We start from the raw sequence: 111911 nt of genomic DNA, 5'->3' as shown, positions 1-111911 counted from the left end.
GACCGCCGAAATCGAAGCCAACGTGCGCCGCGCGCTGCTCGAGGACATCGGCAGCGGCGACATCACCGCCCAGCTGATCCCAGCCGAGCGCCTGGCCAAGGCGACCATCATTACCCGCGAGGACTGCGTGATCGCCGGCACCGCATGGGTCGATGCGGTTTTCCGCCAACTCGATCCGCGGGTAGCGGTGCACTGGCAGGTTGCCGATGGCGAGCGCGCCACCGCCAACCAGGCCCTGTTCCACCTCGAAGGCCCGGCGCGCTCGCTGCTCAGTGGTGAACGCTCGGCATTGAATTTCCTGCAACTGCTCTCGGGCGTGGCAACCCGCGCACGCTTCCTGGCCGACCTGGTCGAGGGCACCCAGGTGCGCCTGCTCGATACCCGAAAGACCCTGCCGGGCCTGCGCCTGGCGCAGAAGTACGCGGTTACCTGCGGCGGCTGCCACAACCACCGCATCGGCCTGTATGACGCCTTCCTGATCAAGGAAAACCACATCGCCGCCAGTGGCGGCGTGGCCGAGGCAGTGGCGGCGGCGCACCGCATCGCCCCGGGCAAGCCGGTGGAGATCGAGGTGGAAAGCCTGGACGAGCTGCGCCAGGCGCTGGTGGCGGGCGCCGATATCGTCATGCTTGACGAACTGAGCCTGGATGAAATGCGCGAAGCGGTACGCATCACCGCGGGCAAGGCCAAGCTTGAGGCCAGCGGCGGGGTCAACGAAACCACCCTGCGAGTGATCGCCGACACCGGTGTGGACTACATCTCGATCGGTGCGATGACCAAGGATGTGAAGGCGGTGGACCTGTCGATGCGGCTCAGTCTGTGAGCTGAATCGCAGGTACAAAAAAACCGGCCAGATGGCCGGTTTTTTTATCGCCGGGCCAGCCCGCTCCCACGTTGTGTGCAGGAGCGGGCTGGCCCGCAAAGGCTGGATCAGTGCGCGGCGTTGGCCAGGCCGTCCAGGTAACGCTCGACGTCCAGGGCCGCCATGCAGCCGGCACCGGCGGAAGTGATGGCCTGGCGGTAGACGTGGTCGGCCACGTCGCCGGCGGCGAACACGCCCTCGACGTTGGTGGCGGTGGCGTTGCCTTCACGGCCGCCGTGGACCACCAGATAGCCGTCCTTGAGGGTCAGCTGGCCTTCGAACAGCGAGGTGTTCGGGGTGTGGCCGATGGCGATGAACACACCGTCGACCTTGATTTCGTCGAAGCTGCCGTCGTTGTTCTTCAGGCGCGCACCGGTCACGCCCATGTTGTCACCCAGCACTTCGTCCAGGGTGGCGTCGAGCTTGAGTTCGATCTTGCCTTCGGCGACACGGGCGTGCAGCTTGTCGATCAGGATCTTCTCGGCGCGGAAGGTGTCGCGACGGTGTACCAGGGTCACCTTGCTGGCGATGTTGGCCAGGTACAGCGCCTCTTCCACGGCGGTGTTGCCGCCGCCGACGACCGCCACCGGCTTGTTGCGGTAGAAGAAACCGTCGCAGGTGGCGCAGGCCGACACGCCCTTGCCCATGAAGGTTTCTTCCGACGGCAGGCCCAGGTAGCGGGCGCTGGCGCCAGTGGCAATGATCAGCGCATCGCAGGTGTAGGTGCCGCTGTCACCGCGCAGGGTGAACGGCTTGTTGGCCAGGTCGACGGCGTTGATGTGGTCGAAGACGATCTCGGTCTCGAAGCGCTCGGCGTGTTCCTGCATGCGCTGCATCAGGGCCGGGCCGGTCAGGCCGTGGGGGTCGCCCGGCCAGTTGTCGACTTCGGTGGTGGTGGTCAGCTGGCCGCCCGCCTGCATGCCGGTGATCAGCAGCGGCTTGAGGTTGGCGCGGGCGGCATACACCGCGGCGCTGTAACCGGCAGGGCCGGAACCGAGAATGATGACGCGCGAATGACGTACTTCGGACATGTCGAACTCCTGTCGAGCGGGCCGCACGGGGCCGGCGTCGGTGCGCCGGTTGCGCCAGCTGGAATTAAAAGGGACCCACGCAGCACTTGGGGAAGGCTACAACGCGTTGGTCCAAAACCAAAAAAGTTGAGCGCACTGTAGCGAGGCCGCAGAGATTAAGGAAATATCCTTCGACAATCCACCTTATAGACAGTCTCTATCCGCCGAGGAAACCGACAGGCATTATGCCAGCGCTTTGTTACACGCCGTTTCCCGAAGGCGCGGTGCCTTTCGTCGGCGCGCCAAACTCGGTAAGGTCAGCGCGTTTTCCTCAAGCGGAGCATTCCGATGCAAGCCCCCGTCCTGTCCGGCCCGCAGTACCTGCGCGAAGGCCTGAAACTGGTCCTGAGCCCCAGCCTGCGCCTGTTCGTGCTGTTGCCCCTGGCGGTCAACCTGCTGCTGTTCGGCGGCCTGATCTACTTTGCCGGCCACCAGTTCAGCCTGTGGGTCGATGCGCTGATGCCCACCCTGCCCGACTGGCTGGGTTTTCTCACCTACATCCTGTGGCCGCTGTTCGTCGCCCTGGTGCTGTTGATGGTGTTCTTCACCTTCACCCTGCTGGCCAACATTATCGCCGCGCCGTTCAACGGCTTCCTGGCGGAAAAGGTCGAAGTGGTGGTGCGCGGCCAGGACAACTTCCCACCCTTTAGCTGGGGCGAGCTGGTGGCCATGGTGCCACGCACCCTCAGCCGCGAGATGCGCAAGCTTGGCTACTTCCTGCCACGGGCCATCGGCCTGTTCATCCTGTCGTTCATCCCGGTGGTGAACGTGATCGCCGCGCCGCTGTGGCTGGTGTTCGGTATCTGGATGATGGCCATCCAGTACATCGACTACCCGGCGGACAACAACAAGATGAGCTGGCAGGACATGCTCGCCTGGCTGCGCGCCAAGCGCTGGCAATCGATGGGCTTTGGCGGGATCACCTACCTGGCGCTGATGATTCCGGGGGTCAACGTGCTGATGATGCCGGCGGCGGTGGCCGGGGCAACGTTGTTCTGGGTACGTGAACGCGGCTGAATGAACGCCATCGCGGGGCAAGCCCGCTCCCACTAGATCTGTAGGAGCGCGCTTGCCCCGCGATGGCTTGAGTTCGGTCAGTGGTTCAACTGGCTGGAAAACTGCCCCACCGCATCCACCACCTTCTTCGCTCCTTCCTGGATCTCGACGATCACCCCGCCGGTATCGGCGGCCAAGGCCAGGCCCTGCTCGGCCTGGCGCTTGCTGGTGTCGATGATGTCCACCGCGGCCTGGGCCAGCTGTTCGTTCTGCTGCACCACCTTGGCGATTTCCTCGGTGGCGCTGCTGGTGCGCGAGGCCAGTTGGCGCACTTCGTCGGCGACCACGGCGAAACCACGGCCCTGTTCGCCGGCGCGGGCGGCTTCGATGGCGGCGTTGAGCGCCAGCAGGTTGGTCTGCCCGGCGATGTCGCTGATGGTCTTGATGATCGCGCCGATCACCTTCGACTGCTTGTCCAGCGCCTGGATACCCTCGGCGGCGTCCTGCATCGAGCCTTCCAGCCCACGCATCACCTCGACGGTCTGGGTCACCACGTCGGTGGCCTTGCGCGCGCTGTCGTCGGTTTCCAGCGAGGTGGTGTAGGCGATGTCGGCGGCCTGGGCCACGGCCAGTTCCTGGTTGACCTGGTCGGTGATCACGGTGGCGAACTTGACCACTTTGTAGAGCACGTCGTGGGCGTCGATGATCGGGTTGTACGAGGCCTCCAGCCACACCACGCGGCCATGGGCATCGATGCGCTTGAAGCGCTCGGCAACGAATTCGCCGCGGCGCAGCCTGTTCCAGAACTCCTGGTAGCCCGCTGAATTGGCTTCTTCCGGCTCGCAGAACATGCGGTGCGACTTGCCGCGGATCTGTTCGAGGGTGTAGCCCATGGTCTGCAGGAAGCGGTCGTTGGCGGTCAGCACCTGGCCTTCGAGGTTGAACTCGATCACCGCGGTGGAGCGCATCAGGGCCTTGATCAGGCTCTCATGCTCGCGAGACGTCTCGATGGTGCGGGTCAGGTCGCTGGAATGCAGGGAGAAGTATTTGATGCGCCCGTCGCTGTCCTTGACCGGTTGCAGGATCGAGCGCAGCCAGGCCTCTTCGCCGTTGCCACGCAGCAGGCGGAAGGCGCCGTTGAGGTGCTCGCCCCGGGTGATGGCGTGCTTCATGCGCTGATAGAAATCGAGCTTCTTCACATGGGCCGGGACGATCTCCTCGATGTTGCGCCCGATGAGCTGCTCGGCGCGGTAGCCCATTTCGGCCTCGAAGTTGCCATTGACCGACTCGATGCGCCCCTGCGGGTCGAGCTGGAGCACCAGCATCTCGCTGTCGAGGCTGTTCTTGACCTGCTCGATGGACATCAGTTCTTCGCGCAGTTGCTGGATTTCTTTCTTCAGTTTGCTGTTGAACATGGCCGCTCTCCCGGAGCGTATTCCCGTAGTCGAATGCATCTGCATCGGCTGCGTCCCGAGAGTTCTTGAGTGCGTTGCAAGGAAATATTCAAACGGATGGAACTGCCGGAAATCAGGCGTCATCCGCACGTCACAAAGACGTCATATGACCGCAATGGGGGCGTCGGACACTTTTTGCCATGAACACACCGTCCTTGCGCATCACCCTGGTCAGCGAAACCTTCCCACCCGAGATCAATGGCGTGGCCAACACCCTCGGCCGCCTCAGCGAGGGGCTGCGCCAGCGCGGGCATCAGGTCGAACTGATCCGCCCGCGACAGGCTGCCGACAGCGCATCGGGCAACGACGACGAACTGCTGCTGTGCCGCGGCTGGCCATTGCCCGGCTACCCCGGCCTGCAGTGGGGCGAAGTGTCGATGCACAAGCTTTGGCGCCGCTGGCGTCGGCAGCGTCCGGACGTGCTGTACATCGCCACCGAAGGTCCCTTGGGCCTGAGCGCCCTGCGCGCCGCCCGGCGCCTGGGCGTGGCGGTGGTCAGTGGCTTTCATACCAACTTTGCGCAGTATTCTGGGCAGTATGGCCTGGGGCTGCTGTCGCGGCTGCTGACCCACTACCTGCGCTGGTTCCATCGGCGTACCGCCATCACCCTGGTGCCCAGCATCAGCCAGCGCCTGGAACTGCAACGCCGCGGCTTCGAACGCCTTGGCCTGATGGCCCGCGGGGTCGATGCCGGCCTGTTCAACCCGGCAAGGCGCAGCCAGGCCCTGCGCGAGCAGTGGGGGCTGGCCGTGGATGACCTGGCTGTGCTGCACGTCGGGCGCCTGGCCGCGGAGAAGAACCTGGCCTTGCTGCGCCCCTGCATGGAAGCCCTGCGCAGGGCCTACCCGCACCGGCGGCTGCGCCTGGTGATCGTCGGCGATGGCCCACTGCGCGGCCAGCTCGAACAACTGCTGCCCGACGCGGTGTTCTGCGGTGCGCAGCGCGGCGAGGTGCTGGCCGAGCACTATGCCAGCGGCGACCTGTTCCTGTTCCCGAGCCTGACCGAGACCTTTGGCAACGTGGTGCTCGAGGCGCTCGCCTCGGGTCTTGCCGTGGTCGCCTACGATGAAGCCGCGGCCGCCCAGCACATCCGTCACGGCCACAGCGGCGCACTGGCCATGCCGGGTGATCAGGCGGCGTTCATCGACGCCGCCTGCTGGTTGCTGGAGGAAAGCGAAACCCTGCGCCGGGTGCGCCTCAATGCTCGCCAGCATGCCAGCCGCCAGGGCTGGCCGGCGATCATCGAGCAGTTCGAGGGTTACCTGTACGATGCCTGCCGCGGGTTGCAGGCTACCCGCGAACAGTCGCCGCCCCTGGTGATCAAGCCAGGGTCGTCAGCGCCTCACGGCTGAACGGCAGCACATCAGCCTCACGTCCCTCGCGAACCTTGCGCGCCCATTCGGCATCCACCAGCAAGGCGCGTCCCACGGCCACCAGGTCGAACTCCTGGTCCTGCAAGCGTTGCAGCAAGCCTTCGAGGCTGGCCGGCTTGGCCACCTTGTCGGTTGCGACCATGAACTGCAGGAACTCGCCATCCAGGCCGACACTGCCCACGGTGATGGTCGGCTTGCCGGTGAGCTGGCGGGTCCAACCGGCCAGGTTCAGCTCGCTGCCCTCGAATTCCGGCTCCCAGAAGCGCCGGGTAGAGCAGTGGAAGATATCCACACCCGCTTCGCACAAGGGGCTGAGGAATGCCGCCAGTGCCTCCGGGGTCTGTACCAGGCGTGCGTTGTAGTCCTGCTGCTTCCACTGCGAAAAGCGCAGGATGATTGGGAAGTCCGGGCCGACGGCTGCGCGCACGGCCTGGATAAGCTCGATGGCGAAACGCGAGCGTCCGGCCAGGTCACCGCCGTATTCGTCGTCGCGACGGTTGCTGGCCTCCCAAAAGAACTGGTCGATCAGGTAACCGTGGGCGCCGTGGATTTCCACACCGTCCATGCCGATGGCCTGGGCATCTCGCGCGGCCTGGGCGAAGGCGGCGATCACCTCGCGAATGTCGTCGTGGCTCATCTCCTGGACCAGTACCTGGCCATCCTTCTCCTTGCCGCTCGGGCCATAACCCGGCACGTCGGCATCCGGCTCGGTGCCCAGTCGGCGCACACTGCCCACGTGCCACAATTGCGGCACGATGCGCCCGCCTTCGGCATGGACCGCGTCGACCACACGCTTCCAACCGGCCAGGGCATCTTCGCCATGGAAGCGCGGCACATTGGGGTAGCCATTGGCGGCCTTGTGCCCGACCGTGGTGCCCTCGGTGATGACCAACCCGACACCGGCGGCGGCGCGGCGACGGTAATAGTCGACCACTGCGTCATGGGGTACGCCACCGGGGCAGAAGGTACGAGTCATCGGTGCCATGACCACACGGGTCGGCAGATCGAGGGTGCCGAGGGTAAAGGGCTGGAACAGAGGGTTGCTGGACATGCGGCGCTCCCGACGGGTGAGGAAATGCGCCTGAGCTTAGGGGTCGCCTGGCGGATGGCCCAGCATTATTGATTGCAGTGATCGGCCGTCATCGTTGTGAGCGGAGCGAATTGCAACAGGAAATTTATTTTCAGAAAGGGCTTGAATTCGTCCGGCGCTTGCCTGACTTTAGAGTCAAGAGGCGCAGGAAAACCAACGCCCTCAGTGGCCTAGGCGCGCCTCTCGCGAGCAAGCTGAATAAGGATTGAATCATGCAAATCCAGGTCAACAGCAGCAACCATATCGAAGGCAACATCCGTCTCGACCAATGGGTCCGCAGTACCCTGCAAAGCAGCCTCGAACGTTACGAGGACGACCTCACCCGCATTGAAGTCCACCTGCGTGACGAAAACGGCGCCAAGCCCGGTCCCCACGACAAACGCTGCCAGATGGAGGCTCGCCCGAAGGGTCACCAGCCGATTTCCGTGACCCACACCGCCACTTCGCTGGAACATGCCGTCGATGGCGCCGCCAGCAAACTGAATCACGCCCTGGAACACTTCTACGGCAAGTTGCGCAGCAAGCGCGGCGCCCTGGAACTGAGTGACCCAGACGCCTGACCGGCAACGGGTCAGACAAGAACGCCCGGCCTTGCGCCGGGCGTTTTCGTTGTTCGCCGATCAGCGGGCCTGAACCAACCTTGGCCGAGCCCGGTCAACTTCTGCAATCATTCACTGCAGACCCCGACCATGAACAATCCCTTTGATCAGATCAGCGCCGCCTTCGCCCCGGAGTACCGGGTCAACCTGAGCATCGAGCGCCTGGACGGCAGCATCATGCTGACCCTCTCCGACGACAGTGGCGTGGTTGCCAAGCGCCTGATCAGCCAGGCCCAGCGCAACGACCCGGTACGCCTGCAGCGGGTCATCGACAGCATCCGCCTGGGCCTGGCCATCGAGCTGGGGCAGAACCCGCTGGAAGTGCTTGCCGCGCTGACCCGCCCCGCGCACGGCGAGCGCCGCTTCCCTGCCGCCGGCCTGGCCAACTGAGGGCTATTTGCCCTCGTCCACTTCCTTGCCACTGGCATCCAGCGCCTTGGTCGACGGGTAGCGGTACGAGGCGTAGCGCACCACCAGGATGGCGAAGGCCAGCAGCAGGATGCCACCGCACACGTACAGCAGCCCGACATCCGGCGCCTTGTGGTGCGAGACGTCGCCGATCAGCAGGCGCGTGAGCGCGGTGATCGCCACGTAGAGCAGGAAGCGGATCGGCATGTGGTTGGTCTTGAAGTAGATCCCCACCATCGCCCCCAGCTCCAGGTAGATGAACAGCAGCAGGATGTCATCGACGCTCACCCCGCCCTTGCCCAGCATGTCCAGGAAGGTCACCACCGCCGCATAGGCGGTGATCGCGCCTATACCGAACAGCGCCAGGTAGTGGAAGGCCTCCACACACAGGTTGCCCAGCGAGTCGGCGGAGCCGTGCAGGCCCTTGCGCAGCTTTTCTGCCCATTTGATGTTCACGATGTTCGATTCCTGATACTGAAGGTCTGGTGCCATGCAGTTAAAGGGCCATGGCTCCTGTCTTGGAAGGCGGTCGATTGCCGCAGGGCACCTGTGGGCTACGCTGATTTTCAGTTTGCCTGGCCATCATTGCAGTTGCAGGGTGATGGCCTGGCGATGTACTGTATAAAAATACAGTTGTCCGCAACCCAATCAGCAAAAAGGCACAGAGGTGATGAATGGCCGTCGAAGTGGTGTACCGCAGCAGCCGCGACCCGGAGCGCTTGTTCATGGATAAGGCCGAAGCAGACCGTCACGACAAGATGCTCGAGCTGGCCGAACGCCTGGCCGAGGTACTGCACAAGGCGGTGCCTTCGATGAGCGAGCAGCAGGTAGAGGAAGCCGGCATCTACATGGCCAAGAACCGCGATGTGTTCGCCCGGGCATTCAAGAGCCAGCCCGATGCGCTGGCGGAGCTGCTTGAAGGCGGCGCGGTAGAATGACGCCATCGCGGGGCAAGCCCGCAAGGCCCGCATCCATGGAAAATCTCGTGGGAGCGGGCTTGCCCCGCGAAATGGCTTTCAGCCGTACAGCAATCTTTCCGCCAGCATCTGCGCCACCCGTGCCGGAGAACGCTTCTCCGCCTGGGCATGGGCGAACACTTCGGTCAGCCGCGACGGTATCCGCGCCAGGTGTGCGGTAATGGTCCCCAGCCCTTCGCCCCGATGGGTAAGCGCCACATAGATCAACCCACCGGCATTGATCACATAATCCGGCGCATACAGGATGCCCCGGCTCTCCAACTGGTCGGCCACCTGCAGCGTGGTCAACTGGTTGTTCGCCGACCCCGCCACTGCCGCGCAACGCAGTTGCATCACGCTCTGCCCGTTCAACACCGGCCCGACGCCACACGGCGCAAAGATGTCGCACGGCGTGCTGAGCAAGGCCTCATGGGCCACCGGGTGGGCATTTAGCTGCTCCACGGCCAGCCGCACCTTGCCTGCATCCAGGTCGCTGACCAGCAATTCGGCACCCGCCGCATGGAGTTGCTCGGCCAGCGCATAGCCGACGTTGCCCAACCCTTGCACCGCCACTCGCAGCCCCTCCAGGTTGTCACTGCCAAGCCTTGCCATCGAGGTGGCGCGGATGCCGGCGAACACGCCCAGCGCCGCATGGGGCGAAGGATCGCCCGAGGCGGTGGTACTGGTGACGTAGGGGGTGGCCTGGGCAATGCAGTCCATGTCGAGGGTCGAGGTGCCGCTGTCCACGGCGGTGATGAAACGCCCCTGAAGCGTGTCGACGAAGCGCCCGAACGCTTCGAACAACGCTGCACGGTTTTCCACATGCGGATTGCGCACGATCACCGCCTTGCCGCCGCCCATCGGCAGGCCAGCCAAGGCCGCCTTGTAGCTCATGCCCTGGGCCAGGCGGATGGCATCGGTCATGGCGCTCTCGTCGTCGGCATAGGGCAAGTAGCGACAGCCGCCCATGGCCGGGCCGAGTTGTTCGCTGTGAATCGCCACCACGGCCTTCAAACCCGTGGGCGGGTCGATGAACAGGTGCAGTGACTGGGTGCGGGTGCTTTGCATGAGCGCGAACATCGACGGGCTCCCCCGAGAGGTGCTCCTACCAGTATAAACAGGTCAAGGCCGCACACCGCGCGGGCGGACCACTGGACGAAAAGCCGCGCCAGGGCTACAAGTTAAGCGTGATGGAGAAGCCCCATGAACCCACGCCAAGCCTGCCTGGCCTGCCTGGAACGCGAGCCGGTCGCCCTGCTGGAAGCCTCGCTGTGGATCGCTGCCGAGCATGACCGCACTGTCGAGCCCGCGGCCAGCCTGGCCAGGCTGCACGAGCTGCAACGCGAAGTCAGCACCAGCCTGCCGATGCTGCCGGTCAACGAACTGGCCCAGCCTTTGCTGCGTCAGCTCAACGCACTGGGCTACCAGCAGGACGAGTACCACCCGTTGCGTCCACACGTGGCCTTGATGGACAAAGTGCTGCAACGCCGGCGTGGCCAACCTCTGCTGCTGGCGATCCTTGCTCTGGAGCTGGCCCGCCGCCTGTCGATTCCCCTGGAGGGCGTGAACTTTCCCGGCCACTTCCTGCTGCGCGTGCCCGGTGCCGACCACCTGCTCGACCCTTGCGGCGGCCGGCGCCTGTACCCCAACGACTGCCGCGAGCTGCTCGCCCGCCAGTTCGGCCCACAGCTGCCGCTGACCGCCGAGCACCTGCGCAGCGCCTCGCCGATGCAGATGCTCCAGCGCCTGTCGCGCAACCTTCGCCAGTTGCATATCAGCAACGACAACGACCTCGCGGCGCTTATCGACGCCGAGCGGGTCATGCAACTGGGCCCGGTGCAGGTCGGCGACTACCTGGCGCGGGCCACGTTGTACCAACACCTGGACTGCCCCCAGGCAGAGCGCTTCGACCTGGAGCACGCACTGCTGCTGACCGACGACCCGGTGCAGCGCCTGAAACTCACGGAACGCCTTGGCCAGTTGCCCAACGGCAGACGCTCAATCCACTAAAGCCTCGCCCTTCACCGTCGCTTCGCGCTGCTGCGGTGCGCGTACCCGGCTGATCAGCAGCGCGCCGAGCAGCGCCGGCACGGCGCAGAAGAAGAAGATCTGCTCCACAGGCATGTGCAAGGTCAGCAGCAGACTGCCAAGCAAAGGTCCGAGGATCGAGCCGAAGCGCCCGACACCCAAGGCCCAGCCGGTACCGGTGGCGCGCACCTGGGCCGGGTAGAAGTTGCTGACGAAGGCATTGAGCGTCAACTGCCCGCCAATGATGCAGAACCCGGCGGCGAACACACTGGGCACCAGCCAGCGCGGATCATCATGGTTAATGCCGACCAGCACGCTGAACAGCGCTGCCCCCAAAAGCACGCCCGCCAACAAATGGGCCTTGTTGGCCATGCGGTCGGCGCACCAGGCCAGGCACACCGCGCCGAAGGTGCCGGCGAACAGGAACAGCGAAGTCACCAGGTTGGCCTGGTTCAGCGCCAGCCCGCTTTCCTGCAGCAGCGACGGCAGCCAGCTGATCATGAAGTACAACAGGATCAGGCTGACAAAGAAGGTGCTCCACAGCAGCAGCGTGGGCCGGGCGAACCCCTCGCGAAACAGCGCCACCACGGTGAGCTTGCTGTCCGCCGGCTCGTCGGTGGCGATGCGCGCCGCCGGTACCTGCCAGCCCGGCAGCAGGCGAGCGGTGACCCGCTGCAACCGTGCATAGGGCGGGGCGTCGCGCAGCAGGCGCGGCAGTGACTCGGGCAGGAACAGCGCCAGGAACGGGAACAGCAGCAAGGGCGCCACGCCGCCGGCGAGGAACACCGCCTGCCAGCCGTAATGATCGATGAAGCCTGCGGCGACGAAGCCCCCCGCAGCGCCACCCAGCGAGAAACCGCAGGCCGCCAGGGTGACCATCAAGGTGCGCAGTCGGGGCGGCGCGTAGTCGGCCATCAGCGCCATGGCGCTGGGCATCGCGCCGCCCATGCCGATACCGCAGAGAAAGCGCGCCAGCATCAGGCTGTCGAGGGAAGTGGCGAACACCATCAGCAGAGTCAGGCTGGCGTACAGCAGCACGCAGCACAGCAGCACCCGGCGCACGCCGAAGCGGTCGGCCAGTGGCGTGACCGCCAGCGAACCGACCGTCAGCCCCAGCAGGTTGGCGCTGAACACCGGCCCGAAAGCGGCCTTTTCCAGGCCCCAGTCCTGGGCCAGCGCGGGGATCACATAGCCCAGCACCTGGGCGTCATAACCATCGGTGACCAACAGCAGGATCAACAGCAGCAGCAGGCGCCACTGGTAGGGTGACACCGGGCGCGCGTCTAGCGCCGCGCGAAAGCTGGCTATCTGGTTGTGCATCGCAAGGTCCCTGTCTTTTGTTGTTATGAGTGCAGGTGCGGGCGGTGGCGATCAGTCGGGCGTGTCGGGCTGCCTCGCCGGGTGGGCCTGCTGGAAGGCCGGGTGCTGCTCGGCCAGGGCGGCCACCCGGCGAATGCGCGGGTAACCACCAAGGTCGATGTTGAAACGTTCGGCCGCGTACAGCTGCGGGATCAGGTAGACGTCGGCCAGGCCCGGCGTCGCCCCGAAGCAGAAGCCGTCATCGCCGATCAGTTGCTCCACCGCCGCCAGCCCCTGGCTGATCCAGTGACCGATCCACTGGTTGACCTGGGCCTCGTCGTGCCCCAAATGACGCAGCTGGTTGAGCACGCTGACGTTGTGCAACGGGTGGATATCGCAACCGATGATCGCCGCCACGCCACGCACCCTGGCCCGGGCTTCGGGCTCACGGGGCAGCAGTGGCGTTTGCGGGAAGGCTTCCTCCAGGTATTCGATGATCGCCGGCGACTGCACCAGCAACTCGCCAGCGTCAGTACGCAGGGCCGGCACCCGCCCTTGCGGATTGAGCGCCAGGTAGTCCGTGCCGCGCTGCTCGCCCTTGAGCAGGTTCACAGGCTCGGCCTGGTATTCCAGGCCCTTGAGCGCCAGGGCGATGCGCACCCGATACGAAGATGTGGAGCGGTAGTAGCTGAACAGTTGCATCGCCCTGCCCTCCTCAGCCGGCCGCGACGATGGTGCCACGGCATTCGCCGAAGCCGATGCTGGCCACGCCATCGCGCACGCAACGGGCGCGCAGGATGATCTCGTCGCCGTCCTCGAGGAACTTGCGCACTTCGCCACTGGCCAGTTCCACCGGGTGCTTGCCGCCTTCGGTGATCTCCAGCAGGCTGCCGAACGAGCCTGGCGCCGCGCCCGACAGGGTGCCCGAGCCGAACAGGTCGCCCGGTTGCAGCTGGCAGCCGTTGACGCTGTGGTGGGCGACCATCTGTGCCACGGTCCAGTACATGCTGCGGGTGCTGCTCAAGGTGAGGCGATGCGCCGGCAGGTTCTGCTCGCGCATGCGTTCGGTCAGCAGCAGCACTTCCAGTTCGATGTCGAAGGCGCCGGCGGCTTGGTCGCGCTTGTCCAGCAGGTACGACAGCGGCTGCGGGTCACCCTCCGGACGGGCTGGTTGGGCGCAGCGGAACGGCTCCAGGGCTTCGGCGGTGACCACCCACGGCGACACCGTGGTGATGAAGCTCTTGGACAGGAACGGGCCCAGCGGCTGGTATTCCCAGGCCTGGATGTCGCGCGCCGACCAGTCGTTGAGCAGGCAGAAGCCGGCCACGTGTTCGGCGGCGTCACCGATCGGGATCGGCTGGCCCATGTCATTGCCCTGGCCAATCCAGATGCCCAGTTCCAGCTCGTAGTCCAGGCGCGCGCAAGGGCCGAAGCTCGGCTCGGTCTGGCCCGCCGGCAGGGTCTGGCCCTTGGGGCGGCGTACGTCGGTGCCGGACGGGCGGATGGTCGAGGCGCGGCCGTGGTAGCCGATCGGCACATGCTTGTAGTTGGGCAGCAGCGGATTGTCCGGGCGGAACAGCTTGCCGACGTTCTTGGCGTGCTCGATGCCGACGTAGAAGTCGGTGTAGTCACCGATCTTCGCCGGCAGGTGCAGCTGGCATTCATCAGCCGGGTACAGCGCGGCCTTCAGGGCCGCCTGGTGCTCGCTGCCCTCGCCCAGCAGTGCCAGCAGGCGCTCGCGCAAGGCGACACGGGCCTCGCGGCCAAGGGCGAAGAAGTCATTCAGCGCACCACCGACGGTGGCTTCGACGGCAGCCTTGGCCGCCCCCTCGAACAACCCGGCGGCCAGCACGGCCTCGAGGTCGAGGATCGCGTCGCCGATGGCCACGCCGCAACGTGGCGCCTGCCCTGGGCGGCTGAAGATGCCCAAGGGCAGGTTCTGCAACGGGAAGTCGCGGTGCCCGTTGGCGTGCTCGACCCAGCTACGGGCAATGGCGGTGTGGTTCATCGGTTATCTCCGGTTCGGGTTGAAGGTGCTCGGCAAGGTGGCCCAGCAACTATCGTAGTCGGCCTGCAACTGCGGGCTTTCGAGGGCCTGGCGGCTCGGGCGCAGCACCTGGCTGGTCTCGAACATGAAGGCCATGGTGTTGTCGATCTTGTGCGGCGCCAGGTCCACCGAGATGGCCTTGTCGCAGGTCTCGGCGTCGGGGCCGTGGGCGCTCATCACCCCGTGCAGCGAAGCGCCGCCGGGCAGGAAGCCTTCGGCCTTGGCATCGTAGGCGCCCTGGATCAGGCCCATGAACTCGTTCATCAGGTTGCGGTGGAACCATGGTGGACGGAAGGTGTTCTCGGCCACCATCCAGCGCGGCGGGAAGATCACGAAGTCCATGTTGGCCATGCCATGCACGCTGGTAGGCGAGGTCAGCACGGTGAAGATCGACGGATCGGGGTGGTCGAAGCTGACCGTGCCGATGGTGTTGAAGCGGCGCAGGTCGTATTTGTACGGCACGTTGCTGCCGTGCCAGGCGACCACGTCCAGGGGCGAGTGCTGCAGCTCGCAGGCCCAATGTTCGCCGAGGAACTTCTGCACCAGCTGCATAGGGCCGGTGCTCTCTTCGTAATGGGCAACCGGGGCAAGGAAGTCACGCGGGTTGGCCAGGCCATTGCTGCCGATCGGGCCAAGGTCAGGGATGCGCAGCGGCGCGCCGTGGTTCTCGGCAATGTAGCCCCGGGCCTGGGCATCGAGCAGTTCGACCCGGAACTTCATGCCACGCGGGATCACCGCAATCTCCAGCGGCTCGACCTCAAGCACGCCCAGTTCGGTGGCGATGCGCAGGCGGCCTTGCTCGGGCACCAGCAGCAACTCGCCGTCGGCGTTGAAGAACACCCGCTCCATGGAACGGTTGGCGCGGTAGATGTAAATACTCACGCCGGCCGGTTTTTCCGATGCCGAGTTGGCCACCATTGGCAGCCAGCCGTCGATGAAGTCGGTCGGTTCGGACGGGATCGGTTGCGGGCTCCAACGCAGGCGGTTGGGATTGACGCCTCCCAACGGCCCGGTCAGCGGCTGGCGCTCCAGGCGCTCGAAGCGCGGGTGCAGGGCCGAGGGGCGAATGCGGTACAGCCAGGTACGGCGCAGTTCGCTGCGGGTCATGGTGAACGCGGTGCCCGACAGCAGCTCGGCGTACAGGCCATAGGGAGCCTTCTGCGGCGAGTTCTGCCCGACCGGCAGGGCGCCGGGCAGGGCTTCGCTGGCGAATTCGTTGCCGAAGCCGCTCAGGTACTGGAGTTCAGGGGATGTGTCGCGGGTCATCGGTGCCTCCGGGCTACAGGGAGCCGTTTCGGGCAGCTGGCTGCGGAGCCCGATCCTGAAACCGGCACCAAGGGCGGCAGCGCGTCTGCATTGTTTTTATCGTAATCAGATTACGAATAACGTAATTTGCCCGCGCGCAGGCGTCAAGCTATAAAGGCGCCACCCCATGAAATCTGCATAGAAGTCCCCCATGGCCAAAGCCAGCAGCACCGACAACGGCAAACAGAAGGTCCGCTCGGCGGAAGTCGGCACCGACATCCTCAAGGCCCTGGCCGAACTTTCCCCCTCTACCTCGCTGTCGCGCCTGGCCGAACATGTCGACATGCCGGCGAGCAAGGTGCACCGCTACCTGCAGGCGCTGATCGCCAGCGGCTTCGCCGAACAGGACCCGGCCACCAACCACTACGGGCTGGGGCGCGAGGCGTTGCGGGTGGGCATGGCGGCCCTGGGTAGCATCGATGTGCTGAAGGTGGCGGCGCTGCCACTGTCGCAATTGCGCGACGAGTTGAACGAAAGCTGCTTCATCGCCGTGTGGGGTAACCAGGGGGCGACCGTGGTGAGCATCGAGCCTGCGGTGCGGGCGGTGACGGTGGTGACCCAGATCGGCTCGGTGCTGCCGTTGCTCAGCTCCTCCACCGGACTGGTGTTCGCCGCGCACCTGCCCGAGCGCGAGACCGTGGAGCTGCGCGACCGGGAACTGGCAGCGCTCGGCCAGACGGCGGACGACTATGCCGCCTTGCTCGAACAGATCCGCCAGCGCGGCCTGCACCATGTGCACGGATTGCTCATGCCAGGGGTGGACGCGCTGTCCGCGCCGGTGTTCAACGCCATGGGCCAGGTCGCCGCAGTGATGACCGTGGTCGGCCCGACCTCGATCTTCCACGCCGACGAGCATGGCCCGGCCGCCCGGCGCCTGCTCGCCGCCACCCAGGCCACCAGCTGGCGAATGGGATACGGCGCGGATCAGTAAAAGGGCTTACAAAGCATTACGGACTTTTCCTGCGAGAGCGGCCTATAGTCCGCCTCGCACTTTTGCTCGAAACGTAAAGGTGAATGTCATAAGCGGGTATTTTTCCCACGGGATCATGCGCTTATTCTGATCTCACTGGCCGGCACGAAGGGCTCTCCCCCCTGCTTTTCGCGCCCGCCCAGGTTCACCGACGTTGATTTTGAAGCTCCTTGATCTAACGTCTCGATTGGCCGCTGCGATTGCAGCGGCCTTTTTTATTTCTGCAAGAATTGCAAGGTCGGCGCCAATCAACCCAACGGATACTTCTGCAGGTTCGCCATCATCTGCTGCAACGCCTGCAAGCTGTCCTGCGGGTGCTGCGCGCCTTCGAAATCACCGATCCGCGCCCAGTTGTCCGCCACCTGCTCGGGGGTGAACCCTTCACGCGGATCGAAGCCCACGCCCTGACTACGCTCCCAGCGCACCTTGCCCACCCAGCCGCCGCCCACCTCGAACAGCTCGCCGCTGTCCTGGCACTGCTCGCTGCCCAGATACACCACCAACGGGCTGATCAGCTCGGGCTGCAGACGCTCGAACACCTGCGGCGGGATCAGCCCCTCGGTCATGCGCGTGCCACCGGTCGGGGCGATGGCGTTGACCAGGATGCCGTGCTTGCGGCCCTCGATGGCCAAGGTACGGGTCAGCCCGTAGAGGCCGAGCTTGGCCATGCCGTAGTTGGCCTGGCCGAAATTGCCGTAGATGCCCGAAGTGGACGAAGTGAAGATCACCCGCCCCCAGTTCTGCGCCCGCAGGTGCGGCCAGGCGGCGTGGGTGACCTTGTAGGCACCTTCGACATGCACGCGGTAGACCAGCTCCCAGTCGCCGTCTTCCATCTTGTGGAAGGTCTTGTCGCGCAGGATGCCGGCGTTGTTTACCAGCACATCGACCCGGCCGAAGGTATCCAGGGCCTGCTCGACGATGCGCGCGCCATCGGTGACCGAGTCATGGTTGGCGATCGCCGAACCGCCCGCGGCGCGGATCTCCTCCACCACGCGGTCGGCCGCCGAGGTGTTGGCGCCTTCACCATGTGTCGACCCACCCAGGTCGTTGACCACCACGTGAGCGCCGCGCGCGGCGAACAACAGCGCATGGGCCCGGCCCAGGCCACCGCCGGCCCCCGTGACGATCACCACTCGATCCTGCAGACGTACCGGCTCGCTCATGCTCAAGGCTCCTGGCAATGAAGGGATGCAACGCAGTCTCCGCCAGCCGCCTGGGCCGGGCAATCAAGCGCACCGTGGCGAATGCCGCTTTATAACGACCGGCGATGATCGCCCAGTCAGGACCAGGCAACCTTCAGTGGGATATAGCTCAGCGGCTGTTCACGAAACGCCAGGTAATGGCGCAGCACCTGCACCGGCGCCTCGGTGTGCGGATAATGGCCGATGCCCTGCAGCACCACGGTGTCCGGCTGCGGTACTAGTTCGCGGTAGCGCTCGACCATGTGCGCGCCAGACAAAGGATCGACCGCGCCATTGATGAAGCGCAGCGGCACGCCGGGGCGCTGCAGCGCGGCGACCCAGCGTTCGCGCTGGGCCCGGCGCTCCGGCAGGAAGCTGACCAGTTTATGCAGGATCCGTGGGCCACGGTTGGAAACGATCAGGCTCCAGTAGTCATCCAGGGCGCTCTCGCTGGGATGCGTGCACGGGCCATAGACCTGGGTGACGTTGCGCACCAGGTCATCGCGTCCGAACGAGCGCCCGACCAGCCAGCCCAGGCGGCTGAGCAGCAGCTTCTGGACCAGCAGCACCCGGCAGCTCTCGGGGAACAGCCCGCTGTTGAGGAACACGCAACTGGCCACCTGGAGCCGCTGTTCGTGGTGCCGGGCCAGCAGCTCCTGGGCAACGCTGCCGCCGTAGTCGTGGGCCAGCAGGTGCACCGGCTGGTCGATATGCAGGTGCGCCAGCAAGGCCTGCTGCAGGTCGGCCTGCTCGAGCAGGCTGTAGTCGTGGTCCGCAGGCTTGGCCGAATCGCCGAAGCCAAGCATGTCGCAGGCCACCACGCGAAAACGCTGGGTAAGGGGTGCCCACAGGTAGTGCCAATCCCAGCTGGCCGTGGGGAAACCGTGAAGCAATAGCAGGGGCTCTCCTTGCCCTGCCGTCCAGTAGCGGATGCTCTGGCCCCGGAAAGTGAAACCCTGGCTCCGGGTGCGCCAGACGCACAATGGAATTTCGGCCAGTGGCATCACGGTCGTCCCGGTGGATAAGTGTCGGAAGAGGGCAAGGCTGCGTTCATTGCATGTCACCTCGGCACATACATGTGCTCTCTATGTCGAGGCTCAGTCTAGAGGCCTATACGAAGGTGATAAGTCGCCTTGGCAGCCAGCCTGATGACCGTGCGAGTCAGTGGCACGAACGGTCAGACCAGCATCACCAGCAACGGCGCGGCCAAGAGGTTGAGCAGCCCGGTCAGGACCATGACCAGGCCAGCCACGGAGCCTTCCTCGCGCCCTACTTCCTGGGCGCGGCTCACCCCCGCGCCATGGGCGCCAACCCCGAACAGAGCGCCCCGTGCCAGCGGTGTGCGCAAGGGCAGCCAACGCAGGAGAATGCCGCCGAACATCGCCCCGAGCACCCCGGTAAACATCACAAACACCGCCGTCAGCTCCGGCACGCCGCCCAGGTCCTGGGCCACGGGCATGGCGAACGGTGTGGTGATCGAGCGTGGCAGCAACGACAGGCTGACCGCATCGTCCAGCGCGAGCAGGTGCGCCAGCGCCCAGGAGCTGCCGATGGAAGCCACGCTGCCGGCGAGCATGCCGACCAGCAGCGCCGGCCAGTGCCGCGCCAGCAGTGCCCGTTGTTGCCAGATCGGCACCGCGAACGCGACGGTGACCGGGCCGAGGACGCCCATCAGCCAATGCGTGTTGCGGGCGTACTCGGTGTAGGCGGTGTGCAGCGGCACGGCCACCGCCAGCAGCAAGGCCGGCACCAGGATCAGCGGCGACAGCAGGTAGCGTCCGCTGCGCCGGTACAGCCAGCGGCTGCCCAGGTAGGCGCCAAGGGTCAGGGCCAGCCAGAACAGCGGCATGGGTTCAAGGCTCATGGCGCAGCCTCCAACGGCACACCATCTCGACGGTGACCGCGGTGACCACCATCACCAGCAGGGTACTCAGCGCAATCACCAGCAGGATGCGCCAGCCCTCGCTGCGCAGCAGGCTGCCGTAGTCCAGCAGGCTCATCAGCGCGGGAATGAAGAACAGCAGCATCTCGGCCATCAGCCAGCCGGCAGCCAATTGCAACGTGGCCGGTTTGAGCAGGCCGGTGGCGAACAGTGCCAGCAGTAGCGCCAGGCCCATTACGCCACCAGGAATCGGCCAGCCAAGCCAGGCGGCCAGCTGGCCACCGATCAGGAACAGCGCCAGCAACACTGTCAGCTCGGCGAGCAGGCGCAAGGTCTTTTTCAATAATGCAGGATTCATGGGCGGGAGTTCCTCGACAACGAGCCCATTGTAAAAGTCGGCCCCCTAGGCCAGAAGCGAATTGTTAGACTAACAGCCATTCCAAAACGGAATTCGGCATACATGGAATTCAAACAGCTGCGCAGTTTCATCGAAGTCGTCCACAAAGGCGGCTTCACCCAGGCGGCGGGTACCCTGCACATCAGCCAGTCGGCGGTGAGCAAGCAGGTCGCCCAGCTGGAACAGGACATCGGCCAGCCGCTGCTGGAACGCCAGGGCTCACAGCTGCTGCTGACTGCCGCCGGGCGCATCGTCCTGGAGCGCGGCGAGGCGCTACTGCGCCAGCGCCAGGAACTGCTGAGCGAACTGGACGACCTCAGCCAGATGGCCCGCGGCGAATTGCGCCTGGGCCTGCCGCTGCTGGGCAGTGATGCGCTGTTCGCCGGATTGTTCGCCGAGTACCGGCGGCGCCATCCGAATATCTCGATCCAACTGCTCGAAGGTGGCAGCCGCATGGTCGAGCAAGCCGTCAAGAGTGGCGAGCTGGAGTTGGGCGGTAGCCTCACCCCGAGCGACCCGGCGTTCGACTACCAGCCGTTCTGCAATGAGCCACTGGAGGCCTTGCTGCCCGCCGGCCATCCGCTGGCCGGGCAGGTCGACGTCGCCCTGGCACAGCTGGCCGACACGCCGTTTCTGCTGTACCAGCGCAGTTTCGTGCTCAACGATCGATTGCTCAGCGCCTGCCAGCAGGAAGGCTTCACGCCCAAGGAGGGTGGGCGTAGCGGCCAGGCAGACTTTCTTGCCGCATTGGTGGCGGCCGGGCAAGGCGTGGTGCTGCTGCCGGCGATCGTCGCACGGGCGCTGGAACGGCCCGGGGTGGTGCGCTTGCCGTTGCGGGCGCCGGAGTACCTGCGTTGGGATATCGCCTTCATCTGGCGGCGCGGGGCGTATCTGTCACGGGCGGCGCAGGCGTGGCTGGCATTGTTGCGTGAAGACTCAGCCATGCATTGAGGCGACCGGCCCTATCGCGGGGCCGGTCCAGGCAACATCAGCCTTTCAGCACAGCCGCAAACTCCGCCAGCCACGGCTCGGCATCGGCCTCGGGTGTCACGGTCTCACTGGCATCGAGTCGCAGCATCGGCAGCACTTCGTTCACCCCCAGCTCGGCAAACAACTCACGCATCTGCTCGCCACCGCCGCAGTAGGTATCGCCGTAGCTGGAGTCGCCCAGGCCGATCACCGCCCCTGGCAAGCCGCGCCAGGCCGCCGGCAGCACATCGCGGATCGTGCTGTACAGCGGCATCAGGCTGTCGGGCAGCTCGCCCATGCCGGTGGTCGAGGTCACCGCCAGCAACGCGTCGGGACCAAAGCCCTCGATGTCCTGCAGGGTGGCGCGGGCCGCGTGCCAGGCTTCAAGGCCGGCGGCCGTGAGCAACGACTCGGCGTGGCGGGCGACTTCGTCGGCGGTGCCGTACACCGAACCGGAAATAATGGCGACTTTCATCGGGTGAGGATTCCGAAACTGAGTGAAAACGTAGGATACTAGCACTCGACAGTGGCAAAAGGCCGCCCCGCCTAAAGTCACTAGCTTGAGAATTATCCGACGAATGCCCGGAACGAAACGGACTAGCCACTGTCCACCGCCGTGAACAAAATCGCCGTTACCGATTGCCCCTTCGAGTCAGACCATGCAAGCAGACGCCCTACTCTCCCAGGACGAACTGGACTTCATCCAGGACATGCAGCATTCGCCCCAATTGAACCTGGCTGACCCCATGTCGAGCCTGCTGGTCAATGGCGACCGTCATCTCAAGGACCTGCTCACCCGCTTGGTGGCCAACGAGCAGGTGACGCTGCAAGCCAGCTTCAATAATCAGCAGCTGAGCTTCCCCCTGCAACTGGTCGAGGATGAGTTCCACGCCTTGCACCTGCAACTGGGCTCGCCGGACATCTACGAGGACGGCCCCATGCTGCGGCCATGGCGCCTTTCGCTGCAGCAGCCGACCGCGCTGCTGGACGATCACGGCCAGGCCAGCGACCTGTGGGTACGCGACATTTCCTTCAAGGGTGTGCTGCTGGAAGTGCGCGGTGGGGCTGAAGCCCCTGCGCAATTCAACCTGCGCTTCGCCGCCGAGGACATCCCGCCGATCGGCCTGCACGGCGCACTGCGCCGGCGCATCACCCCGCGCCTCGCCGCCTACGACCTGACCCACACTCCGGCCGAAGAGGTCGAGCGCCTGCGCGAATATATCCTCCAGGCCCACCGCAAGGCCCACCCCGAGCTGCACGCCCAGGCACCCAACACCTTCTGACGACCGTCCAGCCATTGAAACTGACCGGTCATGATTGATCGGCGATAATCCGTGCCCGATTCTTGCAAGCCCGCCTGCGCCGCCCATCACCCCGGGCCGCAAGCCAGGGGCCGGCTACCCGCCAGCCCCGTCGCCAGGAGATACACGATGTCTACCCCACCCGTCACCTTGATGGTGTCGCGCCGCGCCGCCTGCGGCCGCTACCAGGACCTGCTGGCCTGGCTGCACGAAGGCGAACAACTGGCCAACGACTTTCCCGGCTACCTGGGCTCGGGCATCCTCGCCCCGCCGAGCGAGGGCGACGAATTCCAGATCATCTTCCGCTTCGCCAGCGAACAGACCATGCACGCCTGGGAGCATTCCGCCTCGCGCAGGGCCTGGCTGGAACGCGGCAACGGCCTGTTCGAGCGCCCCAAAGAGAGGCGCGTGAGCGGTATCGACGACTGGTTCGGCACCAATACAGTGCAAAAACCACCGCGCTGGAAGCAGGCAACGGCCATCTGGCTGGCGTTCTTTCCGGTTTCGCTACTGTTCAACCTGCTGTTCGGCCACTGGCTGGCGCCACTCGACCTGCTGCCTCGAGTGCTGCTCAGTACCCTGGCCCTGACGCCATTGATGGTGTACCTGTTCATCCCTCTGTCCACCCGGTTGCTGGCCGGCTGGCTCAACGCCACGCCACGCGCCGCCACCGAGCGTTCCCAGGGGCTGCGCAGCCGCTGAGGCACGGGCTCGCAAGGCCGTGCAGTTCGGGTATGCTGGGGCATCACGCACGGACAGACGAACAGACCGCCCGAACATGAACAGCCCAATCCTCATCACCGGCGCCAGCCAGCGCGTCGGCCTGGCCCTGGCCATGGAGCTAGCCCAGGCCGGCCATACGGTGGTCAGCGCCAGCCGCACCTTGCAGGGGCAGGCTGCCCACCCGAACATCCGGCAGTTCCAGGCCGACCTGACCCGCAGCGAAGACCGCCAGGCCCTGATCGAGTACCTGCAACGCGAGTACGACGGCCTGCGTGCGATCATCCATAACGCCTCGCTGTGGCTCGACGATGGCCTGGACAACCTCGACACCATGTTCCGCCTGCACGTCGAGGCGCCCTACCACCTCAACCTCGCCCTCGGCGAGCTGCTGGACAAGGTGGACAAAGCCGACATCATCCACATCTGCGACGAGACCTCCTCGCGCGGCAGCAAGAGCCACATCGGCTATGCCGCGACGAAGGCCGCGCTGCAGAACATGGTGCTGTCGTTCGCCGAAAAATACGCGCCCAAGGTGCGGGTCAACGGTATCCTGCCTGGCCTGCTGATCCTCAAGGAAGGCGGCGACGAGCAGTACCGCGAGCAGACGCTGAAAAAGGCCCTGCTCGAATTCGAACCCGGCGCCCGCCCGTTGATCGACGCCGTGCTGTTCCTGCTGCAAAGCCAGTACAGCACCGGCAGCCAGGTGGTCATCAACGGTGGCCGCCATCTGAAGAACCGCATGACCTGAAGAGATCGCCCATGACCCCGCAACAACAGCTCGAACTCGAAGCCGCCGCGTTCCGGCGCCTGGTCGACCACCTGCAAAAACGTACCGACGTGCAGAACATCGACCTGATGAACCTTTCCGGCTTCTGCCGCAACTGCCTGTCCAAGTGGCTCAAGGCCGCCGCCGATGATCGCCAGATCGAGCTGAGCCTGGACGATGCCCGCGAGCAGGTGTACGGCATGCCCTATGCCGATTGGAAAGCCCAATACCAGAACGAAGCCAGCGCCGAGCAGAAAGCGGCGTTCGAACAAGGAAAACCGCGTGACTGACCTGAATACCCTGCGCAGCAGCCTCGCCAGCGGCGAACACGTTTTTGCCGACACCCTGGCCTTCATCGCCGCGAACTACAGCTACCAGCCCCAGGCCTTCGACAATGGCGACGTGCACAACGCCGCCGGGCAGAACGAAGGTTCGTGCAAGACCCTGGGCCTGGCGCTGCTCGAAGGGTTGAGCGACCAGGAGGCACTGCTGGCCTTCGGTGAGCACTACCGCAGCGTGGTCGCCACGCCCGAGGGCAGCGACCATGGCAATATCCGTGCGCTGATCAAGCATGGGCTGGCCGGGGTGAAGTTCACCACCCAGCCACTTGCGCGCCTGGGCTGATAGCAGATGGGGCCGCTGTGCGGCCCCAACCGGACATCAACTGATGAGCCGGCCTGGTGTTCCAGCCTCAAGGCGCCCCTTGTGCAACCACTCCAGCGCAATCGGCCACAGACTTTCACGAAACCGATCGTGAAAGAACGCGAAGTGCCCGATCTCCCCGACCGAGATATCCACAGGCGCCACCCGCAGATGCCGCCGCTCGCCCGTTTGCAGGTACCCCAACAATCGTTCAGTGGCCGCCACCGTGCCGAACGGATCGTCAGTCAGGCTGATGGCCAGGGTCGCCGCCTGTACCTGGGCAAATGGCGTCGCCGACAGTAGACGCCCACTGGGCCGCTGCTCGTAACGCGGCGTACGGGCAACCCAATCGCGTACCACGCCGGCCGGGGTATCCTCCAGCCAGCCCAGGCGCTTGCCGGGGAAATAGCCGAACATCCGGGTCAACAGCGGCATCACCACGTGCCATTTGCCGAACAGCTGCCAACGCTGCTCCGGCGCATAATCGCGCCAATAGGCGAACTGCGCGCCCACCAGCAGTGCATGGCGCACCTGCCCCGCCGACGGCGCCAGCCCGAGCGCCCAGCCGCCGAAGCTGTGGCCGACCACATGCATCGGCTGGCCCGGATGCTCGGCGGCGGCCAGTTGCAACATCGCTTCGAAGTCCAGCCGGCCCCAGTCGCTCCAGGACGCCTGGAAACCGCGCAGCGTGGCCGGGCGCGACTCGCCGATACCGCGATAATCGTAGGTGAGCACGTCAAAGCCCTGGGCGAACAGGTAGTCGGCGAAACGCGAGTAATAGCGGCAACGCACCGAAGTGGCGGCATTGATGATCACCAGGGGACGCAGGGGATCGGGCTTAGCGTGGCGCCAGCGAAATCCGCCGAGGCCATAGCCGTCGGCGGCGACATGACGAAAGGCACAGGAGGGTTGGGTAAGGCTGCTCATGGCGCGCTCCCTGCGGCGTCGCGCCATGCTGGCGGACGGGCTGTTGTCGTGCGCCAACGCTAGCAAAAAAAACCTTGCCTGTAATCGCGGGACAGGCTCAGGTGGTCGGCAGCGCCCGCGCCACGCCCGGCTTGCGCAGCACCGCCAGGCGCGAGCCGTGGTAGCGGGTTTCGCGGAACAGCTTCCAGCGACCGAACAGGCCGTACACATGCATCACCCGGCCCTGCTCGTGGTAGCCCATGCGCAGGTGCAGTTTCATTGCTGGCACGTTGTGGGTCTCCACCACGTCCACCACCTTGTGGCAGCCCTTCTCGCGCATGGTGTTCCACAGCTCGACCTGGGCTGTCACCGACAACTCGCTGCCAAAGTACGGCCGGGTCATCTCGCCGCCGAACTCGAAGAACTCGCCGGGTTTCACCGGGAAGGTGCAACCATAGTAATGCTTGTCGTGGTAATCGACCACGCTGGCCCAGATGAATGCCACGGCATCGCCCTGCTCATCCAGGTACATGTGCCCGGTATGGCCCTCGGCGGCCAGCTCGCGCATGGTCTCGACACGGTCGCCGAAATGTCGGGCGAAGGCATCGGCATTGGCCGTGGTGATCTGCGCCAGGGTGACCGGCGCATGCGCCTTGAGGCTGTGCGGCGGCACCGGACTGATCAGGTCGCGCTCCATCCACAGCAGTTCCCAATGGAAAAACACGTAGCGCTCGAAAAAAGTCTTGAAGGTGCGCTTGAGGCCCTTCTGGCGGATGCGTTCTTGTAGTTTTTGCAGTACACCCATTGCTCCCTCCTCGGCGCCAGCGAAATTGCCAGGCCAATAGCTGGTGTATAGATCAGGCGGAGGGTGGCCATGGCAAAGGGCCAGCGAGGGATTTGTTTCAGAATATTAACAAGTCGTCGGCGGGAACCGCGCAGCCGTCATGAACGGCTGCGCGGTCAAGGACTTGCTTACAGCTCGACGCAGTCGAACCGTACGTCGGTGGCCACGTCTTCGTCGTAGTTGACGTCAGCACGCTCGAAGCCGAACAGGTTGAGGAACTGCTTCTTGTAACCGGCGTAGTCGGTCAGCTCGAACAGGTTCTCGGTGGTCACTTTAGGCCACATCTCACGGCAGGCGTTCTGCACGTCATCACGCAGCTCCCAGTCGTCCAGACGCAGACGGCCCTTCTCGTCCAGCGCCGCCGGGGCGCCATCGGCGCGGTACATGCGGTCACGGAACATGCGATCCAGCTGGTGCTGGGTACCTTCGTGGATACCCTTCTCCTGCATGATCTTGAACACCATCGACAGGTACAGCGGCATCACCGGGATGGCCGAGCTGGCCTGGGTAACCACGGACTTGAGCACGGCCACGTTGGCACTGCCACCCACTTTGCCGGCCAGGCGCTGGGCGGTTTCGTCCAGGTCCTGCTTGGCCTTGCCCAGCGCGCCGTCCCAGTAGATCGGCCAGGTGATGTCGGAGCCGATGTAGCTGAAGGCCACGGTACGGGCTTGTGGCGCCAGAACACCGGCGGCATTCAGGGCGTCGATCCACAATTCCCAGTCCTGGCCACCCATCACGGTGACGGTATCGGCGATTTCCTGCTCGGTGGCCGGTTCGATGCTGGCCTCGATGATGGTGTCCTTGTTGGTGTCGATGGCGGTCGACTTGTACGGCTGGCCGATCGGCTTCAGGGCCGAGCGGATCACTTCACCGGTCTGCGGCAGCTTGCGCACCGGTGAGGCCAGGGAGTAGATGACCAGGTCGACCTGGCCGCCCATTTCGTTCTTGATCAGCTCGATGACCTTGGCGCGGGCTTCGTCGGAGAAGGCGTCACCGTTGATCGACTTGCTGTACAGGCCTTCGGCCTTGGCGAACTTGTCGAAGGCGGCGGCGTTGTACCAGCCAGCGGTGCCGGCCTTGGTCTCGGTGCCCGGCTTTTCGAAGAACACGCCCAGGGTATCGGCCTTGAAACCGAACGCCGCAGTGATACGGGCGGCCAGGCCGTAGCCGCTGGAGGCACCGATCACCAGGACTTTCTTCGGACCATCCTCGCGCACGCCCAGCTTGCGGGTGGCTTCGATCTGGTCACGGACGTTGAGCTCGCAGCCCTTGGGGTGAGTCGTGGTGCAGATGAAACCGCGAACCTTGGGATGAATGATGGCCAATGTCTGTACCTCGTCAGGTTTAGGCTGGGGCAGCGCCCGGATTCGGGGTGCTGCCGTTTGATCTAGAGGGTGAGACTACCCTCGCAAGTCATCCGACACATATTACGGGGTGATCGGAGCAATGAAAAATCGCAGCGGCTCTGATAAACGCTATACCTGCGCCAGCGCCGCCTTCAACCATCCCAGGAACTGCCGCGCAAACGGATCCTCCTGGCTTTCCCAATGCACTAGGCAGCTCCACACCGGCCCGCGCACGCGCTGTACCGACAAGGGCCGCAGGCGCCCTTCGTCGACCATCCGCCGCGCCAGCAACTGACTGACCAGGGCGATCCCCAGCCCCTCGCCCGCCGCCTCCAGCAGCAACCCCGGGTCGGAGAAGTTCAGCCCCTTGCCTTGCTGCCCCACGTCCTCCCCGCCCTCCAGTTGCCAATGGCTCCAGTCCATCTCCCGCTCGCCATGCAGGGTGGTCCGCCCCTGCTCGGGCAGGTCCGGACGGCACGCCGGATACAGCTGGTCCTGGTGCAGCACGGTAAAGCTGCATTCGGCCTGGGCGCCGATATCGTCGCGGATCGCCAGGTCGATGGTCTCGCTGGCCATGTCCGGCACCTCGAAGCTGGTGAACAGCCACAGGTCCACGTCTGGGCAGCGCTGGTGGAAGTCCGCCAGGCGCGGCAGCAACCAGTGCCGGGCGAACGCCGGGGTGGTGTTGACCACCAGTTGGTTGGGCTTGCGGTACTGCTCCAGGCGGCGGATGCCCACCGCCAGTTGCTGCAACAAGGCCTGAGTGGTGCTGAGCAGATCGTGCCCGGCGTCGGTCAGGCTGACGCTACGGCCACTGCGGTGGAACAGCGGCTGTTCCAGGTAGCCCTCCAGGCTGCGGATCTGCTGACTGATTGCCGACTGGGTGAGGTTCAGGGCCTCGGCGGCCTTGTGGAAGCTGCCCAGCCGGGCAGCGGCTTCGAAGCCGCGCAGGGCGTTGAGCGGGGGCCAATGCTTGAGCATGCTGATAAGCCTGACTGATCAGAAATACGCTAAATCTATCGTTTGTCGCCCTGGATTCCCAGTCATAACATGGACAACAACACCCGCGACGGCGGGCTTCGTTGATAACAATCCCTAATAGATCGGAGTTCACTATGACCCTGTCCCTCGACAGCGGCTGGCGCATGCCCGCCGAATGGGCCCGCCACGCCGCCACCTGGATGATCTGGCCGCACAACCAACCTCTGTGGGAGTCGGGCTGGGGCGTGACCCTGGCCGACGTGCAGCGCGACTACGCCCGAGTGGCCTCCGCCATCGCCCGCTTCGAGCCGGTGAAGATGGTGGTCGATCCGTCGGCCATGGCCATCGCCCGCGAACTGTGCGGCGCCGGTATCGAGCTGGTCGAGCTGGCCGTGGACGACAGCTGGTGCCGCGACAGCGGCCCGACCTTCCTGACCCACCCGCAACACGGCGTGGCGGGCCTGAGCTGGCGTTTCAACGCCTGGGGCGGCAAGTCCGATCACGGCAAGGACCGCAGCCTGGCCCGGCGCATCCTCGACCACCTTGGCCTGGAAGGCCTGAGCACTCCGCTGTGCAACGAAGGCGGCGCCATCCATGTGGACGGTGAAGGCACCCTGATCACCACCGAATCGGTGCTGCTCAACCCCAACCGCAACCCGGGCCTGAGCAAGGCTGACTTCGAGGATTGCTTCGCCCGCCTGCTGGGCATCCGCAAGACCATCTGGCTGCCGGGCGACCCGCAGTACGTCACCGGCGACATGACCGACGGTCACGTCGATGGCGTTTGCGCCTTCGCCCGCCCCGGCGTGCTACTGGTGGACGCCACCCACGACCATGGCTCGGTGTATGCCGAAGTGGCCCGCGAAAACCGCCGCGCGCTGGAACTGGCCACGGACGCCCAGGGCCGTTCGTTCGAACTGCTCGAGCTGTTCGAGGCCACCGCGGCCGTGGACACCGAAGCCGAGGTGTTCTGCGCCTCGTACACCAACTTCTACCTGGCCAACGGCGCGGTGATCATGCCGGCCTATGGCATCGACGCCGACCAGGCCGCGGCGCAGCAACTGGCCCTGGCCTTCCCCGGTCGCGAAGTGGTACCGGTGCGCATCGACCATATCGCCCACGGCGGTGGCGGCATCCATTGCATCACCCAGCAGCAGCCGGCCTGGCAAGGAGCGCGCCCATGAGCACGCTGCGCATCGCCACCACGCAGATGGCCTGCAGCTGGGACCTGCCCGCCAACCTCGACCACGCCGAACAACTGGTGCGCCAGGCCGCTGCCAAGGGTGCCCAGGTGATCCTGTTGCAGGAGCTGTTCGCCACCCCGTACTTCTGCATCGAGCAGTGCCACAGCCACCAGGCCCTGGCCCAGGACTACCACGACAGCCCGCTGCTCAAGCGCTTCGCCGCGCTGGCCAAGGAACTGGGCGTGGTGCTCCCGCTCAGCTGGTACGAACGGGCCGGCAACGCCTTCTTCAACTCGCTGACCGTGGCCGATGCCGACGGGCGCCTGTTGGGTGTGTATCGCAAGACCCACATCCCCAACGCCATCGGCTACCAGGAAAAGGAATACTTCAGCCCCGGCGACACCGGCTTCAAGGTCTGGGACACAGCCTTCGGTCGCCTGGGCATCGGCATCTGCTGGGACCAGTGGTTCCCCGAGACGGCCCGCTGCCTGGCGCTGATGGGCGCCGAAGTGCTGCTGTTCCCCACTGCCATCGGCTCGGAGCCTGGCGCCGCCGAACTGGATTCACGCGACCATTGGCAGATGGCCATGCGTGGCCATGCCGCCGCCAACCTGCTGCCAGTGGTGGCCGCCAACCGCGTCGGCCATGAAGTGGCGCGCAGCGACGACAGCCTGAGCATGCGCTTCTACGGCTCGTCGTTCATCTGCGACCACAAGGGCGCGATGCTGCAAGAGGCCGACCGCGACAACAGCGGCGTCTGGCTGCACGACCTGGACCTGGCGCGCATGCGCGAAGACCGCCTGAGCTGGGGCATCTACCGCGACCGCCGCCCCGACATGTATGCGCCGCTGCTGACCCTTGACGGCCGTACCCCACCGACTGCGAGGGCCTGAACCATGCCAAGCCGTCCATCGAAACTGCTCGCCATCGCCGCCCTGCTGGCCTGTGCCGGTATTGCCCAGGCCGAACAGGACGCCCTGCGCCTGTACAACTGGGCCGACTATTTTGCCGAAGACACCCTCAAGCGCTTTACCGCCGAAACCCGCATCCCGGTGATCTACGACGTCATGGACGGAAGCGAGGTGCTCGAGGCCAAACTGATGTCCGGGCGCAGCGGCTACGACCTGGTCTTCCCTGGCGACACCGTGGCCGAACGGCTGATGCGCGCCGGCAGCCTGCGGCCCCTGGATCGCAAGCAGCTGAGCGCGCTCGATGATATAGAGCCTGGCCTGCGCCAGTTGCACGACCGCTACCCCAAGGCCAGCCAGGCCACCGTGCCCTACACCTGGGGCACCATCGGCCTGACCATGGACGCGAAGAAGATCCGCGAGCGCATGCCCGGCGCCCCGCTCGACAGCCTCGACCTGCTGTTCAAGCCGGAGCTGGCGGCCAAGTTCGCCGACTGCGGCATCTCGATGATCGACTCGCCCGACGAAGTGCTGGCCGTGGTGCTTCACTACCTGGGCCGCGAACCGCGCAGCGCCAAGCGTGAAGACCTGGCCGCCGCCAGCGAGCTGCTCAAGGGCATCCGCCCGTACGTGCGCAAGCTTCAGTCACAACCGGTCACCGAGCTGGTCAATGGCAACACCTGCCTGTCGCTGGGCTACAGCGGCGACGTGATCCAGGCCCAGCGCACCGCCGAGGCCGCGGGCAAGGCCATCGACTTCCAGTACCGCGTGCCTCGCGAAGGCACCACGGTGTGGATGGAAACCATGGCTATCCCCGCCGATGCCAAGCACCCGGAGTACGCCTATCGTTTCATCAACTTCGTCATGCGCCCGGAGAACATGGCCGCGATCAGCAACTTCACCGGCTACCCCACTGCCAGTGCCAAGGCCCGGTCGCAGGTGGACGCGCGCCTGCGTGACAACCCGGACATCTACCTCAGCGATGCCACCTTCACCCGCTTGATCCCGGGCAAGGACATCCCCCAGGCCGACATGCGCGCGCGCATGCGTGTCTGGACCCGTTTCAAGACCGCACAGGACTGACCCCATGCCCACTCGCCGCACTTTCCTCCAACACATGAGCGTCGTCGCCGGCCTCGGTGCCGCCGCCGGCTTCGGCCTACCCTTCGCCAGCGGCAGCGCCCGCGCCAGCGAAGCAGGCCGCTGGTTCATGCCCGACGAGGGTGAGCCGCACCAGCGCGCCTACATCGCCTTCGGCGCCCAGGACGCCATCTGGGAAGACTTCACCGAAGACGTCCAGGCTGCCCTCGGGCGCATCGCCCGCGCCATCGCTGCCTACCAGCCGGTGACAGTGTTCTGCCGCGCCAGCGAACGCGACATTGCCGAGGAGGAATGCGGCAGCCACAACATCACCTACGTCGAGACCGAGCTGGACGACATCTGGATGCGCGACATCGGCGCCAACTTCGTGGTCGATGACGATGGCGCGCTGGGCGCCGTGGACTTCAACTTCAATGGCTGGGGCGGCAAGCAGCAACACCGCCATGACGCCAAGCTCGCAGCCCGCGTTGCAAAGTTGGCTGGTGCCCAGTACCAGCGCAGCGAGCTGGTGGGCGAAGGCGGCGGTATCGAAGTGGACGGCCATGGCACCGGGATCATGACCGAGAGCAGCTGGATCAACAGCAACCGCAACCCCAGCTGGAGCAAGGCCCAGATCGAGGCGGAACTGAAGGAGCGGCTGGGGCTGCGCAAGATCATCTGGCTGCCGGGCATCAAGGGCAAGGACATCACTGATGCCCACGTGGACTTCTATGCTCGCTTTGCCGCGCCCGGCGTGGTGGTGGCGAACCTGGACAACGATCCGGACTCCTACGACCACGAGGTGACACTCAAGCACCTCGAGATCCTGCGCAACGCCACCGATGCCGACGGGCGCAAGCTACAAGTGCATACGATGTCGCCGCCCTTGAAACCAAGGCGCAGCAAGTTCAACGAGGACAATCCGGATTTCGCGGCGGGGTACATCAATTATTTCGTGATCAACGGAGCGGTGATCGCCCCGCAGTTCGGCGACCGCAGTGCCGATGAGCAGGCGCGGGCGTTGCTGGTGAAGCTGTACCCGGGGCGCAAGGTGGTGCAGTTGGACATCGACGCCATTGCGGCGGGAGGGGGCGGGATTCACTGCGTGACCAACCAGTGCCCGGCGATCTAGCGCAATTGCCGGGGCTGGCGCGCAGCCCCGGCATCGCCAATCCGGCGCTTATGGATACTGCTGCACGGTCCCTTGCTGGTCATACTGCTGGCCCGGGATCGGCTTCAGGTTGACCTCGACCCGACGGTTCTGCGCACGGCCGTTGGCATCGGCGTTGCTGGCGATCGGCTGGTCCGGGCCCATGCCACGCACGCTGACCCGCGACGAATCCACGCCCTGGGAGGTCAGGTAGGTGCTGACTGCCTGGGCGCGGCGCTGCGACAGGTCCATGTTGTGCTGGCGGCTGCCGGTGCTGTCGGTGAAGCCCACCACTTCGATGGTGTTCTGGTTGAACTGCTTGAACGAGTTGGCCAGGTTGTTCAGCGGCGAGTAGAAGCTTGGGGCAATGTTCGCCGAATCGGTGGCGAAGGTGATGTTGCCCGGCATGATCAGTTTGATCTGGTCACCCTGGCGCTGCACTTCGACGCCGGTATTGGCCATCTGCGCCCGCAGCTCGGCTTCCTGCTTGTCGGCGTAGTAACCGTAACCGGCAGCGGCGGCACCGACCGCGGCGGCACCGATCAACGCCCCCTTGCCACGGTTGTTGTGGTCGATGGCGGCACCGGCGATGGCGCCGGCCAGCGCGCCCAGGCCACCATATTTGGCGGTCTTGCTCATCCCTGTGGAGCCCTGCGCCTGGCCCTGGCTGTCGTACGGGTTGGGGCTGGCACAACCAGACATCAGCGCGGCGGCGGTAGCGACGATAATCAGACGACGCATGGTGAACATGGACAAGCTCCTACTGAAATTCGAAAGTGCAGCGGATCGACTACGGATCTATGCCAGCCTTGGATTGCAGCGCAGCGGAAAAATTCCATGAAACCTCAGGCGCGCACGAAGGGGTTCTCGCGCATCTCGTCGCCGAGGCGGGTGTCCGGGCCATGGCCGGTCACCACGATGGCGTCCTCATCCAGGCGGTACAGCCGTTCCTTGATGGAACGAACGATAGCCCGCTGATCGCCTCCCCACAAATCGGTGCGTCCGACACCACGGCGGAACAAGGTATCGCCGGCGATCAGCAACTTGTGCTCAGCGAACCAGAAACTCATCGAGCCCGGCGTGTGCCCGGGGGTGTGCAACGCCACGCCGCAGCCGCAGGCCAGCGCCTCATCGTCGCTCAGCCATTGGTCCGGCGACGGTACCGGCGTATAGGGCACGCCGAACATCTGGCACTGCATTTCCAGGTTTTCCCACAGCGGCTGGTCGGCCTTGTGCAGGTGCAGCGTGGCGCCGGTCAGCTCCTTGAGCCTGCCCGAGGCGAGGAAATGGTCGAAGTGCGCGTGAGTGTGGATGATGCTCACCAGGGTCAGGCTATGATGCTGCAGGCGGGCGAGGATCTTCTGCTCGTCCCCGCCCGGGTCGACGACGATGGCGTGCTTGCTGACCGGGTCACCGATCAAGGTGCAGTTGCACTGCAAGGGGCCGACGGGGAAGGTTTCGCGGATGAGGCTAACGGGCAATGGGTTCATCGTTCTGGAACTCGGTACAGTCGATAGAGAGAGCAAATATGACCATGGTCCAGCTTGCCTCTCACCAAATCAAGGCAGATACAACCGGAACAACCCGCCCCCCAGCGTCCCGCCATTGGCGATCTCGATCCGCCCGCGCACGCCATTGCGCTCGTGCAACGCGGCAATCCGCGCCGCGAAATACAGCCCCAATCCAGTACTGCCACTCTGCGAATCGATGCCCTGCACGTAGTCATGCTGGCGTTCGAGCATACGCTGTGGATAACCGGCGCCGTCGTCGTTGACGCTGATCACCAGCTGCTCGCCCTCTTCCTCGATGCTGATCAACAAGGCGTGGCCGGCATAGCGGATGGCGTTGGTGAGGACGTTGGCCACCACCGAGGCGACCAGTTCACGGTCGAAGAAACCCAACGGGCTTTCGGTCTCGATGCGCCAGGTTGCGAGGATGTCGCGATGCTTGATCACATCTTCCTGGGCCGCCAGTTGGGCCTCGATGAAGTCGTCCAGCTCGTGGTAGTCCGGGCAGATGGGCAACTGGTTGACGCCCAGCTTGTAGAGCCCCAGCAACTGCACCAGCATGCCGTTCAGGTGGCTGAGCTCGTGCTCCACCACGCCCTGCTCGGTACCGCCGCGCAGCTCCTCGGGCAGGCGCGCCAGCCATTGGCTGTGTGCGTGGGTCAGTGCCGAAAGGGAGTTCTTCAGGTCGTGCACGGTGGAGGCGATCACCGTGGAAAAATCCAGCCCCTGGTTGTCCTGGTTCATGCGCCAAAGACCCGGATGTGCAGTTTGCGATAACGGTCGTAGCGGCTGTCGCTGGCGGGAATGCCGGCCACGCTGGTAAGACAGTCGCGGCACTCCTGCATCAACGCCGGCGGTGGCGTCTCGCCGCCGATGCGCAGCAGGGCCTGGGCGGTGTTCAGGGCGATACTGATGTTCTTCGGCTGCAGCGAAAGCGCCTTGCGGAACATGCCCAGCGCCTCGTTGAGCTGGCCACCCTGGTAGCTGCGCACGCCCTGACGGTTGAGGTCCACGGCTTCGGTCACCGCTCCCAGCACCAGCGGGTCGTCGGTGAGTTTGGCGACGCTCTGCATGACCTTGGGGTCGTCCCCGTAGGTTTCCACGCAGCCCTTGAGGATAGAGGTGCCCGCCGCGTCCTGACCAAGTTGCTGCAATTGCTTGGCCACCGTCAGCGCCGCCTCGACGGAGAAAAACTGATCCATTTTTTCCAGGCGCAGCATGGCCTGCTCGGTGAGCTTGGCGGCGGTATCCGGGTCTCCGGCCTGCTGCAGGCTGGCAGCCTTCATCAGGCGGGCGCGCACCTGCAGGCCCTGGTCCTCGACGTTCTCCTTGGCCACCTCGCTGAGCACGGTGTTGATTTCCACCCGGGTGCGCGCATCGAGACCGTTGCCGGTGTTCTTGCTCATCAGCGCCTGGACCAGGCCGAGATTGCTTTCGGCGTCTTTGTAGCGCGAGCTCTGTCCCTGGTTGACCGCATGGCGATAGGCCTTGGACGCGCTTTCGAAGTCGGCGTTATCCAGCGCCAGCTTGCCCAGCGCGGCCTGGCGGCGCACGGCGAGTGGCGACAGGCGCACGGCCTCCTCGAGCATGTGCTGGGCGCGCTTGGTTTCGCCCTGGGCCACCAGCACATCAGCCATGCCATCGTACAGGTTGGGCATGATCGGGAAGGCCTTGAGGGCTTGCTCGTAGACGCCCTGGGCCTGGGCGTTCTGGCCACGCTTGTGCAACAGGCTGCCGAGCGCCGCGTAGGCCCAGGGTTGCGGGCGGCTGGCCAGGATATTCTTGAGGAACTTCTCCAGCTCATCAAAGCGATTGAGGTCGCGCAGGGCGTCGGCGCGATAGCGCAGGCACAACGGGGCGAACCGCGGGTCTTTCTTGCACAGCTCGGCGCAGGCGGCGAGTACCTCGGCCGGGCGGCTGCGATCCAGGGCCTGGAGAATGGGCTTTAGCAAGGTCTTGCGCTGGGTCAGTTTCTCCAGACGCTGGGCCAGGCCCACACGGTTGAAGGGCTTGGTCAGGTAGGCGTCGGGTTCGTGCTCGATGGCGCTGAGCACGATGGCCTGGCTGCTCTCGGCCGTGACCATGATGAACACGCACTCATGGCTGATGAGCTTGTCGAGAATCAGGTCCTCGAGCACCTGCTGGCCATTCTTCTTGCCATCGCCCAGGTGGAAATCCTGGAGGATGAAGTCGTAGCGTTTCTGCCCGCACATGCGCAGCGCCTGTTCGCCACTGTCGGCGGTGTCCACGTCACGTACGCCCAGCTCGCGAAGCATCGAGCGGGTCGAGGTGCGGAAGTCGGTAAAGTCGTCGACGATCAGAAAGCTTTTTTGCCCATACTGCAGCATCAACACGACCTGTATTGGAAGAAGTGGGGAAGTGGCGCACGGCGATGCGTATCGCCGAAAAGTGTATCGGCAGCGGATCGGGAAAGATGAGCCCGGAACGGCGATAGCCTTGTGCCGCTATGTTAACGGCCGCCCATGCCGCAGATCACTAGTGTCCTGTCTCAAAAATACGTTCTCTTTTGGCGAGTGGCTTGGGTGTTCGGCCAAGGCGCCGCGACGAGTCATAGCAGTGCTCTGGCGAGGAGTGGCAACGCGGGCCGGGCGCCCAAGACGCCGCCAAAAGTGAACAGCTTATTTCCGAGACAGGACACTAGACGAGCAACCCGAGGGACTTGGCCCTGGCCACCGCCTGGGTACGCCGTTCCACACCCAGCTTGCTGTTGATATGACTGGCGTGGGTCTTGACCGTGTGCAGGGAAATGAACAGCCGCTCGCTGATCTGCTGGTTCGAACAACCTTGGGCGATAAGCTCCAGCACGGCGAACTCGCGGCTGCTCAGGGCCTCGGTGGTGCAGGTGCTGGCGACGAGGGCTTGCGGCAGGTGCGTCAGCAGATCGCGCTGCACGGGGCAGGCGGCACGGCCGGCCAACTGCTCGCGCAGCCATTGCGGCTGCTCCTCGATCAAGCGCTGGAATGCCTGCAACGCACCTCCCTGCGCAGCCTCCAGTGCCTGCGCAAGCAGCTTGGCCGCCTCGGGCTCACGCCCCTGGGCCAACAGCAATGCGATCAACTGGCACTGCGCGCTGACCATCAGCGTCATGCCAGCGCTGGCCTGCCCGCGCTCGATCAGCCTGTGCAGCCTCGCTTCGGCATCGTCGACACGGGCCAGCACCCGCTCCAGCAACGCTTGCTGCAACTCGATATGCAGCGGCAACAAGGGGTGGAACTCCGGCGCGGCGGCAGGCTGCTCGCCACCGTAGGTCTGCCCCAGGCGCAACAGCCACGACTCCGCCAGGTCCGTACGTCCCTGGGCCAACCAGAGCTCGCACTTCACCAGGGTAATCATGGCCAGGTAGAAGATCGGCGGCACATCCCAGATATGCATCAGCCGCTCGGCCTCGGCCAGCTCGGAGAATGCCTCGGCGAACCGCCCTTCGCGCCCATCGAGCGACGCGATCACGCAATGCCCGATCAGGACACTGATATCGCGACAGCTCCGCGCCTCGCTGAGCCCGGCGCGCAAACGCGCACGGCCCGGGGCACAGTGCAGGCGGGTGGCCAACAGGTAGCCTTCGTACAAAGTGAGGCGGGCGCGCACCGCATACAGGCGTTGGCCCGACAGGCCTTGCAACCTTTGCAGCCCCTGGCGCACTTCATCCAGTGCCCGCAGTATCTCGCCTCGAGCGTGCAGCACCCGCGCCCGGTCGTAATGGGCCAGTGCCTCGAACAGCGGGTTGCCGACCCGTTGCGCCAACTCGAGCGCTTCTCGGTTCCAGCCCCGCGCCCGCCAGAAATCGCCATCGGCGATGGCCAGGTTCGACAAGGTCGACAGGCACACCAGGCGCTGCCCATAACGTTTGCTCGGCAAGCTCTGCAACGCCTCGCCACAATAGGCGAGGGTTCGCTCGCGATCACCACGGCCGCGGGCGATGACCCCGCTCAAGGCCAGCCACTGGGCGAGCATCGATTTTTGCGCCGTGGCCGAAGGCGCGGGCAGGAAACGGCTCAGGTAGGCCGCCAGTTCCTCGGCGGCGTCCAACTGGCAGGCAAGCCCCAGGGCCCAACTGTACAGGACAATCAACCTGGGCGTGCTGATCAGCAGGCTGTCGGGCAGATCCATTTTCCAGCGCAGCAGCATGCCGACATTCTGCTCGGCGAGCAGTTGCTCCTCCGACAGGCTTTGCACCAGGTCCGCCGCCACATCCAGGTGGCCGGCCCGCAGGGCCTGCTCCACCGCTTCGTCCAGCAGGCCCTGCCCCTCGAACCAGCGGCAGGCACGCAAGTGCAACCCCGCCTGGGGGCCACTGGCCTGCCGGCTGCGCAACAGGTCGGAAAACAGATGGTGATAGCGGAACCACAGCCCATGCTCATCCAGCGGCACCAGGAACACCTGGTGGGCCTGCAGGTAGCGCAGGATCTCGGCACTGTCGTGCCGCTCACGCAGGGCATCGCACAGTTCGGCGCAGAAACGCTCCTGGCAGGCGGTGTCGTAGAGAAACGCCTGCACGGGCGCCGGCAGGATTTCGATCACCTCCTCGAGCAGGTAGTCACGAATAAGTCCCTCGCCGCCATGCAGTGCCTGGGGCAAGGCGTTGTCATCGCCGGATTCGCTGGCCGCCAGCTGCCAGAAACGCAGCCCGGCCACCCAGCCGTCGCTGCGCTGGATCAGATTATCCAAGGCCTGGCCGCGCAGACCGGTAGGCTGACGACCAATCACCGCCAACGCTTCATCGGCAGTCAGGCGCAAGTCCTGCTCGTTGAGCTCGACCAGCTGGCGCGACAGGCGCAGGCGTGCCAAATGCCAGTCGGGCCGCTGACGGCTGGTGACCAGCAGGACCAGCCCGGCAGGCAGGTGATTGAGGAAGAACTGCAGGCATCGATCGAGCACCGGGCCCTGGGCCAGATGGTAGTCATCCAGGACCAGCAGCAGGGGGGTGTCCGGCTGCAGATAGAGCGCGAGCTCATCAAGCAGGCCATCGAGCCATTCCTCGAAGGCGAAGGGCTGATGACGCTGGCGCATTTTCAAAAGGCCCATGGCCTGCCCGCCGAGCGCCGGGCAGAACTGCTGCAGCCCTTCGAGCAGGCGCTCGAGAAAGCGGCCCGGGTCGGCATCGCGCTGGCTCAACCCTAGCCAGAGGCTGCGCCAATGGCCGGGCAACTCCTGGCAGAATTCGATGGCGAGCGAGCTCTTGCCGAACCCGGCCGGTGCGTTCACCAACAGCAGACGCCCGCCCAGCCCGCCTTGCAAGCGCTGGCACAAGCGCGCTCGGGGGACGTGAGCCTCCGGCAGGGGTGGACGGAAGAAACGCCCGTCCAGCAGGCCCAGGGCCTGGCTGGCGACTCCATGCGTACGGGACAAATCTGTCATGGCCGGCTCGTTCTGATTGGAGTAATGCGGCAGTACGGATGGTTGCGAGACTAGCGGCAAACGCGGCGCATTTGAAGATGATGGAAACGCATCGAGCGAAAAAGACTACAACAAAAAGAAACAATGCTGATGGACGGACACCCCTGGAACAGAAACGCCCCGGCAAGCCGGGGCGTTCTGGGAGATCAAACGGAGTTTGCGTTCAACGGCTCAACGCACACCCGCCTGGCGCAATGCCGCTGGCTGGAAGTCAGCCTTGCTGGCGCTGAAGCCGAAGTCGTAGGCGCGCTTCTCTTCGTTCTTCATGCCCAGCGCCAGGTAGCGACCCGACTGCAGGTCGTAGATGGCTTCGAGGGTGTACCACGGCACCTGCACGTTGTAATACGGCTGGGCGTGAGCCTCGGAAACACGCCACAGCTGGTTGCGGCCGTCATACTGGTCGATCACCGCGGCCTGCCAGGTGTCCTCGTCGATATAGAAGTCACGCTTGGCATAGATGTGGCGCTGGCCCGGCTTGAGCGTGGCGACCACGTGCCAGACGCGACGCAGCTCGTAACGCGACAGGTCCTGGTTGATATGCCCGGCCTTGATGATGTCGCTGTACTTGAGCTTCGGATCGTCCAGCTTATAGGCGTTGGAGGCGATGTACATCTCCTTCTTGCCTTCGAGCTTCCAGTCGTAACGGTCTGGCGCGCCGTTGTACATGTCCAGGTTGTCGGAGGTGCGCAGGCCGTCGGCGGCGGTACCCGGGCCGTCGTACGACACTTGCGGCGCCTGGCGCACACGACGCTGGCCGGCGTTGTAGATCCAGGCCTTGCGCGGTTCCTTGACCTGGTCAAGGGTTTCGTGGACCAGCAGCACGGTCCCGGCCAGACGCGCCGGAGCGGTCACTTCCTGCTTGAAGTAGAACAGGATGTTGCCGGGGTTGGCCGGATCGTAGTCCTTCATCTTGTCGCGGAAGACGAACTGGTCCTGGAAGTACACCAGGCTGTAGGAGCCGTTCTGCTGCGGGGTGGCCTGGGTGACCAGGCGGGTCACGCTGCCGCCACGGTAGCGGGTGATGTGGTTCCAGATCACCTCCACGCCATCCTTGGGAATCGGGAACGGTACGGCTGTCTTGAAGTTCTCCAGGCCGTTGCCACCTCCGACCAGGGTGGTCTTGGTGGCGTTTTCCTTGATGGCGGCGAAGACATCGTCCGGCACCGTGGAGCCGCGGTGAGTCTTGTACACCGGAATCTTGTAGGTATCCGGGTAACGCTTGAGCATCGCCACCTGGCCAGGCGAAAGCTTGTCCTTGTACTGGTCGACGTTCTGCGCGGTGATGGTGAACAGCGGTTTTTCGCTGGCGTAAGGGTCGGAGAGGAAGCCTTTGGCGTCGGCACTGCCGACGCTCTTGGACAGCGGCTCCCACGGCCCGATGGAACCATCGGCGTTACCGGCCTTCTCGGCGCCCATCGGGGTGAGCGACGCGCCCAGCTTGGCGGCCTCGTCAGCGGAAACCGCAGCCATGACGCTGGTTGCCAGCAGGGACATGCCCAGTACACCGGCTTGCAGCAGACGTGTGGTCATTTTCATTCTTTGTCGTCCTGGATCAATGTTCTTAGAAGTTCACGCCGAAGCTGAGCGCGACGAAGTCGCGGTCATCCACGGTGGTGTACTTGCCATCGAAGAAGTTGGTGTACGACAGGCTCGCCGTGTAGGTGTTCTGGTACTCGGCGTCCAGGCCCAGGCTGACGGCCTTGCGCCCTTCCTCGAAGTTGCCGCCAGGGCCAGGCGAGTAACCCGAGACGTCATGGGACCAGGCCACGCTGGGCTTGAGGTTGACCCCAGCGAAGACGTCGTTGTAGTCCCAGATGGCGCGTGCGCGGTAACCCCAGGAGGTGCTGGTGGTGAAACCGTCTCCCTCGCAATTGCGGGTCAGGTTGGCGGTAGAGCTGCCCAGGCCTGAACCACCGATGGTGCTGGTATTGAGCAGGCGGCAGGCATTGCCTGGCAGATCACCTGGACCATAGACCGGGTCGCGGCCATAGCGGGCCTTGTCACGGCTCTCCAGACCACCCACATGGGTGACGCCGACTTCACCGACAAGTGTCATGCGGCTGGCACCCATGACCTGATCGAAGAAGTGAGTGAAAGTGGTCTGGAACTGGGTGATCTCCTTGCGTTTGTAACCGTGAAGGTCTTCCCCCGGCTGGCCGTTGAGTACCGAAGCATTGCCGAACAACGGACCGCCCAGCGGTTTGACACCGGCAAACAGGATGTCCGTACTGTTCAATTGCACAGGCGCGTTAGGACGGTAGCTGATCTCGCCGCTCCAGGCGGTACCGGTGGGCAGGGTGGTGGAGAAGCTGAGGCCGTAGAGACGAATGTCTTCGGGGTATTCGACGAAGTACTGCGAGTTGCCGGCCACGACCAGGGGCGCAAGCCCCGCCAATGGGCCGGTCGCCAGCGCACGGGCGCGGGCGAAGGCAGCAGGCGAGGCGCCGGTGGCGCTGAAGATCGGTGCCCGGCTGTGGTAGTTCATGAAGTAGGCGCCGAACTCGGTGTCCAGCGGCTCGTACATGTAGCGGAACGCCAGGCCCCACTGACCACTGTCACGGGCATCCCGGTCAGCACCGCGGCGTACCAGCACGCCTTCCTCGTTGTAGTTGACATTGTTGGCCGCGAGTACGCCCCGAGCTACCGCCGGCAAGGCATTGAGAGTACGGCTGCTGTTCAACACGCGCAGGTTGTCGGTGCAGCCGTCGGCAATGATGTCGGGCTGCGAGAAGAACGTGCCGCAGTTGTCGACGACCGTCTGGTCCCATTCGATCTGGTAGAACGCTTCGGCCGACAGGTTGTCGGTGAGGCTCTGGGAGATGTAGAACATGTTGACCGGGATCAAGCCTTCCTTGATCTCGGAACCCGGACGGCGGAATGCGGACACATCGATCGGGTTGATCGAGTTGATGCCGCCACCGATGAAGGTGCTCTCCCCCCAGCTCACCACCTGCTTGCCCAGGCGCACCGAGCCCGGCAGGTCGGCGATGGAGTAGTTGTGATAGACGAAGGCGTCGAGCAGTTCGGCACCGGAGGACTTGGCGCCCTCCTTGCGGTTGGAGTCGCTGATGTCCTTGAACTCGCGGCCTTCGTCCTTGAGCTCGAAGTCGTACCAATACTTGCCGCGGACGAACACGCCCGTATCGCCGTACTTGAGCTCGAGGTCGTGGATGCCCTTGAAGATCTTCGAGAACGTCTCGCCTTTCTTGAAGTTCAGGTGGCCGTCGTCGGAGGTTTGCGACAAGCCTTTGCCGCCGTTGTTGACCCCGATGAGGTTCTTGTTCGGGTTGGCCGTCGACCAGCTGGCGCCAACGGAGAGCGACGAGTCGAACTGGCCTTCGATTTCACCGATGTTGAAGCTGACCGCGAAAGCAGGACTTGCGAGCGTGGAAGCGAGGCTGACGGCCAGGGGCAGTTTCGCCCGGCGCCAGAACGGGTTTGCAGATGTCATCGACGCTACTCCATGTACTTTTTTGTTATGGCAGTGAGTCCTTTCAGAAACGGCTCGAGCGCCTGGTGAAGCAGGCTCCTGCCCGTGACGCCGCGCGTTGCCGTGCGGCGCCCTCCCCCATTCCTGAAAATCCCCTGACCCGACTATAGCCAGCGGTCACAGGTGCTTGATCCCTCTAAAGTGTGATTTGCGCGTCCTGCTTGCGGCCCACCCCGATCGGCCGGCCTGCGCGCTGGCAGTGCTCAAGCATGGCTCAATTCTGCTGTTTGACAAGGCGGCATACTGTCTAGCCTGCGGGGTCGCGCCGACAAAGCGCGACCCCCGCCTGGGTTACAGGGTGGAAAGGAATGCGCTGTTACTGGCCTGCCACTGGCTGATATCCACGCGGATGCGCTTCTTGTCGAGCTTGCCGACGCTGGTCTTGGGAATTTCAGTAACAAGGGCGATCTGGCTGGGAATCGCCCACTTGTTGATGTGCCCCTGCTCGACGAAAGGCTTGAGGTGCTCCTTGAGCGCACGTGCATCGATACTCTGCCCCTCGCGCACCACCAGCAACGCGAACGGGCGCTCGCCCCACTGCGGATCGGGCACCCCGACCACCGCGACCTCGCGCACCGCTGGGTGGCGGCTGACCAAGTCTTCCAGGTCGAGCGACGAGATCCATTCGCCACCGGTCTTGATCACATCCTTGATGCGGTCGCGAATATCGATGAAGCCCATGCCATCGAGCGTGGCGACATCGCCAGTGTGCAGCCAGCCACCCTGCCAGAGTTCCTCGCCCTTCTCCGGCTCGCGGAAGTAGCCCATGGTCAGCCAGGGCGCACGCAGCACCAGCTCGCCTTGGGTTTCGCCATCGGCGGGCAGGAAGTTGCCATTGCCATCGACGATGGCGGCTTCGACCAAGGGCACCGGTACGCCGGCCTTGATCCGGTAGCTGGTACGTTCGTCCTCGCTTCCGGCCTGCAACTCGTCGTTCAGGTGCGCGGCGCTGATCAGCGGGCAGGTTTCAGACATGCCGTAGGCGGCGGTGAGCTGGATACCACGGGCCAGTGCGGCCTGGTACAGGGCGCGGTTGAGCGCGCTGCCGCCGATGATGATCTTCCAGCCACCGAAATCCTGGCCGGCTGCCGAGGGGCAGTTGAGCAGCATCTGCAGGATGGTCGGCACGCAGTGGGAGAAAGTCACCTTCTCCTCACGCCACAGCCTGATCAGCATGTCCGGCTCATAGCGCCCCGGATAGACCTGCTTGATCCCCATCATGGTCGCCGCGTAGGGGATGCCCCAGGCGTGCACATGGAACATCGGCGTGATCGGCATGTAGACATCGTTGCTGCTCAGCAGCCTCACGCTGTCCAGACTGCCGAGGACCGAGGTTTCGGCCAAGGTATGCAGCACCAGCTGGCGATGGGTGAAGTAGACGCCCTTGGGGTTGCCCGTGGTGCCGGTGGTGTAGAAGGTGGTGGCCACCGAGTTTTCATCGAAATCGGGGAAGTCATAATGCGGGCTCGCCGCGGCCAAAAGCTGCTCGTACTCGCCTTGCAGGCCCGGCAGGTCGGCAGACTTGTCCGGCCCATCGGTCAGCAACACGGTACCTTGCACCGTGGTCAGTTGCCCGGCGATGGCCTGGTAGAGGCCGATGAAATCACTGTTGACCAGCACGAAGCGGTCTTCGGCGTGGTTCATGGTGTAGAGGATCTGCTCCGGCGACAGGCGCACGTTGATGGTGTGCACCACGGCGCCGATCATCGGGATGGCGAACATGCACTCCAGGTAGCGGTGGCTGTCCCAGTCCATCACTGCCACGGTATCGCCGGCCTTCACCCCTGCCTCGGTCAGCACGTTGGCCAGGCGGGCGATGCGCTCGCTCAGTTGCGGGTAGGTTAGGCGGATCTGGTCGCGGTAGACGATCTCGCGGGTCTTTTCGTAACGGCCGCCGGACATCAGCAGGCGCTTGATCAGAAGTGGGTACTGGTAGGCGCCCTCGGCGGGCTGGATGATGCGCGTCTGCAACATGGGTATCCCTTTTCTTCAAAGCGGGCAGGACAGTTCAGGCAACAACTGTAGTTCGGTGACGCAGCGGTCAAATCAGCCGAAGGAATGATTTGTGCCGTGCGGGTATGAGCGCAGGCGCGACCGTTGACGAGCGGCGGCGCCGGGCCGGACACTGCGCCGAGCCCATCCTGCCCTGCCACCGGAGCCCCTGATGTCCAGCCCACGTCGCGCCGTGTTTCTCGATCACCAGTCACTGGACCTGGGTGACCTCGACCTTTCACCCTTGCATGCCCAGTTCGACACGTTGCAACTGCATGCCACGACCCACCCGGACCAGGTCGCCGAACGCCTGCAAGGTGCCGTGGCCGTCATCAGCAACAAAGTGATGCTCGATGCCGCCACGCTGGCCGCCAACCCGCAACTCAAGCTGATCCTGGTGGCCGCCACCGGCACCAACAATGTCGACCTGGCCGCCGCCCGTGCTCAGGGCGTCACCGTGAGCAACTGCCAGGGCTACGGCACGCCGTCGGTGGCCCAGCACACCCTGGCCCTGCTGCTGGCCCTGGCCACGCGCCTGTGCGACTACGACCAGGCGGTGAAGGCCGGGCAATGGGCCAAGGCCAGCCAGTTCTGCCTGCTGGATTTCCCAATCGTCGAGCTGGAGGGCAAGACCCTCGGCCTGCTCGGCCATGGCGAACTGGGCGGCGCGGTGGCGCGACTGGCCGAGGCCTTCGGCATGCGCGTGCTGAGCGGGCAGATCCCCGGCCGGCCACCCCGGGCCGATCGCCTGCCACTGCACGAATTGCTGCCACAGGTCGATGCCCTGACCCTGCACTGCCCGCTCAACGAGCAGACCCGGCACATGATCGGTGCCCGCGAGCTGGCGCTGCTCAAGCCCGGCGCGCTGGTGGTCAACACCGCCCGCGGCGGGCTGATCGACGAACAGGCCCTGGCCGACGCCCTGCGCGGCGGCCACCTGGGTGGCGCAGCTACCGATGTGCTGAGCGTCGAACCGCCGGTCAACGGCAACCCGCTGCTGGCGGCGGACATCCCCCGCCTGATCATCACCCCGCACAGTGCCTGGGGCGCGGTGGAGTCGCGCCAGCGCATCGTCGGCCAGCTGGCCGAGAACGCCCAGGCCTACTTCACCGGGCAGCCGCGGCGCGTGGTCGGCTGACCCGCCTCTGGTACACTGCGCCACTTTTTCAGGAGGCGTCGTCCATGGACCCGCGCAGTGAAGTGTTGCTCCGCCAGGCAGAGCTGTTCCAAGGCCCGCTGCTGGTCGCCGGCGCCCAGGCCGATGGCCTGCTCGGCCAGTTGCCTGGGGCCCACGGCTGGACCTGGCATGCCGGCGACCAGGCCGTGCTCGAGAGCCGCTTCGCCGGGCGCAGCCACTACGGTGTCGAAGTGCCCGAGGTAGCCTTCGACGCCGCCGTGCTGTTCCTGCCCAAGTCACGCGAGCTGGCGGCCTACCTGCTCAACGCCCTGGCCTCGCGCCTTGCCGGTCGCACGCTGTACCTGGTGGGGGAGAAACGCGGTGGCGTCGAGAGCGCGGCCAAGCAATTGCAGGCCTTCGGCCGGCCACGCAAGCTCGACAGCGCCCGCCACTGCCAGCTATGGCAGGTGACCGTGGACAACGCGCCCGAGGCCAAGCCTCTGGAAAGCCTGGCCGAACGCTTTGAACTGCCCCTCGAAGATGGCCCGCTGCAGGTGATCAGCCTGCCCGGCGTGTTCAGCCACGGGCGCCTGGACAAAGGCACGGCCCTGCTCCTGGAACACCTCGACGGCCTGCCGAGCGGTCATGTCCTGGACTTCGGCTGTGGTGCCGGGGTGCTCGGGGCCACGATCAAGCGTCGCTATCCGCAGAGCCAGGTCACCTTGCTCGATGTCGACGCCTTTGCGGTCGCGGCCAGTCGCCTGACTCTGGCCGCCAATGGTCTGGAAGGCGAGGTGATCAGCGGTGACGGGATCGATGCGGCCCCCACCGACCTGGACGTAATCCTGAGCAATCCGCCGTTCCATACCGGTGTACATACCGACTATCACGCCTCGGAAAACCTGCTGAAAAAATCCAGGGGACATCTGCGAAAAGGCGGTGAAATCCGTTTGGTAGCCAACAGTTTCCTTCGTTACCAACCGCTCATCGAAGGTGCCCTGGGCAACTGTGAGATCCGTGCCGAAGCACAAGGTTTTCGCATCTACCGCGCAACACATGGATAAAAACAGGGCTTGCCGAAAGCGATTCGTCTAGGCAGAATCCGCTCCGTCCTAGGGGAGTAGTCTCCCGCGAGCACTCAGCTCGCCCGGTACGCGTCAACACACTTGGCCCACAGGCCATGGCGCGTGCGACCCACGATCTGCGCAGACAGGTCCAGGGTTTGACAAGACCTATGACACGCACACCTTACCCGGGGCGGGGAGGTCGTACGTGTCATAGCCGTGTCGACCCGCCCCCGTAGGAATCCTGATGCTGGAATCATTGCTCGTCCCCACCGCGATCGTCGCGCTTGCCGAAATCGGCGACAAGACGCAACTGCTCGCGCTCATCCTCGCGGCCCGTTTCCGCAAGCCCTGGCCGATCATTGCCGGGATCGTCGCCGCGACGCTGGCCAACCATGCCGCCGCTGGCGCGGTCGGCGCCTGGGTCAGCAGCTTCTTCACCGAGTCGGTATTGCACTGGATCCTCGCCGCGAGCTTCACCGCCACCGCGTTGTGGACCCTGGTGCCGGACAAGATGGACGATGAAGAAACCAGCAGCGCACGACGGTTCGGGCCATTCGTGACCACGCTGATCGCGTTCTTCCTCGCCGAAATCGGCGACAAGACCCAAGTGGCGACGGTGATGCTGGCCGCCCAGTATCCGCACCTGATCATGGTGATCATCGGCACCACCCTGGGCATGCTGATCGCCAACGTGCCGGTGGTGCTGGCAGGCAACTTCGCGGCGGAGAAACTGCCGCTGACGCTGATCCGTCGCCTGGCGGCGACCGCGTTCGTGGTGCTGGCCATCGTCGCGGTGTATTCGGCGATGAAGACCAGTGGCTGGATAGGCTGACCGTAGATGCGGGCTTGCTTTCGCTCTGAAGATGCTGGGTTTTACACCTTCATCGCGGGGCAAGCCCGCTCCCACGCCTTGCATATCCCCGAAGGATTACTTCTTGGCCGCCTGATACAGCGGCATCACCTTCGGAATCGCCGCCTGCAACGAGGCGATACGGCTGCTCGAAGCCGGGTGGGTGCTCATGAACTCTGGCGGCGCGCCTTCGGACGCCTTGCTCATCTTGTTCCACAGGGTGATCGCGGCGTTCGGGTCATAGCCGGCACGGGCCGACAGTTCGAGACCGATCAGGTCGGCTTCGTTCTCGTTGGCCCGGCTGTTGGGCAAGGTCATGGCGTAGTTCACCACGGTGTCGGCCATGGCCATGCTGTCCTGCCCCAGACCGAAGATCGCGCCGGCACCCTGGCGTGCCATTTCCACGCCGTAGGCCTTGGACATCGCTTCACGGCTGTGCTCGCGCAGGGCGTGGGCGATTTCATGGCCCACCACTGCGGCGATCTCGGCGTCGGTCAGCTGCAGCTGATCGATCAGCCCGGTGTAGACGATGATCTTGCCGCCCGGGCCGCAATTGGCGTTGAGCTCGTCACTCTTGATCACGTTGACTTCCCAGTTCCACTGCGCGGCATCCGGCCGGAACTGTGGCGCCTGTGCGATCAGGCGCTTGGCGATGGCCTGCACGCGCTTGGCATCATTGCTGCTCTTGTCCAGCACGCCCTTGCTCGACGCCTCGCCGAGGGTCTGCTGGTAGGACTGGGCGTACATCTTGTTGACCTCATCGGTCGAAAGCATGCTGAACATGTATTGCTGGCGCTGGACGCCCACGGCACCACCACTGGTGGTATTGACCGCCTGGCAGCCGCCGAGCAGGACGCCGACCGTCAGCATGCTGACAACGAATGACTTACGCATGAAAACACTCCCTTTTTACGTGCCGCGTATCCTAGGCCCAGACGCCCGCCCCTGCCAGAGCCGCAGGTAAGATTTCTGACAAGGTCCTCATGCTTTGGTATTAGCCCGCCGATAACACTCGGTAACGACCTCCTTGCGCGCGGAGCTTTGCCATGAAGTTCAAGTCGATCCAGTTTTCCGTAGCCGCCCTGGCCGGTGCCATCGTGCTGAGTATTGTCGCGGCCCTGGTGCTGTACGCCGTCTACTCCGGGCAACGCACCCAGGCCCTGGTGCAACAGCGCACCCAGCAACAGTTCGAAAACGTCATCGAGCAGCGCCTCACCGCCCTGGCGCGCACCCAGGTCAGCGAGATCCAGCGCGGCCTCGAAGCTCCGTTGTCGATCGCCCGCGGCCTGGCCACTGGCAACGCCATGCTCGGCATGCAGGGAAGCGACGGCCAAGCGCTGATGAGGGTCGACCGCGAGCACCTGATCAACCAGCTCAAGCGCACCGTGGAGGTCAATCCAAGCGTGCTCGGCGCTTACCTTGGCTGGGAGCCAAACGCCCTCGACCATGCCGATGCCCGCTACGTCGGCAGCAGCCTGGTGGGTATCGACAGCGCCAACGGCCGCTTCCTGCCCTGGTGGTTCCGCAATGGCGATGGCAGCCTTGGCCAGGACAAGCTGGCCGATGTCGACGACCGCACAGTCCTCGCCACCGGCGTGCGCGCCAGCGAGTACTACCTGTGCCCCAAGGAGTCGAAGAAGGCCTGCGTGATCGACCCCGCGCCTTATAAAGTGGGCGACAAGATGGTCATGCTGGCGTCGTTCGTCGAACCGATCATGGTCGATGGCCAGTTCCAGGGCATGGCCGGTGCCGACCTGTCGGTGAACTTCATCCAGGACCTGCTCAATGCCGCCGATCGCCAGCTGTACGACGGCGCCGGCGAGCTGGCGCTGGTTTCCAGCAACGGCCGCCTGGTGGCCTATACCCGTGATCCGGCGAAATTCGGCGAGAAGGCCAGCGATGTGCTGGACAGCGACGAAGCCAGCACCCTCAACAGCCTGAGCGGCGAAACCCTGCACTACGAAGTGGACGCCGGCAAGGATCGCATCGAGCTGTACCTGCCGTTCAAGGTCGCCAACACCGATGCCCGCTGGACACTGCTGCTGGAACTGCCGCTGAGCGCCGTGATGGCTGAGGTCAACCAGCTGCAGAAGGATCTGGCCGAACAGCGTCGTACCGATATCACGGGCATGACCCTCGTTGGCCTCGGCATCGCCGCCCTTGGCCTGCTGGTGATCTGGTTGCTGGCCCTGGGCATCGCCCGCCCGCTCAAGCAGATGGTGGCGATGCTCGACGACATCGCCCAGGGCGAAGGCGACCTGACCCGTCGCCTGCACAGCGACCGCGCCGACGAGCTGGGTGCCATCGCCAAGGGCTTCAATACCTTCCTGGCCAAGTTGCAGGCCATGATCAGCCAGGTAGTGGGTTCGGTGCAGAAGGTCAGCGATTCGTCCGAGCACACCGCCGACATCGCCATCCGAACCAACCAGGGCGTGCACAAGCAGATGGCCGAGATCGACCAGGTGGCCACCGCCGTGCATGAAATGACCGCTACCGCCCAGGATGTCGCGCGCAACGCCACGCAAGCCGCCCAGGCCGCCAGCGCGGCCGACCGCGCCGCCAACCAGGGCCTGGAAATCGTGCGCGACACTTCCAGCGCCATCAGCGCCCTGGCCAGCGAGATCGGCCGCGCAGTCACCGTGGTCCAGGACCTGGCCCGCGACAGCGAAAACATCAATGCGATCCTCGTGGCCATCCGCGCCATTGCCGAGCAGACCAACCTGCTGGCGCTCAACGCCGCCATCGAGGCCGCCCGCGCCGGCGAGCAGGGCCGTGGCTTCGCCGTGGTCGCCGACGAGGTGCGCAACCTGGCGCAGAAGACCCAGCAGGCCACCGAAGAAATCCAGCAGATGATCCAGCAACTGCAGCAGGGCACCCGCGAAGTGGTCAAGGTGATGGAAGACAGCCAGGGCAAGACCGACGACAGCGTGCTGCAGGCCAGCCGCGCTGCCGAGGCGCTGGAAAGCATCACCCAGGCGGTGTCGGTGATCAACGACATGAACACCCAGATCGCCAGTGCCGCCGAGGAACAGAGTGCCGTGGCCGAGGACATCAACCGCAACGTGATCAACATCGGCCAGGTGGCCGGCGAAGTGGCGGGCGGTGCCGACGAGTCGAGCCAGGCCAGCGCCGAGCTGACCAAGCTGGCGGAGCAGCAGCGCCGCCTGATCAATCAATTCAGGGTCTGAGCTTTAAGCCGCAAGTGTATAGCGACAAGTCAAAGCCGAGCACGAACCGCTTTGACTTGCCGCTTGCAACTCACAGCTTACGCCGTCAGGCGGGGGTCAGGCACTCCGGCCCATCGAGCTTCGGATCGTTGACGAAATGTGCCAGCGCCCGCTCACGCAGTGCCGTCGGCGGCTTGGCCAGCAGCTCGTGCAGTTTTGCCATCGGCGTGCCGGGGTCCAGCCACAGCGCCTGCTCGGCCTCGTCCATAATCAGCGGCCGACGCTGGTTCATCGCCGCTTGCGTGACCACCGCACAACTCAGCCACTCTTGTTCCTGCACCGGGTAGATCTCCCACACCGCGGCGAAGAACAACGACGCGCCCTCCCCCGGCGTTACCCAGTACGGGCGCTTGCGCGCCGTGCCGCGCCATTCGTAGAAGCCGTTGGCGGGCATCAGGCAACGGCGCTGGCGCAGGGGTTCGCGGAACATCGGCTGCTCGGCCAGGGTTTCGGCACGGGCCTGTGCCGGTGTGCGGGAAAGGTCGGTGAGCCAGGCCGGGGTCAGCCCCCAACGAGCGCTGGCCAGCTGCAGCTGGCCGTCGACCTGGCGCTGAATCAGTACCGAGGCGCCGGGCGCAATATTCCATTGGGCCTTCTGGCCCGGGGGGAAGCCCGGCAGGCCGGCGAAGCTCTGGGACCAGCGAAACAGGGCGTAGCGTCCACACATGGGCGAAATCAAAACCTAGCAGATCAGGGTTCCGGGATAACTCTCCGGTTCGTCACCGGCAAGCGGCTGGGCGGCATTGTACTCATCGATCAGCTGCCGTGCGTACCCGGCCTGCTCGTCGGGCACCGCCAGACCGAGCAAGCCGTGCATCGGCAACTCGCCCACGGCGCCCATCAGGTCGCGCCCGACCAGGTGCACCTCGATGCCTTCGCTGGCCAGCATGCCCACCAGTACCTGGGCCTCCAGCAGGCTTTCCGGTTCATAGATTCGCCGCATCAGTCGTTCTCACCGTAGACATCGAGCATCCACTCCTCACCATGGACCTGCAGCACGAAGCGAATGGGCTTGCAGCACACCTGGCAGTCCTCGATGTATTCCTGGTCGCCGCCGGACAAGTCCACCGTGGTTTCGACTTCCTCGCCACAGTAAGGGCAATCGTAGATCGCAGTTTCCAGCATCGCGGCCTCCGGAGTGACTTGTGCGTATAATTGCCGGTCTGTTTACAGGGCCTGTGTGCGTCCGAGCCGTTTTTCGGAGCCCGCCCCTACCTAATTACCCTAGCCGTTTCCAACAAGAGAGCATGATGGGCGAATTCGATGCCATCCGACCGTACGACGACGCTGAGGTCCCTGCTGTGCTGGCACGCCTGCTCAGCGACCCGGCATTCCTCGATATCCTCACCCACTTCCGCTTTCCGCGCGCGGCGGGTGCCTTCGGCTGGCTGCTCAAACCACTGATCGCCCGGCGCCTGCGCAAGGAATTTGCCGGCGTGACCTGCGTATCCACGCTGCAGGACAAGGTCGAGTACTACGTCGACCGCACCATCGACCGCGCCACCGACGGCGTCACCTACAGCGGCGTCGAACAGCTCAAGTCCGGTACCGCCTACCTGTTCCTGGCCAACCACCGTGACATCGTGATGGACCCGGCCTTCGTCAACTATGCGGTGTACCACGCCGGCCTGCCGACACCGCGCATCGCCATCGGCGATAACCTGCTGCAAAAGCCGTTCGTCAGCGACATGATGCGCCTGAACAAGAGTTTCATCGTGCACCGTTCGATCAGCGGCCGCCGCGAGAAACTGGCCGCCTATCAACTGCTCTCGGCCTACATCAACCATTCGATCCGCAACGATGGCGCGTCGATCTGGATCGCCCAGGCCGAAGGCCGCGCTAAGGACGGTGACGACCGCACCGATTCGGCGATCCTGAAAATGTTCCACATGAGCCGCAAGGACGAACCGTTCGGCGCGGTGATCCAGAGCCTGAACCTGATCCCCGTGTCGATCAGCTACGAGTACGACCCCTGCGACCAGGCCAAGGCCCGCGAGCTGTACATCCGCGCCACCACCGGCACCTACAAGAAGGCACCCGGCGAGGACGACAACAGCATCGCCCAGGGCATCACCGGCTACAAAGGGCGGGTTCACATCAACTTCGCCCCTCCGGTGACCGAGTACCACGAGGACACCAAGCAGCTGGCGCAGGCCATCGACCGGCAGATCCTTGGCGGCTACCGGCTGTTCCCGGTGCATTACCTGGCCTATGCGATGTGGGCGGAGAAAGATGCGGCACTCGAAGTGCCGAGCGCGGAAAAACTGTTCCCCGCCGATGAACTGGCCAAGGCCAAGGAAGAATGGCAGCGCCGGCTGGATGCCTGCCCGGTCGAGCAGCAGCCGTACCTGGTGCAGCAGTACGCGACGCCGGTGCGCAATCAGTATCAGGTGAAGCGTCAGCCCACTTCAGCCTGACAACACACCTGTAGGAGCGGCTTTAGCCGCGATCACCCGCAAAGCGGGTGCCAGGCACCGCGTTGCCTGGATCGCGGCTGAAGCCGCTCCTACAGGGTCGACATCAGCGATTCAGATCCAGGTACTGAACCAGGACAGCAGCAACGCCATCGCCAGGCAGCAGAAGCCGAGGATGTAGTAATAGCGCGGCACCCGCTGCTCGAGCACGTCCACCACCCCTTCATCCATCGCCAGGCTTTCCCTCGCAAGCGCCTCGCGGCGCCGGGCGCCGTGCAGCAGCAAGCCGCCCGGGCAAGTGATCAGCAAAGCCAGCAGATTGATCAGCTTGGCCGGATGGGCGGCCAGGAAGCCCCAGAGCACTTGCAACGACATTACGCGACCTCGGTATCACATGTGGCAAAGCCCGGCATTCTACCCAAGCCCACATCGACCACCGCCACTTTGCGACCAGCTGTCATCTAATTTCACCTGTCACACGCTCGTCATCAAGACAGGCCACCCTGTCGGCCTTCAACTGACCGGAGCTTGTCATGCTGCACGCCGAAAACCAGGACCGCCTCTACCTCGTGGCCCAGAGCGACGAACAACAGGCGCTGATCGACAGCTTCGCGATCAACGTCCAGGACCGTCAGTGGCTGGTGTATTGCGCCCTGGGCGGGCATGCCCATGACGACCTGCCGGAGATCGACCCGCACACGGGCATCAGCCTTCTGGACTTTCACGTCCAGGCCGCCTGACTGGCCCTAGTGTGGTGTTTTGCAAATACGACCAATAACTCGCGAGTGATTTTTGCGCTCAGGCAAGGCGTCGCGACGAGTCGTAGCCCAGCTACGGCGAGGAGCGACAACGCCGCATGAGCGCAAAAAGCACCGCGAGTTATGGTCGTTATTTGTGAAACACAACACTAGAGACAGCCATGAAAAAGCCCGCTGCCTGATCCCAGGCAGCGGGCTTTTTGACGCGGTATCGGCGTGCTTACTCGCCCAGTACCTGACCGACGGTCGGGTCCTTGAACAGGCGGGTCAGGGCATCGCTGAGCACGTCGCTCACCAGCTTGGTGTTGGTTTCCTGGTTCGGCGCCATGCCGAACCGCTGGTCCAGCGACGCACCATAACGGCCGCTGTAGCGACGGTTGGCGTTCGACACATCAGCGCGGAAGGTGGCACCGATGGTCGCCTCGGTCACGTACATCTTGTCCTTGGGCGACTGGTACTTGAGCTCGGCCAGGGTCACGGTCAACTGCGGGGCATTGCCGGCATTCGGCGTCGGGGTGAAGCCCAGCAGGCGCACCGCCGCTTCGGCCTGGGCCTGCAGCTTGGGCACCACGTCATTGCCATTGACGGTGATGGTGCTGGTCTCGGGGTACATGCCACCACGGGTGCCGAGCGACTGCGAGGCGCGCCCATCGACGACCCTGACCACCACCGGCTGGCCGTGGCCGACCGGGGCCAATTGCTGGGTGAGCTTGGGTTGCGGGCTGAGTTGCTGCGGGCTGTGGGCACAACCGGCCAGGCTCAGGCTGGCCACCGCGAACAAACCGACCAACAGACGTTGCAACATGCGCATTTCTCCAGAAAAAGCGGCAAAGGCCCACAGTATACCTAGCGCGCCACACGCCAGCCATCGCCCGGCCCGCTTGTCACAATCGTTTCATGCCCCTGCGTTTATCCTTGCGTCAGCCCTCCCTCACAGGACACCACGTCATGGCCTCGCTCTGGACCCTGCTCTTCCACCGCCCGCGCCACGCCACCTACGCCCGCCTCGACAGCGATGGCACCTGCCTGGCCTTCAAGCACTGCGCCACACCGCCGGGCAACGGCACCTGGGTGCAGGTCAGCGAAGCGCGACTGGCCTGGCTGGGCCGCCCGCTGCCGGCCAGCGCCCGGGTTTGCCAGGGTGCAATGCGCCTTTGGCAGCAACGCACCCTCGCAGCCTGACAAACGCTGCAATAAAAACCAACAAGTACGCCCTTTCCGCCCGCGACATCGTTATAATCTCCCCCCGATTATAAGGACGTCTCCTGATCGGGCCCCGCATTCGCCGCTTCAACCCGGCACCCTCGACGCTTCGCCCACAGAGAGCCTTCCACTCAGGTCTTGCATTGGCTGTCGTGCCTGCTGTTTTCGGCCGTCCGCTGCGCATGAACCTGCGGGTTGCCATCGCGCAGTCCACTTTTGAGGTTCACGACTCCAAAAGAGCGTGAAAAAACGGTTTTTCACAACTTCACGAGAGTGTGGCGAGCAAATGAACAGTCTGGCATGTGCAAGAGCGGCAGATGTGTACCGAACAGCCCTGAACAGACGGCAAGAGCGCTCATCCCTGATGAACGCCTGAGGCCGGTCCATAACGCACGACGGACCACTTGACCATAAGTCGAATTGCCGCACCCGTGGCAATGGGCGTTCAATAGCCGAACACCCAAGACTGATTGGCGGTGTCCGCGGAAGTTGCAAGAACTGCGAAGAGTCGGACATGGCGATCCTGGCCAACCCAGGGATCCTATGCTGTCAATTAGGTGCTGTAGATTGTGGAGACGCGTTAATGGCGCAGAACGAATCGGTTGATGTGGTACTGGTAGGCGCGGGCATCATGAGTGCCACCCTGGCCGTACTGCTCAAGGAGCTCGACCCGACCCTGAAGCTAGAGGTCGTCGAGGCGATGGACTCCGGAGCCGCGGAGAGTTCCAACCCCTGGAACAACGCCGGTACCGGCCATGCCGGCCTGTGCGAGCTCAATTACACCCCGCAGGCCGCCGATGGCAGCATCGACATCAAGAAGGCCGTGCACATCAACACCCAGTTCGAGGTTTCGCGCCAGTTCTGGGCCTACCTGAGCCGCAAAGGCAACTTCGGCTCGCCGCGCGCCTTCATCAACCCGGTGCCGCACCTGAGCTACGTCGAAGGTGACAAGGGCGTCTCGTTCCTCAAGAAGCGTTTCGAGCTGCTCAAGCAGCACCACGCCTTCGCCGAGATGGAATACACCGAAGACAAGGCGGTGATGAAGGACTGGATGCCGCTGATGATGCCAGGCCGCCCGGCCGACCAGCACATCGCTGCCACCCGCGTGATGAAAGGCACCGACGTCAACTTCGGTGCCCTCACCAACAAGCTCCTCAAGCTGCTTGGCGACTCGCCCGATGCCCAGGTCAAGTACAGCAAGAAGGTCGTCGGCCTGCGCCGCAACGGCAGCGGCTGGACCGTGAGCATCAAGGACGTCAACAGCGGCGGCAGCCGTGAAGTGGACGCCCGCTTCGTCTTCCTCGGTGCCGGTGGCGCCGCCCTGCCCCTGCTGCAGGTGTCCGGCATCCCGGAAAGCAAGGGCTTCGGCGGCTTCCCGGTCAGCGGCCAGTGGCTGCGTTGCGACAACCCGGAGATCGTCAAGCAGCACCAGGCCAAGGTCTATAGCCAGGCCGCGGTCGGCGCCCCGCCGATGTCGGTACCACACCTGGACACCCGCGTGGTCGACGGCAAGAAATCACTGCTGTTCGGGCCATACGCCGGCTTCACCACCAAGTTCCTCAAGCACGGCTCCTTCATGGACCTGCCGCTGTCGGTGCGCATGGGCAACATCGGCCCGATGCTGGCCGTAGCCCGTGACAACATGGACCTGACCAAGTACCTGGTCAGCGAAGTGATGCAGTCGATGGAGCAGCGCCTGGAATCGCTGCGCCGCTTCTACCCGGAGGCGAAAGCCGAGGACTGGCGCCTGGAAGTGGCCGGCCAGCGCGTGCAAATCATCAAGAAGGATCCGAAGAAAGGCGGCATCCTGCAGTTCGGCACCGAGCTGGTCTCGGCCGAAGACGGCAGCCTGGCTGCCCTGCTGGGCGCATCGCCGGGCGCATCGGTGACCGTGTCGATCATGCTCGAGCTGATCGAGCGCTGCTTCCCAGAGCAGGCCAAGGGCGCCTGGGCCGCCAAGCTCAAGGAAATCTTCCCCGCCCGTGAGAAGACCCTGGCCACCGACGCGGCCCTATACCACAAGATCAGCGCTGAAAACGATGTGGCGCTGGAGCTGGTGGAAAGCAGCCCGGCCAAGCATTACGCCTGATCCGGCTGAAACGAAAAAACGCCCCCCCGGGGCGTTTTTTTTGCCTGGGCCGAGCCCGCAAAGCGGGGCAGCCAGATCAGCCGCGAGCTTTTTCGATGATCTCGATGTACTCCGGCGCATTGCGCTGGTCGGCTATGGCCTCGGCGAAGGTCTTGCCATGTTCGTCCTTGCCATCCAGATCGTAGCCGGCCGACACGAAGAAACCGACGTAACGCTCGAAGTCGTCGACGCGCAAACCACGGTAGCCTTTGATCAGCTTGTGATGCGAAGGCGAGGTCAGGCCATCGGCCGGTTCGAACTGCAGGAACGTCTTGATGTACTCGTCGCTGATCTCGTCACCAATCACTTGTTTCTTGTCTTTACGCATCGCCGACTCCAACTGGACCATCACGGACATTTTCGAAGGCCGGCAGTGTACCCCCCGGCGACGGCGAGTCTCAACGCGTACGTACGGTACCGGTGTGCAGGTCGGCCCAGATATGGCCGTTGGCATAGGTGAGGAACTGTACGTAGAGCGTCTCGTTACGCAGCAGGTCGATGATCACCCGATAGTCGGCCAACGGATAGTTGAGCGTCAGCGTGCGGGCCTTGTCGTCGTACACCGGTTTCTTCAGGCTCTTGCCGCCCTCGCCGTCGAAATTGAGCAAGACCTGGCCAATGGTCGAGCCCTTGCTCAGCGGCTTGCCCTTCAGGCGCACCTGCAAGGAAGAGGTGATCGGGATCGGCTGCTGGTCGGACTGGCGCTGGGTGCCGACCACCACGCTGTAGTCGGTGACCTGCAGCAGTTGCTGGCTGACCGGTGCTTCCTGGCGCAGTGAGAGGTCGTCGGGCGGGAGGAACTGGCTGTGCAGCGGCGCGGCGGCAAGCGGCAGGCTCACCGCCAGCAGGAGGGGGACGATCGCACGCATGTGGGGCTCCTTGGCATGAGCAGGCACTCTACGCACAGGCCCTGTCGCGGAGCAAGCCCGGTCCTGAGGTGAGGGCGCGGGCTCAAGATTGGCGCAAGCTCAATCGAACTGCGCGCGCATCCAGGCGTGATACTCGGCAACGGCCGCTTCACCTTCACGCGGCGCCCAATGAGCGTGCTCCCCCTCGCCCACCGGCCGGTACGGCCCGGCCTTGCACTCGAACATGACGCTGTCGGCCTCGAGCACCACCAGGCCATGGTAGGTGCCAGGCACCAGGTCGACCCCAAGACACTCGCCGCCCGCTTGCAGCACACGTTTGTCGGTGACCTGTCCCAGGTCATCGAAAATCAGCAAACCCAAGCGCCCTTTCAGGACGATCAAGACCTCGGCCTTGTCGTCACTCAGGTGCCTGTGCGGCGGGATATAGGTAGCTGGCTGCAAGCCCACCGCCATGCGGTGGCAGGGCTCTTCCATCTGGTGGAAGTTGTGGTGCTGGCGGCCACGCGGACTCTCGGCGGCCTTTTGTGCCAGCCCGACGAACAACGACTGATCGAGGAACGCAGGCTGGCGCATGCTCACATCCCCTTGACGGCGAAGAGGCCGTTGGCGTTGCGCCAGTAACCCTTGTAGTCCATGCCGTAGCCGAAGACGTAGCGATCGACGCACGACAAGCCGGTGTAGGTGGCCTTCAGGTCCGGACTGGCCTTGCGGTCGTGGTCCTTGTCGATCAGCACCGCGGTGTGCACGGCGCGGGCGCCGGCGTGCTTGCAGAACTCGATGATGGCGCTGAGGGTGTGCCCTTCGTCGAGGATATCGTCGACGATCAGCACGTCGCGGTCGATGAACGACACTTCCGGCTTGGCCTTCCAGAACAGCTCGCCACCGCTGGTGGTGTTGCGGTAGCGGGTGGCGTGCAGGTACGAGGCTTCAAGCGGGAACTGCAGGTGGGTCAGCAGTTTGCCGGAGAAGATCAGGCCACCGTTCATCACGCAGAAGACCACCGGGTTCTTGTCGTGCAGGTCCTTGCAGATCTGTTTACCGACCTCGGCGATGGCGGCCTCGACCTCGGCTTCGTTGTACAGGCAATCAGCCTCGCGCATCACTTGACGGATATGCTCGAGATCGGCGGACATGGCGCTCTCCAGGGGGTGCGTTTTGGAAAAGCGAGCAAAGGTACGCATCCGCTCGTCCCAGATCAAGCCTTTATGGACTAACGTGCACAATGACTGCACGACATCAAGGACTGAATAGATTAATCTAGCGCGGTTTTTTTGCCCGCCTCCCGGAGCCCTCCCCCTATGCCTACTCGTGAGATCCGCCATCCGCTGATCCGCCACAAGCTCGGCCTGATGCGCCGTGCCGATATCAGCACCAAGAATTTTCGCGAACTCGCCCAGGAAGTCGGTGCACTGCTGACCTATGAAGCCACACAGGACCTGCCGCTCGAAACCTACGAGATCGACGGCTGGTGCGGCAAGGTGCAAGTCGAGAAAATCGCCGGCAAGAAGATCACCGTAGTGCCGATCCTGCGCGCCGGCATCGGCATGCTCGACGGCGTGCTCAGCCTGATCCCCGGCGCCAAGGTCAGCGCCGTGGGCGTGGCCCGCAACGAGGAAACCCTCGAGGCCCATACCTACCTCGAGAAGCTCGCGCCGGACATCAACCAGCGCCTGGCCTTGATCATCGACCCGATGCTGGCCACCGGCAACTCGATGGTCGCCACCATCGACCTGCTGAAAAAAGCCGGCTGCAAGGAAATCCGCGCCATGGTCCTGGTCGCGGCGCCCGAAGGCATCGAAGTGGTGGAAAAAGCCCACCCGGACGTGCAGATCTACACCGCCTCGATCGACCAGCGCCTCAACGAGCACGGCTACATCGTGCCGGGCCTGGGTGATGCCGGCGACAAGATCTTCGGCACCAAGCAGAAGGACGCCTGACCATGCAGGACGGCTTCAACGACCCGCTCTGGCGCCAGGTCGTTTCGGGCGCGCAGATGCTCTTCGTGGCATTCGGCGCGCTGGTGCTGATGCCGCTGATCACCGGCCTCGACCCCAACGTGGCACTGTTCACCGCCGGCATCGGCACCCTGCTGTTCCAGCTGGTCACAGGCCGTCAGGTCCCGGTGTTCCTGGCCTCGAGCTTCGCTTTCATCACCCCGATCATCCTCGCCAAGGGCCAGTTCGGCCTGGCCGAGACCATGGGCGGCGTCATGGCGGCAGGCTTCGTGTACACCTTCATGGGCCTGATGGTGAAGATCAAGGGCACCGGCTTCATCGACCGCATGCTGCCGCCGGTGGTCATCGGCCCGGTGATCATTTCCATAGGCCTGGCCATGGCGCCGATCGCCGCCAACATGGCGATGGGCAAGGGTGGTGACGGTGCTGCGCTGATGCCGTACAAGACCGCCATGCTGATCTCCATGCCGGCACTGCTGACCACGCTGATCGTGGCCGTGTTCGGCAAAGGCATCTTCCGCCTGGTACCGATCATCTCCGGCGTGCTGGTGGGCTTCGCGCTGTCGTTCGCCTTCGGCGTGGTCGACACTGCCAAGATCGCCGCGGCCCCATGGCTGGAACTGCCCAACTTCACAGCGCCAGCCTTCAACTGGCAGGCCATTCTGTTCATCGTGCCCGTAGCCCTGGCCCCGGCGATCGAACACATCGGCGGGGTGATTGCGGTGGGCAGCGTGACCGGCCGCGACTACCTGAAAAAGCCCGGCCTGCACCGCACGCTGCTTGGTGACGGCCTGGCCACCACGGCAGCCGGCCTGTTCGGCGGCCCGCCCAACACCACCTACGCCGAAGTGACCGGCGCGGTGATGCTGACCAAGAACTACAACCCGAAGATCATGACCTGGGCGGCGGTATTCGCCATCACCCTGGCCTTCATCGGCAAGTTCGGCGCATTGCTGCAGAGCATTCCGGTGCCGGTGATGGGCGGCATTCTCTGCCTGTTGTTCGGTTCGATCGCCGCAGTGGGCATGAACACCATGATCCGCCACAAGATCGACCTGGCCGAGGCCCGCAACCTGGTGATCGTGTCGGTGACCCTGGTGTTCGGTATCGGCGGCGTGCTGATCGGCAGCGGTGACGGCCCGGACGATTGGGGCCTGAAGGGCATCGCCCTGTGCGCCGTGGTGGCCATTGCCCTGAACCTGATCCTGCCGGGCAATGATGGCTGGAAGAACAAGAAACTGGATGATCAGTTGCCTTGAATGACCAAGTAGTTGCACCCATGTGAGAGCGGGTTTGTCCCGCGATGGCTAAGCCCAGGCCATCGCCTTCGCGGGGCAAGCCCGCTCCCACGCAGCATCACGGATTCCCGCTCAGGCCTTCTCGCACAGTCCCGCCAGCACTCTCACCCACTCTGGGTGATCGTTAAGGCACGGCACCAACACTAGCTCCTTGCCGCCGGCCTCGATGAACTGCTCACTGCCGCGCATGCCGATCTCTTCCAGCGTCTCGATGCAATCGGCGACAAACGCCGGGCACATCACCAGCAACTTCTTCACCCCCGCCTTGCCTAGCTCGTCAAGACGCGTTTCGGTATACGGCTCGATCCACTTGGCTCGGCCCAGACGCGACTGGAACGACACCGACCACTTGCCCTCGGGGATGCCCATCTTCTCGGCGAACGCCCTGGCCGTGGCCAGGCACTGGCCGCGATAGCACACCGCGCGCATCTCGGCGCTGGCGTCCTTGCAGCAGTCGGCCGCCTGGAAGTCATGGTTGCCGGTGGGGTCGAGCTTTTTCAGGTGCCGTTCGGGCAGGCCATGGAAGCTCAGCAACAGGTGATCGTAGTCCTGCTCCAGGTACGGGCGGGCGCTGGCAGCTAATGCCTCGATATAGTCGGGATGCTCGTAGAACGGCTGGAGCACGCGGGTCTGCAAGGGCAGCCGGCGCTCGGCGATGGTCTGCTTGGCCAGCTCCACCACCGTAGTCACGGTACTGTCGGCGAACTGTGGATAAAGCGGTGCCAACGTCACCTTGCGCACACCTTGCGTGGCCAGGCGCTCGAGCACGTCAGGCAGTGCTGGCTCGCCATAGCGCATGGCGATCTCCACCGGGCCATGGGGCCAATGCTCGAGCATCGCCTGGCGCAGGCGGCGGGTCAGCACCACCAGGGGCGAACCTTCATCCCACCAGATCGAGCCGTAAGCATGGGCCGACTGCTCCGGCCGCTTGATCAGGATCAGCGACACCAGCAACCGCCGCACCGGCCAGGGCAGATCGATCACATAGGGGTCCATCAGAAACTGGTTGAGGTAACGGCGCACGTCGGCTACCGAGGTGGAAGCCGGCGAACCCAGGTTGACCAGCAGCAGGGCATGATCAGTCATGCAGCGTCCTATGTCAGAGGCGGCTGGACAGGTTGTCCAGGGCCGATTGCAGATCGTTGAAACGGAACGTGAAGCCCGCCGCCAACAGGCGTACAGGGCGGGCACGCTGGCCACCGAGCAGTAGCGTCGACAGCTCGCCGAGCACGGCCTTGAGCAGCAGCGCCGGCGTCGGCATGAACGCCGGACGATGCAAGGTGCGCCCCAGGCGCTTGGCGAACTCGCGATTGCGCACCGGCTCCGGCGCGCAGGCATTATAGGGACCGCTGGCCTCCTTGTGCTGCATGAGAAAATCAATCAGGGCGATTTGATCATCGATATGCACCCAGGGCATCCACTGCCGGCCATCGCCCAGAGGCCCGCCCAGGCCCAGTTTGTAGGGCAGTCGCAGGCGCGACAAAAAGCCGCCATCGGCCGCCAGCACCAGGCCAGTTCGCACCAGCACCACGCGGATCCCCAATGCCTGTGCACGCAGGGCGGTCTCCTCCCAGGCGATGCACAGCTGGCTGGCGAAGTCCTCCTTCACCGGGGCCGAGGTCTCCGTGAGTTCGCGCTCACCGCCGTCGCCGTACCAACCCACCGCAGAGCCGGAAATCAGCACCGACGGCCGCTGCTCACGGCTATCCAGCCAGGCCAGCAACTGTTCGGTAAGGGTCACCCGACTGGCCCAGAGCAGGGTCCGGCGCGCCGCAGTCCAGGGGCGATCGGCGATCGGCGCGCCGGCCAGGTTGATGACTGCATCCACTGGGTCGTCCTTGGCGATATCGTCCAGCCGCGCAACACCACGCACTCCAGTGCCACAGATTTTCGCCACCTGTTCAGGCCTGCGGCTCCAGACAGTCAGCCGATGCCCCTGGCCCCGCCACAGTTGGCACAGGTGTTGGCCGATAAGGCCGGTACCGCCGGTCAGCAATATATGCATGGCTGTGTCCTCACACTTGGCGGCCGTGGTCTATTTTTAAGATCAAGGCACTTTTTTGACTGATCGCTCTCGGATAAACATAGGCCACCTGCCTATCGAGCGGAATAACCTTATACAAACATTGTGCATTGTACAGGTTTGCCTGGCAGCGTACGCTGCGTGAAGCTAGGTTCGAAGAGGCCATCATGACAGTACCCATCGCCATCATCGGAGCCGGTATCGCCGGCCTGTCCGCAGCCCAGGCCCTGCAGAAGGCCGGGCAGACCGTCCACTTGTTCGACAAGGGCCATGGCAGCGGCGGCCGCATGGCCAGCAAGCGCAGCGATGCCGGGGCCCTCGACCTTGGTGCACAATACTTCACTGCCCGTGACCGGCGCTTCGTCGAGCAGGTCCAGCACTGGGTCGCTTCGGGCTGGGCCGCGCAGTGGAAACCGCAACTGTACAACTACCGAGATGGCGAACTGACGCCCTCCCCGGACGAACAGGTCCGCTGGGTCGGCGTGCCGCGCATGAGCGCCATCACCCGCGGCTTGCTCAAGGATGTCACGGTCAACTTCGGCTGCCGCATCGCCGAAGTGTTCCGCGGTAAGCAGTACTGGCATTTGCAGGACACCGAAGGCTGCAGCCATGGACCGTTCAGCCGAGTGGTGATCGCTGTGCCGGCCCCCCAGGCCACACCGCTGCTGGCCGCCGCACCGAAACTCGCGGCGGTCGCCGCAGGCGTGCAGATGGAACCCACCTGGGCCATCGCCCTGGGCTTCGAGACACCACTCGACACGCCGATGCAGGGCTGCTTCGTACAGGCCAACCCGCTCGACTGGCTGGCTCGTAACCGTAGCAAGCCAGGCCGGGACGCACACCTCGATACCTGGGTACTGCACGCCACGTCCGACTGGAGCAAACAGCACATCGACCTGGCCAAGGAAGAGGTGATTGAACAACTGTGGGGTGCATTCGCCGAAATGCTCAGCTGCTCGGTGCCCGCGCCTACCTTTGCCCTCGCCCACCGCTGGCTGTACGCCCGCCCCGCGGTCAACCACGAGTGGGGCACGCTGGCCGATGCCGACCTGGGTTTGTATGCCTGTGGCGACTGGTGCCTGTCCGGGCGCGTCGAAGGTGCCTGGCTCAGCGGCCAGGAAGCCGCCAGGCGACTGCTGGAGCACCTCGAATAGTCGCGCTGAAAACTTATACAAAAATTTCGCTTGTATAAGTTTTCATCTGTGCTGAAATTAACTTGTACAAATTTTTCAGCCTGTACAAGTATTTCGGAGACCGCGATGAACGCTCCCCTTTCCAGCCGCAAGCCACGCTTGGCCATCAGTGCCTGCCTGACTGGCCTGAATGTGCGCTACAACGCTGGCCATAAAGCCTCCAGCCTGTGTCTGGACCTGCTCGATGAACATTTCGACTGGGTACCGTTGTGCCCTGAAGTCGCCATCGGCCTGGGAACCCCGCGCGAGCCGATTCGTCTGGTCGGTGATCCCGAACATCCGGTGGTCACCGGCACGCTCAACAGCACCACCGACTTCACCGGCCCGCTACGCGAATACGGCGAGCAAATGGCCGAGCAGATCGACGACATCTGCGGCTACATTTTCATGCAGAAATCGCCGTCTTGCGGGCTTGAACGAGTGAAGGTCTATCAGGATGAAGGCCGTCCTGCGCAGCGGGCTGGACGGGGGGTGTACGCTGCGGCGTTCTGTGCCCGGCGCCCGGATCTGCCGGTCGAGGAAGAGGGGCGTCTGCACGATCCGGTACTGCGGGAGAACTTCATTGCCCGGGTCTACACTTACGCCGACTGGCAATCACAACTGCGTCAGGGCCTGAGCCGAGGCGCGCTGACTCGCTTTCATGCGCGCTACAAGTACCTGCTCATGGCCCACAACCCACAGGCCTATCGCAGCCTCGGCCGCCTGCTTGGCAGCTTGAACCGTGACGATGATCCCGCGCACATCGGTAGCCAATACTTCAGCCAGCTGATGCAGGCGCTGCGTCGCTGCGCCAGCCGCGGCACCCACGGTAACGTGCTGCAGCACCTGAGCGGCTATCTGCGCAATGACCTGGATCGAGCCGACAAGGCTGAACTGCAACAGCTCATCGGCCAATACCAGAAAGGCGTGGTGCCACTGGTCGTGCCGTTGACCCTGCTCAAGCACCACTTGCGCAACCATCCCGATCCCTACCTCATGCAGCAGGCGTACCTGCAACCCCATCCGGAAAACCTTGGATTACGCAATGCCATCTGACGAACTGCTGCCCATCGGCGAGGTAGCGCGACTCACCGGCGTCAATCCGGTCACCTTGCGCGCGTGGGAGCGTCGCTACGGCCTTATCAAGCCCCAGCGCACTCCCAAGGGCCATCGCCTCTATTCCCAAGACCAGGTGCAAAGGGTCCAGGCCGCGTTGTGCTGGTTGGAGCGCGGCGCCGCAATCAGCCAGGTGCGCGAGCTGCTGGACGGCTCAACGAACACTCCGCCAACCCTCCAGGGCGAATGGGGTGAACGTATCGAGCAAATGATCACGGCAACTACACGCCTGGCCCAGCGCCCCTTGGACCAACTACTGAACCAGATGATGGCCCTCTACCCTGCCGTGACCGTCTGTGAACGCCTGCTCTTGCCGCTACTAGAGGCACTCACATCGCGCTGGCAAACCCATTTCGACGCCCGTCTCGAGCAGGTCTTTTTCCATACCTGGCTGCGCAGCAAGCTGGGCGCCCGTGTTTATCACGATGGCCAATCACTAACCGGCCCCTGCATACTGCTCGCCCGCACCGACGATACCCCCTTTGACACGGAGTTCTGGCTCTGCGCCTGGCTGCTGAGCAGCAATGGCCATCACCTGGAGATTCTCGAGTGGTCCGTCGAGCCTCGCCAGCTGCGCCTGGCCGTGGATCGACTGCGACCGCATACGCTGCTGCTGCATCTCGGGCGGCGTCCAGACCTGACCGCATTGGGGCGAGCACTTCGGGAAACCAACGTGAAGAAACTCCTGGGCGGTAGCACGGTCACTCTTCATGAAGCTGAGCTTCGTGCCCTGCCGCTGACCGACCTGTATCTGTTCGACAGCCCGCAAGCCGCCTTGCGCCGCTTCCAGCAACCCTGACCAATCGTGGACCCGTTCTCCATGCAACTGATCTGGCTACGCAGTGACCTGCGTATCGACGACAACACCGCCCTGGCGGCAGCCTGCCAGCGCGGCCCGACCATGGCCCTCTGGATCGCCAGCCCCGGGCAATGGCTGGCCCATGACGACGCGCCCTGCAAGGTCGACTTTTGGCTGCGCAACCTGCGGCTGCTGCGCCAGTCGCTGGAGGCGCTGAACATTCCACTGCTGGTTCGCCAGGTCTCCACTTGGGCGGATACGCCTCGATGCGTGCTCGAAGTCTGCCGCCAGCACGGCATCGAAGCCGTGCACTGGAATGACGAGTACGGTATCAACGAGGCGCAACGCGACGAGGCCACGCGTGAGTCATTGCAGCGAGCAGGGGTCGAGGCCACCGGCCATCTCGACCAGTTGTTGTTCCAGCCCGGAACTGTGCTGACCCGTAGTGGGCAGTATTTCCAGGTATTCAGCCAGTTCAAACGGGTCTGCCTCGAACACCTGCACCGTGCCCTGCCGCCCCTAGCCCCAACGGTACAGCGTCAAGAGGCCTTGGGGATCCGTAGTGACGCCATTCCCGAGCACATTGAAGGCTTCGAGAGTCCTACCCAAACCTTGCGCGATTGCTGGCCTGCGGGTGAGAAGGAAGCTCGCCAGCGGTTGCAGCGCTTCATCGACGAAATCGTCGAAGACTACGCGCAATTGCGCGACCTGCCCGCCAAGGCCGGAACCAGCCAGCTTTCGCCCTATCTCGCTGCGGGCGTGATCTCGCCACGCCAGTGCCTGCACGCGGTCCTGGCGAGCAACCGAGGCGAGTTCGACAGCGGCAGCGCGGGCGCTCAGACATGGGTCAACGAGCTGCTGTGGCGTGAGTTCTACAAGCACACACTGGTGGGTTACCCCCGCGTCTCGCGGCATCGCGCCTTTCGCCTCCACACCGAGGGATTGGCTTGGCGCGATGCGCCCGCCGATCTGCAAGCCTGGAAGGAGGGCCGCACGGGCTTTCCTATCGTCGATGCTGCCATGCGCCAGTTACTGGACACCGGTTGGATGCACAACCGCTTACGCATGATTGTCGCGATGTTCCTCAGCAAGAACCTGTTGATCGACTGGCGGCATGGCGAACGGCATTTCATGCGGCATCTGATAGACGGCGACTTAGCCGCCAATAATGGCGGGTGGCAATGGAGCGCATCGACCGGCACCGACGCCGTGCCGTATTTCCGGATATTCAACCCTGTTACTCAGTCACAACGCTTCGACCCCAATGGCGCGTTCATTCGTCGCTGGCTGCCCGAACTGCAAGCCAGGGACGACAAATCGATTCACTACCCAGTGATATCTGCCGATCTATTTGGTACAAATCTTTACGCCAACCCGATAGTCGATCTCGAAAGTAGTCGCCAACGCGCATTGGAAGCTTTCAAAAGCTTGTCCAGCTGGCAGGATCAGGGGCATAAACCATGACACGTCGATTCTGGATTACAGGAGCCGGCCACGGACTCGGCCTGGCCTTGGTGGAAGAGTTGCTCGCACAGGGACACACGGTGACCGCCAGTGGCAAGGATAGCCAGGAACTCCATACCCTGGGCCAAGGTTACGGCACACGCTTGTTGCGCCTTTCCGGCCCCTTGCAGGACGCCAGCCATCAGCTTCGAGCCCAATCGGATGCGCTGGATGCATTGATCATCAATGCTGGGACCTGCGATTACCTGCCAGACAGTCTGGCGGATAAAGATCTATTCGAGCAGATCGCCAGCAGCAACCTGCAAGCTACTCACCAGTGCCTGGCCGCGGCGCTGCCCTTGCTGGCCAAAGGCAAGAAGCCTCAGGTCATGGCCATCCTCAGCCGCTATTCGGCCCTGCAACTGTTCGAGCCGAACCAGCCGCTCACTGGCGGCAACAGCCTGCCGACCTGGTTGAATGAGCAGCGCGCCACCTTGCAAACGCTGGGTATCGATCTGACCGTCGTGGCGCCGCAGTTGCTGAAAAGCCCTGTGACCTCGGCACAGGCTGTACCTGAACCCTGGTCGGCGCAAAGTGCTGCGCAAGAGTTGCTGTCGCGCCTGGAGCAGCGCCAACCCCAGCTGGTGCTGGAAGTGCTCAAGCCCAGCGAACTGTGGCCACTGCCAGAGAACAGCTGACAGCGTGATTCAAGGCACGAAGCGCTGCACGCTGCCGGGCTGGTTCCACAGCAGCGGCAGCACCTGCTCCAAGCTGCCTGGCTCGCTACTGCTCCAGAACGCCGTCGCCTGCGCCGGTCCGTCGCTGAGGAGTTCACGAGCGCCCAGCAAGCGCTGCAGTTGTCGCGCCACGGCAGCACCGGTGTCAATGATCGCCACATCCGCCGGCACCATTTCCGCCAGCATGGGCCGCAAAAACGGATAGTGGGTGCAGCCCAGGATCAGCGTATCGCATCCAGCCGCCAGCAAAGGTTTCACGTAGCCCGACAACAATTGGCGCAACTGCTCGCTGACCAGGTCACCCGCCTCGATGCGCTCGACCAAACCCGGGCACGGCTGGGTAATCACTTGCACGTCATTGGCGAAGCGATCAAGCAAAGCGGCGAACTTGGCACTCTGCAGGGTGCCGGTGGTTGCCAGCACACCGACAACGCCGGAACGGGTCGCTGCCGCCGCCGGCTTGACCGCCGGCTCCATCCCCACCAACGGCCAGTCCGGGTACAGCTCACGCAGGTCGGCCACTGCCGCCACTGTGGCGGTGTTGCATGCCAACACCATGGCTTTGGCGCCTTGCTCGCGGAAGAATTCGGCAATGTGACGCAGGCGCCGACGGATGTAGTCCGGGGATTTTTCGCCATACGGCACATGGCCGCTGTCGGCGACATACAGCAACGACTCGCTGGGCAGCAGGCGCTGGATTTCGGCTAGTACCGACAAGCCGCCAACACCGGAGTCCATCACGCCAATAGGCGCCAAACGCTCAGCCATGACGGCTGGCGCACACGGCGCAGGCTGGGTCGCGCTTGACCCGCAGCTCGCGCATGCGCGTACTCAATGCATCAATCAGCAACAGGCGCCCCACCAATGGCTCGCCAAACCCTGCCAGCAACTTCAAGGCCTCCAGCGCCTGCAGGCTGCCGACCAAACCTACCAAAGGGCCAATCACCCCGGCCTCGCTGCAAGTCAGTTCGGCCTCGCTGCCATGACCATACAGGCAGTGGTAGCAAGGACTGGTGTCGCGACGGGTGTCGAACACCGACAACTGGCCCTCGAGGCGGATCGCCGCGCCGCTGACCAGCGGTTTGCCAGCGGCGACGCAGGCGGCGTTGACCGCCTCGCGGGTGCCGAAGTTGTCGGAGCAGTCCAGCACCACGTCCACCGCCGCCACGGCGACGGCCAGCGAATCCTCGTCCAGCGCCTGGCGATGGGTAACCAGGCTGACTTGCGGGTTGATCGCCTGCAACCTCCTGATCGCCGAATCGACCTTGCTCATGCCGACGCTGTCGCTGTCGTGGATCACCTGTCGCTGCAGGTTGGTCAAGTCGACGGTGTCGAAGTCGGCCAGATGTAGCTCACCGACACCCGCCGCCGCGAGGTACAGCGCCACCGGCGAGCCTAGCCCGCCCAGGCCGATGACCAGGGCCTTGCTGTGTTTCAGACGCAACTGACCGTCGATATCCACCTGCGACAACAAGATCTGCCGGCTGTAGCGCAAAAGCTCCTGGTCGCTCAACATGGCAGACGTCCCAGGCTGATGCGTTCATGGCCACCCAGGTCGACCCGGCTGACCACCTCGGTGAAGCCGCCGCTCACCAGCAATGCACGTACCGCGGCGGATTGATCATACCCATGCTCGAGCAGCAGCCAGCCACCAGGCAATAGGTGCCCTGGCGCCTGGGCCACGATCACGCGCAGATCGTCCAATCCGTCTTCACCGGCCACCAGTGCGCTACTGGGCTCGAAACGCACGTCACCGGCCACCAGATGCGGATCGGCGGCGCGGATATAGGGCGGGTTGCTGAGGATCAGGTCAAAGCGCTCACCGGCGAGGGCGTCGAACCAGTGGCTGACAAGCACCTGGACATTGCCCAGACCCAGGCGCTGGCGGTTGCGCTCGGCCAGGGCCACGGCCTCGTCGATACGGTCCACCGCCATCACCTGCCAACCAGGACACTCGCTGGCCAGGGCCAGGGCGATGGCCCCAGTACCGGTGCCCAGGTCGAGCACCCGGGCGGGCTTGGGCGAAACCAGCTCCAGGGCGGTCTCCACCAGCAGCTCGGTGTCCGGACGCGGGATCAGCGTGTGCGGTGCCACTTCCAGGTCCAACTTCCAGAACCCCTGCTGGCCGAGGATATAGGCCACCGGTTCACCGGCGCGACGGCGCTCGAGGTAGCCGGCGAAGGCGGCTGCCGCCTCGCTGCTGACGATGCGCTCGGGCCAGGTGTGCAGGTAGCTGCGCGACTTGCCCAGGGCCGCAGCCAGGAGCAACTCGGCGTCCAGCCGTTCGGTCGGTGAGTCCGGCAACTGTGCGTTGCGCAACAAGCTGGCGATGATGGTCATTTCAGTCCCCCAGGGCAGCCAGCTGATCGGCCTGGTATTCGGCCAGCAACGGTTCGATCACCGCGTCCACACCGCCGGCGAGAATATCATCGAGCGAATAAAGGGTGAGGTTGATGCGATGGTCGGTAACCCGTCCCTGTGGGTAATTGTAGGTGCGGATGCGCTCGGAGCGATCGCCCGAGCCGACCAGCAGCTTGCGCTCGCTGGCGATGGCGTTCTGCGCGGCGCTGGTCTGCATGTCGTTGAGCTTGGCCGACAGCCAGGACATGGCGCGGGCACGGTTCTTGTGCTGCGAACGTTCTTCCTGGCACTCGACCACAATGCCGGTGGGCAAGTGGGTGATACGGATCGCCGAATCGGTCTTGTTGACGTGCTGGCCGCCGGCACCGGATGCGCGGTAGGTGTCCACGCGCAGGTCGGCCGGGTTGATCTCGATCGCCACCTGCTCGTCGGGCTCGGGCAACACCGCCACGGTGCAGGCGGAGGTATGGATACGGCCTTGCGACTCGGTTTCCGGCACACGCTGCACACGGTGCGCGCCGGACTCGAACTTCAGCTTGCCGTAGACGCTATCCCCTTCGACCCGGGCGATGATTTCCTTGTAGCCACCGTGCTCGCCTTCGTTCTCGGAGAGGATCTCCAGGCGCCAGCCGCGCTTCTCGGCATAGCGCGAGTACATGCGGAACAGGTCGCCGGAGAAGATCGCCGCCTCGTCGCCACCGGTGCCGGCACGGATTTCCAGGAACACGTTGCGCCCGTCGTTGGGGTCCTTGGGCAGCAGCATGCGCTGCAGCTGCGACTCCAGGCCCACCAACAGCTCCTTGGCTTCACGCACTTCCTCCACCGCCATCTCGCGCAGATCGGGATCGGCGTCCTTGAGCAGCGCCTGGGCGCCTTCAAGGTCGTCCTGGACCTTGCGCCATTCTTTATAGGCCCCGATGACCGGTTCCACTTCGGCATATTCACGGGAATAGGCGCGAAAGCGCGTCTGGTCGGAAATGACTTCGGCATCACCGAGCAGCGCGGTGAGTTCCTCGAAGCGGTCCTGGAGCGTGTCCAGTTTGTTCAGCAGCGACGCTTTCATTGCGGGGATTTGTCCGTCGAGCCCTCGTCGAGGGCGAAGAGTTCCTGGGCCATGGCCAGCGCATCGAGGCGGCCTTCGGCGGAGAGCTTTTTCAGTTGTACGCTGGGTGCATGCAATAGCTTGTTGGTCAGACCCCGGGCCAGTTGCATGAGCACGTCCTCGGGGTTGCCGCCGTTGGCCAGCAGGCGCTGGGCCTTTTGCAGTTCCTCGTCGCGTAGGCGCTCGCTCTGTTGGCGATAGGCCTTGAGCACGTCCACCGCCGCCAGCTCACGCAGGCGCACCATGAAATCATCCGCGCCGGCCGAGACCAGCTCCTCGGCGGCCTGGGCGGCGCCCTGACGACTTTTGAGGTTTTCCGCGACCACTTCATGCAGGTCATCGACGGTATAGAGGTAGACGTCGTCCAGCTCGCCGACCTGCGGCTCGATGTCTCGCGGCACGGCGATGTCGACCATGAAGATCGGCTTGTGCCGGCGCTGTTTCAGCGCACTCTCCACCGCGCCCTTGCCCAGGATCGGCAATTGGCTGGCGGTGGAACTGATGACGATGTCGCTATTGGCCAGCTCCTGCGGGATGTCCGCCAGCAGCACCGCATGGGCACCGAACTGCTCGGCGAGGATACTGGCGCGCTCCAGGGTACGGTTGGCCACGACGATACGGCGCACGCCCTGCTCGTGCAGATGGCGGGCGACCAGGGTGATGGTCTCGCCGGCGCCAATCAGCAGCGCCTGGCTGCGGCCCAGGTCGGAGAAGATCTGTTTGGCCAGGCTCACTGCGGCAAACGCCACCGACACCGGGTTCTCGCCGATGGCGGTATCGGTGCGCACCTGCTTGGCGGCGCTGAAGGTGGCCTGGAACAGGCGCCCAAGCAACGGGCCGACGGTGCCGGCCTCGCGCGCCACGGCGTAGGCCGACTTCATCTGGCCGAGGATCTGCGGCTCACCGAGCACCAGCGAATCGAGGCCGGAGGCCACGCGCATCATATGCCGGACCGCGTCGTGCTCCTCGTGGACATAGGCACTGGCGCGCAGCTCGTCGAGGCTCAGCTGGTGATAGTCGGCCAGCCATTGCAGCACGGCATCGGCGGCAAGGTGGTCCTGTTCTATATAGAGTTCGCTACGGTTGCAGGTCGACAGGATCGCCGCTTCGCGGCTGGCGGTCAGTCGGCACAGCTGCTGCAGGGCATCGACCAGCTGCTCGGGCGTAAACGCCACGCGCTCGCGTACGTCTACCGAGGCAGTCTTATGGTTGATACCAAGGGCAAGAAAGGCCATGCAAGATCGCTGGTTGGGACGTGAAGCCGATAATTGTCCTACTTCGCAGGTTTTAGAACAACCACCGTTCGCTATTGTGCTAATGCGGCCAGGCTATCGGCTGTCCTGCCACCTCTATCTGCCTTTGGCTTTGGCTTTGGCTTTGGCTTTGGCTTTGGCTTTTTAGAGCGTGTGTATTGAAAGCTGTATGCGCATTCATTCGCTGCGGCGACTCACAGTCACCTTTCCGCCCTTACGGCGGGTTACTTTGGACGGCCAAAGTAACCAAAGCCGCCCGGCTCCATTCATCCGGCCCCTACGCTTCGCTCCGGGGTCCCCTCACTCCGGCCTTGCTCCCGGGAGGTCCGCGCTGAACGCCCCATCCTGGGGCGCAGCGCTTGACGGGCATCCATGCCCGTCACCTCCCTCCGCAAGACCTGCGTTCGGCCTCCTGAAGTCGCAATTGGCATTGCCTGAACTACCGCGCGCTTAGAAGCAAAAGCAAAAACAAAAACAAGGGCAAGGGGCAAGGGCAAGGGCAAGGGCAAGGGCAAGGGCAGGATGCCGTGGAGTGGTTGCGAACCACCGCTCCGGCTCATTGTCCCTATACTCCGAAGCACCGCTTCACACCACGACCTTCGCAGGTGGGTTTGCCATCGCGCTTGTGTCATCATGCTCCGACCGCCGGTTTAGCCTCTTTATAAGCCTCTATGAACAAATCCTACGCATTGCTGCTTGCCCTCGCCCTGCTTCAAGGCTGCCAGAGCCTGGCCCCGAAGACGGACGTCCAGACGCCCGCCGCCGACGCCGGCAAGAGCGCGGAAAAGCCCGTGGTGTACGGATCGTTCAAGCAGGACACCCTGTACAGCCTGCTGGTGGCGGAGCTGGCCGGCCAGCGCAACCGCTTCGACATCGCCCTGGCCAACTACGTCGACCAGGCCGAGAAGACCCAGGACCCGGCCGTCTCCGAACGCGCCTATCGTATCGCCGAGTACCTGGGCGCCGACGAACCGGCCCTGGACACCGCGCTGATCTGGGCCCGCAACGACCCGCAGAATCTCGACGCCCAGCGCGCCGCCGCCATCCAGCTAGCCCGTGCCGGACGCTACGACGACTCCATGACCTATATGGAAAAGGTGCTGCAAGGCCAGGGCGACACCCACTTCGACTTCCTCGCCCTGTCGGCCGCCGAGACCGACCAGCACACCCGCGACGGTTTGATGCAAAGCTTCGACCGCCTGCTGGTGAAATACCCCGACAACGGTCAGCTGGTATTCGGCAAGGCCCTGCTTCTCAACCAAGACGACAAGCCACAACAGGCCCTCGACCTGCTCGAGACCCACCCACCGCAGAATGGCGAGATTGCACCGATGTTGCTGCGCGCCCGCCTGTTGCAAGCCCTGGACCGCGGCCCCGAGGCCCTGCCACTGCTGCGTAGGGCGATTCGCGACAACCCTGAAGACAAGCGTCTGCGCCTGACCTACGCGCGCACCTTGGTCGAGCAGGACCGCATCAATGACGCCAAGGCCGAATTCGAGAGCCTGCTGCAGCAGTATCCGGAAGATGATGAGATCCGCTACTCGCTTGCCCTGGTATGCCTGGAAACCAAGCACTGGGACGAAGCCGAAGGCTACCTGCAGGAGCTTGTCGAACGGGACGCCAATGTCGACGCCGCCCACCTCAACCTCGGCCGCATCCGCGAAGAACGCAGCCAACCCGCCGCTGCCCTGCGCGAGTACGCCCTGGTCGGGCCCGGCCCAGACTACCTGCCGGCGCAACTGCGACAGGCCGATATCCTCATTGCCAACGGACGTAGCGCCGAAGCCTCGAAGCTGCTCGGCGAAGCCCGTGAGGCACAGCCGGACTACGCTATCCAACTGTACCTGATCGAAGCAGAAAGCCTGGGTAACAACGGCAAGGAGGCCCAGGCATCTCAAGTGCTGGAGCAGGCGATCAAACGTTACCCGGATGACCTCAACCTGCTCTATACCCGCGCCATGCTCGCAGAGAAGCACAACGACCTGGCACAGATGGAAAAAGACCTGCGCACCATCATCGCCCGCGAGCCGGAAAACGCCATGGCTCTCAACGCCCTGGGCTACACCCTGGCCGACCGCACCACCCGCTACGGCGAAGCCAAGGCGCTGATCGACAAAGCCCACCAGCTCACCCCGGACGACCCGGCCGTGCTCGACAGCCTGGGCTGGATCGCCTATCGCACGGGCAACCTCGAGGAAGCCGAGCGCCAGCTGCGCCTGGCCTTCGAACGCTTCCCCGATCATGAAGTCGCCGCCCACCTGGGCGAAGTCCTCTGGGCCAACGGCAAGCGCCGCGAAGCCCGCCAAGTCTGGGCCAAGGGCTTCGAAGCCCAGGCCGACAGCCCCATCCTGCGCAAGACCCTGTTGCGCCTGACCGGATCCGAGAGCCTGTAAACCATGCTTCTGCGTCATTGCATCACCTTCACCCTCATCGCCCTGCTCGCCGGCTGCGCTGGCTTCGGCAGCAAGGAAGCCGTACAGGGCCAGGGCAACCCGCAGCTGTGGCGCGAGCACAAGCAGCAGCTGGGCAGCCTCGACGGCTGGCAGATCAACGGCAAGGTCGGCATCCGCGCCCCGCGTGATTCGGGCAGCGGCACGCTGTTCTGGCTGCAACGCCAGGACTACTACGACATCCGCCTGGCCGGCCCCCTGGGCCGCGGCGCGGCACGCCTGACCGGGCGCCCCGGCGGCGTGGTGCTGGAAGTCGCCAACCAGGGCCGCTACGAGGCGGCCAACCCCGAGGCCCTGCTGGAAGAGCAACTGGGCTGGCGCCTGCCGGTGTCGCACCTGGTCTGGTGGGTGCGCGGACTGCCCGCCCCGGACAGCAAGAGCCAGCTGACCCTTGACGGCGACAGCCGCCTGGCCAGCCTCGCCCAGGACGGCTGGAAGGTCGAATACCTGAGCTATGTGGAGCAGAACGGCTACTGGCTGCCCGAGCGCCTGAAGCTGCACGGCGAGAACATCGACGTAACCCTGGTGGTCAAGGACTGGCAGCCACGCCAGCTGGGGCACTGATTCGATGCAAAAGCTGACACTGCCTGCGCCGGCCAAGCTCAACCTGTGGCTGCACATCACCGGGCGCCGCGCCGATGGTTATCACGAGCTGGAAACCGTGTTCCAGTTTCTCGAGCATGGCGACGAACTGAGCTTCGCCCTGCGCGAAGATGGCCAGATCTGCCTGCGCACGGAAATTGACGGCGTGCCCCACGACAGCAACCTGATCGTTCGCGCGGCGCGGATGCTGCAGACCCAGTCCGGTACCCAGCTCGGCGCCGACATCTGGCTAAACAAGGTACTGCCCATGGGAGGCGGTATCGGAGGCGGCAGCTCTGACGCGGCGACCACCCTGCTGGCACTTGCGCACTTGTGGCAACTGGACTGGGACGAAGACCGCCTGGCGACCCTGGGCCTTTCGCTCGGCGCCGATGTGCCGGTGTTCGTCCGTGGCCATGCTGCCTTTGCCCAGGGTGTCGGCGAGCAACTTACCCCGGTCGACCCCGCCGAACCCTGGTATGTCGTACTGGTACCGCAAGTGTCTGTCAGCACAGCGGAAATTTTTTCGCATCCAGAGTTGACACGTGATTCCCTCCCCCTTAAGATGCGCCCCGTTCCCGAGGGAAACAGTCGAAATGACTGCCAACCGGTGGTAGAGCAAGGTTACCCTGAAGTTCGCAATGCGTTGATTTCACTGGGTAAATTTACCGAAGCTCGAATGACCGGCACTGGAAGCTGTGTGTTTGGGGCCTTCCCAAGCAAAGCCGAAGCTGATAAAGTTCTGGCCCTTCTTTCAGAGACCCAAACAGGGTTTGTGGCGAAAGGAAGCAATGTTTCGATGTTGCATCGCAAGCTGCAAAGTCTGATCAAGAAGTCGAGTTCATAAGAATTCGCAGCAACAGATACAGGGGCGTCGCCAAGCGGTAAGGCAGCAGGTTTTGATCCTGCCATGCGTTGGTTCGAATCCAGCCGCCCCTGCCATTTCTTATACTCATCCAGGTTACCCTCAGCCTTCAGGTACTGCGCGTGTCCAAGATGATGGTCTTCACGGGGAATGCTAACCCCGATCTGGCTCGGCGTGTCGTACGTCAGCTGCATATTCCACTGGGTGATGTTTCTGTCGGTAAGTTCTCCGACGGCGAAATCAGTGCTGAAATCAACGAAAATGTCCGCGGTAAAGACGTCTTCATCATTCAGCCCACCTGTGCCCCAACCAACGACAATCTGATGGAACTGGTAGTGATGGCCGACGCCTTCCGCCGCTCCTCAGCGTCGCGAATCACCGCCGTGATTCCTTACTTCGGATACGCCCGCCAGGACCGCCGTCCGCGTTCGGCACGTGTAGCCATCAGCGCCAAAGTCGTCGCTGACATGCTCACTGTCGTAGGTATCGACCGTGTACTCACCGTCGACCTGCACGCTGACCAAATCCAGGGTTTCTTCGATATCCCCGTCGACAACATCTACGGCTCGCCCGTACTGGTCGACGACATCGAAGACCAGCGTTTCGAGAACCTGATGATCGTTTCCCCAGACATCGGTGGCGTGGTGCGTGCTCGCGCCGTCGCCAAGTCCCTGGGCGTCGATCTCGGGATCATCGACAAGCGCCGCGAAAAGGCTAACCACTCCGAGGTTATGCACATCATCGGCGACGTCGAAGGACGCACCTGCATCCTGGTAGACGACATGGTCGACACCGCCGGCACCCTGTGCCACGCGGCCAAGGCCCTGAAAGAACACGGTGCTGCCAAGGTTTACGCCTACTGCACGCACCCTGTCCTGTCGGGCCGCGCGATCGAGAACATCGAGAAGTCGGTACTGGACGAGCTGGTGGTGACCAACACCGTTCCGCTGTCCGCCGCGGCTCAAGCCTGTGACCGTATCCGCCAGCTGGATATCGCACCGGTTGTCGCTGAAGCGGTACGCCGCATCAGCAACGAAGAATCGATCAGCGCGATGTTCCGCTAAGCGGAACACGTGTTGATATGAAGCGCCCCGCCCCAGCTTTCGTTGGGGCGGGGCTTTTTTGCCATCCCCGTTGGCGCTGGTCGCAAACGCCCTCGGGGGGCTATTTTGGAGAAGCAAAATGACTGATTTCATCCTGAACGCCCAAGCGCGTACTGACCTGGGGAAAGGTGCGAGCCGCCGCCTGCGTCACTCCGCCAACATCCCTGCCGTTGTCTACGGTGGCGATAAAGAAGCCCAGTCCCTGACCATCGTGGCCAAGGAAATCGCCAAGCTGTTCGAAAACGAAGCTGCCTTCAGCCACGTTATCGAACTGAACGTCGATGGCGCCAAGCAGAACGTCGTGGTCAAGGCCATGCAGCGTCACCCGGCCAAAGGCTTCATCATGCACGCCGACTTCGTTCGCGTCGTTGCTGGCCAGAAGCTGACCGCCAAGGTTCCGGTTCACTTCGTCGGCGAAGAAGCCCCGATCAAGAAAGGCGGCGAGATCTCCCACGTCGTTTCCGAGATCGAAGTTTCCTGCGAAGCCAAAGACCTGCCTGAGTTCATCGAAGTCGACCTGTCCAAGGCCGAAGTCGGCACCATCATCCACCTGTCGGACCTGAAAGCTCCGAAAGGCGTAGAGTTCGTCGCTCTGGCCCACGGTGATGACAAAGCTGTTGCCAACGTCCACGCCCCGCGCGTTGCCGCTGAAGCTGCTGAAGGCGCTGCCGAGTAATCCACTCGCACGCCGGCGTTGATCGGGTTACAGTGCCGCGCGCACCGTAACCCACCAACTCCAAGGAAGAGCCCCTGACGTGACCGCCATCCAGTTGATCGTCGGCCTGGGTAACCCCGGCCCCGAATACGAACAGACCCGGCATAACGCAGGGGCTCTTTTCGTTGAACGCCTCGCCAGCGCCCAGCGCGTCTCGCTGTCCGCTGACAAAAAGTATTTCGGCCTGACGGCTAAGTTCAGCCATCAAGGCAACGATGTTCGTTTGCTGATCCCCACCACCTACATGAACCGCAGCGGCCAGTCCGTGGCGGCTCTGGCGAATTTCTTCCGCATCAAGCCGGAAGCTATCCTGGTGGCGCACGACGAACTCGACCTGCCCCCCGGCGTCGCCAAGCTCAAGAGAGGCGGCGGCCATGGTGGGCACAACGGCCTGCGCGACATCATCGCGCAGCTCGGCAACCAGAACGACTTCCACCGCCTGCGGCTTGGCATCGGCCACCCGGGTGACGCCAAACTGGTCTCCAACTTCGTCCTGGGCCGCGCGCCGCGCGCCGAGCAGGAGAAGCTCGACGCCAGCATCGATTTTGCCCTCGGCGTGATGCCCGACGTGCTTGCCGGCGACTTCGCCAAGGCGATGCGCGAACTGCACAGCCAGAAGGCCTGACACTTTTAGATAGGGGAATACCCATGGGTTTCAATTGCGGCATCGTCGGCCTGCCCAACGTCGGCAAGTCCACCCTGTTCAACGCCCTGACCAAGTCCGGCATCGCGGCGGAGAACTTCCCCTTCTGCACCATCGAGCCGAACAGCGGCATCGTGCCGATGCCCGACGCACGCCTGGCCGCGCTGGCCGAGATCGTCAAGCCGAACCGCATCCTGCCGACCACCATGGAGTTCGTCGACATCGCCGGCCTGGTCGCTGGCGCCTCGAAAGGTGAAGGCCTGGGCAACAAGTTCCTCGCCAACATCCGCGAAACCGACGCCATCGCCCACGTGGTGCGCTGCTTCGAAGACGAGAACGTGATCCACGTTTCCAACAGCGTCGACCCCAAGCGCGACATCGAGATCATCGACCTCGAACTGATCTTCGCCGACCTCGACAGCTGCGAGAAGCAACTACAGAAGGTCGCCCGCAACGCCAAGGGCGGCGACAAGGATGCCCTGGCACAGAAGGCCATCCTGGAAAAACTGATCCCGCACTTCACCGAAGGCAAGCCAGCACGCAGCCTGATGAAGAACATGGCTGACGACGAAAAAGCCGTCATCCGCGGTTTCCACCTGCTGACCAGCAAGCCGGTGATGTACATCGCCAACGTTGCCGAAGATGGCTTCGACAACAACCCGCACCTGGACGTGGTCAAGGCCATCGCCGAGGAAGAAGGCGCGGTGGTCGTACCGGTGTGCAACAAGATCGAAGCCGAGATCGCCGAGCTCGACGACGGTGAGGAGAAGGACATGTTCCTCGAGGCCCTGGGCCTGGAAGAGCCTGGCCTGAACCGCGTGATCCGCGCCGGCTACGAGCTGCTCAACCTGCAGACCTACTTCACTGCCGGCGTGCAGGAAGTGCGTGCCTGGACCGTGCGCGTGGGCGCCACCGCGCCACAGGCGGCCGGCGTTATCCACACCGACTTCGAAAAAGGCTTCATCCGCGCCGAAGTGGTGGCCTATGACGACTTCATCCAGTTCAAGGGTGAGAGCGGTGCAAAAGAAGCCGGCAAATGGCGCCTTGAAGGCAAGGACTACATCGTCAAGGACGGCGACGTGATGCACTTCCGCTTCAACGTCTAAGCACAGCCCGGCGCCCTCCCATCGCGGGGCAAGCCCGCTCCCCACGTAATCTGTACTGGACGCGTGGGAGCAGGCTTGCCCCGCGATGCATTTGTGCCGGGAAAAGTTGAGCAGTTGCGTAACTGATTGCCAGCAGAGTTGCATTTAACGTCGCTCGGCACCGGTCCAGGCTAGTCGCCTTTCCGTGAACAGGCATGCTTCCATGACGCAAACAACCCAACGTCCCAAAGCCGTACCCACCGTTCAGGTGAACACCGAAGAAGTGATCGTCACCGAATGGCGCTTCGCCCCAGGTGCCGAGACTGGCCGGCACCTGCACGGCCATGACTACGTGGTGGTGCCGATGACCGATGGCACGTTGTTGCTGGAGACCCCGGAAGGCGAGAAGCTCGCCCCTCTGGAGGCGGGCCAGAGCTACTTTCGCAAGGCCGGTGTGGAGCACAACGTGGTCAATGCCAGCGATCACGAAGTGGTGTTCATCGAAACCGAGCTGAAGTGATGAACAAGCGCGCGCCTGCCCAGGTTGCGCGTGTACCCCAGCGGCCCTACACTCCCCCTGCTTGAACCGGGATAACCGAAGCACTGCCTCGAAACCCGATGGACCTGACCCTTGCCGGTCAACCGTCGGGACAAATGGGTCCGGACCTTGGCCGGCCTGTTTATCGGAGGCAACACAATGAGCCCGCGTATCTGGCTGCTGGCCCTGGCGACGTTCGTCACGGGCATGGCAGAAAACATCACGGTCGGCATCCTGCCGGCCCTGGCCGATGGCCTGCAAGTCCCGCTCGGTATTGCCGGGCAGCTGACCACGGTGTTCTCCCTGAGCTTCGCCCTCGCCGCGCCCTTCTCTCCCCTGCTGACCACACGCCTGCCCTTGCGCCGCCTGCTGTGCGCCACCCTGGCGATCTTTGCCCTGTGCAACCTTGCAGCAGCCCTGGCGCCTGGCTATACCGCGTTGCTGGTGGCGCGCATAGGCATGGCCGCGACCAGCGCCCTGACCTGCCTGACCTGCACTCTGATGGCCACGCGCATGGTGCCCGAGGCCCAGCGTGGCCGCGCCATCGGGGTGATCTTCATGGGCATCTGCAGCTCACTGGTGCTGGGGGTGCCGGCTGGGATGCTGCTGTGCGACGTGCTGGGCTGGCGTGGCGTCTTCACCGGGCTGAGCGTGCTGGCAATGGCGGTACTGCTGATGGCCTGGCAAGGGTTGCCGCAGCTGCAGAGCAGCGAACGCATCGCCCTGCGCAGCTATGTCCGCCATCTGCGCGACAGCCACCTGATGGCAGCCCAGGGCGTGTCGTTGCTGATGATTGCCGGGCACTTCACGGTCTTCGCCTACCTGGCCCCCTATGCCCACCAGGTCGCCGACATTCCGCTGCAATGGCTGGCGGCAGTGTTCGCCGCCTTCGGCATCGCCGGTGTTTCGGGCGGCTATGTCGGCGGCTGGATGGCGGACCGACTCGGCGCAGGCCGCTCCATCGCGCTGGCGCCGCTGCTCTATCTCGCCAGCTTGCTGGTACTGCCCTTGAGCGTGGGCACGCCATGGTGGTTCCTGGCGACCATGATGCTCTGGGGTGGGCTGAGCTGGACCACCTCACCGGTGGTGCAGAGCTACCTGGCGACCCGTGGCCCGGATACCTTCCCGGCTGGCATGAGCCTGAACATGTCGGCCATGCACCTCGGTGTCGGGCTGGGTTCGGCCATCGGCGGCGTGGTGATCACCGGGGCGACGCTGGCGGCCACCCCCTGGGCCGGCGCCGCGCTGACCGCCTTGGCGGCGGGCCTGGCATTCTGGTCGGCCCGCCCTCCTGCCGAGCCAGTTTTCAGCAAGCGCGAACCGGCGTAGCGGTCTGCTGCTCCTGCTCGAAGGCGTCGGCCAGGTAGTCGATCAGCTTGCGCACCGCGGGCATCAACCCGCGCCGGGAAGGGAACAGCGCCACCACCTCCCCTTCCCGTGGAGCCCAATCGTCGAGGACATGCACCAGCCGCCCGTCAGCCAGGTCGGCACGCACCGCCTCCTCGGGCAACAGCACCGCGCCCACACCGGCCAGGGCGGCCTCGCGCAGTACCGTGAGGTCGTCCGACACCACACGAGGGCGATGGCGCACGGCAGCCTCGGCGCCCGCAGGCCCGATCAGCATCCAGGTGGCGTCCTGCACATTGGCGCCCCAGTTCAGGCTCGGCAGGACCTGGAGCCCTTCCGGTGACACGGGCCGCCCGTGTTCGGCCAGCAGGCCCGGCGCAACCACCAGGCACTGACGGCTCGGGGCCAGGCGACGCATCACCAGCTCGCTGCTTTCCAGTGGCTGGTGCTGCACGCTCAGCACCAGGTCAAAGCCCTCGCCGATCACATCCACCCGGCGGTTGTAGCTCTTGACCAACAACTCGACCACCGGGCATTGCGCCATGAAGCGCGCCAGCATCGGCGCCAGACGCGAGTCGAGCAGCGCGGTGCTGCTGGCCAGGCGCACGATGCCACGGGGCTCGGCGCGGTTGCGCTCGACGGCATCCTCGGCGGCGACGGCCTGCTCGAGCATGCCCAGGCAATGGCGGTAATACTCCAGGCCCACCTCGGTAACCTGGAACTGCCGCGTGGAGCGCTGGATCAGGCGCACGCCCAGGCGCTCCTCGAGCTTGGCCACGCGCCGGCTGAGGCGTGACTTGGGCAGGCCAAGGATGCGCCCGGCGGGCGCGAAGCCGCCGTGCTCCACCACCTTGGCATAGAGATAAAGGTCGTTCAGGTCGAACATCGGCAACACTCGTCCACGGCTCACCGCTGCATCATCCGCCATTCTACAGGGATCGTCACAGGGGCCGTGGGCGTCACCAGGCCCGGGCCCCGGCAACGGGGCCCGGGTTGGCGGTCACTTGGCCAGCTTGCTGTAGCTGGTCATCAGGTTGCGGTAGTCGGGGATGTGGTTGGAGAACAGCGTGCCCAACCCTTCGATGTCGTTGCGCCAGTCACGGTGCAGCTCGCAGGCCACGCCGAACCAGGTCATCAGCTGGGCACCGGCGGCTTCCATGCGGCGCCAAGCCGAGTCGCGGGTCAATTCATTGAAGGTGCCGGAAGCGTCGGTGACCACGAACACCTCGAAGCCCTCCTCCAGCGCCGACAGCGCCGGGAAGGCCACGCACACCTCGGTGACCACGCCGGCGATGATCAGCTGCTTCTTGCCGGTGGCCTTCACCGCCTTGACGAAGTCCTCGTTGTCCCAGGCGTTGATGTTGCCGGGGCGGGCGACGTAGGGCGCCTCGGGGAACTGCTCCTTGAGCTCGGGCACCAGCGGGCCGTTGGGGCCGGTCTCGAAGCTGGTGGTGAGGATGGTCGGCAGCTTGAAGTACTTGGCCAGGTCGGCCAGCGCCAGCACGTTGTTCTTGAACCGGTCCGGGTCGATGTCGCGCACCAGCGACAGCAGCCCGGTCTGATGATCGACCAGCAGTACCGCGGCGTTGTTCTTGTCCAGACGCTTGTATTGGAATGCCATGGTGGATCTCCTTGCTTGGATGGGAAACAGCCAGGTTCAGTTGCGTTGCGAGTCCAGTTGCTCATGGCCGGTGACGACGGCCTGGGCCTTGGCGTAGCTCTCGATCAGCAGTTGATAGTGCGGGAATACAGCGCTGTAGGCCTCGGCCCACTGCGCGGCATCCGGACGGTTCCAGGTGCGCTGCACCTCGGAGCAGACGGCGGCGGTGTCCATTGGCACCACGCCGGCCTGGACCACCCGCGCCAAGGTCACTTCCTGGGCCATCTTGGAGTAGGTGCCTGACGCGTCGATGACAGCGAACACCTGGTAGCCGGCGGCCACCGCGCTGATGCTGGGAAAGGCCATGCACACGCTGGTGATGGTGCCGGCGATGATCAGTTGCTTGCGCCCGGTGGCCTTCACCGCAGCGACGAACTCGGGGTTGTCCCAGGCGTTGATCTCACCTTTGCGGGCCACGTATTGCGCGTGTGGCGCAGCCTCGTGGATTTCCGGGATCAACGGGCCGTTGGGGCCCTGGGGTACCGAGGCGGTGGTGATGACCGGGATCTTCGCCAGGCTGGCGACCTTGGCCAGGGTGATGGCATTGGCCCGCAGCTCGGTCATGGGCATGTCCTTGACCGTCTGGAACAGGCCGCTCTGGTGGTCGATCAGCAGCATCGCGACGTTGTCGGGGTCGATGCATGGCACCTGGCCTTCGAAGTTGGCGGCTTGCGAGAAATTGCTCATCGTTCTCTCCTCTTGGTGTGAGAACTGGCCATCCTGGCCGCTGCGGTCGGGCCGCGCCCCACACATCCACAGTGGGGACTATGAGAGTAGGCAACGCAGGCTGAACGAAGCGACCGTCAGTCGGCGGGCCGTGGAATATGCCCGTGCGGCCTGTGGCCAGGCGGGCGACAGGCCTAACGGTAGAGAGGAGAGTTGCGGGCCGGTAGGCCCATGGGTGAACCCTCAGAGTTGCGCTGGGGGAACGATGATGAAACGCCTGCCCCAATCACCGATCCGATGGATCGGTAATTTTCAGCAGCGCTACTCGGTCGATAACTTGGTCGGTTACTTGGTCGGTCAGTCCATTGGTTCACGATTTCCTGAACTGATTATTTGACCACAGCGATTCTTCCACCCGCCGGCCCCCACCAGAATCGCTTCACCAACAATCACAATAAACCGTGAGGCCACTCCCGTGGACCAGACACTCCAGGTACGGCAGGCCGCCGCCGACCTCGTCGCCGCCTTCGCCAACAACGACACCGCCCGCTACTTCGCCTGCTTCAGCGAAGACGCCACCTTCCTCTTCCACACCGTGCCGCAACCGCTGCTGTCGCGCCGTGCCTATGAAGAACTCTGGGCCAGCTGGCAGGCGGACGGTTTCGCTGTGCTCGGCTGCGAGTCAAGCAATGCCCAGGTGAGCCTGCAGGGCGAGGTGGCGATCTTCATGCACGACGTGACCACACGCCTGAACGTCGCCGGCGAGACCCTCGACCTGAATGAACGCGAGACCATCGTCTTCCGCCTGCACGGCGACCGCTGGCTGGCCTGTCACGAGCACCTGTCGGTCGTCTCGCCGGCCTGATCCTCTTTCAAGCGGCCCTGCCGCACTGCCATCGCACCCACAACAAGGCCGCCCGACGGCCGACAACATTCGCGCTGGAGCATCACCATGAGCCACTCGACCGGTATCGAGACCAATGGCGTCGAACAGATCCCCGACGATCAACGCGACGCCGCCCCGCTGGACCTGTTCCGCCTGATCTTCGGCGGTGCCAACACCTTCGCCACCGCCGTGCTGGGCAGCTTCCCGGTGCTGTTCGGGCTCTCGTTCCAGGCCGGGGTCTGGGCGATCCTGCTCGGCGTCGGCGTGGGCGCGCTGATCCTCGCGCCGATGGGCCTGTTCGGCGCGCTCAACGGCACCAACAACGCGGTGTCGTCCGGCGCGCACTTCGGTGTGCACGGGCGTATCGTCGGCTCGTTCCTGTCACTGCTGACCGCCGTCGCGTTCTTCTCGCTGTCGGTATGGAGCTCCGGCGATGCCCTGGTCGGCGGCGCCAAGCGCCTGGTCGGCCTGCCGGAAACCGACCTGACCCTGGGCCTGGCCTACGGCCTGTTCGCGATACTGGTGCTGGTGGTGTGCATCTTCGGCTTCCGCTTCATGCTGTGGGTCAACAAGATCGCGGTGTGGGCCTCGAGCCTGCTGTTCCTGCTGGGCATCTTCGCTTTTGCCGGGCCCTTCGATGCGGGCTACGCCGGCAGCGTCTACCTCGGCCAGGCCGGCTTCTGGGCGGCGTTCGTCGGCGCGGCGATCCTGGCCATGAGCAACCCGGTGTCGTTCGGCGCCTTCCTCGGCGACTGGTCGCGCTATATCCCGCGCCAAACGCCCAAGTCGCGCATCATGCTGGCGGTGATTCTCGCCCAGGCCGCCACGCTGATCCCGTTCCTGTTCGGCCTGTGCACCGCCACCCTGGTGGCCAGCCAGGCACCAGACTACATCGCCGCCAACAACTACGTCGGCGGCCTGCTGGCAATTTCGCCGGGCTGGTTCTTCCTGCCGGTGTGCCTGATCGCGGTGATCGGCGGCATGTCCACCGGCACCACGGCGCTGTACGGCACCGGCCTGGACATGTCCAGCGTGTTCCCGCGCCTGCTCAGCCGCGCCGCCGCCACATTGCTGATCGGCGTGCTGGCCATCGGCTTCATCTTCGTCGGCCGCTTCACCTTCAACCTGGTGCAGAGCGTGTCGACCTTCGCCGTGCTGATCATCACCTGCACAAGCCCCTGGATGGTGATCATGATCCTCGGCCTGATCACCCGCCGCGGCTTCTACCACGCCGACGACCTGCAAGTGTTCACCCGTGGCCAGCAAGGCGGCCACTACTGGTTCGAGCACGGCTGGAACTGGCGCGGCATGGGCGCGTGGATCCCCAGCGCGGTGGTTGGCCTGTGCTTCGTGAACCTGCCCGGACAGTTCGTCGGCCCGCTGGGCGAGCTCGCCGGCGGCATCGACCTGAGCCTGCCGGCGACCCTCGGCATCGCCGCCGTGCTGTACCTGATCCTGCTCAACCTGTTCCCTGAACCTGCTGGCGTGTATGGCCCCCGTGGCCCGCGCTGGGTGCGCTGCAAAAGCACGCCGGTAAAGCCTGTGACCACTGCCGAAATGGCCTGACTGGAATCCGACCATGACCACACCTCACTACATCGACGGCCGCTGGGTCGAAGGCCAGGGCAGCGACTGCATCGTTGTCCACAACCCGTCCGACGGCCAGCCGTTCGCCGAACTGATGGCCGCCAGCAGCGCCCAGGTCGACCAGGCCGTGGCCGCCGCGCGCCGTGCCCTGGCGCCTTGGAAGACGGTCAGCGCCACCGAGCGTGCCACCTACCTACGCGGTTTCGCCGAACAGCTGGGCCAGCGCCGCGACGAACTGATCGCGTTGCAGATGCGCAACAACGGCAAGCCTCGCCATGAGGCCGAGATCGACCTCGACGACGCCAGTGCAACCTTCGCCTACTACGCAGACCTGGCCGAGCAGTTACCGGCGAAAAACCGTGACGTGCCCCTGGCCGCGCCGGGCTTCACCGCCCGCACTCGCCTTGAGCCGGTGGGCGTGGTCGGTCTTATCGTGCCGTGGAACTTCCCGCTGGTGACCAGCGCCTGGAAGCTCGCCCCGGCCCTCGCGGCCGGCTGCACCGTGGTGCTCAAGCCCTCCGAAATCACCCCGTTGATCGAGCAGGCCTACGGCCAGATCGCCGAGGTGCTGGGCCTGCCGGCCGGCGTGCTGAACATCGTGGGCGGCAAGGCCGAGACCGGCGCTGCGCTGAGCGGCCACAACGGCCTGGACAAGCTATCGTTCACCGGCAGCAACGGCGTCGGCAGCCAAGTGATGCGCGCCGCCGCGGCCCAGTGCCGGCCGATAACGCTGGAGCTGGGCGGCAAGTCGGCCATCGTGGTGTTCGACGATTGCGATGTCGACCAGGCGGTGGAGTGGATCGTCGCCGGTATTACCTGGAACGCCGGGCAGATGTGCTCGGCCACCTCGCGCCTGCTGGTGCAGGAGGGCATCGCCGATGCCCTGCTGCCGCGCTTGCAGGCGGCGCTGGTGGCGTTGCGCGTGGGCAACCCGCTCACTGAAGAAGTGGACATGGGGCCGCTGACCAGCCAAGCGCAGTGGCTCAAGGTCGCCGGCTATTTCGCCACCGCCCGCGAAGAGGGCCTGAAGTGCCTGGCCGGCGGCACCGCGCTGGACCGCGACGGCTGGTTCGTCAGCCCGACGTTGTATGTGGATGTACCGGTAAGCAGTCGCCTGTGGGGCGAAGAAATCTTCGGCCCGGTGCTGTGCGCGCGGCGCTTCGGCAGCGAGGCCGAGGCCATCGCCCAAGCCAACGACAGCCGCTTCGGCTTGGTCGCCACCGTGTGCTCCGCCGACCTGGAACGCGCCGAGCGCGTGGCCGATGCGCTGGAGGTGGGGCATGTGTGGATCAACTCGGTGCAGGCGGTATTCGTCGAAACCTCGTGGGGCGGGACCAAGGGTAGCGGGATCGGGCGTGAGCTCGGGCCTTGGGGGCTTTCGGGGTATCAGTCGGTGAAGCATGTGACGCGGTGCTTGGGGTGATTTTTTAGGCGTCCCTTTTTAAAAAACGGGGAGGCAGGCAGGTGTTCGGCGAGTTTTTTCAACGCCTATCGGCGAACACCTGCCAGCCTTCACGCAATCGCATTCAAACCCCATCGCGGGGCAAGCCCGCTCCCACGCCGACATGTGCAACCAGTGGGAGCGGGCTGGCCCCGCGATTGGCCTTATGCCGGTTCGTCGGCCTGGCGCCCGTTCTCCTGCACCAGCACCATGCTCGCCGGCGACGACAGGGCGATGCCCTCTTCGCGCAAGCGCCCGAGAATGGTGAATAGCAGGTCGCTGCGCGTGCCCGATACCTGTCGAGGCGAAGCGACATAGCCGCTTACCCCGATGACCATGCCACTGCTGGTCAGGTCCTTGAAGGTAACCGAGGTGGCCGGCGCGTCGAGGATCGACTCGTGCTCCTTGTACGCCGCCAGCAACACCTCGCGCACTTTCGCAGGGTCGGTCTCCAGCGGCAGCGTCAGGGTGATGCCCACCACCCCCAGGGCATTGGCCATGGTCACGTTGCGTACGTTCTGCGAGATGAACTGCGAATTGGGCACGATCACCGTCGAGCGGTCAGACATCTGGATTTCCGTGGCGCGCACGTTGATCCGGCGAATATCACCCTCGACACCCGCCAGGCTCACCCAGTCACCCACCTTCACCGGGCGCTCGGTGAGCAGGATCAGGCCGGAGATGAAGTTCTGCACGATCTGCTGCAGGCCGAAACCGATACCCACCGACAGCGCACTGACTACCCATGTCAGGCTGGTCAGGTTGATGTGCAAGGTGGACATCACCAGCATGGCCAGGAACAGGAAGCCCAGGTAGCCGACCAGGGTCACCAGCGAGGCGCGCATGCCGGCGTCCATGTCGGTTTCCGGAAGCAGGCGTTCGCTCAGCCAGCGCTTGACCACGCGAATGGCGAACCAGCCACCGAGGAAGATCGCCACGGCCAGGAAGATGTCCTGGGGCACGATGTTCAGGTTGCCCAGCACCTTGCCACCGGTGCCGTCCCAGTCCGCCAGGCTCAGCAGCAGCTCGCCGGGGCTGGTGCCCGAAGGCATGAATATCAGCAACGCGGCGGCAAACAGCAGCAGTGTGCGGCCGATTCCCGCCAGCACCGTGCTGGCCTGGGCCTGGTGGCGTTGCTGCAGGCCCAGCGCCGAGGCCAGCGCCAGGCCACCAGGCTGACGCGGCGACAGCAGGGTTTCGCACAGGTCGCCGAACACGGTCACCAGCAGGTAGGCGCAGGTCACCACCACGCTGATCCACAACAGCTTGCCGGTGAGGAAATAGGCAAGTGTCAGATAGCCGGCGAGCAGGGGCAGCAGGATCGCCACCACCCACACCACGATTACAAACGGGATCAGTCCGGCCAGGCCTTTGGGACGCTCCAGGCCATGCTGACGACGGGCACGACGGTAGCGCAGCAGGGCCACGACGAACAGCAGCGAGACCACCAGCGTGGTCACGCCGTTGGTGGCCAACGTCAGCGCCAGGCTGGCACCGATCACGCTGTTGATGCGCTCCTGGGTCAGCAGCACCATCAGTGCCAGGGCCAGGACTTTGGGGAACCAGCCCAGCGCGCTGGCCACTTCGTCAGGGATCGGTGGCAGGCGCCAGGACGGGCGCTGCAGCAACAGCATGGCGCGGCCCAGGCCGGAGATGAAGGCACTGAAGATCACCAGCGCCAGGATATGGTTGGTCAGGCTGGCGACGTCGGTACCCAGGTCGGCGCTGCTCTCCAGGCCCCAACGCAGCAGCGACACCGAGCCGGAGATGGTGCCCAGAGTGGCCAGGCTCACGCTCAGGGCCAGGGCGCTGCGGCGCAGACGGCCTTCGGGTAGCCAGCGGATCATCGCATCGGCCAGCAGGCGCTCCAGCAGCCGCCGTACCAGGGTCCAGACCAGCACCGCCGCCACCAGCGCGGTGATGAACAACCAGCGGTTTTCGGCGCTGAGGGCGCTGGCCATGGCGTCCGAGACTTCGTCGCGCAGGTCGCGCAGGCGCGCCACGTCGTCGTCGGTGGGGCGGATCAGGCTCGACCAGAACGCCGGGCTCAACGGGCTGGCGGCGCGGCTGGTGATCTGCGAGTTGAACAGGCTGCGGCGCAGGTTGACGATCTGCGTGGACAGGTCACGGGCCGACTGGGTCAACGTGGTGGCGTCTTTCTGCTCAGCGACCACCTTGTTCTTTTCGTCAGTGAGCTGCTTGCGCTGCCGCGTCAGGCTCTCGGCCTCTTCGGCCATGGGCGGGCCGAGCACGTTGAGCTGGTCGTCCAGGCGCTGCACGTCGGCGGTGCGCTGGGTGGCCAGCGCATCGGCCTGGCGCTGCACCTGCAGGGCCGACTGGCGCAACTGCGCGAGTAGGTCATCGTTGGCGTTGCTGGTGACGCCCTGGCGGATCTGGTCGAGGCGTTCGCTCAACTCTTCCAGGCTGGCGTTCTCGTCCAGCACCTGCTGCTCGGCCACGGCCAGGCGCGATGCCGGCGTGGCCGGGGCAGCCCAGGCCGGGACGGCCAGGCACAACAGCAGGGCGAAAATCCCCGCATAGAATCGGTCAAGGCTGACACGCCTCATCGAATGTTCCTCTACGCAACTCGACAGGGCGTGAATTCTACTCGGTCCGCGCGCTCAGGAGAGTGCCGTCTCTCGGTCCAGCAACTGACGCTTGCGCTCGATGCCCCAGCGGTAGCCACTGAGGTCACCGTCACGGCGCACCACCCGGTGACAGGGAATGGCCACGGCGATCGCGTTGGCCGCGCAGGCCTGGGCCACCGCCCGCACGGCCTTGGGCGCGCCGATGCGCTCGGCGATGTCGGTGTAGCTGACCGTGGTCCCGGGCGGCACCTCGCGCAGCGCCTGCCAGACCCGCTCCTGGAACGCCGTGCCCTGCACATCCAGGGGTAACGCCAGGCCCAGCGCCGGCGCCTCGACAAAGCCGATCACCTCGGCCACCAGCCGCTCGAAGGCGTCATCGCCGCCGATCAGCCGGGCCTTGGGGAACTTGTCCTGCAGGTCCTTGAGCAAGGGCTCGGGCTCGTCACCCAGCAGGATCGCGCAGATGCCCCGCTCGCTCTGGGCCACCAGGATCGCCCCCAGCGAGCACTGGGCCACGGCAAAATGGATGGTGGCACCCTGGCCGCCGGCACGGTACTCCCGCGGGCGCATGCCCAGCCGCTCGGCGGCGCTCTCGTAGAACCGGCTGTTGGAGTTGTAGCCCGCGTCGTAGATGGCCTCGGTGACGCTGTCGGCGGCATCCAGGCGCTGGCGCAGACGTTGGGCGCGGAAGGCCGAGGCGTAGGCCTTGGGGGTCAGGCCGGTCTCGGCCTTGAACAGGCGATGCAGATGGAAGGGGCTGACGTTCAGCTCGCTGCCGAGCTGGTCGAGGTTGGGCGCGGTTTCACGGGCCTCGATCAGGCGGCAGGCGCGGGCCACCAGGTCAGTGCGCCGGCTGCCCTGCCCGGCCTTGCAGCGTTTGCAGGCGCGGTAGCCAGCTGCCTCGGCCTGGCCGGGGTCGGCAAAGAACTCGACATTTTCGCGCTTGGCCAGGCGCGACTTGCAGGCGGGCTGGCAGTAGACGCCGGTGGTGCGCACGGCGTAGACAAAGTGGCCGGTCGCGGCGGTGTCGCGGGACTGCACGGCGTGCCAGCGTTCAGCGTCGGTGGTGTAGGTGGTCGGGGCGGGGGTCATGGCGCCTCTCCTTGGTTCGATGCGCTGAGCTTGACGGCTTGGCCGAAAGTGAACACTCCGAATCTTGCGTTATCTTTAACGGGCCAATCACGGGTCAAGCCCGCCACAGGTACCAGGCCGCCACGGTGCGATAGGGGCTCCACGCCCCGCCCAATACCCGCATTTGCGCGGGCGTCGGCGCCTTGTCCAGGCCCTTCATGCGTCGATACCCCTCACGCACGCCAAAATCATCCACCGGCAGGATATCCGATCGCTCCAGGCTATAGATCAACAGCATCTCCACCGTCCAACGCCCGACTCCTCGCAGCGCCACCAGGCGTTCGACCAGTGCGGCATCCGACATATGCAGCGCCTCTTCCCGGCTGGGCACCACACCCTCCACACGCGCCTGGGCGATCCCGTGAACCGTGGCGATCTTGCTAGCGGAGAGCCCACAGGCGCGCATCGCCTCCGGCGTCACCGCCAGCAACTGTCTGGGCGAGGGAAACGCTCCATCCGGGAACAACGCCAGCAACCGCCCGAGGATCGCCTCGGCCGCCCGCGCATGCAACTGCTGGTAGGCAATGGCCCGCACCAGCGCCTCGTAGGGCTCACGACCGGGGGTCGCCCGATGCAGGCAGGGCCCCACGGCGGCAATATGCCGCGCCCAGTCCGCATCCTGCTCGGCCAGCCAGGCAGCGGCAGCCTCAAAGGCCTGCGGGGAAAGGTCTGCAAGGATCATTGTTGGCGTTCCCATGGACACAGCCTCCCAGCCTAGCCCAACCGTTCATCGGTGAAACGCTCAATCTTGCGCATCTAATCGCTGGCATACCATTGATCCGCCCGTGGCGCCCCGCATAGAATTGAGAACTATTAACAATCACATTATCCGCGCAGGCTCTCCAGACGATGCAGATCGAAGACACGCTGAAACCGGCCGAGGTCGATCTGCTCTATCAGGCCCATCACCGCTGGCTGCGCGGCTGGCTCGGCGCCCGGGTGGGTTGCCGGGAGAACGCCGCGGACCTGGCCCAGGACACCTTCGTGCGCCTGCTCAAGGCGCGCCAGGCCTCGCCACTCAAAGAGCCGCGCGCCTATCTGAGCAGCATCGCCCGTGGCCTGATGATCGACCAGTTCCGCCGTCGCGCCCTGGAAAATGCCTACCTGGAAAGCCTGGCCAACCTGCCGGAACAAGAGGCGCCCAGCGAGGAGCAACGCCTGTTGATCCTCGACACCCTCGAGCGCCTCGACCTTGCCCTGCAACGCCTCAAGCCCCGGGCCCGACAGGCCTTCCTGCTGGCCCAGCTCGACGGCCTCAGCCTGACGCAGATCGCCCAGCGCCTGGACGTTTCCCGGGCCACGGTGGAACGCGACCTGGCCAAGGCCCTAGGCGTCTGCTACCGGATGCGCTATGCCGACGCCTGACCAGTCACCGACCCAGGCCCAGGTCGACCAGGCCATCGAATGGCTGGTCAAACTGCGCTACGACAGCCCCGGCCCACGCACCGAACAGCAGTTCCAGCGCTGGCTGGCCAGCCACCCGCAGCATGCCCAGGCCTGGCAGCGGGTCAGCAGCCTCGGTGACGAACTGGCCAGCCTGCCCTCCGAGTTGAGTCGGCAGACCCTCGCCGGTACCGAGCGCCGACGCATGAGCCGGCGCGACCATCTCAAGCTGCTGTCAGTATTGGCCCTTGGCGGAGGCGCTGGCTGGGCGGCACGTGAACCGCTGGGCCTGTCGGCCTGGATGGCCGACAGCCGCACCGCCACCGGCGAGCGCCGTGAACTGCTCGGCAGCGACGGCAGCCTGATCCACCTGAACACCGCCAGTGCCATCGACCTGCGCTACAGCGCCGACCAGCGCCGGCTGACCCTGCTCCGTGGTGAAATCAGCCTGGACAGCAACGTCAACGACAACCGCCCGTTCAGCATCGACACCCCGGTTGGCACCCTCGGCACCCAGGGCGGCCAGCTGCTGCTGCGCGAGAACGCCCAGGGCCTGCTGCTGGCCGTGCGCCGAGGCGAGGTGACGTTGTTCCCCGCCTCCAGCGCCGCGCATTCGGTCAAGCCTGGCGAGGTGCTGCAGGTGTTCGCCCAAGGCGACTATCGGCCTGCCACCGTGCATGGCGACCCCTGGGCCTGGACCGACGGCGTGCTCAGCGTGCAGCAGATGCCCCTGGGCGAGTTCATCGACGAGCTGTCGCGCTACCGCCCCGGCGTGTTGCGCTGCGCGCCGGAGGTGGCCGGGCTGAAGATCTCCGGCACCTACCAGCTGGCCGACACCGACCAGGTCCTGCTGCTGGTCGCCCGTAGCCTGCCGGTGCGCGTCGACTACCGCACACGCTATTGGGTGAGCATCGGCGCCGCCTGAACAATTGATGAAAATAAATGAGGTGGAATCTCATTCTCGTCCGGCCTGAAGGAAAACAAGCCCGAACAGTGGTCTGACAACCTTCAGGAGCGCTTCATGATTCGCCCGTGTTCCCCTCGCAACGCCACCCTGCGCCATGCCATCCACGCTGCCGCCCTCGGCCTGGGCATGGCCTGCGCAGGCGTGCTGCCGACAGTCGCCGTCGCCGCGCCCGCCAGCCAGAGCCAGCAGCGCGACTGGAACATCCCGGCCGGCCCGTTGGCCGCCGCGCTGGACCAGCTGGCGCGCCAGGGGGGGCTGAACCTGTCGTTCGACGCCGGCAGCCTGCAGGGCAAGACCACCCAAGGCGTGCAGGGCCGGCATGACAGCGCGCAGGCGTTGCAGATCCTGCTGCGGGGCAGCGATGTGCAGGTCCAGCAGGAAAGCGAAAAGAGCTTCCTGCTGATACCCGCCCTGGAGATAGGCGATGCCCTGCAACTGGGCGCCACCAGCATCTCCAGCAACCGCCTGGGCGAGACCACCGAGCACAGCGGCTCCTACACCACTGGGGCGGTCACCATCGGCAAGACGCCGCAAAGCATCCGCCACACGCCGCAATCGGTGACCGTGGTCACCCGCCAGCGCATCGACGACCAGAACATCACCAACCTCACCAACCTGCTCGAGCAGACCCCAGGCGTGGTGGTCAACCTGACCGACAGTGAGCGGGTGCAGTACTACTCGCGCGGCTACCAGATCGATGCCATCCAGTACGACGGCGCCACCGTGGTGCAGAGCAGTGGCGGTGGTTCGTTCATCCAGAGCGATTCGGCAATCCTCGACCGCGCCGAGATCCTGCGCGGCGCCACCGGCATGCTGCGCGGCGCCGGCAACCCCTCCGGCACCGTCAACCTGGTGCGCAAGCGCCCCACCTATGAGTTCCAGGGCGAAGGCAGCGTCACCCTCGGCACCTGGGATGCCCAGCGCTACGTCGCCGACCTTTCCGGCCCCTTGACCGAGACTGGCAACGTGCGTGGCCGGGTGATCGCGGTGCATGACGAGAAGGACCACTTCCAGCAATCGCGCCAGGAGCGCAAGGATGTGCTGTACGGGGTCATGGCCTTCGATCTCGACGACAGCACCACCCTGACCACTGGCCTCGAGTGGACCCAGCTCGACGCCACCGGCGCCTGGGGCAACCTGCCGGCCGACTACGACGGCTCGCCACTGCCGTTCGGCCGCAGCACCTACCTGGGCGCCGACTGGAACCGCTGGAACCGCAGCAACCTGCAGACCTTCGCCGAGCTCGAGCATCGCTTCGACAATGACTGGACGCTCAAGCTGATGGCCCAGCGCACCCACTTCGAGCTGGACGACAACGGCTTCAAGCAGACCTACTTCAGCCGTGCCACCGGCACCGCCAACCCGACCCGCAACCCTTACCTGATGAGCTACCAGGTCACCGAAGGCGATGGCGGCGAGAGCCTGCAGAACAACCTCAGTGCCACCCTCAACGGCCCGTTCGACCTGCTCGGTCGCAGCCACGAGCTGATGCTGGGCGTCGAACGCATCCGCAACGACTCCTACGCCTCGGCCACCAACAATGTGCAATCGGGCGTGTTCGACATCCGCACCTGGGACCCGAAGACCAGCCTGGCCAACCCGAGCATCGACATCACCGCCCACCCGGTACGCACCCGCACCACCCAGGAAGGTGCCTATGCCACGTGGCGCATCTCCCTGGCCGATCCGCTCACCGCGATCATCGGCGCCCGCGCCAACTGGTATGACTACGAGCAGGAAAACAACACCAAGGCCAACGGCAAGTTCAGCGTCGACAACGAGATCGTGCCCTACGCCGCGCTGATCTACGACCTCAACGAGAACTTCAGCACCTACGCCAGCTACACCGAGATCTTCAACCCGCAGACCAACACCGATGCCGCCGGCTCCGTGCTCGAGCCGGTCACCGGCGAAGCCTACGAGACCGGGATCAAGGGCGAGTTCTACGAGGGCCGGCTGAACACCTCGCTGGCGTTCTTCCGCATCTACCAGGTCGGCAACGCACTGGACGACCTCAGCGGGCCTAACCCGTGCCTGCCCAACTACACCAGCGGCTATTGCAAGGTCGCCGCGGGCAAGAACCGCAGCCAGGGCTTCGAGCTGGAGATTTCCGGCGAAGTGCTGCCGGGCTGGAACGTGACCGGCGGCTACACCTACAACACCACCGAATACCTCAAGGACACCACCGGCAACAACGGCAACCCGATCCGCACCACCGACCCCAAGCGCATGCTGCGCCTGTTCACCAGCTATCGCCTGCCGGGCGAGCTGCAGGCCTGGACCGTGGGCGGCGGCGTGCAGGCGCAGAGCGCCATCTACAACCGCAGCGGCACAGCCGAAGCTTCGCAGTCGGGGTATGCGGTGTACAACGCGATGGTGAACTACCGCTTCAACGACAACTATTCGTTGCAGTTGAACGCCAACAACCTGTTCGACAAGAAGTACTACCGCCAGGTGGCGCCGACGCCGACCGGGTACTACTGGGGCGATCCGCGCAATGTGTCGGTGACCTTGCGCGGAACCTTCTGACCTGCCGTTCGATGGCTGGGGGTCAGTCCGCCACCGCCTGAAGCTTGCCTGCCCGGCGATAGGCCTGGCGGGCGAAGCACACGAACAGCCCCGCCATCAGCGCCAGCGCCATGGGCAGGCCATGGGGCGCCACGTCCATCGCCGCGCCGCTGACCAGCGGCCCGACCAGGCTGCCGACGCCCCACAGCAAGCCGACGCTGGCGTTCGCCGTGACCAGGTCCTGGCCTTTGAAGCGCTGCCCGATCAGTACCAGCGCCAAGGTATAGATGCCCCCCGCCACCGCGCCGAGCACCACCAGCAGCGGCCACAGCAGCCAGGTCATCTGCAGCAGCCAGGGCAAGGCGATGCCGATCATCATTGCCACCAACCCGCATACCAGGTGCAGCCCGGTACGCTCGACCCGGTCGGCGAGCCAGCCCAGCGGCAGTTGGAAGAGCATGTCGCCGGCGAACACCACGGTCACCATCAGCGCCGCCACGCCCACGGCGAAACCATGGCTGGTGGCGTACACCGGCAGCAGCGACAGCACCACGGCATCGAAGAACGAGAAGAACAGCACCGCCACGCACAAGGCCGGGGCCACACGGAAGAAACCGGCCAGGCCGAAGCTCTTGGCGTCTTCCTCATGCTCGACATGATCGTTGGGCACGGTGAACAGGATGCACAGCAAGGCCAGGCCATAGCAGAGGGTGACCACGCCGGTCAGCCATGGGCTATTGGCGCCCAACAGCGCCAGCAGCGCCGGGCCGAGCACCTGGAAGCCGGTGAAGCTGGTGGCGTACAGCGCCATGATCTTGCCGCGGTTGTGCTCGGGGCACAGCTCGTTGACCCACGACTCGCCGAGGATGATCGCGATGCCCATGCCAATACCGAGCCCCAGGCGCAGCAGCGCCAGCCACAGCATCGAGTCGAAGGCCCACTCGAGCAAGGCGATGCTAAGGGTGCACAGGCTGAAGCTCAGCAAGTAGATGACGCGGCGGGTCAGGTGCCGGCAACAAGCGTCGACCATGAACGCCGAGAGCATCATGCCCGCCGCCGGGATCGCCGAGATGATGCCGATCTCCAGCGTCCCCGCCCCCGCCTCGTGCAGACGCAACGACACCAGCGGCAGGCTCGCCCCGAGGCTGAAACCGACCACCGACACGGCGAACAACAGGCCCGCCAGCAAACGCATGTTCATGTACCACTCCTTGCAAGCCGGCGCACAGGGGCTCTGGCCCTGGCCGACTGGAAAATCCGCTGAAAGATGTTCGAACGCAGACGCCCGCCGTCACGCCGGGAAGGCGCGCTACGCAGGGGCGCGGATCAGTTCAGGGCAAGGTGTGGCGAGAAGGTGAAGGCGAACAGCACGCTGCGTCGACGCTTGAGCACCGTGTCGCTCGGCCACGCGCGGCGCGCTGTCGGGGCGACAGGCTGGCGGTGTGGGCGAAGACTACGGGTACGGCGCATTGCATCGGCTACGCAGGATATTGAGGAGGCGGCACTCTAGGCCAAGGTGATCCGGACCGTCAATCGCCACAGTGGCTTCGCCCTCTCTGTGGACGCCGCCGCGCTACAACGCCCGCTCCTCTCAGTGCTTGCCGGTGGAAGGCAAGAACACCGCCAGCAACCCGAACAATGGCAGGAACGAGCAAACCCCGTACACATACTCGATCCCACGCAGGTCGGCCACATACCCCAGCAGCGCCGCGCCGATCCCGCCAAACCCGAACATCAACCCGAAGAAGATCCCGGCGATCATCCCCACATTGCCCGGCACCAGTTCCTGGGCATACACCACGATGGCCGAGAACGCCGAAGCCAGGACAAAACCGATCACCACGCTGAGCACGGTGGTCCAGAACAGGTCGGCATAGGGCAGCGCCAGGGTGAACGGCGCCACGCCGAGGATCGAGAACCAGATCACCGCCTTGCGCCCGATGCGGTCACCTATGGGCCCGCCAAAGAAGGTGCCCGCCGCCACCGCGCCAAGGAACAGGAACAGATGCAGCTGCGAACTGGCCACCGACAGCTGGAACTTCTCGATCAAGTAGAAGGTGAAGTAGCTGGTGAAGCTGGCCATGTAGAAGTACTTGGAAAACACCAGCAGGCCCAGCACCACCAAGGCCATGATCACCCGCTGGCGCGAGATGCCGTGGGTGGCCTGCACCGCCTTGCGCGCCTTGGCCTGGTTCAGGTGCTCCTTGTACCAGCGGCGCAGCATCAAGGTCACGGCAAAGAAGAACAGCCCGGCCACGCCGAACCAGGCCACGTGGGTCTGGCCGAAGGGAATGACGATTGCCGCCGCCAACAACGGGCCAAGGGCGGAGCCTGCGTTGCCGCCGACCTGGAAGCTCGACTGGGCCAGGCCGAAGCGCCCGCCCGAGGCCAGCCGGGCGATGCGCGAGGTCTCCGGGTGGAAGGTTGAGGAGCCAATGCCCACCAACGCCGAGGCCAGCAGGATCATCGGGAAGCTGCCAACGAAGGCCAGCATCACGATCCCCACCAGGGTGCACAGGGTGCCCAGCGGCAACAGGTTCGGCGTGGGCCGCTTGTCGGTGAAGAAGCCCACCCACGGCTGCAATAACGAGGCAGTGATCTGGAAGGTCAGGGTGATCAGGCCGATCTGGGCGAAGCTCAGGTTGTAGTTGGCCTTGAGCATCGGGTAGATCGCCGGCAGCACGGCCTGGATCAGGTCGTTGATCAGGTGCGCCAGGGCACAGAAACCAATGATGCTCATCACCAGCGGCGTGGCCGGGTTTGCCGGGCTGCTCGCGCTGGAAGTCGGGGTGCTGCTGATGGCCATGGGCTGGATGTCCGTCTGCGGGTTGGGATCCGATTATCGTGAAACAAATAGATACGAAGCTACCTTTTTATTTGCGCGAGCCTTCCATCCGACACGTACTTGTAAATAATTCTCAATATATTTAGCATCCTTTCTCCTCTTCCCTGTGAACGCTGGGCGAAACCGCCCGCCCCCTGCGAGCAGACCGATCCCATGAGCCCGATGCCCGCCTTGCAGCCCACGCCCGACCCCGAGCAAGAAGCCCTGGACTGGTTCTCGCGCCTGCGCCAACCCGGCTGCGACGAGGCCCTGCGCCAGGCATTCGCCAGCTGGTGCCAAGACCCGCTCAACGCCAGGGCCTATGCCCAGCTCGAAGCTTACTGGCAGCAGTTGCAGGTGCCGGCGGCCCGGCCCCGACCACGGGTCGCCAAGGTACGCCGCAACCGTGCCGGGCTGTGCCTGGCGCTGCTGTTCCTGATGCTGGTGGCGGCACTGGCCTGGCTCTACTGGCCACTGATGCAGCGCCTGGGCAGCGAATTGCACACCGACAGCGGCGAACGCCGCAGCGTGCGCCTGGCCGATGGCTCGACCCTGCACCTGGACAGCGCCAGCGCGATGAATGTCGACCTGCGTGGCCGCACCCGCCAACTGCATCTGGTGCAGGGCCAGGTCTATCTAGAGGTGATGCTCGATGGCCGGGCCATGGAGGTGCAGGTCGATGACACCCGGATCCAGGTGTTCGGCACCCGCCTGCAGATCGCCCGCCATGCCGACCACGACGAACTGGTGGTGCTCAGCGGCAAGGCCGCGGTCCTGCAGGGGGGCGACCAGCGCCTGGTGAATGCCGGTGAACGGGTGACGTTCAGCGAGAGCCGTATCAATTCGGTCGAAAAGATCGATGCCAGATTGGCCGATGCCTGGCGCAACGGCCAATTGAAGGCCAGGAACCTGCCGTTGAGCGAAGTGCTGGAGCGCCTGGCCGATTACCGTGGCCAGCGTGTCTGGATGATGAACGAGCAAGCAGCCTATCAGCGGATCAGCGGTGACTTCGACCTCGACCACCCGGCGCAGAGCCTCGAGCGCCTGGCCGCCGATCAGCAATTGCGCCTGCACAACCTGCTCGGCCACTGGCTGATCGTGCGTTGAGGCGCCCTTCCGGGCTAAGCGTTTGAAAGGTTGGAAATTTTTTTTGAAAACGTTGTTGACAGGATCGCGATTCGAGCTAATAATGCGCGCCAAGTTGGCTACATAGCTCAGTTGGTTAGAGCATAGCATTCATAATGCTGGGGTCCGGGGTTCAAGTCCCTGTGTAGCCACCACCTTCTAAAAGGGCTTATCGAAAGATAAGCCCTTTTTCTTTGCCCGCGAAAACGTTACTTCACTCCCGCCACCACCACGGCCAGCCCCAGGCCGATCAAGGCCACCCCGATTACCCGGTCAACCGTGCGCTGGCGCTCGATCATCGCCGCCCGCAGTCGCGCACTGGAAAAGAACACCGCCACCAGGCTGAACCACACCCAATGGGCAAACGACATGAACGCGCCATAGGCGAAGTCCAGCGCCAGCGGGCTGCCCGGCCGCACTACCTGGGTATAGGCGCTGACCACGAACAGCATGGTCTTGGGATTCAGCGCATTGGTCAGAAAGCCCGTGCGCAACGCGCTCGCCACGCTGGAAGCGCCTTGCGCCAGGCCGTCGAGGCTGATGCGCGTGGTGTTGGTCAGCGATTTATAGCCCAGGTACACCAGGTAGCCCGCCCCCACTACCTTCATGGCCAGGAACAGGGTCGGGGTCTGGCTGATGATCACGGCGATGCCGAGCACGGTGTACAGCACATGCACTTGCACGCCCAGGGCGATGCCTGCCGCGGCAGCGAGGCCAGCTTTGCGGCCTTGTGCGTAACTGCTGCGGGTGACCATGGCGAAGTCGGCGCCAGGACTGATGACAGCCAGAATGGTGAACAGGGCTACGGCGATGAGTTCGTTCACGAACAGGGATCCTCGATGAAAATTCACGGAAGATGGGATTATCCTGTTGCCTTGAACGAGTAAAAATCGATTTATAGTCTGGCTAATCTGCTAGTTTTACTCACCTATTCGCATTGAATCGACTGGCCTATCGCGGGGCAGGCCCGCTCCCACGAGCGCAGCCTCAGCATGCGTGGGAGCGGGCTTGCCCCGCGATAAAGCCGGAACAGGCCAGCACATGAAACTGCCTCCCCTTACCGCCTTTCGCTACTTCGACATCGCCGCCCGCACTGAAAGCTTCGTGCGCGCCGCCGAGCACCTGCATGTCACCCACGGCGCCGTCAGCCGCCAGGTGCGCCTGCTCGAGGAAAGCCTCGGCGTGGCACTGTTCGAACGGCGCAACCGGGCAATCTTTCTCACCCCCGCCGGTCGCGAGTTGCACAGCACCACCCAGTCGATCTTCGAGCAATTGGAGGGCGCCGTGCAGCGCCTGCAACAGCAGCCAGAAGACAACGTACTGGTGGTCTCCTGCGAGCCGACCATCGCCATGCGCTGGCTGATCCCGCGCCTGCCGCGCTTTCACGCCGCACACCCCGACCTGCAACTGCACCTGGTGGCGGCCGGCGGGCCGGTGGACTTCGCCCGTGGCGGCATCGACCTGGCACTGCGCCGCGATGACTTCCATTGGGACCGCCAGTTGCACAGCCTGAAGATCTGCGATGAGTGGATCGGCCCGGTCGCAAGGCCAGACTTCAAGGGCCAACGCCTGCTGCACAGCACCACCCGCCCCGATGCCTGGGCCACCTGGCTACGCCTGAGCGGCCAAGGCATCCGGCACACGGCGCGCAGCGACTTCGAGCACTTCTACTTGTCGATCCAGGCCGCCAGCGCGGGCATGGGGCTGGCCATCGCCTCGGCGCTGATGGTTCGCGACGAACTGGACAATGGCCAGCTACAGGCGCCGTACAGCTTCCTGCGCGACGGCTCCGGCTACCACCTGCTCAGCCCGCAGCCGCTGGACGACGGCAGCAAGCGCCAGCGCTTCGCGCAGTGGGTCGGCGACGAGTGCCGAGCCTGTCTGGCTCACCTGGGCTTGCTGCAGAACGACGACCCGGCCCCGCCGTCACCGCCCCAGGTGCGATAGCCGGCCGTGTCGATATGGATACGCCCCGAGGGGTAACGGCCAAGCCCCATGTTCCAGGCCTGGCCGTGCTGCTGCCAGAAGCGGCACAGCGGGTTCGGGTCGGCCCAGGGTGGCAGCAGCAGGTCGACGGCGAAGGCGCGCATGTGCGCACTGCTCGGCGCGCCGCCGGCGCAGGCATTGAGCCGGGGATCGCGGTAGGCCGACACCACTTCGAACTGACGCAGGATGCCCTGCTGGTCCAGGGTCTTGATCAATGCCAGGGTTGAACGCACCGCCGGCCAGTGGCTCGCCGGCGGCACCGCGAAGGGTGAAGCCTTGCACAGGCGCCAGTCCGAGGCCGAACGCAGCAACTGATGGATCGGCACCACGCCATACAGCCGGGCGTCCACCAGCATTTCACGAAACCTGCGGTTCTCGTGATCCCCGGCCCACTGGGCGAACATCCACACATCGCGTTCATCGGCCTGGGCCGTACCCAGCCCGATCAGCGCGCTAGCCAATAGCCATATCCTGGCGCTTTTCATTCCCCCACCTCTTCATCCACCATGGGCGGTCCGCCGTCCTGGCGGCCACTGACAAGGAGTTAAGCATGCACAAGATTGCTGTATCGGGCCTGGCCGCCCTCGCCTTCAGCGGCCTGGCCATGGCCGACGCGCAGATCGACCTGGGCGATGCCCAGCGGGTCACCCGGCTGTTCGCCTATCCCAACAACTGCAACGTGATCTGCTACCGCGACTGGACACTCGAACAGACCGTCGAGCACTACCTCACCCAGAGCGTGCAGCGCGACGGCTATGCCAATGCCAAGGTCACGGTGAACCGCGACAACGACAAGCTGCGCGCCAGCATCACCGACGTACCGGCGAGCTACACCGAACCCTTGCGCAAGCTGCTCGACAGCGGCGAGCTGGCCTACCAGGGCGCCACCCGCCTCAACCAGAAAGGCGGCTGGGACTATAGCTGGTACCTGTTCCTGCCCCTGGGCATGGCCTTGGAGAACCGCCGCAGCATCGAACTGCTGCACTTCCCGCCGGACTACTCGCTGACCCGCTACCAGGACTACCTGAAGTCCAACACCACCGACCGCTGGGCGCAACTTCTGACCTTCAACGGTATCGAGGCTACCCAGACCCCGGCCTACCAGACCATCGTCGACATCGCCCCGATCGCCGCGCCGGCCAGCGCCGGCAAGGACCTGGAAGGGGTCTACAGCTACTTCAACGACTACCAGGTGCGCATGGTCAAGGAAGTGGCCCTGACCCACGACGGCAAAGGCGCCTTGCCGATGGTCGCGTTCGGCGCGCCGGTACGGGCCTGGATCCAGCAGCAGTATGGGCCGAAGGTGAATGTGCTCGGCTTGGTAAGCATCAGCCCCGAGGCCAACAGCGCCAAGGTGCCCGTGCTCGGCGCTAACCACCCGAGCGCGATCTGGTACGCCGCCGACCCGAAAAGCTACGACGGCGACCAGGACAAGGCCGACGCCGCAGGCCTGAAGATGATGGGCCAGGACCTCTCCGCCGCCTGCTGGCAGGCCGGCATGGGGCGCAACCCGCAGGCCGATGCCAAGCTCACCCTGGATGCCTGCACCAGCAAGTGGCAGGTAACCCAGAAGAAGCAGACCTGCGAATTGTTCTACCGCACCATCCGCGAGATGACCCCGGAGCAGGCGGCAGCCAAGTGCAATACCGGAACGGTGACGCGCAGCTTGCGCGACCTGCGTAAACCGGTCGAAGTGCAGCACCCAGAGATCTGAGTTACTTGCACAAGGGGCCGCGATGCGGCCCTCTCGCCGACAAGCCGGCTCCCACCCCGACCGCGCCGCCTTCAAGCCAAGTGCCATCGCCGTGGGAGCTGGCTTGCCAGCGATGGGGCGCATAGCGGCCCCAATACAAGACAGCGTGCGAAATCAGTCTTCGAGCAACGTACAGGCCATCACCAGCGCATCTTCCCGCCCGCCCGCCATCGGATAGTAGTCACGGCGCCGACCGACTTCATTGAAGCCATAGCGCTCGTACAAGCGATATGCCGACTGGTTGCTGGCACGCACCTCCAGGAAACACTCCCGGCCATTGAGCTGGTAGGCCCGGGACATCAGGTGCTCGAGCAGGCGCAGGCCGAGGCCACAGCCCTGGTTCTCCGGCTTTACTGTGATGTTGAGCAGGTGCGCCTCGTCGATGATCACGTTGATCACGCCATGGCCGACCTGCTGCTGGCCGTCGAACATCAGCCACACTTCGTAGGACTTCAGCGCATCCTGGAAGATGCCGCGGGTCCAGGGATGGCTGAAGGCGGCATATTCGATCTTCAGCAGGGTATCCAGATCCGCCTCGGTTGCCGGGCGGAAACTGATCGAGTCACTCATTCAACGCGTTTCCAGCGCGCCATCAGCTGGCGCATGGCTTTCCAGACGTCCGCCTTGCGCTGCGGCTCGTCCATCAACAGTTCAAGGCCGGGCAAGGCCCAGGCATCGCCGAGCAGGTCGACCTTGAGTTCTTGGTAATAAGCTTCGCCGTCTGCCTGGCCGGCGAAGCGAATGGCCGGCAGGCCGATCAGCCACAGGCAGGCGCACGGCGCCTCTTCCAGGCGAGCGGCGATAAAGCCCTGGACAAAGTCCCGGGCGGCATCCGGCCCCTGGTCCATGTTGCCGCGCATCAGTAGCGGCCAACGCACCGGCTCGCCAATGATCTGCGGGGCGTCCGGCAGACCGGCGGCGCGCAGCATGTCCTTGAGCAGCAGGTAGGACGGGTCGCGGCTCTGGAACGGCTGGCCGGTGGCCAGCTCCACCAGCAGCAGACAGTCGCCGGCACGCAGCAACTGCAGGGCGAAGCGCGGTGGTGGCACAGGCGCCGGGCGCGGCGCGGGAGGCTCTGCCTCTGCCTCGACCGGCTTGGCGGCGACTTTCGGCGCGCTGCCCGGGCGCGGGATCTCGATCTTCGGCCGCTCGGCACGCGCCTGAGGGGCTGCCGGAGTGGCGCTCGGCGCAGGCGCGGCCGGACGCACCTCGAAGTCGACCTCATCGACCGGCGCCACCGGCAACAGCAGCTCTGGCCGCGACGGCGCGGCGAACGGCAGTTCGGCGCGCGGCAGCCAGTGCACCACTTGCATGGCGGACAGGTAGGCGCGGCGGCGGGACTCGATCAGCAAGGCGCGGGTATCCGGTGGATAGTCGAAACAGTCGGGCATTCTAACGCTGTTGACCTGGATGCGCCGCAACAGATTGTCGGTCATCGCGGGCCTGCCCCGCGATGAGGCCGGTGAATCCCCCAAAAGGATCAGGGTTATCCCCATAACAGACCAAGGGGTGAAATCCTCCCCCCCGGATGCAGTACAATCGCCGCTTTTATTTGGCAACGAGTCGACCCGCCAATGATCGAACCCAAGCGCGTCCTGCGCGCCCTAGCCGAACACTGGGCCTTGATCGAGCCGCTGTGCGAGCGCTTCGACCAGGGCACCCTGAGCCTGGTCGAGCTGCGCCAGCAACTGGCCCGCCAGCAGGTGGAAAGCACCCCGCAGGACATCACCCAGCTGCTCGACGTGTGGATCCGCCTGGACATCCTGGTCCCGGTGGCCAAGAGCCCGAACCGTTTCGAGCTCAACGCGCAGATCCACGACTTCCTCGCCTATCTGCGCCGTGAGCACCGGCTGGGCCTGTGCCTGGAGATCGAGGCCTACCTGCGCCACCTGGAGCGCCTGGCCGGGCATATCCAGGACGCCTTCGACAACCGCGACAGCGACGACCTGGCGCGCCAGTTGCGCCTGCTCGACATGCGCGTGCGCGATGTACTGAAGAAGCTCGACAACGACGAGCAGGCACTGGTGGCCGTGGCCGAGCGGGCCAAGACCAGCAACCGCCAGATCCCCCTGCGCCAGCGCTACGCCGAAGTACTGGCGACCTGGGACGAGTACGTCGAGCCGATGATCCAGCTGGTCAACGCCGACGGCGCCTTCGAGCAGGGCGTGCGCAAGGTCGAGACCGTACTGCTGCGCCTGCTGGGTGAGCAGGCGCGCTTGGGCCACCTGGTCGACGACGACATGCTGCTGCGCACCCACGCGCGCATCCTCGAGATGCAGACCAGCGCCCAGCTGACCTTGCGCCACGCGCGCGAGCTGCTGCTGCCGCTGCGTGAAGAGGCGCGCCGGCACAACGCCGTGACCCGCGGCGCCGCGCTGGCGCTGTCGGTGATCCGCAAGAAAGGCATCGACGCCGTACCCCAGGCCGCCATGCCGCTGTTCACCCGCCCGCAGAGCACCTTCCTCGGCAGCGCCAGCCAGGTCGAGGCCTACGTCTATGCACTGGCCCGCTTCGAGCCCAAGCCCGCGCGCTTCCCCAAGGCGCACAAGACGCAAAAGGGCCCGCTGCCCCGCGCCCCGCGCACGGTCAAGGAAATGCTCGAGCGCTGCGAAGACGCCCTGCCGCTGCCGGACCTGATGGTCTGGCTGCTGGAGCAGGAGCCTGAAGGCGCCACCGACGAACTGCTGTACTGGTTCTCGCGCCTGTCGCGCGAGAAGCGCTTCAGCCGCGAGCGCCTCGACCGCCAGCAATACCTCACCCGCGAACACCTGGTCAGCCTGCGCTCCTTCGCCCTGACCTCCAGCCGCGACAAGCCGGCGACCACGACCGAATCCACCGCGAGCCCCACCCATGCATCTTGATCTTTCCGAACTGTCCCAGCTCGCGCCGATCTTCCGCGAGCTGTTCAAGGGCTTCCACGTCAGCCGCCGCGACCCGGAGCTGTACGCCCAGCTGTCGAACTTCCAGGACCAGTACCGCACCCTGTTCAAGGCCCTGGGCTTCGAGCTGGTGTGCGATACCCGCGGCTTCTACTACTTCGTCCCCGAGCAGGCCGCCGCGCAGGTCAACAAGACCGCCCAGCGCCTGTCGCTGTTTACCTTCATCCTGGTCGAGCACCTCGCCGACCAGGGGCGCGACCCGATGGCCGTGCTCGACGGTGGCAGCATCGGCCGTGACGAACTGCCGTCGCTGCTGGACAAGTACCGCGACCTGTTCCTGCAGGCCGAAGTGCAGACCGTCGACGAGCTCGAAGAAAAAATCATGCGCCGCATGAGCCAGCTCGGCTTTGCCCATGAGGAAGGCGGCATCTACCGCTTCCTGCCGCCGATGCACCGCTTCCTCGACGTCTGCCTGTCGGTCCAGCAGGACCGCGACTTGGCCGCCACCCTGCACAGCGACCTGCCGCTGCCGGTACCCGTGCTGGTTGTGGAAGAGACGCCCGAAGAACTCAACCGCACCGACGATCCGCTCGACCTCACCCCGTTCGATGGCGAGGAAAGCGAAGAGGATGCCCTGGCTCGGGCGATCCGCGAAGAGCAACAGGAGATTGACGCATGAGCCAGGAACGCTACGGCATCCGCCGCTTCGCACTGCTCAACACCGCCGGCTACAGCCTCGGCCTGTTCCCCCTGGAACACCCGCTGTCGGTCTATGGCGCCAACAACCTGGGTAAATCGGCGTCGATCAACGCCCTGCAGTTCCCGATCCTGGCGCGCATGTCCGACATGAGCTTTGGCAAGTACAGCCTGGAGCAGTCACGCCGCTTCTACTTCGCCACCGACACCAGCTACATCCTCTGCGAGCTGAACCTGCCCCACGGCCCTCACGTGATCGGCGTGGTCGGCCGCGGCCCGGGCGGCGGCTTCGGCCACCAGTTCTTCGCCTACCAAGGCGAGCTGGACCTGGCCCACTACCAGAAAGACGACACCTGCCTGCGCCAGAAAGAGCTGTTCACCAACCTCGAGCGCCATGGCCTGAAGGCCTACGAGCTCAAGCCTGACGAACTACGCCGGCTGCTGGTCGGCGGCCACACCTCGGTGCCGCTGGACCTGACCCTGATCCCGCTGCGCTCGACCAGCGAACAGAGTCTGAAGACATTCCGGGCGCTATTCATCAACCTGCTGCACATGCGCGAAATCACCGCCGCCAAGCTCAAGCAACTGTTCCTCGATGCCTTCGAGCACAGCCTGCGTTCGGGCAGCGTCGACTACATCGCTGCCTGCGAAGAGGCCTTCCGCGATGTGCGCCGCATGGAGGGCGACTACAACGCCCTGGTGGCTGCCGGCCCGTTGGTCGAGGCCCTGGCCGGCGGCGTGGCCCAGCGCGACATCCTGCGCGGCAAGCTGCACCGTATCTCGCCCCTGCTCGACAACCTGCTGGGCACATGGCAGGAATACGCCATGGCACGCAAGGAAGAGCTGACCATCCAAGCCGAGCACTACCGTGGCGAGCAGGACCGCCTGCAGAACGACCAGCGCGGCGGCACTCAGGAGTTGATGCGCCTGGAGCGCGAGATCACCGGCATCCAGCGCTGGCTGGGGGAGCTGTCGGTGCTCAAGCACCGCTTCGCCCTGGTCACCGACGTCAAGGTGCTGGAGCAGCAGCTGCTGGCCGCCAAGGACGCCCACGATGAACTGGCCGGCGCCCTGGCCCAGTCGCGGCAGTTTTCCGCCGAAGACCTCGACGAGCGCGTGCGCGACCTTGAAAAACGCGTCAAGGCGGTCAAGCAGCAGCTCGACCACGCCGACAACAACAGCTACGCCCGCCTGCGCGAAGAGTTCTCGCAGCAGGACGTGGACCGCCTGATGCGCCTGTTCAACGGCGCGCTGTTCAGCCTGCCGATGGGTGACCGCGGCATCGAGCTGGACGACAGCGACGTCTGGGTGAAGACCCTGGAAAGCGTGCTCGACCGCTTCAAGGGAGAGCGCTTCGAAGTGCCCGGCCTGTCCATCGACATCTCGCACATCGACCCGCCCGCGCTGCAGGCCCTGGCCGACCGCGCCGCCCTGCGCGACCAAAAGGAACGCCTGGAGAAGGAGCTCAAGCAGCTCAAGACCCAGCAGGCCGTGGCCCTCGACCGCGCCGCGAGCAAGGCGCAGACCGAGGCGCTGTACCAGCAGGTGCTGGATGCGCAGAAGGCCCTGGAAGACTTCCGCCGCACCGAGACCCTGGCTGCCGAAGAGCCGGAAAAAATGGAGCAACTGGGCCAGCTGGAAGCCGCCCAGGACGAGCTCAAGCGCTCCAGCGACGCCTTCACCGAGCGCGTCCAGCAGCTGTCGGCCAAGCTGCAACTGGTGGGCCGGCAGATCGCCGACCTGGAAGCCAAGCAGCGCACCCTGGAAGACGCCCTGCGCCGTCGCCAACTGCTGCCGGCCGACCTGCCGTTCGGCACGCCGTTCATGGAAGCCATCGACGACTCCATGGACAACCTGCTGCCGCTGCTCAACGACTACCAGGACAGCTGGCAGGCCCTGCAACGCGTGGACAACCAGATCGAGGCGCTGTACGCCCAGGTGCGCCTGAAGGGCGTGGCCAAGTTCGACAGCGAAGACGACATGGAGCGCCGCCTGCAGTTGCTGATAAACGCCTACTCGCACCGCACCGAGGAAGCGCTGACCCTGGCCAAGGCCCGCCGCGCCGCGGTCACCGACATCGCCCGGACCCTGCGCAACATCCGTAGCGACTATGACAGTCTCGAGCACCAGCTGGCGCTGTTCAACCGAGAGATCAACAAGCGCCAGGTATCGAACCTGGAGAGCTTCCGCGTGGTGCTGGCACCGAACAAGGAAGCGCTCAAGCACATCGACCAGATCATCCACAGCGCCGGCCAGTACGAGGAAGGCGAGACCCTGTCGGTATTCGACCTGACCCAGAGCGCCGAGCAGGATCACAAGAACGAAGAGGCCAAGGAGTACCTGGCGCGGCTGGTGGCGGCCAACCACAACCAGCTGGGCCTGAAGGACCTGTTCGAACTGGCCTTCGAGATCACCAAGATCAACAGCCAGCCGGTGATCCACGCCGACATCGATGGCGCCGCGTCCAACGGCACCACCATGACCAT

The 111911-nt window shown here is 64.7% G+C and carries 108 protein-coding genes, 2 tRNA genes, 3 pseudogenes and 1 riboswitch (2 of these 114 running past the window's edge); of the genes and pseudogenes, 57 read left to right on the top strand and 56 right to left on the bottom strand.

Annotation, left to right across the window (positions count from 1 at the left end; all coding sequences use genetic code 11):
* Window positions 1–823, top strand: the 3' portion of a protein-coding gene (gene nadC, locus LU688_RS04050) for a carboxylating nicotinate-nucleotide diphosphorylase (RefSeq protein ID WP_094010265.1). 26 nt of this gene lie to the left of the window's left edge; only the last 823 of its 849 coding nucleotides appear in the window; its start codon lies off the left edge, out of view; the stop codon is at window positions 821–823.
* A 107-nt stretch (window positions 824–930) separates the two neighbouring features.
* Here nadC and trxB read toward each other — a convergent pair whose 3' ends face one another.
* Window positions 931–1893 (bottom strand): thioredoxin-disulfide reductase, encoded by a 963-nt coding sequence (gene trxB / locus LU688_RS04045; protein WP_038707377.1) that lies wholly within the window; start codon window positions 1891–1893, stop codon window positions 931–933.
* Between the two features lie 327 nt (window positions 1894–2220).
* On the opposite strand from trxB, the gene cysZ reads away from it, so the two are divergent.
* Window positions 2221–2949 (top strand): sulfate transporter CysZ, encoded by a 729-nt coding sequence (gene cysZ, locus LU688_RS04040; protein WP_038707376.1) that lies wholly within the window; start codon window positions 2221–2223, stop codon window positions 2947–2949.
* Between the two features lie 77 nt (window positions 2950–3026).
* Here the strand turns inward: cysZ and LU688_RS27860 are convergent.
* Together LU688_RS27860 and LU688_RS27855 are read right to left on the bottom strand one after the other, a co-directional pair.
* Window positions 3027–3446 (bottom strand): annotated as a pseudogene (locus LU688_RS27860) (methyl-accepting chemotaxis protein); the annotation flags it as partial.
* Between the two features lie 174 nt (window positions 3447–3620).
* Window positions 3621–4253, bottom strand: a pseudogene (locus tag LU688_RS27855) (PAS domain-containing protein); the annotation flags it as partial.
* Between the two features lie 269 nt (window positions 4254–4522).
* Here LU688_RS27855 and LU688_RS04030 point away from each other — a divergent pair.
* Complete coding sequence (locus LU688_RS04030) at window positions 4523–5734, top strand: glycosyltransferase family 4 protein (RefSeq protein ID WP_094010266.1); 1212 nt, start codon at window positions 4523–4525, stop codon at window positions 5732–5734.
* Here LU688_RS04030 and LU688_RS04025 read toward each other — a convergent pair.
* On the bottom strand, window positions 5703–6806 hold the full coding sequence (locus tag LU688_RS04025) for an NADH:flavin oxidoreductase (protein ID WP_094010267.1): 1104 nt from the start codon (window positions 6804–6806) through the stop codon (window positions 5703–5705). The genes LU688_RS04030 and LU688_RS04025 overlap by 32 nt on opposite strands.
* Before the next feature lie 251 nt (window positions 6807–7057).
* On the opposite strand from LU688_RS04025, the gene LU688_RS04020 reads away from it, so the two are divergent.
* Window positions 7058–7405, top strand: a complete 348-nt coding sequence (locus LU688_RS04020; protein ID WP_023630676.1) for an HPF/RaiA family ribosome-associated protein — start codon at window positions 7058–7060, stop codon at window positions 7403–7405.
* Between the two features lie 129 nt (window positions 7406–7534).
* A complete protein-coding gene (locus tag LU688_RS04015; RefSeq protein ID WP_094010268.1) occupies window positions 7535–7834 on the top strand; it encodes a DUF3509 domain-containing protein in 300 nt (99 codons plus the stop codon).
* A gap of 3 nt (window positions 7835–7837) precedes the next feature.
* Here LU688_RS04015 and LU688_RS04010 read toward each other — a convergent pair whose 3' ends face one another.
* A complete protein-coding gene (locus LU688_RS04010) occupies window positions 7838–8308 on the bottom strand; it encodes a phosphate-starvation-inducible protein PsiE (RefSeq protein ID WP_031315617.1) in 471 nt (156 codons plus the stop codon).
* 218 nt (window positions 8309–8526) lie between these two features.
* Between LU688_RS04010 and LU688_RS04005 the strand changes: the two genes are divergently transcribed.
* Window positions 8527–8790 carry a YebG family protein gene (locus tag LU688_RS04005; RefSeq protein ID WP_023631474.1) on the top strand — a complete coding sequence of 88 codons (264 nt, stop codon included), beginning with the start codon at window positions 8527–8529 and terminating at the stop codon, window positions 8788–8790.
* Between the two features lie 78 nt (window positions 8791–8868).
* Here LU688_RS04005 and LU688_RS04000 read toward each other — a convergent pair whose 3' ends face one another.
* On the bottom strand, window positions 8869–9888 hold the full coding sequence (locus LU688_RS04000) for a Leu/Phe/Val dehydrogenase (protein WP_094010269.1): 1020 nt from the start codon (window positions 9886–9888) through the stop codon (window positions 8869–8871).
* Between the two features lie 123 nt (window positions 9889–10011).
* Here LU688_RS04000 and LU688_RS03995 point away from each other — a divergent pair, with 123 nt between their 5' ends.
* Window positions 10012–10818 carry a SirB1 family protein gene (locus LU688_RS03995; RefSeq protein ID WP_094010270.1) on the top strand — a complete coding sequence of 269 codons (807 nt, stop codon included), beginning with the start codon at window positions 10012–10014 and terminating at the stop codon, window positions 10816–10818.
* On the opposite strand, the gene LU688_RS03990 is transcribed toward LU688_RS03995, so the two are convergent.
* The 4 genes from LU688_RS03990 to hmgA are packed head-to-tail and all read right to left on the bottom strand — an operon-like array spanning window position 10807 to window position 15448.
* Window positions 10807–12156, bottom strand: a complete 1350-nt coding sequence (locus LU688_RS03990; protein ID WP_038707371.1) for an MFS transporter — start codon at window positions 12154–12156, stop codon at window positions 10807–10809. The two genes, LU688_RS03995 and LU688_RS03990, sit on opposite strands and share 12 nt — an antisense overlap.
* 51 nt (window positions 12157–12207) lie before the next feature.
* Window positions 12208–12837, bottom strand: coding sequence for a maleylacetoacetate isomerase (maiA, locus tag LU688_RS03985; protein ID WP_094010271.1), 630 nt, complete (start codon window positions 12835–12837; stop codon window positions 12208–12210).
* A gap of 13 nt (window positions 12838–12850) precedes the next feature.
* A complete protein-coding gene (gene fahA / locus LU688_RS03980; RefSeq protein ID WP_046857087.1) occupies window positions 12851–14143 on the bottom strand; it encodes a fumarylacetoacetase in 1293 nt (430 codons plus the stop codon).
* A gap of 3 nt (window positions 14144–14146) precedes the next feature.
* On the bottom strand, window positions 14147–15448 hold the full coding sequence (hmgA, locus tag LU688_RS03975; protein WP_094010272.1) for a homogentisate 1,2-dioxygenase: 1302 nt from the start codon (window positions 15446–15448) through the stop codon (window positions 14147–14149).
* Between the two features lie 190 nt (window positions 15449–15638).
* On the opposite strand from hmgA, the gene LU688_RS03970 reads away from it, so the two are divergent.
* Window positions 15639–16418, top strand: coding sequence for an IclR family transcriptional regulator (locus LU688_RS03970; protein ID WP_094010273.1), 780 nt, complete (start codon window positions 15639–15641; stop codon window positions 16416–16418).
* Between the two features lie 287 nt (window positions 16419–16705).
* On the opposite strand, the gene LU688_RS03965 is transcribed toward LU688_RS03970, so the two are convergent.
* From LU688_RS03965 to LU688_RS03950, 4 genes are all read right to left on the bottom strand, one after another.
* Window positions 16706–17620: an SDR family oxidoreductase gene (locus LU688_RS03965; protein ID WP_038707367.1), complete on the bottom strand. Its 915-nt coding sequence runs from the start codon at window positions 17618–17620 to the stop codon at window positions 16706–16708.
* 116 nt (window positions 17621–17736) lie between these two features.
* On the bottom strand, window positions 17737–18642 hold the full coding sequence (locus LU688_RS03960; RefSeq protein ID WP_094010274.1) for an alpha/beta fold hydrolase: 906 nt from the start codon (window positions 18640–18642) through the stop codon (window positions 17737–17739).
* Between the two features lie 173 nt (window positions 18643–18815).
* Window positions 18816–19502 (bottom strand): LrgB family protein, encoded by a 687-nt coding sequence (locus LU688_RS03955; protein ID WP_094010275.1) that lies wholly within the window; start codon window positions 19500–19502, stop codon window positions 18816–18818.
* Entirely contained in the window at window positions 19492–19878 is a 387-nt protein-coding gene (locus tag LU688_RS03950; RefSeq protein WP_094010276.1) for a CidA/LrgA family protein, read from the bottom strand. Before LU688_RS03950 ends, LU688_RS03955 begins: the two co-directional genes overlap by 11 nt.
* 102 nt (window positions 19879–19980) lie before the next feature.
* Here LU688_RS03950 and LU688_RS03945 point away from each other — a divergent pair, with 102 nt between their 5' ends.
* The gene (locus LU688_RS03945; RefSeq protein WP_094010277.1) at window positions 19981–20868 is read left to right on the top strand and encodes a LysR family transcriptional regulator; all 888 of its coding nucleotides are present in this window, start codon (window positions 19981–19983) and stop codon (window positions 20866–20868) included.
* Between the two features lie 37 nt (window positions 20869–20905).
* Here LU688_RS03945 and LU688_RS03940 read toward each other — a convergent pair whose 3' ends face one another.
* Window positions 20906–21361, bottom strand: a complete 456-nt coding sequence (locus LU688_RS03940; protein ID WP_038707363.1) for a flavodoxin — start codon at window positions 21359–21361, stop codon at window positions 20906–20908.
* A gap of 184 nt (window positions 21362–21545) precedes the next feature.
* On the opposite strand from LU688_RS03940, the gene LU688_RS03935 reads away from it, so the two are divergent.
* The 5 genes from LU688_RS03935 (at window position 21546) to LU688_RS03915 (ending at window position 24300) form a co-directional block, all read left to right on the top strand.
* Window positions 21546–22169 (top strand): PilZ domain-containing protein, encoded by a 624-nt coding sequence (locus tag LU688_RS03935; RefSeq protein WP_038707362.1) that lies wholly within the window; start codon window positions 21546–21548, stop codon window positions 22167–22169.
* 147 nt (window positions 22170–22316) lie between these two features.
* A complete protein-coding gene (locus LU688_RS03930; RefSeq protein ID WP_104444512.1) occupies window positions 22317–22889 on the top strand; it encodes a putative antibiotic biosynthesis monooxygenase in 573 nt (190 codons plus the stop codon).
* A gap of 76 nt (window positions 22890–22965) precedes the next feature.
* Window positions 22966–23658 carry a dihydromonapterin reductase gene (gene folM / locus LU688_RS03925; protein WP_023630530.1) on the top strand — a complete coding sequence of 231 codons (693 nt, stop codon included), beginning with the start codon at window positions 22966–22968 and terminating at the stop codon, window positions 23656–23658.
* 11 nt (window positions 23659–23669) lie between these two features.
* Window positions 23670–23966 (top strand): DUF1244 domain-containing protein, encoded by a 297-nt coding sequence (locus LU688_RS03920; RefSeq protein WP_023630529.1) that lies wholly within the window; start codon window positions 23670–23672, stop codon window positions 23964–23966.
* Window positions 23959–24300 (top strand): HopJ type III effector protein, encoded by a 342-nt coding sequence (locus tag LU688_RS03915; protein WP_023630528.1) that lies wholly within the window; start codon window positions 23959–23961, stop codon window positions 24298–24300. The genes LU688_RS03920 and LU688_RS03915 overlap by 8 nt, the downstream gene beginning before the upstream one ends.
* Before the next feature lie 36 nt (window positions 24301–24336).
* Here the strand turns inward: LU688_RS03915 and LU688_RS03910 are convergent, their stop codons facing one another.
* The 4 genes from LU688_RS03910 to LU688_RS03895 all read right to left on the bottom strand — a co-directional run bounded on the left by LU688_RS03910 (window position 24337) and on the right by LU688_RS03895 (window position 28398).
* The gene (locus tag LU688_RS03910) at window positions 24337–25245 is read right to left on the bottom strand and encodes an alpha/beta hydrolase family protein (protein ID WP_094010278.1); all 909 of its coding nucleotides are present in this window, start codon (window positions 25243–25245) and stop codon (window positions 24337–24339) included.
* Window positions 25246–25342: 97 nt separating this feature from the next.
* The gene (locus LU688_RS03905; RefSeq protein WP_023630526.1) at window positions 25343–26029 is read right to left on the bottom strand and encodes a GNAT family N-acetyltransferase; all 687 of its coding nucleotides are present in this window, start codon (window positions 26027–26029) and stop codon (window positions 25343–25345) included.
* 167 nt (window positions 26030–26196) lie between these two features.
* Window positions 26197–27396, bottom strand: coding sequence for an enoyl-ACP reductase FabV (fabV, locus tag LU688_RS03900; RefSeq protein ID WP_094010279.1), 1200 nt, complete (start codon window positions 27394–27396; stop codon window positions 26197–26199).
* A gap of 150 nt (window positions 27397–27546) precedes the next feature.
* On the bottom strand, window positions 27547–28398 hold the full coding sequence (locus tag LU688_RS03895) for a LysR substrate-binding domain-containing protein (protein WP_094010280.1): 852 nt from the start codon (window positions 28396–28398) through the stop codon (window positions 27547–27549).
* A 134-nt stretch (window positions 28399–28532) separates the two neighbouring features.
* On the opposite strand from LU688_RS03895, the gene LU688_RS03890 reads away from it, so the two are divergent.
* The 4 genes from LU688_RS03890 to LU688_RS03875 are packed head-to-tail and all read left to right on the top strand — an operon-like array spanning window position 28533 to window position 32702.
* A complete protein-coding gene (locus LU688_RS03890; protein ID WP_094010281.1) occupies window positions 28533–29582 on the top strand; it encodes an agmatine deiminase family protein in 1050 nt (349 codons plus the stop codon).
* Window positions 29579–30475, top strand: a complete 897-nt coding sequence (aguB, locus tag LU688_RS03885; protein ID WP_038707359.1) for an N-carbamoylputrescine amidase — start codon at window positions 29579–29581, stop codon at window positions 30473–30475. The genes LU688_RS03890 and aguB overlap by 4 nt, the downstream gene beginning before the upstream one ends.
* Window positions 30476–30478: 3 nt before the next feature.
* Entirely contained in the window at window positions 30479–31573 is a 1095-nt protein-coding gene (locus tag LU688_RS03880) for an extracellular solute-binding protein (protein ID WP_232888037.1), read from the top strand.
* Window positions 31574–31577: 4 nt separating this feature from the next.
* Window positions 31578–32702 carry an agmatine deiminase family protein gene (locus tag LU688_RS03875; protein WP_094010283.1) on the top strand — a complete coding sequence of 375 codons (1125 nt, stop codon included), beginning with the start codon at window positions 31578–31580 and terminating at the stop codon, window positions 32700–32702.
* Between the two features lie 48 nt (window positions 32703–32750).
* Here LU688_RS03875 and LU688_RS03870 read toward each other — a convergent pair whose 3' ends face one another.
* From LU688_RS03870 to LU688_RS03835, 8 genes are all read right to left on the bottom strand, one after another.
* Window positions 32751–33470 carry a YiaD family glycine zipper/OmpA-like lipoprotein gene (locus LU688_RS03870; RefSeq protein WP_023631281.1) on the bottom strand — a complete coding sequence of 240 codons (720 nt, stop codon included), beginning with the start codon at window positions 33468–33470 and terminating at the stop codon, window positions 32751–32753.
* Between the two features lie 95 nt (window positions 33471–33565).
* Window positions 33566–34210, bottom strand: coding sequence for an MBL fold metallo-hydrolase (locus tag LU688_RS03865; RefSeq protein WP_094010284.1), 645 nt, complete (start codon window positions 34208–34210; stop codon window positions 33566–33568).
* A gap of 69 nt (window positions 34211–34279) precedes the next feature.
* Window positions 34280–34972, bottom strand: a complete 693-nt coding sequence (locus LU688_RS03860) for a sensor histidine kinase (RefSeq protein ID WP_023631285.1) — start codon at window positions 34970–34972, stop codon at window positions 34280–34282.
* The gene (locus LU688_RS03855) at window positions 34969–36576 is read right to left on the bottom strand and encodes a tetratricopeptide repeat-containing response regulator (RefSeq protein ID WP_038707358.1); all 1608 of its coding nucleotides are present in this window, start codon (window positions 36574–36576) and stop codon (window positions 34969–34971) included. Before LU688_RS03855 ends, LU688_RS03860 begins: the two co-directional genes overlap by 4 nt.
* A gap of 310 nt (window positions 36577–36886) precedes the next feature.
* Window positions 36887–39604 carry a winged helix-turn-helix domain-containing protein gene (locus tag LU688_RS03850; protein WP_038707357.1) on the bottom strand — a complete coding sequence of 906 codons (2718 nt, stop codon included), beginning with the start codon at window positions 39602–39604 and terminating at the stop codon, window positions 36887–36889.
* A 210-nt stretch (window positions 39605–39814) separates the two neighbouring features.
* Window positions 39815–41179 (bottom strand): DUF1329 domain-containing protein, encoded by a 1365-nt coding sequence (locus LU688_RS03845; RefSeq protein WP_110604431.1) that lies wholly within the window; start codon window positions 41177–41179, stop codon window positions 39815–39817.
* Window positions 41180–41204: 25 nt separating this feature from the next.
* The gene (locus tag LU688_RS03840; RefSeq protein WP_023630622.1) at window positions 41205–43094 is read right to left on the bottom strand and encodes a DUF1302 domain-containing protein; all 1890 of its coding nucleotides are present in this window, start codon (window positions 43092–43094) and stop codon (window positions 41205–41207) included.
* A 330-nt stretch (window positions 43095–43424) separates the two neighbouring features.
* Window positions 43425–45107: a fatty acid--CoA ligase gene (locus LU688_RS03835; RefSeq protein WP_023630621.1), complete on the bottom strand. Its 1683-nt coding sequence runs from the start codon at window positions 45105–45107 to the stop codon at window positions 43425–43427.
* Window positions 45108–45297: 190 nt separating this feature from the next.
* On the opposite strand from LU688_RS03835, the gene LU688_RS03830 reads away from it, so the two are divergent.
* The 3 genes from LU688_RS03830 (at window position 45298) to LU688_RS03820 (ending at window position 48141) form a co-directional block, all read left to right on the top strand.
* Window positions 45298–46263 (top strand): 2-hydroxyacid dehydrogenase, encoded by a 966-nt coding sequence (locus LU688_RS03830; RefSeq protein ID WP_160291176.1) that lies wholly within the window; start codon window positions 45298–45300, stop codon window positions 46261–46263.
* Window positions 46264–46307: 44 nt separating this feature from the next.
* A complete protein-coding gene (locus tag LU688_RS03825; protein WP_160291177.1) occupies window positions 46308–47306 on the top strand; it encodes a methyltransferase in 999 nt (332 codons plus the stop codon).
* A 38-nt stretch (window positions 47307–47344) separates the two neighbouring features.
* A riboswitch (yybP-ykoY riboswitch) is annotated at window positions 47345–47466 on the top strand.
* Between the two features lie 90 nt (window positions 47467–47556).
* Window positions 47557–48141, top strand: coding sequence for a TMEM165/GDT1 family protein (locus LU688_RS03820; RefSeq protein WP_177182881.1), 585 nt, complete (start codon window positions 47557–47559; stop codon window positions 48139–48141).
* A 96-nt stretch (window positions 48142–48237) separates the two neighbouring features.
* On the opposite strand, the gene LU688_RS03815 is transcribed toward LU688_RS03820, so the two are convergent.
* A complete protein-coding gene (locus LU688_RS03815) occupies window positions 48238–49053 on the bottom strand; it encodes a M48 family metallopeptidase (RefSeq protein WP_023631454.1) in 816 nt (271 codons plus the stop codon).
* A 152-nt stretch (window positions 49054–49205) separates the two neighbouring features.
* Between LU688_RS03815 and LU688_RS27850 the strand changes: the two are divergent.
* Together LU688_RS27850 and LU688_RS27845 are read left to right on the top strand one after the other, a co-directional pair.
* Window positions 49206–50492: pseudogene (locus LU688_RS27850) on the top strand (methyl-accepting chemotaxis protein); the annotation flags it as partial.
* A gap of 12 nt (window positions 50493–50504) precedes the next feature.
* Window positions 50505–51347 carry a methyl-accepting chemotaxis protein gene (locus LU688_RS27845; protein ID WP_371919247.1) on the top strand — a complete coding sequence of 281 codons (843 nt, stop codon included), beginning with the start codon at window positions 50505–50507 and terminating at the stop codon, window positions 51345–51347.
* Window positions 51348–51432: 85 nt separating this feature from the next.
* On the opposite strand, the gene LU688_RS03805 is transcribed toward LU688_RS27845, so the two are convergent.
* From LU688_RS03805 to LU688_RS03795, 3 genes are read right to left on the bottom strand one after another with little or no spacing between them, the layout of a single operon-like run.
* On the bottom strand, window positions 51433–52053 hold the full coding sequence (locus tag LU688_RS03805; RefSeq protein ID WP_094010290.1) for an SOS response-associated peptidase: 621 nt from the start codon (window positions 52051–52053) through the stop codon (window positions 51433–51435).
* 15 nt (window positions 52054–52068) lie between these two features.
* Window positions 52069–52329 (bottom strand): putative signal transducing protein, encoded by a 261-nt coding sequence (locus LU688_RS03800; protein ID WP_023630964.1) that lies wholly within the window; start codon window positions 52327–52329, stop codon window positions 52069–52071.
* Complete coding sequence (locus tag LU688_RS03795) at window positions 52329–52511, bottom strand: CPXCG motif-containing cysteine-rich protein (protein WP_010225771.1); 183 nt, start codon at window positions 52509–52511, stop codon at window positions 52329–52331. The genes LU688_RS03800 and LU688_RS03795 overlap by 1 nt, the downstream gene beginning before the upstream one ends.
* A 125-nt stretch (window positions 52512–52636) precedes the next feature.
* On the opposite strand from LU688_RS03795, the gene LU688_RS03790 reads away from it, so the two are divergent.
* Window positions 52637–53803 carry a 1-acyl-sn-glycerol-3-phosphate acyltransferase gene (locus LU688_RS03790; protein ID WP_023630963.1) on the top strand — a complete coding sequence of 389 codons (1167 nt, stop codon included), beginning with the start codon at window positions 52637–52639 and terminating at the stop codon, window positions 53801–53803.
* 111 nt (window positions 53804–53914) lie between these two features.
* On the opposite strand, the gene LU688_RS03785 is transcribed toward LU688_RS03790, so the two are convergent.
* Window positions 53915–54175 carry a hypothetical protein gene (locus tag LU688_RS03785; RefSeq protein ID WP_023630962.1) on the bottom strand — a complete coding sequence of 87 codons (261 nt, stop codon included), beginning with the start codon at window positions 54173–54175 and terminating at the stop codon, window positions 53915–53917.
* A gap of 158 nt (window positions 54176–54333) precedes the next feature.
* Here LU688_RS03785 and LU688_RS03780 point away from each other — a divergent pair, with 158 nt between their 5' ends.
* The gene (locus tag LU688_RS03780) at window positions 54334–54540 is read left to right on the top strand and encodes a hypothetical protein (protein ID WP_031315277.1); all 207 of its coding nucleotides are present in this window, start codon (window positions 54334–54336) and stop codon (window positions 54538–54540) included.
* 238 nt (window positions 54541–54778) lie between these two features.
* Here LU688_RS03780 and LU688_RS03775 read toward each other — a convergent pair whose 3' ends face one another.
* Window positions 54779–55363, bottom strand: coding sequence for a YajG family lipoprotein (locus LU688_RS03775; RefSeq protein ID WP_023630961.1), 585 nt, complete (start codon window positions 55361–55363; stop codon window positions 54779–54781).
* Window positions 55364–55506: 143 nt separating this feature from the next.
* Here LU688_RS03775 and LU688_RS03770 point away from each other — a divergent pair, with 143 nt between their 5' ends.
* Entirely contained in the window at window positions 55507–55740 is a 234-nt protein-coding gene (locus LU688_RS03770) for a hypothetical protein (RefSeq protein ID WP_094010291.1), read from the top strand.
* Window positions 55741–56344: 604 nt separating this feature from the next.
* Window positions 56345–57850 (top strand): malate dehydrogenase (quinone), encoded by a 1506-nt coding sequence (mqo, locus tag LU688_RS03765; RefSeq protein ID WP_023630753.1) that lies wholly within the window; start codon window positions 56345–56347, stop codon window positions 57848–57850.
* A gap of 76 nt (window positions 57851–57926) precedes the next feature.
* Here mqo and LU688_RS03760 read toward each other — a convergent pair whose 3' ends face one another.
* The 4 genes from LU688_RS03760 to LU688_RS03745 all read right to left on the bottom strand — a co-directional run bounded on the left by LU688_RS03760 (window position 57927) and on the right by LU688_RS03745 (window position 59891).
* Complete coding sequence (locus tag LU688_RS03760; RefSeq protein WP_023630752.1) at window positions 57927–58217, bottom strand: PA4642 family protein; 291 nt, start codon at window positions 58215–58217, stop codon at window positions 57927–57929.
* A gap of 70 nt (window positions 58218–58287) precedes the next feature.
* Window positions 58288–58758, bottom strand: coding sequence for a hypothetical protein (locus tag LU688_RS03755; RefSeq protein ID WP_023630751.1), 471 nt, complete (start codon window positions 58756–58758; stop codon window positions 58288–58290).
* 99 nt (window positions 58759–58857) lie between these two features.
* Window positions 58858–59331 (bottom strand): WbuC family cupin fold metalloprotein, encoded by a 474-nt coding sequence (locus tag LU688_RS03750; RefSeq protein ID WP_023630750.1) that lies wholly within the window; start codon window positions 59329–59331, stop codon window positions 58858–58860.
* A gap of 2 nt (window positions 59332–59333) precedes the next feature.
* The gene (locus tag LU688_RS03745; protein WP_023630749.1) at window positions 59334–59891 is read right to left on the bottom strand and encodes a hypoxanthine-guanine phosphoribosyltransferase; all 558 of its coding nucleotides are present in this window, start codon (window positions 59889–59891) and stop codon (window positions 59334–59336) included.
* A gap of 165 nt (window positions 59892–60056) precedes the next feature.
* On the opposite strand from LU688_RS03745, the gene upp reads away from it, so the two are divergent.
* Window positions 60057–60695 (top strand): uracil phosphoribosyltransferase, encoded by a 639-nt coding sequence (upp, locus tag LU688_RS03740; protein ID WP_023630748.1) that lies wholly within the window; start codon window positions 60057–60059, stop codon window positions 60693–60695.
* Window positions 60696–60697: 2 nt separating this feature from the next.
* Window positions 60698–61972, top strand: a complete 1275-nt coding sequence (locus LU688_RS03735; protein ID WP_038707351.1) for a uracil-xanthine permease family protein — start codon at window positions 60698–60700, stop codon at window positions 61970–61972.
* A gap of 111 nt (window positions 61973–62083) precedes the next feature.
* Here LU688_RS03735 and hemH read toward each other — a convergent pair whose 3' ends face one another.
* The gene (gene hemH, locus LU688_RS03730) at window positions 62084–63097 is read right to left on the bottom strand and encodes a ferrochelatase (protein ID WP_023630158.1); all 1014 of its coding nucleotides are present in this window, start codon (window positions 63095–63097) and stop codon (window positions 62084–62086) included.
* Window positions 63098–63110: 13 nt separating this feature from the next.
* On the bottom strand, window positions 63111–64016 hold the full coding sequence (locus LU688_RS03725; RefSeq protein WP_094010292.1) for a TIGR01777 family oxidoreductase: 906 nt from the start codon (window positions 64014–64016) through the stop codon (window positions 63111–63113).
* 185 nt (window positions 64017–64201) lie between these two features.
* Here LU688_RS03725 and LU688_RS03720 point away from each other — a divergent pair, with 185 nt between their 5' ends.
* The 5 genes from LU688_RS03720 (at window position 64202) to LU688_RS03700 (ending at window position 69262) form a co-directional block, all read left to right on the top strand.
* A complete protein-coding gene (locus tag LU688_RS03720) occupies window positions 64202–65188 on the top strand; it encodes an NAD(P)/FAD-dependent oxidoreductase (RefSeq protein ID WP_023630156.1) in 987 nt (328 codons plus the stop codon).
* 105 nt (window positions 65189–65293) lie between these two features.
* The gene (locus LU688_RS03715) at window positions 65294–66262 is read left to right on the top strand and encodes a YbgA family protein (protein ID WP_023630155.1); all 969 of its coding nucleotides are present in this window, start codon (window positions 65294–65296) and stop codon (window positions 66260–66262) included.
* A complete protein-coding gene (locus LU688_RS03710) occupies window positions 66252–67121 on the top strand; it encodes a MerR family transcriptional regulator (protein WP_094010294.1) in 870 nt (289 codons plus the stop codon). Before LU688_RS03715 ends, LU688_RS03710 begins: the two co-directional genes overlap by 11 nt.
* A gap of 21 nt (window positions 67122–67142) precedes the next feature.
* On the top strand, window positions 67143–68585 hold the full coding sequence (gene phrB / locus LU688_RS03705; protein ID WP_160291178.1) for a deoxyribodipyrimidine photo-lyase: 1443 nt from the start codon (window positions 67143–67145) through the stop codon (window positions 68583–68585).
* The gene (locus tag LU688_RS03700) at window positions 68582–69262 is read left to right on the top strand and encodes an SDR family NAD(P)-dependent oxidoreductase (RefSeq protein ID WP_094010296.1); all 681 of its coding nucleotides are present in this window, start codon (window positions 68582–68584) and stop codon (window positions 69260–69262) included. The genes phrB and LU688_RS03700 overlap by 4 nt, the downstream gene beginning before the upstream one ends.
* 9 nt (window positions 69263–69271) lie before the next feature.
* Here LU688_RS03700 and murI read toward each other — a convergent pair whose 3' ends face one another.
* Genes murI through hemA form a run of 5 tightly spaced genes read right to left on the bottom strand, consistent with a single transcriptional unit; the run spans window position 69272 to window position 73999 of the window.
* Window positions 69272–70069 (bottom strand): glutamate racemase, encoded by a 798-nt coding sequence (murI, locus tag LU688_RS03695; protein WP_094010297.1) that lies wholly within the window; start codon window positions 70067–70069, stop codon window positions 69272–69274.
* Entirely contained in the window at window positions 70062–70817 is a 756-nt protein-coding gene (locus tag LU688_RS03690) for a molybdopterin-synthase adenylyltransferase MoeB (protein ID WP_094010298.1), read from the bottom strand. The genes murI and LU688_RS03690 overlap by 8 nt, the downstream gene beginning before the upstream one ends.
* Window positions 70811–71641: a peptide chain release factor N(5)-glutamine methyltransferase gene (gene prmC, locus LU688_RS03685; protein WP_038707350.1), complete on the bottom strand. Its 831-nt coding sequence runs from the start codon at window positions 71639–71641 to the stop codon at window positions 70811–70813. Before prmC ends, LU688_RS03690 begins: the two co-directional genes overlap by 7 nt.
* 1 nt (window position 71642) lies before the next feature.
* On the bottom strand, window positions 71643–72725 hold the full coding sequence (gene prfA, locus LU688_RS03680; protein ID WP_023632111.1) for a peptide chain release factor 1: 1083 nt from the start codon (window positions 72723–72725) through the stop codon (window positions 71643–71645).
* A complete protein-coding gene (gene hemA / locus LU688_RS03675; protein ID WP_038707349.1) occupies window positions 72722–73999 on the bottom strand; it encodes a glutamyl-tRNA reductase in 1278 nt (425 codons plus the stop codon). The genes prfA and hemA overlap by 4 nt, the downstream gene beginning before the upstream one ends.
* Window positions 74000–74688: 689 nt before the next feature.
* Here hemA and LU688_RS03670 point away from each other — a divergent pair.
* The 10 genes from LU688_RS03670 (at window position 74689) to LU688_RS03625 (ending at window position 83327) form a co-directional block, all read left to right on the top strand.
* Window positions 74689–76410: a tetratricopeptide repeat protein gene (locus LU688_RS03670; protein WP_160290870.1), complete on the top strand. Its 1722-nt coding sequence runs from the start codon at window positions 74689–74691 to the stop codon at window positions 76408–76410.
* A 3-nt stretch (window positions 76411–76413) separates the two neighbouring features.
* Window positions 76414–77031, top strand: coding sequence for a lipoprotein insertase outer membrane protein LolB (gene lolB, locus LU688_RS03665; RefSeq protein WP_094010299.1), 618 nt, complete (start codon window positions 76414–76416; stop codon window positions 77029–77031).
* 4 nt (window positions 77032–77035) lie between these two features.
* Window positions 77036–77896, top strand: a complete 861-nt coding sequence (gene ispE, locus LU688_RS03660) for a 4-(cytidine 5'-diphospho)-2-C-methyl-D-erythritol kinase (RefSeq protein ID WP_094010300.1) — start codon at window positions 77036–77038, stop codon at window positions 77894–77896.
* A 20-nt stretch (window positions 77897–77916) separates the two neighbouring features.
* Window positions 77917–77991, top strand: a tRNA-Gln gene (locus LU688_RS03655).
* A 45-nt stretch (window positions 77992–78036) separates the two neighbouring features.
* On the top strand, window positions 78037–78978 hold the full coding sequence (locus LU688_RS03650; RefSeq protein ID WP_016391678.1) for a ribose-phosphate pyrophosphokinase: 942 nt from the start codon (window positions 78037–78039) through the stop codon (window positions 78976–78978).
* Between the two features lie 118 nt (window positions 78979–79096).
* Entirely contained in the window at window positions 79097–79693 is a 597-nt protein-coding gene (locus LU688_RS03645; protein ID WP_011532196.1) for a 50S ribosomal protein L25/general stress protein Ctc, read from the top strand.
* Between the two features lie 79 nt (window positions 79694–79772).
* Window positions 79773–80357 (top strand): aminoacyl-tRNA hydrolase, encoded by a 585-nt coding sequence (gene pth, locus LU688_RS03640; protein ID WP_023629555.1) that lies wholly within the window; start codon window positions 79773–79775, stop codon window positions 80355–80357.
* Between the two features lie 23 nt (window positions 80358–80380).
* Entirely contained in the window at window positions 80381–81481 is a 1101-nt protein-coding gene (ychF, locus tag LU688_RS03635; protein WP_023629554.1) for a redox-regulated ATPase YchF, read from the top strand.
* Window positions 81482–81683: 202 nt separating this feature from the next.
* Window positions 81684–81980: a cupin domain-containing protein gene (locus tag LU688_RS03630; RefSeq protein ID WP_023629553.1), complete on the top strand. Its 297-nt coding sequence runs from the start codon at window positions 81684–81686 to the stop codon at window positions 81978–81980.
* Between the two features lie 177 nt (window positions 81981–82157).
* Window positions 82158–83327, top strand: a complete 1170-nt coding sequence (locus LU688_RS03625; protein ID WP_160290871.1) for an MFS transporter — start codon at window positions 82158–82160, stop codon at window positions 83325–83327.
* Here LU688_RS03625 and LU688_RS03620 read toward each other — a convergent pair.
* The 3 genes from LU688_RS03620 to LU688_RS03610 form a co-directional block, all read right to left on the bottom strand.
* Entirely contained in the window at window positions 83305–84231 is a 927-nt protein-coding gene (locus LU688_RS03620) for a LysR substrate-binding domain-containing protein (RefSeq protein WP_094010302.1), read from the bottom strand. The genes LU688_RS03625 and LU688_RS03620 overlap by 23 nt on opposite strands.
* A 114-nt stretch (window positions 84232–84345) precedes the next feature.
* Window positions 84346–84966, bottom strand: a complete 621-nt coding sequence (gene ycaC, locus LU688_RS03615) for an isochorismate family cysteine hydrolase YcaC (RefSeq protein ID WP_023632674.1) — start codon at window positions 84964–84966, stop codon at window positions 84346–84348.
* Between the two features lie 36 nt (window positions 84967–85002).
* Window positions 85003–85692: a hydrolase gene (locus LU688_RS03610; RefSeq protein ID WP_094010303.1), complete on the bottom strand. Its 690-nt coding sequence runs from the start codon at window positions 85690–85692 to the stop codon at window positions 85003–85005.
* Between the two features lie 454 nt (window positions 85693–86146).
* Here LU688_RS03610 and LU688_RS03605 point away from each other — a divergent pair, with 454 nt between their 5' ends.
* From LU688_RS03605 to LU688_RS03595, 3 genes are all read left to right on the top strand, one after another.
* Entirely contained in the window at window positions 86147–86536 is a 390-nt protein-coding gene (locus LU688_RS03605) for a YybH family protein (protein WP_094010304.1), read from the top strand.
* 87 nt (window positions 86537–86623) lie between these two features.
* Entirely contained in the window at window positions 86624–88123 is a 1500-nt protein-coding gene (locus LU688_RS03600; RefSeq protein WP_094010305.1) for a purine-cytosine permease family protein, read from the top strand.
* Window positions 88124–88136: 13 nt separating this feature from the next.
* Window positions 88137–89567, top strand: a complete 1431-nt coding sequence (locus tag LU688_RS03595) for an aldehyde dehydrogenase family protein (RefSeq protein ID WP_094010306.1) — start codon at window positions 88137–88139, stop codon at window positions 89565–89567.
* A gap of 182 nt (window positions 89568–89749) precedes the next feature.
* Here the strand turns inward: LU688_RS03595 and LU688_RS03590 are convergent, their stop codons facing one another.
* The 3 genes from LU688_RS03590 to LU688_RS03580 all read right to left on the bottom strand — a co-directional run bounded on the left by LU688_RS03590 (window position 89750) and on the right by LU688_RS03580 (window position 93986).
* Window positions 89750–92152, bottom strand: a complete 2403-nt coding sequence (locus LU688_RS03590) for a DUF3772 domain-containing protein (protein ID WP_232888036.1) — start codon at window positions 92150–92152, stop codon at window positions 89750–89752.
* A gap of 54 nt (window positions 92153–92206) precedes the next feature.
* Complete coding sequence (ada, locus tag LU688_RS03585) at window positions 92207–93265, bottom strand: bifunctional DNA-binding transcriptional regulator/O6-methylguanine-DNA methyltransferase Ada (protein WP_094010308.1); 1059 nt, start codon at window positions 93263–93265, stop codon at window positions 92207–92209.
* A 94-nt stretch (window positions 93266–93359) separates the two neighbouring features.
* Window positions 93360–93986: a DNA-3-methyladenine glycosylase family protein gene (locus LU688_RS03580; RefSeq protein WP_094010309.1), complete on the bottom strand. Its 627-nt coding sequence runs from the start codon at window positions 93984–93986 to the stop codon at window positions 93360–93362.
* A gap of 167 nt (window positions 93987–94153) precedes the next feature.
* On the opposite strand from LU688_RS03580, the gene LU688_RS03575 reads away from it, so the two are divergent.
* The 3 genes from LU688_RS03575 to LU688_RS03565 all read left to right on the top strand — a co-directional run bounded on the left by LU688_RS03575 (window position 94154) and on the right by LU688_RS03565 (window position 98183).
* Window positions 94154–94669, top strand: a complete 516-nt coding sequence (locus LU688_RS03575; protein ID WP_160290873.1) for a sigma-70 family RNA polymerase sigma factor — start codon at window positions 94154–94156, stop codon at window positions 94667–94669.
* Window positions 94656–95612: a FecR domain-containing protein gene (locus tag LU688_RS03570; protein ID WP_094010311.1), complete on the top strand. Its 957-nt coding sequence runs from the start codon at window positions 94656–94658 to the stop codon at window positions 95610–95612. Before LU688_RS03575 ends, LU688_RS03570 begins: the two co-directional genes overlap by 14 nt.
* A gap of 96 nt (window positions 95613–95708) precedes the next feature.
* The gene (locus LU688_RS03565) at window positions 95709–98183 is read left to right on the top strand and encodes a TonB-dependent siderophore receptor (protein WP_094010312.1); all 2475 of its coding nucleotides are present in this window, start codon (window positions 95709–95711) and stop codon (window positions 98181–98183) included.
* Window positions 98184–98205: 22 nt separating this feature from the next.
* On the opposite strand, the gene LU688_RS03560 is transcribed toward LU688_RS03565, so the two are convergent.
* On the bottom strand, window positions 98206–99363 hold the full coding sequence (locus LU688_RS03560) for an MFS transporter (RefSeq protein ID WP_038707339.1): 1158 nt from the start codon (window positions 99361–99363) through the stop codon (window positions 98206–98208).
* Window positions 99364–99753: 390 nt separating this feature from the next.
* Window positions 99754–100968, bottom strand: coding sequence for an MFS transporter (locus LU688_RS03555; protein ID WP_094010313.1), 1215 nt, complete (start codon window positions 100966–100968; stop codon window positions 99754–99756).
* 201 nt (window positions 100969–101169) lie between these two features.
* Here LU688_RS03555 and LU688_RS03550 point away from each other — a divergent pair, with 201 nt between their 5' ends.
* Window positions 101170–102093, top strand: coding sequence for a FecR family protein (locus LU688_RS03550; protein WP_094010314.1), 924 nt, complete (start codon window positions 101170–101172; stop codon window positions 102091–102093).
* A gap of 96 nt (window positions 102094–102189) precedes the next feature.
* A tRNA-Met gene (locus LU688_RS03545) sits at window positions 102190–102266 on the top strand.
* Between the two features lie 54 nt (window positions 102267–102320).
* On the opposite strand, the gene LU688_RS03540 is transcribed toward LU688_RS03545, so the two are convergent.
* On the bottom strand, window positions 102321–102935 hold the full coding sequence (locus LU688_RS03540; protein ID WP_094010315.1) for a LysE family translocator: 615 nt from the start codon (window positions 102933–102935) through the stop codon (window positions 102321–102323).
* 217 nt (window positions 102936–103152) lie between these two features.
* On the opposite strand from LU688_RS03540, the gene LU688_RS03535 reads away from it, so the two are divergent.
* The gene (locus tag LU688_RS03535; protein WP_038707336.1) at window positions 103153–104058 is read left to right on the top strand and encodes a LysR substrate-binding domain-containing protein; all 906 of its coding nucleotides are present in this window, start codon (window positions 103153–103155) and stop codon (window positions 104056–104058) included.
* On the opposite strand, the gene LU688_RS03530 is transcribed toward LU688_RS03535, so the two are convergent.
* A complete protein-coding gene (locus LU688_RS03530) occupies window positions 103998–104582 on the bottom strand; it encodes a D-Ala-D-Ala carboxypeptidase family metallohydrolase (RefSeq protein WP_177182873.1) in 585 nt (194 codons plus the stop codon). The two genes, LU688_RS03535 and LU688_RS03530, sit on opposite strands and share 61 nt — an antisense overlap.
* 65 nt (window positions 104583–104647) lie before the next feature.
* Between LU688_RS03530 and LU688_RS03525 the strand changes: the two genes are divergently transcribed.
* Window positions 104648–105811, top strand: coding sequence for a hypothetical protein (locus LU688_RS03525; protein ID WP_094010316.1), 1164 nt, complete (start codon window positions 104648–104650; stop codon window positions 105809–105811).
* A 153-nt stretch (window positions 105812–105964) separates the two neighbouring features.
* Here the strand turns inward: LU688_RS03525 and rimI are convergent, their stop codons facing one another.
* Both rimI and LU688_RS03515 read right to left on the bottom strand, forming a co-directional pair.
* Entirely contained in the window at window positions 105965–106420 is a 456-nt protein-coding gene (gene rimI / locus LU688_RS03520) for a ribosomal protein S18-alanine N-acetyltransferase (protein WP_094010317.1), read from the bottom strand.
* Window positions 106417–107202: an energy transducer TonB gene (locus LU688_RS03515; RefSeq protein ID WP_094010368.1), complete on the bottom strand. Its 786-nt coding sequence runs from the start codon at window positions 107200–107202 to the stop codon at window positions 106417–106419. Before LU688_RS03515 ends, rimI begins: the two co-directional genes overlap by 4 nt.
* Before the next feature lie 222 nt (window positions 107203–107424).
* On the opposite strand from LU688_RS03515, the gene mksB reads away from it, so the two are divergent.
* The 3 genes in view from mksB to mksF are tightly spaced (each overlapping or abutting the next) and all read left to right on the top strand, a layout consistent with a single transcriptional unit that may run on beyond the window.
* The gene (gene mksB / locus LU688_RS03510; RefSeq protein ID WP_094010318.1) at window positions 107425–108711 is read left to right on the top strand and encodes an Mks condensin complex protein MksB; all 1287 of its coding nucleotides are present in this window, start codon (window positions 107425–107427) and stop codon (window positions 108709–108711) included.
* A complete protein-coding gene (gene mksE / locus LU688_RS03505; protein ID WP_046857180.1) occupies window positions 108701–109408 on the top strand; it encodes an Mks condensin complex protein MksE in 708 nt (235 codons plus the stop codon). Before mksB ends, mksE begins: the two co-directional genes overlap by 11 nt.
* Window positions 109405–111911, top strand: the 5' portion of a protein-coding gene (gene mksF / locus LU688_RS03500) for an Mks condensin complex protein MksF (RefSeq protein WP_094010319.1). 325 nt of this gene lie beyond the right edge of the window; only the first 2507 of its 2832 coding nucleotides appear in the window; its start codon is at window positions 109405–109407; its stop codon lies off the right edge, out of view. Before mksE ends, mksF begins: the two co-directional genes overlap by 4 nt.

The organism is Pseudomonas soli, assembly GCF_021283165.2.
GTDB classification, from domain to species: domain Bacteria; phylum Pseudomonadota; class Gammaproteobacteria; order Pseudomonadales; family Pseudomonadaceae; genus Aquipseudomonas; species Aquipseudomonas soli.
The sequence above is the reverse complement of the archived record's forward strand: the minus strand, read 5'-3'. Positions and strand labels throughout refer to the sequence as shown.

Bases quoted from the DNA above. Each gene is read 5' to 3' on its own strand.
- LU688_RS03965 (WP_038707367.1), bottom strand. From the start codon at position 17,620: ATGAGCGAGCCGGTACGTCTGCAGGATCGAGTGGTGATCGTCACGGGG.
- LU688_RS03785 (WP_023630962.1), bottom strand. From the start codon at position 54,175: ATGTCGTTGCAAGTGCTCTGGGGCTTCCTGGCCGCCCATCCGGCCAAG.
- LU688_RS03590 (WP_232888036.1), bottom strand. From the start codon at position 92,152: ATGAGGCGTGTCAGCCTTGACCGATTCTATGCGGGGATTTTCGCCCTG.
- ycaC (WP_023632674.1), bottom strand. From the start codon at position 84,966: ATGGCATTCCAATACAAGCGTCTGGACAAGAACAACGCCGCGGTACTG.
- LU688_RS03935 (WP_038707362.1), top strand. From the start codon at position 21,546: ATGCAAGCAGACGCCCTACTCTCCCAGGACGAACTGGACTTCATCCAG.
- LU688_RS04030 (WP_094010266.1), top strand. From the start codon at position 4,523: ATGAACACACCGTCCTTGCGCATCACCCTGGTCAGCGAAACCTTCCCA.
- LU688_RS03910 (WP_094010278.1), bottom strand. From the start codon at position 25,245: ATGAGCAGCCTTACCCAACCCTCCTGTGCCTTTCGTCATGTCGCCGCC.
- murI (WP_094010297.1), bottom strand. From the start codon at position 70,069: ATGGCTGAGCGTTTGGCGCCTATTGGCGTGATGGACTCCGGTGTTGGC.
- mqo (WP_023630753.1), top strand. From the start codon at position 56,345: ATGGCGCAGAACGAATCGGTTGATGTGGTACTGGTAGGCGCGGGCATC.
- LU688_RS03840 (WP_023630622.1), bottom strand. From the start codon at position 43,094: ATGACATCTGCAAACCCGTTCTGGCGCCGGGCGAAACTGCCCCTGGCC.
- maiA (WP_094010271.1), bottom strand. From the start codon at position 12,837: ATGCAACTGTTCAGCTACTACCGCTCCACATCTTCGTATCGGGTGCGC.
- LU688_RS03850 (WP_038707357.1), bottom strand. From the start codon at position 39,604: ATGACAGATTTGTCCCGTACGCATGGAGTCGCCAGCCAGGCCCTGGGC.
- LU688_RS03770 (WP_094010291.1), top strand. From the start codon at position 55,507: ATGGCCTCGCTCTGGACCCTGCTCTTCCACCGCCCGCGCCACGCCACC.
- upp (WP_023630748.1), top strand. From the start codon at position 60,057: ATGCCTACTCGTGAGATCCGCCATCCGCTGATCCGCCACAAGCTCGGC.
- LU688_RS03890 (WP_094010281.1), top strand. From the start codon at position 28,533: ATGACCCTGTCCCTCGACAGCGGCTGGCGCATGCCCGCCGAATGGGCC.
- LU688_RS03595 (WP_094010306.1), top strand. From the start codon at position 88,137: ATGACCACACCTCACTACATCGACGGCCGCTGGGTCGAAGGCCAGGGC.
- LU688_RS03670 (WP_160290870.1), top strand. From the start codon at position 74,689: ATGAACAAATCCTACGCATTGCTGCTTGCCCTCGCCCTGCTTCAAGGC.
- lolB (WP_094010299.1), top strand. From the start codon at position 76,414: ATGCTTCTGCGTCATTGCATCACCTTCACCCTCATCGCCCTGCTCGCC.
- LU688_RS03780 (WP_031315277.1), top strand. From the start codon at position 54,334: ATGCTGCACGCCGAAAACCAGGACCGCCTCTACCTCGTGGCCCAGAGC.
- LU688_RS03760 (WP_023630752.1), bottom strand. From the start codon at position 58,217: ATGCGTAAAGACAAGAAACAAGTGATTGGTGACGAGATCAGCGACGAG.
- LU688_RS03845 (WP_110604431.1), bottom strand. From the start codon at position 41,179: ATGAAAATGACCACACGTCTGCTGCAAGCCGGTGTACTGGGCATGTCC.
- fahA (WP_046857087.1), bottom strand. From the start codon at position 14,143: ATGAACCACACCGCCATTGCCCGTAGCTGGGTCGAGCACGCCAACGGG.
- hemA (WP_038707349.1), bottom strand. From the start codon at position 73,999: ATGGCCTTTCTTGCCCTTGGTATCAACCATAAGACTGCCTCGGTAGAC.
- LU688_RS03815 (WP_023631454.1), bottom strand. From the start codon at position 49,053: ATGCGTAAGTCATTCGTTGTCAGCATGCTGACGGTCGGCGTCCTGCTC.
- LU688_RS03775 (WP_023630961.1), bottom strand. From the start codon at position 55,363: ATGTTGCAACGTCTGTTGGTCGGTTTGTTCGCGGTGGCCAGCCTGAGC.
- LU688_RS03610 (WP_094010303.1), bottom strand. From the start codon at position 85,692: ATGAGCAATTTCTCGCAAGCCGCCAACTTCGAAGGCCAGGTGCCATGC.
- LU688_RS04025 (WP_094010267.1), bottom strand. From the start codon at position 6,806: ATGTCCAGCAACCCTCTGTTCCAGCCCTTTACCCTCGGCACCCTCGAT.
- phrB (WP_160291178.1), top strand. From the start codon at position 67,143: ATGCAACTGATCTGGCTACGCAGTGACCTGCGTATCGACGACAACACC.
- LU688_RS03875 (WP_094010283.1), top strand. From the start codon at position 31,578: ATGCCCACTCGCCGCACTTTCCTCCAACACATGAGCGTCGTCGCCGGC.
- LU688_RS03825 (WP_160291177.1), top strand. From the start codon at position 46,308: ATGGACCCGCGCAGTGAAGTGTTGCTCCGCCAGGCAGAGCTGTTCCAA.
- LU688_RS03930 (WP_104444512.1), top strand. From the start codon at position 22,317: ATGTCTACCCCACCCGTCACCTTGATGGTGTCGCGCCGCGCCGCCTGC.
- LU688_RS03700 (WP_094010296.1), top strand. From the start codon at position 68,582: ATGACACGTCGATTCTGGATTACAGGAGCCGGCCACGGACTCGGCCTG.
- LU688_RS03570 (WP_094010311.1), top strand. From the start codon at position 94,656: ATGCCGACGCCTGACCAGTCACCGACCCAGGCCCAGGTCGACCAGGCC.
- LU688_RS03955 (WP_094010275.1), bottom strand. From the start codon at position 19,502: ATGAGCCTTGAACCCATGCCGCTGTTCTGGCTGGCCCTGACCCTTGGC.
- aguB (WP_038707359.1), top strand. From the start codon at position 29,579: ATGAGCACGCTGCGCATCGCCACCACGCAGATGGCCTGCAGCTGGGAC.
- LU688_RS03725 (WP_094010292.1), bottom strand. From the start codon at position 64,016: ATGCATATATTGCTGACCGGCGGTACCGGCCTTATCGGCCAACACCTG.
- LU688_RS03565 (WP_094010312.1), top strand. From the start codon at position 95,709: ATGATTCGCCCGTGTTCCCCTCGCAACGCCACCCTGCGCCATGCCATC.
- LU688_RS03560 (WP_038707339.1), bottom strand. From the start codon at position 99,363: ATGAACATGCGTTTGCTGGCGGGCCTGTTGTTCGCCGTGTCGGTGGTC.
- LU688_RS03805 (WP_094010290.1), bottom strand. From the start codon at position 52,053: ATGTGTGGACGCTACGCCCTGTTTCGCTGGTCCCAGAGCTTCGCCGGC.
- LU688_RS03945 (WP_094010277.1), top strand. From the start codon at position 19,981: ATGGAATTCAAACAGCTGCGCAGTTTCATCGAAGTCGTCCACAAAGGC.
- LU688_RS03625 (WP_160290871.1), top strand. From the start codon at position 82,158: ATGAGCCCGCGTATCTGGCTGCTGGCCCTGGCGACGTTCGTCACGGGC.
- cysZ (WP_038707376.1), top strand. From the start codon at position 2,221: ATGCAAGCCCCCGTCCTGTCCGGCCCGCAGTACCTGCGCGAAGGCCTG.
- LU688_RS04005 (WP_023631474.1), top strand. From the start codon at position 8,527: ATGGCCGTCGAAGTGGTGTACCGCAGCAGCCGCGACCCGGAGCGCTTG.
- LU688_RS03990 (WP_038707371.1), bottom strand. From the start codon at position 12,156: ATGCACAACCAGATAGCCAGCTTTCGCGCGGCGCTAGACGCGCGCCCG.
- LU688_RS03800 (WP_023630964.1), bottom strand. From the start codon at position 52,329: ATGCGGCGAATCTATGAACCGGAAAGCCTGCTGGAGGCCCAGGTACTG.
- LU688_RS03715 (WP_023630155.1), top strand. From the start codon at position 65,294: ATGAACGCTCCCCTTTCCAGCCGCAAGCCACGCTTGGCCATCAGTGCC.
- LU688_RS03690 (WP_094010298.1), bottom strand. From the start codon at position 70,817: ATGTTGAGCGACCAGGAGCTTTTGCGCTACAGCCGGCAGATCTTGTTG.
- LU688_RS03920 (WP_023630529.1), top strand. From the start codon at position 23,670: ATGACCCCGCAACAACAGCTCGAACTCGAAGCCGCCGCGTTCCGGCGC.
- LU688_RS03550 (WP_094010314.1), top strand. From the start codon at position 101,170: ATGCCCGCCTTGCAGCCCACGCCCGACCCCGAGCAAGAAGCCCTGGAC.
- trxB (WP_038707377.1), bottom strand. From the start codon at position 1,893: ATGTCCGAAGTACGTCATTCGCGCGTCATCATTCTCGGTTCCGGCCCT.
- LU688_RS03950 (WP_094010276.1), bottom strand. From the start codon at position 19,878: ATGAATCCTGCATTATTGAAAAAGACCTTGCGCCTGCTCGCCGAGCTG.
- folM (WP_023630530.1), top strand. From the start codon at position 22,966: ATGAACAGCCCAATCCTCATCACCGGCGCCAGCCAGCGCGTCGGCCTG.
- LU688_RS03960 (WP_094010274.1), bottom strand. From the start codon at position 18,642: ATGCCACTGGCCGAAATTCCATTGTGCGTCTGGCGCACCCGGAGCCAG.
- LU688_RS03795 (WP_010225771.1), bottom strand. From the start codon at position 52,511: ATGCTGGAAACTGCGATCTACGATTGCCCTTACTGTGGCGAGGAAGTC.
- prfA (WP_023632111.1), bottom strand. From the start codon at position 72,725: ATGAAAGCGTCGCTGCTGAACAAACTGGACACGCTCCAGGACCGCTTC.
- LU688_RS03580 (WP_094010309.1), bottom strand. From the start codon at position 93,986: ATGATCCTTGCAGACCTTTCCCCGCAGGCCTTTGAGGCTGCCGCTGCC.
- LU688_RS03880 (WP_232888037.1), top strand. From the start codon at position 30,479: ATGCCAAGCCGTCCATCGAAACTGCTCGCCATCGCCGCCCTGCTGGCC.
- hemH (WP_023630158.1), bottom strand. From the start codon at position 63,097: ATGACTGATCATGCCCTGCTGCTGGTCAACCTGGGTTCGCCGGCTTCC.
- LU688_RS03555 (WP_094010313.1), bottom strand. From the start codon at position 100,968: ATGGCCATCAGCAGCACCCCGACTTCCAGCGCGAGCAGCCCGGCAAAC.
- LU688_RS03940 (WP_038707363.1), bottom strand. From the start codon at position 21,361: ATGAAAGTCGCCATTATTTCCGGTTCGGTGTACGGCACCGCCGACGAA.
- LU688_RS03750 (WP_023630750.1), bottom strand. From the start codon at position 59,331: ATGCGCCAGCCTGCGTTCCTCGATCAGTCGTTGTTCGTCGGGCTGGCA.
- LU688_RS04020 (WP_023630676.1), top strand. From the start codon at position 7,058: ATGCAAATCCAGGTCAACAGCAGCAACCATATCGAAGGCAACATCCGT.
- LU688_RS03735 (WP_038707351.1), top strand. From the start codon at position 60,698: ATGCAGGACGGCTTCAACGACCCGCTCTGGCGCCAGGTCGTTTCGGGC.
- LU688_RS03970 (WP_094010273.1), top strand. From the start codon at position 15,639: ATGGCCAAAGCCAGCAGCACCGACAACGGCAAACAGAAGGTCCGCTCG.
- LU688_RS03755 (WP_023630751.1), bottom strand. From the start codon at position 58,758: ATGCGTGCGATCGTCCCCCTCCTGCTGGCGGTGAGCCTGCCGCTTGCC.
- LU688_RS03720 (WP_023630156.1), top strand. From the start codon at position 64,202: ATGACAGTACCCATCGCCATCATCGGAGCCGGTATCGCCGGCCTGTCC.
- LU688_RS03535 (WP_038707336.1), top strand. From the start codon at position 103,153: ATGAAACTGCCTCCCCTTACCGCCTTTCGCTACTTCGACATCGCCGCC.
- LU688_RS03995 (WP_094010270.1), top strand. From the start codon at position 10,012: ATGAACCCACGCCAAGCCTGCCTGGCCTGCCTGGAACGCGAGCCGGTC.
- LU688_RS03530 (WP_177182873.1), bottom strand. From the start codon at position 104,582: ATGAAAAGCGCCAGGATATGGCTATTGGCTAGCGCGCTGATCGGGCTG.
- LU688_RS03870 (WP_023631281.1), bottom strand. From the start codon at position 33,470: ATGTTCACCATGCGTCGTCTGATTATCGTCGCTACCGCCGCCGCGCTG.
- mksE (WP_046857180.1), top strand. From the start codon at position 108,701: ATGCATCTTGATCTTTCCGAACTGTCCCAGCTCGCGCCGATCTTCCGC.
- LU688_RS04000 (WP_094010269.1), bottom strand. From the start codon at position 9,888: ATGTTCGCGCTCATGCAAAGCACCCGCACCCAGTCACTGCACCTGTTC.
- LU688_RS03905 (WP_023630526.1), bottom strand. From the start codon at position 26,029: ATGGGTGTACTGCAAAAACTACAAGAACGCATCCGCCAGAAGGGCCTC.
- ispE (WP_094010300.1), top strand. From the start codon at position 77,036: ATGCAAAAGCTGACACTGCCTGCGCCGGCCAAGCTCAACCTGTGGCTG.
- hmgA (WP_094010272.1), bottom strand. From the start codon at position 15,448: ATGACCCGCGACACATCCCCTGAACTCCAGTACCTGAGCGGCTTCGGC.
- LU688_RS03835 (WP_023630621.1), bottom strand. From the start codon at position 45,107: ATGTTGCAGACGCGCATCATCCAGCCCGCCGAGGGCGCCTACCAGTAC.
- ada (WP_094010308.1), bottom strand. From the start codon at position 93,265: ATGACCCCCGCCCCGACCACCTACACCACCGACGCTGAACGCTGGCAC.
- LU688_RS03855 (WP_038707358.1), bottom strand. From the start codon at position 36,576: ATGCTGCAGTATGGGCAAAAAAGCTTTCTGATCGTCGACGACTTTACC.
- LU688_RS03630 (WP_023629553.1), top strand. From the start codon at position 81,684: ATGACGCAAACAACCCAACGTCCCAAAGCCGTACCCACCGTTCAGGTG.
- LU688_RS03710 (WP_094010294.1), top strand. From the start codon at position 66,252: ATGCCATCTGACGAACTGCTGCCCATCGGCGAGGTAGCGCGACTCACC.
- LU688_RS03620 (WP_094010302.1), bottom strand. From the start codon at position 84,231: ATGTTCGACCTGAACGACCTTTATCTCTATGCCAAGGTGGTGGAGCAC.
- LU688_RS03525 (WP_094010316.1), top strand. From the start codon at position 104,648: ATGCACAAGATTGCTGTATCGGGCCTGGCCGCCCTCGCCTTCAGCGGC.
- LU688_RS03830 (WP_160291176.1), top strand. From the start codon at position 45,298: ATGTCCAGCCCACGTCGCGCCGTGTTTCTCGATCACCAGTCACTGGAC.
- LU688_RS03790 (WP_023630963.1), top strand. From the start codon at position 52,637: ATGGGCGAATTCGATGCCATCCGACCGTACGACGACGCTGAGGTCCCT.
- mksB (WP_094010318.1), top strand. From the start codon at position 107,425: ATGATCGAACCCAAGCGCGTCCTGCGCGCCCTAGCCGAACACTGGGCC.
- LU688_RS03645 (WP_011532196.1), top strand. From the start codon at position 79,097: ATGACTGATTTCATCCTGAACGCCCAAGCGCGTACTGACCTGGGGAAA.
- LU688_RS27845 (WP_371919247.1), top strand. From the start codon at position 50,505: ATGATCAGCCAGGTAGTGGGTTCGGTGCAGAAGGTCAGCGATTCGTCC.
- LU688_RS03895 (WP_094010280.1), bottom strand. From the start codon at position 28,398: ATGCTCAAGCATTGGCCCCCGCTCAACGCCCTGCGCGGCTTCGAAGCC.
- LU688_RS03865 (WP_094010284.1), bottom strand. From the start codon at position 34,210: ATGAACCCATTGCCCGTTAGCCTCATCCGCGAAACCTTCCCCGTCGGC.
- LU688_RS03600 (WP_094010305.1), top strand. From the start codon at position 86,624: ATGAGCCACTCGACCGGTATCGAGACCAATGGCGTCGAACAGATCCCC.
- LU688_RS03745 (WP_023630749.1), bottom strand. From the start codon at position 59,891: ATGTCCGCCGATCTCGAGCATATCCGTCAAGTGATGCGCGAGGCTGAT.
- rimI (WP_094010317.1), bottom strand. From the start codon at position 106,420: ATGAGTGACTCGATCAGTTTCCGCCCGGCAACCGAGGCGGATCTGGAT.
- LU688_RS03860 (WP_023631285.1), bottom strand. From the start codon at position 34,972: ATGAACCAGGACAACCAGGGGCTGGATTTTTCCACGGTGATCGCCTCC.
- prmC (WP_038707350.1), bottom strand. From the start codon at position 71,641: ATGACCATCATCGCCAGCTTGTTGCGCAACGCACAGTTGCCGGACTCA.
- LU688_RS03575 (WP_160290873.1), top strand. From the start codon at position 94,154: ATGCAGATCGAAGACACGCTGAAACCGGCCGAGGTCGATCTGCTCTAT.
- LU688_RS04015 (WP_094010268.1), top strand. From the start codon at position 7,535: ATGAACAATCCCTTTGATCAGATCAGCGCCGCCTTCGCCCCGGAGTAC.
- ychF (WP_023629554.1), top strand. From the start codon at position 80,381: ATGGGTTTCAATTGCGGCATCGTCGGCCTGCCCAACGTCGGCAAGTCC.